This is a genomic window from Lunatibacter salilacus (assembly GCF_009797935.1).
Classification (GTDB): Bacteria; Bacteroidota; Bacteroidia; order Cytophagales; family Cyclobacteriaceae; genus Lunatibacter; species Lunatibacter salilacus.
In genome coordinates, this window is sequence record NZ_VOLC01000011.1 from 117,020 (window position 1) to 232,362 (window position 115,343).

Genomic DNA, 115,343 nt, shown 5'->3' on the forward strand with positions numbered 1-115,343 from the left:
TTGCTGCCAATTTCCAGTTCTGCGGGGATGATCCTAGGTTAAATGGTATGATAGCGGTCTCAAAATCGTCAATATAGGAAGTGCCTTCGCCATCCACTTGGTTGGAGGTGCCGGGGATTAAATGTGCAAATTCACCGTTGAATTGAAAGATGGAGGGTTCCTTCGTTTCTGTAAAGGGCAGGGCGTCGGCAAGTTTTGTCAAAAAAAGCGATTCTTCGCTATAATTTACATCAACACCCCATAGACTATTCCGGAGGGTTTCGTTTCCAGTGCCGATCCGTGATATATTGGGACGTTCATTGAGGTATAGAAAGGTACCACCAATATTAAAATTCTCGTTAAACAGGTAATCAAAACGGGTTCCCAGCAGACTTCGGGTCTGAAAGGATACCAAGTCAGCTTTTTCAAAACTGACGCTAATTCTCTTCCCTGACTGAAGTATTCCCTCGTTGATGATCACTACCCTGCCAATGTTGTAGTCTACCGTATAATCTACTCCTTCCGTCAACGGAATATTACCCGCTGTTATCAACACAGATCCTTCAGATATATTTAATCCCGGCAACTGGATCTCAGAGGCCGACCCTGCTGTGTAGGTTCCTTTAAGGAAATATTTGTTCAACCGAGTGACTAGTTCCGCATCAGCAAGAGTGGTACGGTATAAGGTGTCATAGACGAATTTATCGATGAGGTTTGATTCAGCCGGCAGAAATTTACTTTCTAGGGTTCTTCCAAAGGGTTCCAGAACGGGGAAAATCACAAGCCCTTGTTCGGGTCGGATGGTGAGCCCTTGAACAAAATCGAAATTCCCATCTGGTTGGGGGTCGTTTTGGGGATTGAGGTTGTCTAACTGAAGGAGGCGGATCAGGGGAATATCTTTGACGTTTTGTCCCTCAAGTAGACTGGGGTTGTCCAAACCTGTGCGGTCGTCCCGGTAGATGATCTGTAGCTGAAATCCCTCCTTTTTAATCTGGTTTGCGTTGAGATTGTAAATGTTTTTCATCATCAGGTCCCAGGTAGGAACCTTGGTATTTATCCGTGCGGGACGTAGCAATTTTAGGAATATAACATCACTTTCGGCCCTGTTTTGATAATCTTCTGAAAGTTCGCCGACCTTATAGGATTGACCATTATAAGTATATTCGTAGGAAACTGCGATGACTTCATCGTTTTGAAGTTTGCGAAATAGGGAAAAATATCCCAGTTCACGGTGGAAGGTATATTCATTTTCCTCGAGTCTTCGCGCTCCGTTTATTTGTTCGAAGTCGGTCCCACGCTCCAGTGCAAGATCATTGGTTATGGCCGTTGAGGCCTGCTCAAAGGAACGAAAACTGGGGTTGTTACGGAGCACGGCAAATAAACCGTTGGAGTTGTTTGCTGCGGGAGCCTGTGGATTCCCCGTGCCAATATTCGGATTATCCGGCCTGAATATTCGCTGCCCCTCACCGAGATCCATAAATGCCACAAAATTCCGGAGCGTTTGCGTATTGTTTGCCCGGTTCATAATGTATACCTCGACTCGGGTAATTTGAACTCCTGATAGGACCTGCGGTAGACCCCTTAGCCAGTTTTCGTAATTCTCCCGAAAAAAGTGACTTAGGAAAAAGTGTCGGTTTTCATCGTAATTGGAAGCACGTATTTCAAATGGCCTTCCTTGGTTGCCGCCCTCGATGATCAGTTCGTCTCTTCTGCCCCGTTGGGTGGATGCCACAGTGGTCATGAATAATTTCCCAAACTGCATCTGGGTTTTGACGCCAAAGAGATTTTGGGCTCCCTGAATAAGGCCGTTTTGAACGGGCATACTTACGTTGCCGATTTCTATGCTTTTGATTATATCTTCCTCAAACCCCGCATATTCTACTTTAAGTTGATTTTCGAAGTCAAATGAATTGTTTGAATCAAAATTCGCTCCTATTCGTACTTTCTGACCCAAGAGACCGTTTACGCTCATTTGGATTTGTTGGTCAAAATTGAATCCCCCGTTACGCTGTTGTCGGATTGGGATAGAAGGGTTGTCAATGCGCCGGAAGATTCCACCGAAATCCAGGTTGACGTTGCCTGTTGGTACGATATTTATTTCGTTGCCTCCAAAGATTCTGTCGAAAGTGGGGCTCATCGTCATGGGAGGAATTAAACCTCTACCTCCTACAGCACTTTCCCCGTCCATTCCTCTCGATCGGTTGCGCCAATATTGCTGCCGCAGCCGCATTTGTTCCATTTGTGAATAATCATCGAAGTCTAGTGTGTAACCTTGGCCTCCCTGTTGCGTAGAATCAAGTTGGTCGTATATTCTGTATCGGAATGCGGTATCCAATTCCACTTCTATTTTCTGCTCTGCGGGTGGAGGCAGTTGAAATGGGGATGAGGGAGTGAAAATAGGAGATTGATACGGAAAGAGGGGACGGGTATTCAAATTGTCCCAAAGTAGAAAGGAGGGAAGAGCCCTACGCTTTGTCAACGAATCCAGATGTGAAGGAAGTGTGTCGGTTGGAGTCGAAACCTGTTCCTGAAACCCGTAGGAGCTGGGTACGCATACTGCCATTAGCATCAATACCCACAATAATTTCATTGTGAATTGTTGATGAGCCGACTTTATCCTCGAAAAAATATTTGAGAATGGGGAGGTCAATGCTGTAGTGCTTTAGGATGACTTTAAAGATGCTTTAATTAAATCTTCTAATGAAATTTCGGCAACACTTTTTTTCAAAATTGCGGAGATATTTTTTTCTGCCACTGCCTTAGGAAAACCCAATGTAATTAAGGCTTGTAACGCTTCCTGTTTTAGTTTATTGTTTCGCTGAACAAAGCCTGTCCCCATACTCGCACTCTCACCATAACTGTCTTTTTTTATTTTATCTTTTAGTTCCAATACAATTCGCTGTGCTGTTTTAAGGCCTATACCCTTGACACGCTGAATGGTGCTATAGTCTCCCGAAACAATAGCATCTTCCAATTCGGAGGTGTCTAAGGAGGAAAGAACCATTACTGCTGTATTTGGACCTACACCGGAAATAGATATAAGGGCTAAAAATAGTTTTTTTTCCGCTTCATCCTTGAATCCGTACAGGGTGTGAGCATCTTCCTTGATGTGAAGAAACGTTTGCAGCATTACGAGCTCCTGATCTTTGATCCAAGAATAAGTAGCTAGAGATATCTTGACCATATAGCCAACACCCTGAATATCTATGATCACATAAGTAGGATCTTTATATGCAAGTTTTCCTTTAAGGTAGGCTATCATTCTCGTTGATGGTTTGGGCATCCACTACGGCGATGGCTACCATATTGACAATCTCTCGTATAGAACTACCCAGTTGGAGAATGTGTACAGACTTATTCATACCCAGAAGTATGGGCCCGATTGCTTCTGCATTCCCTATTTCAGAAAGTAGTTTATAGGCTATATTGCCGGATGTGAGGTCTGGGAAAATTAAGGTATTTGCTTTATTATTTATTAAGGAGCTAAATGGATAATTTTCTTTTTGCATTGTTTCGTTTAGGGCTACGTTTGCTTGCATTTCACCTTCTATCACCAAGTCCGGATATTTTGCTTTAGCCAAAGATGTAGCTAACGAAGTCTTATCGGGTATCTTTCCCTTTGCAGAGCCAAAATTTGAATAGGATAACACCGCAATTTTTGGATCTATATCAAAAAACCGGACCCCATTGGCTGTGAGTCCGATGATTTCCACCAACTCCTCGGCGGTTGGGTTGACGTTCACCGTGGTATCAGCAAAGAAAAACGGCCCTTTATCGGAATTCATGATATACATTCCCGCGACCCGATTCACCCCTTTTTTTACGCCAATAATCTGGAGCGAAGGAAGGATTGTCCTTGGATAATCCTTCGTTAAGCCTGATATTAACGCATCTGCATCTCCTACTTCCACCATCATGGCCCCGAAATAATTTCGGTCACGCATGAATTTTGCAGACTCGTAAGGAGTTAGCCCTTTTCTTTTACGCTTATTATAGAGTATAGCGGCATATCTATCGATCATCGCATCTTCCTCAAAAGGATCCAAGATGGTTACATCCGGCAGGTCTAGGAAGTTTTCAGCAATCAAACTCTCTATTTTTTCCCGATTGCCCAACAAGATTGGAATTCCAATTTTTTCATCTTTAATCAATTGGGCAGCCTTCAATATTTTGCGATTGTCCGCTTCGGCAAAGACTACACGTTTGGGATCTTTCTTAGCTCTTGCGATTACCCGAGACATTAGTCGCTGATCGATGCCGATTCTTTCCTGCAATTCCAGTTCGTAACTTTCCCAATCTGAAATAGAATTTTTGGCAACACCGGATTCCATCGCAGCTTTAGCCACTGCGGGAGCAATAGTCGTAATTAATCTCGGGTCAAGAGGTTTTGGAATGAGGTATGTTTTTCCAAAGGCAAGTTTGGATTCGCCATACGCTTTGTTCACAATATCCGGTACAGGCTCCCGAGCAAGGGTGGCAATGGCCCTAGCAGCAGCCAGTTTCATTTCTTCATTGATAGTGGTTGCGCGCACGTCTAACGCTCCTCGAAAAATATAAGGAAAGCCGATGACATTGTTTACTTGGTTCGGGAAATCCGATCGGCCCGTAGCCATGATAATATCCTCCCGGGACGACATAGCCAAGTCATATTCAATTTCCGGGTCTGGATTAGCCAAAGCAAAAACAATTGGATTAGGGGCCATCAGCCTCAAGTCCGCAGGGGTGATAATGTTTCCTGCAGATAGGCCGAGGAATACATCAGCACCAACCAATGCTTCCTGAATGCGGTGAATATTTTTATAAGTTGCAAATTCCCTATGAATATCACTAAGTCCCGAACGGTCTGAGCGGATAACCCCCTCAATGTCGCATATCGTAATATTTTCTCTTTTGACACCAAGCCCCTGGTAAAATCTCGTACAAGAAATTGCTGCCGCACCCGCCCCACTTACGACCAACTTAATGTCTTCAATTTTCTTTCCGATAATATCCAAGGCGTTGAGCAATGCCGCGCCAGATATGATTGCCGTGCCATGCTGATCGTCATGCATTACCGGAATGTTCATGGCTTCTTTCAAACTCTTCTCAATGATAAAGCATTCCGGTGCTTTGATATCTTCCAAGTTGATTCCTCCAAAAGTGGGCTCCAATGAACGAATAATCTGTATCAGTTTATCAGGATCTTTTTCGTCGATTTCCAGATCAAATACATCGATACCTGCAAATTTTTTAAACAACACACCTTTGCCTTCCATGACGGGTTTGGATGCATCTGGTCCAATATCACCAAGACCCAAGACCGCCGTTCCATTGGAAATTACGGCAACAAGGTTGCCTTTGGCTGTATATTTATAAGCATTCTCCTTATCGGCCTCAATCTCTTTGCAAGGCTGGGCCACTCCAGGGGAGTACGCTAAAGCCAAATCAAGCTGGCTGGATAGAGGTTTTGTTGGAATTACTTCAATTTTCCCAGGCTTACCCGCACTGTGATAATTTAAAGCATCTTCTTTTCGTATTTTGATAACCATAGAGGTTTGGGAGATTGAATTAAAAAGAAAGGCAATTTATTGTTTGATTTCGGGAATTTCAGTAGCTAGGAGAATAGTCTCTATTTCCCGTATGGAAGACCGATGGGCCTCGTTGGGATAATAGACAAACCCTTCCATATAATACAATTTTCCGTTTTCAGCATCGACCACTGCATACGACAAAAAGGATCCGCCCATGCTCAGGTTGTTGGTTTTCCAAGCACCCCGCATTTCCATAGCATAGTTGCCGTCTACGGTAGTGGTGGTAAAAACAGGGGGTTCTATAGTCTCTGTCACAATGTAAGATAATGGTTTATCGGGGTCTCCAAAAATCCGGGGTTTAGTAATATCATTGCGCAACGCAATGAGGTTTTCCGGAAAAACCTGACTTTCATCCGAATATTCGGTCTGGTAAAAAAACAGACTGATATCTGGCTTACTGGTTCTTGGAGTAGGCTGCCGAAACCACATAAAGTCATCATCGTCTTGCACAAACTGGTAGGAGGCAGGAAGATTTATTTCGATTCCCATCTTCTCTCTGCCCATGATAGTGGCGGCTGAATTTTTTCTGCTAAACAGGGCTACCCCAATCCGTTCTCTTTCTCTACTGATAAAGAGACTTTGTATTCCAGCTTTATTTCTTCGTAAATTACTGATCAATTCTTCTTTGTTGTTGCCAAAAAGGTACAACACTTCTTGGCCAACGGCAAATTCATCTTTGCTCCGAAGCATGTATAAACTGGGATCCTCCAATGCCATTTTTTTCGAAGCTTCCGTAAACTGGCTGTTTATTGCCCTGCTTCCTGCTCCTGTATCGTCAAAGGTGGTGACATAGATCATGTTGGTAGCCATCTTCAAAATTCGGGTCAAGCTTCTGGGGTCAACCTTTTTAATGTTGAATAAGGGCTCCTCTCGAATAATACCCTTAATATCCTCTTGGAAGACTTCTTTGACCATTTCACCAACGGGCCCTGCATACATGGCGGAGTCAATTACCAGAATTATCTCCCCCAAGGCACCCCTTGCTTTAGGCAAGTTAGTTTTAGAAGAACTGCTTCCCGCTTCTTCACATGAATTGAAAAGAAACAGCGGAACGCAAATTATAAACAATAACAGATTCTTATAATTCATGACGTACTTTTTAGTTTTATTTTTCTCAATTTAGAAAAAATCACAAGTAGAAAAAAATAAAATTAAAAATTTAGTTTAAAATTTAACCAATGATCAGTTTCTGTCCAGGTTTTATTTGGTTATTGTTGAGGTTGTTGAGTTTTTTTAGCTGGTCAATGGTGACGCCTTCCAATCTGTTTGAAATTAGCCAAAGGGAATCCCCCGGCTGTACGGTGTATGTTTTACTTCCATCAGATTGAGAAACAACGGAAGGTTTCGAACTGGAAGAAGCTATGTTTTTTCCAAAAGATGAATTTTCATGATGGATATGCAATACTTGACCTACTTTGATCATATTTCCACTAATTCCATTCCAGTTTCTGAGGTCTGCCACCGAAACATTGTATCGCTGGGCAATTTTCCCAAGGACGTCACCGGATTGCACCCTGTATGTGGCTGTATAGGTGGATGTAGGCAGGGCCACAACTGACTGGGTGGGATTTTCCGTTAAGAATTCATTTGCCTGGACCCGCAGGGAATCTTGAATCCATCCCAAATTGTCAACCAAAAAGGTATGTCGCATCTTGGGAATTTTCAACATGATCTCTTTTCGCAAATCAGGTAGTTTTCTGGAAAGCAAGGCAGGGTTGAGATGCTCGAGATCCTCTATGCACATCGTGGTTAGCTGGGCCAATTGTTCCAAATCTAAGTCACCTGACCATGCTAATTTTTCATAACCGAGGGAAAATGTTGGCTCCTCCAAGTGTAGGTTGTGGTATTCAGGATGGCGCATCACGTACATGATTGCCTGGAATTGAGGGATATAACTTCTAGTTTCCTTTGGAAGGTACTGGTAGATTTCCCAAAACGTCCTTTTCCCTCCGGATCTTCGGATGGCTTTGTTGACATTTCCAGGGCCACAGTTATATGCAGCCATGGCAAGTTCCCAATCGTTATATCGCTTATGTAGGGACTTAAGAAATTTCATGGCTGCTTCGGTAGCCATTTCAGGGTCCATACGGTCGTCCACATAGGGACTTACATTAAGTTTAAAATCCCTACCGGTATAGGGCATAAATTGCCAAAGTCCCATGGCACCGACTCTGGATTTTGCTTTCGGATTTAGTCCGGACTCAATCACCGCCAGAAACTTTACATCTTCCGGCATGTTGTATTCTTTTAATGACTCTTCGAAAAGCGGGAAAAATATCTCTTCCCGCTGCAGGACCATTTTTGTGTAGCTCCTGTTTCGGACGACAAAGTAATCGATAAAAGCAAATATGGTTTCGTTCAGTTCAAACGGCATGTCCGTTTCCATGTCCTCTATCCGTTGTTTTACCTGCTCGTAGGTGAAATCCGGGATATAATCAAAATCGTATTGCGGGGCGATGACAGCGTCCTCCCCCAATCCTTGACCTGAGTAGACACCCAGTTCCTGTGCTTGTGTAAGACTCCCCCAAAAAAGAAAACCTATCAGGAAGAAAAGTGGACTGCGGTTATGGGATTGGGAATTCATAGGTGTTTCTGTTTAAGATTTCATAGTTGTCAAGTAATTTGCAAAGGCAAACAAATCAGCCTCCTTAAATGAATTGGCCATTATTTGCAATCCGATCGGTAGGCCATTCCTGTCAGTACCATTGGGTATTGATATTGCTGGAACTCCTGACACTGACGCCTGAACGGTAAACAAGTCCTCAAGATACATCGCTACCGGATCATTCGAGTGCTCTCCAAACTTAAACGCCGTACTTGGCGTCGTCGGCATAATGATGAAGTCATATTTATCCAACAAATTTTCAGTAAACTCCTTTATGAGGCGTCGGACTTTTTGTGCTTTTGTAAAATAAGCATCGTAGTAGCTGGCACTTAGAACGAAGGTTCCCAGCATAATGCGTCTCTTAACTTCAGGCCCAAAACCTTCGGACCTGGTCATTTTATACATGCTTTCCAAATTATGCGCATTGGGTGACCGATACCCGTACTTGACCCCGTCAAATCTGGAAAGGTTGGAGCTCGCCTCGGCAGTAGTCAAAATATAATAGGTAGGGAGTACATAATCGAGTAAGGGAAAATTCACCTCAACTATTTCATGTCCTTCTTTTTTTAGGGTTTCAAGCGTACCCAAGATATTTTCTTTGATATCGTCTTGAAGGGAATCCGAATAAATGGTTTCCTTTAGATAGGCGATTTTGGCAGGTTTGTCAAAATGTAGAAGTTCGCTATAATGGGGGACGGGTTTTCTGGAGGCGGTGCTGTCAAAATCATCACTACCTGCCATAATTTCCAGTACTAATGCGTTATCCTTAACGGTATTTGAAAAAACCCCTATTGTGTCAAATGAAGACGCATAAGCAATCAATCCATACCGGGATACCCGCGAATAGGTAGGTTTGACACCAATCACCCCGGTGAACGCGGCGGGTTGTCTTACGGAGCCACCCGTGTCAGTACCCAAGGATGCTGTACAAAGATTTGCCTGTACGGCCACAGCTGAACCACCCGAAGATCCTCCGGGAACACGCTCTTCATCCACCCCGTTCAGGACTCGTCCATGCACAGAATTTTCATTGGAAGATCCCATCCCAAACTCATCACAATTGAGTCGTCCTATAATGATGGCATCTTCGTCAATTAATCGCTGAATTGCCGTGCCGGTAAATTGTGATTCAAACCCTTCAAGAATTTTACTGGATGCATTGGCTTCATGTCCTTGATAGCACAGTACATCTTTGATTCCCAGTACCATTCCAGCTAGCTTTCCAGCATTACCAGATGCCAGTTTCTTGTCGACAGCAGCAGCCTGATCCAAAGCAGATTGTGTATAAACTTCAACGAAGGCGTTTAGGTGCGCCTTCGTTTGAATGTTGTTGAGATAATAGGTTACAACCGCTTTACAATCTGTTTCCTTATTTTCCAGCGATTTTTTTATTTCGTCAAATGATCGGAATTTTTCCAACGTGTCGTAATTTAACTCTTAGTTTTTTTGTCTTTAAGCCCTTCCTCCAAATCTTCTTGGATTTCTTTGGTAGCATCTTTAAACTCCCTGATTCCCCGGCCAAGTCCTCTGGCAAGTTCTGGGATTCTCTTGGCGCCGAATAGAAGTATTACGACCAGAATGATGATCACTAATGAACCTCCTCCGATATTCTGTATAAAAGCCAATGTATTCATGTGTTTCTTATTTTAGTTACAAATTAATTACAAATATATACGAGTGATTTTCTAACACAAAGGATAAACATCTAGTTCTCTCCTTTTTTGTAAAGATAGCATAATTTAATCATTATTTCCTAGAAAGCCAAATACTTGGATCCATGACTTCCAAACCTTTCCAAGTCTGAAAATGCAGTTCGGAAATACCATCTTTATCTGCGTTTACGGTCCCAATTATGGTTTTTGCGGTTATTTCCTGACCTGATTTTACAGCAACGGTTTTTAACCTACTATACATGGTATAAAAGTCCCCATGGCGGATGATGATGGTTCCTCCCATTCCGGGAACGGTGGTTATTTTGGTGACAACCCCGTCGAAAACAGATCGGACAGTTTCACCATTGTTGGTTTGTATATCTATTCCATCGTTGGTTTCCATTATTCCCTTTAAAGTGGGGTGGGGAAAGGTGCCATAGCGCTTAGAGATAAACCCACTTTCAACAGGCCAGGGGATTTTGCCTTTATTTCCGGCAAACGAGGTAGAAATTGCAGCCCCCTCAGGAGTAAGAGGTATCCGGCTTGCCGAAGTAGTTGTGGTCCTGCTGTCTTTCTCCTTGGCATTCGCTTCGGCAAGTCTGATTTCTTCGGCAATGACTGATTTGATAAGGCGGTTCAAGTCTTCCTGTTGCTTTCGTGCCGCTGCAATTTCCTTTTTAAGTTCCTGTTCTTTTTGGGTGAGGTTATTTACTATCCCTTCTTGCTCGTTTTTGAGCCGATCAAGCTGCGTTTTTTCAGTCTGCTCCTGAGCTAGCACCATTTCTTTTTCCTTTTTTTTGTCTTGTAGGGCTATCTGCTGATAGGCCAGCTCTTCATTAACCTTGTTCATTTGGTCCACCTGCTTTTTCCTTGCCTCGCTATACTGACGAAGGTAGCGCAGTCTCATGTAGAACTGCTTGAAAGTCTTTGCGCTAAAAATAAACGTGATAACATTCACCCCCTGGTGAAGTTTATAGGATGTATAGATCATGTTGGAATATTCCTCTTTGAGGTTTTCCAGATCATTTTCCAAAGAAGTAATGGATTTTTCGGTGGCGTTGATTTCTCTGTTAATCAACAGTACTTCCCGGTTCAGGGTATTGATGTAGGTAATTCTTGTCTCCAGTTTTTGGGTTACCGCTTTCAATTCACCCAAGGTATTTCGTTTTTCGGCAGTTGTTTTTTTGAGTATCGTGTCGTACTCCCTTAGACGTTTCTGTATATCGGCTTTTTCTTTTTCAAGCTGTGCCCTCGAGCGCTTTAATTGGGACTGGGCTGATGACTGCATAGTCCATAGTCCTACCATAAGCACCACAAGTACGCCTTTTAAAAAGTATTGGGAATGTCTAATAGTTGTATGGGAAATTGAGCGAAGCATTGGAAAGGTCGACTTTAACTATTTCGGCATTCATGGACATTTTGGACCTGGGTTTATCCGGTAAGCTAAGAACCATATTTACGATGGCTTTATAAGGAAATGGTTGCGACTCTATATCTTTAAAATCCATGTAGTTAGCCGAAAGGCTACCCCCATCCTTTCGCCTGGTACCACTTTGCAGATCGGTAACCTTTCCGTGCTTTGCACTGATGGTGGATCTGTAAACCAAGTTATCCCTTTCCTGGGTAAGTTCAAAGACTTGCCCGACCCGGACCATTCTATCCCTAAACGTGTAATCGTGGGGAATATTGGCGAACAGGAGATTTTGGACCAAATCCAGCGTTAATGAGACCCCGTATTTTGTTTCGAACGTTTTGTAGTCCATGTCAATGGTGTTGCCATTAAGGCGGTCTCTTATCTTAATAAAATCGGTGGTCATTATCCCCCTGGCAGCTTCTATACCCAATCCGGGTGACAGGCTAAACCAAACTACGCTGTCTTTTTTTGCCCGGATATTTAGGGTGCCTTTTGTTATTTTTCCGTTTTGATCCTCTATCATGACCTTTCCACGTGCGGATAGGAAATCGTACTCCAGGTAACTGGGCTCGAACTCATCCATTACGGTATCTGAGGTGTATAGCAGGGGCTTTTTAGAGCACCCCAAAAGAGCGAGTGAAAACACTAATGCTCCTATCAATGAATACCTAGTCATAATATCTTTTGTTCTTTATTTTTTGGGTCAGAAATTTGGAAGTTTCTTGGAGCCCTTCGGCCTTTTTCCAATAGCTCAGTGCGTCATTTACCATTCCAAGCTTGTATAGGATGTCTCCGTAATGTTCGTACATGACCCCATTTGGTGATTTCTCAAACTCCAAAGCTTTCTCCATGTACTCTTTGGCCGCCTCAAATTCCTCCAGTTGAAACAAAACCCAAGCGTGGGTGTCCAAATAGGTGGCATTTTCGGGAAATCGTTTCACTAGTTTTTCAGACATTTTCCGAGCCCGATCCAGATCTTTTTTTTCCAAAGAGAGAAAATAGGCATAATTGTTCAATATATGCTCATTGTTTGGGTTTATTTCCAATACTTTATCATAAGTCTCAAAAGCTTTGGATTTTTCATCAAGGCTATGATAGGCATCGCCTAGCTGCCCCAACGCCATTAGTTCAAGTTGTTTGTTTTTGCCGGCATTTATCTCCAACGACTTTTCGAGTGATTCTTTGGATTCTTCGAATTTTTTCTGAGCCAGTTTACTTGTTCCATCAAAGAACCAAAATTCCGACTTTTTGGGGAATTCATCCACAGCCGTTTGCGTGAGAATTTCAATCTCTCCAAAATCTTTTTTAAGTTCAAACATCAATGAGATTGTAGCCTGAAGCACTTCTTCATTGGCGGGATCGAGTGAAAGGGATTGGCGATAGTGGCTTAAGGCAGTTTCTTTATCTGAATTTAACTGCGCTCGATCGCCAAGGGCGGCCTGTATCACGGCATCGTTGGCATTTAATTCTAAAATATATGTCTCCAATTCGTCTAATAAGGTTTCCCTAGCCTCCGTTTTCATCTCCCTCATTAACTCCGAAAAAGTACGCGCTTTAATGTCGGCACTCAAATCCGGATGTGAAAATGCCCTAACCAAGTACTGATTGGCCGTTGTAATGGCTCCGGCTTCTTTATGCAGTGTAAAGAGAGCCATAAACAATTCCGGTTGGTCCGGATAGGTTTTAAGTGACTCGTGTATCACTTTTATGGCCTGTGAATGACGGTTGTTGTTAAACAGGATTTCCACCAATGCCAATACGTACTGCGCATTCCCAGGCTGGGCGGCGATGAGCTTTTCTCCTTCTTTGACGGCGCCTTCCAAATCATTTTTGCTCAGGTAAATCCGCTGTTTTTGGGCAGTCAGTTGTTCTACCACTCCATAGTAGTCTTCTGCTTGATTTAATGCAACCAGGGCATTATCAAAGTTTTGACCTGCAAGGTATAGGGAGGCTAACTCCAGGATATACTGCTGGTTTTCTTCACCATTTGCCATAAGTGACTGCAAAACCTCTGCGGCTTCTTCAGGTTTATTTTGCTTGCTGTAGATTTCTACAATCATCAGCTTGTAATACTTGTTGAAGGGGTCCAAGGATACCGCCTCTCTGGCCAAGGGAAGTGCTTTATCAAGTTGGTTGGCTCTTGTAAGTATCTCAGCCATTTTGAAGTAAATGGCTGCCTCATCCGAATTGTAGGAGAGTGCCTTTTCAAAATAAAAATAGGCTCGGTCATATTCCTCCAACATCAAAAATTTCTGTCCTTCGACAAAAAGCCTACTCGCCAACGCTTCTTTTTCCTGCTTTTTACGCTGCTTTTTGCTTAATTTTTCCTGAGAAAAGCCAGAAGAAATTCCCGCCATTACAAAGATAAAGGTAATCAATGCCCATTTGAGGAATGCCGTACTTATTTTAGTCATCATAATTATTCGCAGCTTTGGTGCTGACACTCCTCTTTATCGTATTCTATTCCAAAAAAGTTTGGAAAATTGAAAGAAATAGGAAACAGCTTACACCACCTCTTTACAATATTACTCCCCATTTGGTTCATAGCGTTCCAAAAATCAGTCCCATTTTTATTGGTTTTTTATTTTCCAGTACTACCATAACCACCTCTACCTCTAGTTGTTTCGGTCAAAACCTCGTCTGGATCCCAGCCTATTTGCTCATGACGGGCAACTACCATCTGAGCAATCCTCTCCCCATCGTTTACCTGAAAAGGTTCATTTGAAAGATTTATCAGTAAGACCTTTATCTCTCCCCGATAATCCGCATCGATCGTACCCGGAGTGTTGAGTACTGTAACCCCATACTTTAGCGCCAGTCCACTTCTAGGCCTTATCTGTGCTTCAAATCCGGCGGGAAGTTCCATGTACAAACCTGTCCCAATCAGTTTCCTTTCCAACGGCTGGATTATCATCGGATCCTCCAATTCTGCTCTCAGGTCCATTCCGGCAGACAATTCGGTTTGGTACTCAGGTAGCGGATGCTTCGATTGGTTAATGACCTTAACTTTCATCTGTTTATAATTTTTTTTTCAATGGTCAGATGGAATCTCGCAATTATAATCATCCCACTGTGTGACGATCTCGTCATGCTCGATTTCATGTGTCTATAATTTTTTTTCAGCGGTCACATGGAATCTCGCATGGTTGATAGTCATCCCAGTGTGTGACGGCTACGTCATGCTCGATTTCATATGTTTATAATTTGTTTTTCATCTGCCATAACTTGCCCCGGTTTATCGGGGTGGAATCTCGCTTTGATAATCCTCCCTACGTATGAGGTTCTCCTCTTGCTCGATTTCATGGAGTTAATTTTTTTTTAGCTTGCCGAAACAGCGAAGATAATTCCTTTTTTTCCATTAGGAAAATGAACATGGTATAAACAATAACAAATGAATTATGAACGATAAAATTTATCCATGCGGAATCAAATTTAACCCAGAACCCCATATAACTGAGCATAAAGGTTAAGCCTAAATAAGTCAACCCACTTTTCACCTTATAGGGGATGGGAAAAAAGCGCTGCCCAAACAAAAAACAGACTACCATCATTATAAAGTAGCTCCCAAATGTACTCAGTGCTGCACCAACAAATCCATAAATCGGTACAAGGGTAAGAATAATAACAACAGTGACTATAGCGCCCAGGGAAGTTATATAGAAACTATACTTTGTCTGGTCGGTAATTTTAAACCAAATGCTCAGGTTATAGTAAATGCCTAGAAACAAATACCCCATTAAAAGCAGCGGAACCATTGATAATCCCAATTCATACCCCTCTCCTTGAAAGAATATACTACTAATCAGATCCAAATTTACCGAAACAACTACCATAAGTGTGGTACAGAAAATTATAAACCAGTGCATAACACGGGCGAAGAGTTGGGGACTGTTTTTATTTTCCGCTTGTTGAAAGAAAAAGGGTTCAGCCGCATATTTGAATGCTTGAATGATAAGACTCATAAATATGGCCAATTTGAAATTGGCCCCAAAGACACCACCTGCGGCTCTTTTGGAAAGTCCAGGGTAGAAATCTTCTGGAATGGCGTATTCGAACAAACCTCGGGAAAACACCTCATTGATAACGCCCGCAAGCCCCATAAATAGCAGGGGTACGGCATAATGCCACATGGGCCGTAGGACAGCCTTATCCAGCATCCATTGGATAGGTCCGCTTTTATACAACAACACGGGGAGGATCAAACCGTTGGCAAGGACATTTGCAAGCAGGATATAGTCTACTCCCCAATCCGGGCGGTAAAGTTTCTGAGCGAGCGGCTGCAATTCTGGAAGCCACTCCCCCCGGGCTACATGAAATAATAAAACGATGAAAAACAGGTTGAATCCAACATTGAGAAAAATATTCAGCAACTTGATCATGGCAAAGGCCAAAGCCTTACCTTCCAGTCGTAGCTTAGCGTAAGGAATGGCCAAAACTGCATCAATTGTCAGGATAAATGCCACCCATTGAAACAAATGACCTTGGCCTGGATACTGAAACCATATGGCTAAATAATCGGATCCAAGATAAAGAACTGAACCTAGTGTCAGAGAAACCAAACCTACTAGTGTCTGGGTATTGTGGTAAACTTTCTTGGGGTCAAGTCCCTTGCCGGTCGCAAACCTAAAATAGGAAGTCTCCATGCCAAAGGTAAAAACCACGTTCAGAAAAGCAATTAATGCATAAATCATGGTAAAGGAGCCGAGAGCTTCTTTGTCCAAATATCCGGTATAAAGAGGGATAAGTAAAAAGTTTATAGTCTTGCCCAAAATGCTGCTAATGCCATAGACGGCAGATTGGCTGGCTAACTTCTTTAGCTGACTCATCTAAAAATTAAAGAGGGGGAATTACTCCCCTTTGAAATTAGGTTTTCTCTTTTCGAGAAATGCTTTGGTGCCTTCCCTGTAATCTTCGGATTTTACACAACGGGCGAAACTATTGGCTTCGATCTGATACCCGTTTTCGTCGCTGACAAATACAGCATTGACGCAGTCTATGATCATTCCAATTGAAAGAGGCGCCTTAGCCATTATTTTGTGTAATATTTCTTCTGCCTTTGCGATAGCGGCGTCTTTTGTCTCTTCGACATAATTAAGAAGTCCCAATGTCTTGGCTTCCTCAGCACCCAACATTTCCCCTGTCATAAGTATCTCTGTGGCTTTTGTCCGGCCTATCAATAACGTTAGGCGTTGAGTGCCACCATATCCGGGAATGATTCCCAAATTAACCTCAGGCTGACCAAATTTAGCATTGCGTGTGGCAATTCGCATGTGGCATGCAATGGCCATTTCACAGCCTCCTCCCAATGCATAGCCATTGACAACTGCGATCACTGGTTTATGGCAAGATTCAATATTGTCAAATACCTCCTGTCCAAATTCAGCGAATTTGCGTGCGTTGACCTCATTGAGTTCAGATATTTCATTGATATCTGCGCCGGCAACAAACGCTTTTTCGCCGGCTCCCGTTAAAATAACCCCTCGGATGGACTTGTTATCGTTCACCTCATTGAAGATATTGTTGAGTTCTTCCAGAATCTTAAAATTTAAAGCATTAAGCTTGGATTCCCTATTTATGGTTAAATAAAGTATTCCATCTTTAGTCTCTGAAAGAATATTTTTCTGTTCCGCCATGCGTTATTATCAGTGTTGATTTCCAAATATACAAGTACGCCATTCAAAGACAAAAGAAACGGTTAAAAATCATACGGACTGTTTTTTTTTAGAATTCATTATAAAGGTAGTATTATGTTTTTTGAATTGAAAAAAAAGCAAATGATGAATGGGGAAGGTCTAAAAATCATAAAATGTCAGTGGAGACTTTATCTGAATCCATACTGGATAAATTCGCTGAAAAACATTACCAAAAAGTAGGATACTGGATTGGGTTAATATGATTTTTTAGGGCTATGTTCCCGCAAATATTTCTATTTTTGCATTGGGAATTTTGAAAACTCAACTTATTGAAAACTTATGACGTCGAAAAGAAAAATAACCGTGGCCTATGGAGATGGCATCGGACCGGAAATAATGAAAGCTACCTTGGCAATATTAAACGCCGCAGGAGCCCAAATAGAACCAGATGTCATCGAGATTGGCGAGCAGGTATATTTGAAAGGAATTAGTTCAGGAATAGAGCCGAGAGCTTGGGATTCTTTGAGAGAGACGAAGGTTTTCCTTAAATCACCCATTACCACCCCCCAAGGAGGCGGTTTCAAGAGTTTGAATGTGACCACCCGAAAAACATTGGGGCTCTATGCCAATGTCCGGCCGTGCAAAGCCTATTCCCCTTTTGTAAAAACCCATTTTCCCAAAACAGATTTGGTCATTATTAGGGAAAATGAAGAGGACCTCTATGCGGGGATTGAGCACCGTCAGACGGATGAGGTTTATCAATGTCTTAAGCTTATTTCCAGGCCGGGAAGTGAGAAAATCATTCGGTATGCATTCGAATACGCGAAAAAATACAACAGAAAAAAAGTGACCTGCATGACGAAAGACAATATTATGAAATTAGCCGATGGCCTGTTTCATAAGGTGTTCAATGAGGTCGCAAAGGAATATCCAGATATAGAAACGGAACATAAGATCATTGATATAGGCACCGCGCTTATTGCGGACAGACCTGAAATATTTGATGTCATCGTGACATTAAACCTTTATGGGGATATTATTTCAGACGTGGCTGCTCAGGTCACAGGTTCCGTCGGCCTTGGGGGATCATCAAATGTAGGGGAAGAAGTGGCTATGTTTGAAGCTATCCACGGGTCCGCTCCTGACATAGCCGGTATGGGCGTGGCTAATCCGTCAGGCTTACTAAATGGAGCCATTATGATGCTGGTTCATATCGGGCAACCGGAGGTGGCAGAGAAAATTGCCAACGCCTGGATGAAGACTTTGGAGGATGGAATCCATACTGGTGACATCTACCAAGAATCCCTATCCAAAAAGCGCGTAGGAACGCAGGAATTTGCAGCCGCCGTAATTGAAAGATTGGGGCAGGCTCCCGCAAGTATGCCTAAAGCCTCCTTTGCCAAAGGGGGCGAAGAAGGAGGCGGTAAGATGAGACTTACCGAGCGTGTACCGGCTAAGAAAGAATTGATCGGGCTGGATGTGTTTATAGATTGGAAAGAATCAGGAAGAGACTCGAACGTGATTGGAGACCGACTTCGGCAGGTCAATGCTGACGGTCTAAAAATGCAGCTGATTACCAATCGGGGAGTAAAAGTATATCCTGACGGGATGAAGGAAACCTTCTGCTCCGATCATTGGAGGGTTCGTTTTTTCAATGCCGATGAATCTGTTATCACCCATGATCAAACCATTGAGATCTTGAAACAAGTCAAGAACTTGGGTTTTGATTTTATCAAAACTGAAAATTTATACACCTTTGACGGCGAAAGGGGATTTTCGTTAGCACAAGGAGAATAAATATCCATAAACCAATTAGGCCATATACCCCAGTAATTACGGGTATGTGGTTTTTTTTATTTAAATTGACCCTGCCTTTTTATCCTATGTCCATCCCCAAACGAGTTCTCATCATTACCTATTATTGGCCACCCAGTGCCGGGTCGGGGGTGCAGCGTTGGTTAAAATTCGCCAAGTACCTTCCTGAATTTGGCTGGGATCCGGTAATATTCACACCTGAAAACCCTGATTTCGACCTCAAGGATCCTTTGATGGAAAAGGAAGTCTCACCTCACATGGAGGTACTGAAATTTCCCATTTGGGAGCCTTATCAGGTTCTCAGATTGTTGAAAACAGAAAAAATCAGCGACCCCGGTATCCTAATAGAAAAGAAGCGAAAAAATTGGTTTGATAAAGTTGCAATTTGGATACGGGCCAATGCCATTATACCTGATCCACGGGTGTATTGGGTCAAGCCTTCCGTCAAGTTTTTGGGGCAGTTGATGGAATCAAATAATTTTCAGGCCGTAATTACCACAGGTCCGCCCCATAGCATGCATTTGATTGGAAGAGAACTTAAACGTAGGCATGGAATCCCTTGGCTGGCTGACTTTCGGGATCCATGGTCCACTTGGGAATTTCTGGATACGCTGCCCATGACGGGTTGGGTCAAAAACAGGCACCTCGCATTGGAGGCATCGGTATTTAGAGAAGCGGATGCGTTGGTGACTATTTCACCTACTTTCCAGCAGGAAATGGAGCATCTGGCAGATAGAAAAATTCAGCTGATCACCAACGGCTTTGATCCGGTAGATTTGCCTTCAGATTTTTTAATGAATCCACCCGAGTCACAAACTCTTGAGATTGTTTACACTGGTGTGATCGACGCAATTCGAAACCCGATGCCCTTTTTGTTGGCGATGAAGGAGGTTTTTGGCCAGACTAAAAATAAAATTAAATTGACCTTTGTAGGTAGGGTCAGTCAACAGGTAAAAACTTCCCTTATGGAGGATTCCTGGCTTTCGTCCCATGTTGAATTGGCAGGGTACGTCCCACATGAAGCGGTGTTCCAGTATTATGCAAAGGCTCATATACTACTTCTCATACTCACCAATACAAAAAACGCCAAAGGAAATATTCCAGGGAAAGTGTTTGAATATATGGCTACGGGTAGGAAAATTGTAGCATTGGGTGACCCTGAAGGTGATACGGCCCAGATCCTTCGACAGGCACAGGCAGGGGAGGTATTTCGGCATGAGGATAGAAAAGGATTAATTTCATTTCTTGAAAACTGTCACACACAGGCTGTCAATTCTCAGCAAACGCCCATCCATACTTCCTACGAAAGAAAAACCCTTACGGGACAACTGGCTGATTTATTAAATAAAATTACGGTGGGGCAAACTGCTGACGGCTAAGATTTGGAAAATGACTCACCAGCCTTTTCTTTTATCCACCCTTCGACTTCGGGCGCGATGTGCCAACTCCAGGATCCAAGGCCATATAATAATACCATAACGCTACTTCGGATAAGAATATCCAACCATACGATGGTCTGGCCTGGAATTGCGTAGTGAGTGATTGCCCAGCTTCCAATTCCCACTAGCAGAATTTTACCGACTCCCCAGGTAAAAGGATCAAATCCCAGCCGGATTTTCACGTAAATGTACTTAATTAAATTATACAAAAACATCGAGAGCAGTGATGCTAGGGCTGCTCCTTCTATCCCATAAACTGGAATTAGCCACAGGTTCAAAACGATCACAGCTACACACATAATCAGGGTAGCGGTAATATTAAATAGATAGAAACGGGAGAACACGATTATTTCCCCATTGACCGAAAAGATCACATCGGACAACTTTCCCAATCCGATAAGAAAGACTACCCACTTGCCAGCCTCATAGATTTCGCGGTTTGGGACATAGTGATATAGCGAATCAATATTGACCCAAATCAGCAAGAAAATCAGCAGGCAAATTAGGAACTGGTGGATGGCGATTTTTTTATAAAGGACATTTATCTCCTTCAGTTGGTTGTTGGCGAATTTTTCTGAGATAACAGGCATAATTACCTGAGAAATAGCCCTTCTAGGCATTTCAATGACTACCGCTATGGAAAAGCCAATGGTATAAATCGCATTGGCATTAAGACCGATCATAGAGCTGACCATGAGGCTGTCAATTTTCATGATGAGCAATGCCCCCGCCGTTCCCAGCAAAGTTATCAGGCTATACTGTAAAAATTCTTTTTTGAAGGGAGTGCTAATCTGTTCCCAGTTTGCCGATAGATGGAATATACCGATCTTAGACATGTAGCCAATCATGGCCAGCAAGGCGAGGAAATAGATTCCTCCCAATCCCCACATCAGCGAATAAAAAGAGTAAAGTCCAAAGTAATAGCCCAAAATCAGGAAGGTGACCAAAAGCCTCAATAGCACATCCCGGAAAAAGGAGGGTATTGCCACCTTTAAATAGGATCGGCTAAAAGCATCTAATATGGTGTTCAAAACGGAAAAAAATGTAATAAGGAGGGCCACTAACAGGAAATTGTTTACTTCCGGGGAGTTTTCCGCAAAGATAGAAATGACCTGCTCCCTGAAAATAAAAAATCCTAGTGCCACGGTAAGAAAACCGACCACACCGATGACGAGTGTAAAAGTAAAAAAAGGAAATTTACTTCCTACAACACGCGGGAAAAAACGGGTAATTCCATTGCCAATCCCAAGCTGCGCAAACGGCACTAATAGGATGGCCATGTCCTGAATGGTTTTAAACAAACCAATCTGCTCCGGCTCCAAAACGAATGGTAGGAGCCAAAGCATATTAAAATAACCGATGACAACGCCGATATAGGCGAAAAGGGTCGTTAAGAGGCTTTGTTTGGCGATTTTGCTCAAAAGAAATTTTAGTTAATTCAGGAAAGGTAATACAATCTCTATTACGGTAGGATTTTTACTGTCACTAATACGAAAGAGGAAATAAATGCAGAGTTAGTTTCTACCATCGCCATTCAATTGATTCCAAGTTTTAAAGTGGAATTTAGAAGTTTCAGGCTATTCGGAATTGCGAGCTCAAGTTTCATGAGGTTGCCGTATCGGCCAAGATTTCCAACATTTTTTCTTTTCTTTTTAAATAGGTGTAGTGTTCCACAATCCTTTTTCGGGCTTGAATTCTTAAATCCATGCAATTTGACTGGGGCAGTTTATGTATGATTTGAACAAGTTCATGGATATCTTTTTGGCGTAAAACAAAACCAGTTTCTCCAATTATATTGCTGATTTCCCCAACTTGGGATCCGATGGGAACACAACCGCATAACATGGCTTCCGCCAAAGAATTGGGAAATCCCTCAGAGGTGGAGAGCTGAAGGTAAAATTGTGTTTTTTGGAAGATATGTTTAATTCCTTCTTTGGGTTGGGCAGGTACTACAGTAATGTTGGGCAGGGTGGTTTCAAAATTTGCGTCTCCAACTAGTTTAAAGGTATAATCAGTAAAGGTTTCAGCTAATTGGACGATAAGATCAATTCCCTTAACAAATGCACGGTTTTGCTTTGAAATACCGGTTGCTACTGTAACAAAGGTGAAAGGCTCTTTTTCCAATTGGGTATCAACCCAAAATTCCTGATCAAATCCATTGTGAACTACTTCAATAGGCGTTGTCAAATCAGGTATTAGATTTAGTAGACCTTGTTTGCGGGGAGCTAAGTTATCGTAGGTGTAGGTTGACTTTACCAATGCATAGGAAACAGGCAATATAAGCGAACAGTTTTTAAAGCTGAATACAGTAGCTTTCTTCAACCATTTCTTTCGGTAATTCCCATAATTAATATGAGGTAAATGCATGGCATCAGTTCCACCGCATTGAATGATAATTCTTTTTTTAAAAACCTTTCCAAAAATAACAGGCAATACGGTATGGTACCCTCCAAAAAAACAAAGGTATTGTGTGGTAACGGGCAGGTAAATTAGCAATTGAAAAAACTGAACAATAAAATACAAAGGCAGAGCCAAGGCTTTATCGGTAAATGTCAAGGATCTTATTTTAAGATGGGGGCTTAACATTTCCTTGTCCCTTATCGTAAAGGCAGTTTCTATGGAAGTAATGTACAGAATCATACGGGTGGATAACTGGTAAGCCCTGATTGATTGTAGTTCGCCTGCCTATGTAAGAGGAAAACGTGTCTTAATTTATCCCAACAGGTTGAATTTCATCTTAATTTTCACCCTCTCTCTTAAAATTTCCCATTTACCCAAGTGGGTAATCTTTTGAATTGGTCGTTGGTTGCGGAAGATAAAATATTGATAGTCATGTTCTCGGTAGAAAATGGAATAAGATTCCATTTTCTCTAAAAAATACCCGCATTCGCCGACGGTAGTTACTAATCTTCCCGTATCAAGGGGCTGATCTATTACCTGTAATTTTTCCGGTTCGTTAGCTATCATCCATTTAAGAAATCGTGGATCGGGGATATGTACAAAAATACTAGACTCATTATGGCTGTGTTTTTGGATTATCTCGAAAAGAGGCTTGTGATCTGCAGCCGGAATGTGTTCCAAGACATCGGGGAAAACAAAAAAATCATAGTGTTCGGATGGCTTATGAAAGTCAGTCATGTCCGAAACCTCAAATGACAAATTAGCTAAGTTTTTCCAAAGAAGCTTGGCTTTTGCAACGCTTTCCGGGCTAATGTCCACGGCGTGAACATGTCCCTTTTTAACAAATCTGGCTATAAGCTGACTGACCGTGCCAATTCCACAACCGACTTCTAAGACTTTGTGGTTTGGCTTGAGTCCGGCCTTCATCAATTTGTCAATTATTTGAAGGTGGCGGCTATTGATCCCAATCTTTTCCTGTTGGGCTGAAAACCCATCATAGAAATCAGCTACCGCAGTTTTGTCTGTCTCCTTCATTTGTTAGGTTTTAGAGTATAAAATAAGGAAATGGCCAATAAAACCAACAGCACATATTGGGCAATAATCATAAACGTCACCATGTTTAAATAGCTTTTTGGCCGAAATTCGAACGTAATAGACGATTCTCCCTGAGGCAAATTTAATCCCCGCAACACATAATTTACCCGTAAGATATCAGCTGCTGATCCATTTATGGTTGCAGACCATCCTTTAGGGTAGAATATTTCAGAGAAAACGGCCAGTCCCGGCGTGCTGAGATTAGCTCTATAGGTGATTTTGTTTGGCTCATAGGAAGACAACGACACAGAACCCTGTCCAGCCGCTACATTTGGAAATTCAACAGTATTTAGAGTAGCGGTTTTTTTTGTGTTTATCGAGCCAAGAGTCTCTATTTCCTCCAAATTTGTGGTGACGGTTAGCACTTCTTCCGGCAACCAAGCGGGTCCATTGGCGTTTGGATTTTGAAAAACGGCGTTTTCTGAATTTCCTGCCAGTAGGTACTTTGTATTCAACATATTAAGATTTTGGATACTTTCCCAGTCAAAATTCCCCTCTTGGGCTTTTTGAATAAATTGGCTGATTTCAGGACCTAAGTTTCTTTCAATCAAATCCTGGTACCTGCTCATTTTTGCTCCATGGTATCCTCCAACGCTGTTAAATCGATAACTGGTTCTGGCTTCATTAAATGGGTTTTGAATATTTAATACTCTAAAGTAATCATTGTCTGCCAAAATTTTTTGGTCTGCCGGATTTGCGCCGAAATACTGGTTGCTAGGATTGGCTACAAAGCTATCGTTATTTAGGTACCGTCTATTTACACCCCAAACATCGACAATTACCAGAAGAGCAATTCCAAGTAGCGTATAGTTCAAATGAAGCATATTCCTTAGGTAGGCAAACAAAAGACCCGCAGCCGCTGCAATAAGAATAAAACTTCGCAGTGCATCGGACTGAAGCATAGATTGTCGGTCTGTCCTCAGTGCATCCTGTAACCAATCCGGGTAACCTCCGTCGGCATTTCCACGATATCCCATCCATCCTGCGGCCACCATACCCACAAGTAGAAGGCCCATAGTGACTCCAAAAGAAATAAGGAATGACTTTTGTTTTTTGGCTGATTTTTTTTCAACAACAAACTTTTCCAGTCCGAGGCACCCCAATACAGGGACTGCAAACAGAGTAATTCCCAATGCCATTGAGACCGCCCTAAATTTGTTATAGCCGGGTAAGTAATCAAACAGAAAATAGTTGAGCCAAGCGAGGTTTTTCCCCCACGCAAGGATGAGGGAGAACAATACAATTCCCAGAAGGATATTCCTGTAGAACGGTTGCACATAGATGAGGCCAATGATGAATAGGAAAATCATTATTGCCCCTCCGTAAATGGGTCCCCCAGTACCCGGTTGGTCTCCCCAATATGTAGGGGCATTTTGAAGAAATTCATTAATTTGGGCACCTTCTACTCCCTGGGAGCGAAGAATTTGTTCGGAAGATGAGTTTTTTGGAAGACCTTGGCTACTTGCCCCACCATAAAAGTTTGGTATTAGTAGCGTAAAGGTTTCCAATTTACCCTGAGACCAATTAAAAGCATATTCCTTGTCGAGTCCTTGTCTCCCATTCTCAGCGGTTTCAAGGTTTCTTTCCCCTCTGATTGAATATTTCCCATATTCGATAACAGACCCTAACCGTGCTGAGTTGCCCAATACCCCAAGTAATGCTCCCAACAACAATAGTGCAGCTATCTTCCCAAATTCCGGAAGTTTTTTTTCTTTATAGAAAAGAACTAACTGACCAATTCCATAGAAGGCGATAATAATTAAGGTATAGTAGGTGATTTGGAGATGGTTGTATTTAAGTTGCAGCAGTACGGCAAGTGCCGCGATGGATACACCAAGCAGTATTTTTCTGGAAAAAGCAAGGTGAATACCTGCCAAAATAAGCGGAATTAGACATATGGACCATATTTTCGCATTATGGCCAGCCTCCATACTTAAGAGATTAAATGTGTTAAAGGCAAACGCATAGGAACCGGCAATGGAAATCGCAGGTCGGATGCCAAAAGTTATTAGAAGGAGATACATACTTGCCATGCCAAAAAACAGGGCATTAATGGGGTGAGGAAGACCGATCGTCAATACCTGGACCAGTGTATTGGTGAGGTCACCCTTTGGTTGGGAATGAATCAGATAAGCAGGCATTCCTCCAAACATCCTATTGGTCCAGAGAGCTTCCTCCCCGGTTTTTTCCTTATAGTCTAATATTTCCTTTGCCGACCCTTCCCACTGTAAAATATCCGACTGGAACAACATTTTGCCTTCGAAAACAACAGGTGAAAAATACAGAACTGTGACCAAATAAAAGGACAAAATGCCTAGAAGGTGTGGAAGGGTTTTCTTAAAATCAAAGGGCATAATTGGAAGTCTAGATAACTAATGTGTAAATGGTCATGCAAATTAAAAAATTTATCCTCATTTCTAATAATTTCGGAAAAGTAGCAATAAGCTTCCGGCGCTCATGCGTATTTCAAATCAGAAAGTTTTATACGGTTTTTGCGTAAGGGTCTTGCTCCCTAAATAATAACCCAAAGATATTTCGTGGGAATTGTTTATGAAATTATTTTGTCTGCTCAGGTTGAAATCATACGCATATCCGAATCGGAGACTATCGGTCAGAAAAAGGTCAATAAGGAACGCAATAGCATTTCGCTTACTGGGAGCTGGGCCGGAAGAGTTCTTGCCAATACTTGACCGATAAGAAGTTCCAACCCAAAATCGATCATAAAAAAGAAACATGGCATTCAAGTCAAAACTTGTGGGACTACTAAAATCTTCCCGAATTAAAAGGGATGGCTTAAAGGCGGTTTCGGCTGATAGAGGTAGAATACTCCCGATCTGTAGGAAGTAGTGGTTGTTATGAACAGCCAAGGCCACGTCTTGGTTTTCCAGATTCCGTTGTCCTACTAGATTGAATACGCTTAATCCAGAGAAGAACTTTTCAGAGTGGAAAAACAGTCCCGCATTTAGGTTCGGAGTAAACATGTTAATCCGCTCCATGGGTATTGTCATGTCAGTAACATCATCTGGCATCAGCAAATTTCCATCTAAGACATATTCCGAAGTACCAGCGCTAACTCCCATACTTAGGTAGGAATTGTTTGTTACTTTTATTTTATAGGAGTAGGTCAATAACGCCCCATGAACCTTAGTAGCACCAAGTCTGTCCGAAAACAGTGATGCACCAAACCCCATTAGTTCATCTGAGGATGCCATATCGGCGGTGATACTAAATGTCTCCGGAGCCCCGGGAAAAGCCATAAACTGACTTCTATAGGTGGCTTGGACAAATGGATCAATTTTATATCCTGCGTAGGCAGGATTGATATGAAGGCTGTTGAAGGTATACTGACTGTATTGTGGAATCTGCTGGGCATGTCCATAAGGTGCCCACATTATATAAAGCATTAACACCATCGATTTGGCAGCAATTACAAAAAACCTTATTTGATTACCTGCAACCATCCCTTATATTGTTTTTCTGCCAATCCTGTTGTTCTTCCTATGACTTGGTAATAATAAGTACCAGCATTTAATCCCTCGGCACTCCAATCATTTTGATAATCAACTGACTCATATACCGCATCCCCCCATCTGTTGAAAATAATCAAACTGATCTGATCAAATTTGTTAGTCGCACGGATTACAAATGTCTCGTTCTTGCCGTCATTATCCGGTTTGATGACATTGGGGATAAATAGGGGGATAATGTTGATTTCATCCCTACTGCTGTTATTTGATATTTCCGCATCTTCCTCATTACTTCGAACATAAGCCTCATTTGCTACAAAGCCTTCATCCTGAGCCATTACTTCCAATCTTATATTAAGTGACTCACCGACTGGAAATTCGGAAATCTCCCAAATCAACTGACCTCCGGTGGCAGTAAATACAGGGGAGATCGCAGGTGAACTAGACTGAAAATCCGCTGATATAAAACCAAGCGCATCTGGCAACATATCCGATACTACCACCTCGCTGGCATCATCCAACCCTGAATTTCTGACGATGATGTCATAGTGAAATATATCACCGTCAGCGACTCTTATTCCGTTTGATGTTTTCTCTATGCCTAGATCCACTGATTTTGCACGGACAATCACTGGTGGGCTTGATACAATTTGATCAAAGTCCCCGACGGCACCCCGTACTTGGTTTGTAAACGTGCCGTCATTTACAGCCATCACTTCTAAGGTAATCGTTAGGGAGGATTCCGATGCAAAACCATCAAAAAGCCAGCTTAATCCTCCATCCGTGGTAGGAGGAGTGGCGGCAAGCAATAGGAAACCCGACGGCAATAGATCCTCCACTACAAACCCGTCAAGTACAAATGGGCTTCCATTCCTTATTGAAATAGTAAACTGCAACAAGTCTCCCTCAATGGCCCTTTCAATGTCCACTGTTTTTTCCATGTCTATATCTAATGCTCCAACCCAAACCGCTGCAATTGCTGTAGCACAATTGTTAGGTACAGAAACTTGACAAATTTCGTACCGTATCGAATAGTTGCCGGGAGGGGTGCCCGGCAAGAGGACTAAATTCCCATTTTCATCCCATTCATGGGCAAGAGATATGTTGGTGCCATTTTGGTCTTCAATGGCAACGATATTGCCTGTAACTTCATTGGGGGTTACGGGGTTTCCTTTGAAAAGATCATTTCCCAGTACAGGCAAAGGGTTTGTTTCATATCCCTTCAGTGGCCCGAAACTTTCCCCAAAGGCTTCTAGCGGGGCTGCCACTACTGTCAATGTAATGGAATTACTTATATCCTGCCCGCACGCTGAGTCCTCAGTCAGTCGTCTGAAATGTGTCGTTTCCAATAACCCATCCGGTTGATAGTTTATTTCCGTTGCTCCGGGAATGTTTCCCCATGTTTGATTGTCCTCAGATGATTGCCACTGGAAAGTATAGCTTCCTTTTCCGCCGATCGGTTCTTCCCCGTTTAGTTGTTCAGGGGGATCCAGTTGGTATAGTGTTTGAGCATTACCGATTGCTGTATTTTCCAAGTCGGTAAATATAGTGACGGTGGATGCCATCCTTTCGGTTGAAGGACAACCATTTACAAGTTGTTCCGCAAAATACACGGTGTTGGTTGTCAGTACCGTCTCAGGATCGAAGGGAGTGCCTTCTACAGGGGAATTGTACCAGGTGATGTTTTCACCAGTCGCCAATAAATCGGATATTTTGGGATTGCTCGATTCGCAAAACTCTTGGGTTCCAGGCCCTGTTGGGCTACTTACGCGTTCGCTGAGGTTTAAGGTTACAGTGGAGGTGCCTTCCCCCGAACAAAGTCCAGAAATAGCATACTGAAAGGAATATTCTCCTGCCTCAAATCCTTCTGTGTTCCAAAAACTGCGGTCAAGCGTAATATTTCCTGATAAATCCTCCCATTCCCCATAATCGTTAAACGGTCCTTCCAAATAATCGAATAAATCAACGATATCTCCTTCACAAATTTCGGCTTCCATTCCGACGCCAGGTAGTGCTTCAAGATTATCGGCATCAATCAAAAAATCGATCGTCTCGTTTAAGCAACTGTTTGGGTCCTGGTGAGTCAGGTTTACCTTATAAATCCCGCTATGTGTTCCAATGGTAAAAGGATCAAAAGTTAAGAAAGACTCTGTACTCAAAATAGTGTTAGGATCATCATCCCGGAACCATTCATAATTGATAAAATCGTAATCTGGAAGGAAGAGTCTCCCATTTTCTCCTTCACAGAGATTTTCCGGAGTAATTACTGGTAGGTTAGTGCCGAAAAGCTGAATTGTGGAATTGGTAATGTTTCCGCATCGGTCTTGAATCTGGAATCTGTATCTACCTCCTTCCAAATTTGAAAACAAAGGATTTTGGCCATTGTCGACTGAAAAGGGAAGGCCATTTTTAGAGACGATTTTAAAATTAAGGGGCTCATAGCCATTTGCGTCCAGAAATACTTCATAATCGCCATCTTCGCAAATATAATAATTGGCTGACACCAATTCTGCTTGTCCAAGAAACCTGAAGCTATGTAATGTTTCCAAGCAAAACGCCACAGCATTCTCCGATTTAAGAATGTCTGCTCCGTTTCTCCACACTCGCGCAGATTTCACAACGCGAAGATCACCTATACTGCTCAGATTAAAATTGTTAGCTCGGTTTGAGAGAATTATTGCGTTGGCACTGGTTAGTTCTTCGCCTTCGGTAAATCTAACTCCTGTATCGGGATGACCCCAATCATCAGTTTCCGGATAATATTTTTGGAGCCCAAATCGTGTGTTTTGATTGGCGGCAAGGTTATCCCTGTGATCCAAATTCAGGTTAAATGTTCCGCAATTTTCTTCAATTTCCACAAGATTCGATGTGATAACGGTAGATTCGATGTTTACCCTCGTTACATGTTCCGTACCACAGCTTGTTTTTACAGCAAATTCATAATTTCCCTCTGGCAAATTATTGAGATAAAATCTTCTAGTATCATTAACGTTGATATTTTGTGAAAGATCCACCGGAGTTGTAACCCCATAGGCTGTCGGGGCCACATTGAGTATTACCTCAATCAACTGGTAGTCAAAATTCATCAGTTCTAAAGAACCAACCCCGATCCCGCAACTTTTCAATATACTGGGCAAGGCAGGACCGATTCCCTGCCTATGGTTGACACTAATACTTGCCTCATTGCCACATGCATCCTGGAGAGTCAAGCTATAGAATCCATCGGGAATTGGATCGTTTTCATCTCCAAAATAAATATTGTCTCCCGTAAATGGTCCAGGATAAAGTGGATTGGCAACTTCCGGATTGAAACCTTCGGGGAAGTCCTGAAAGGTTATGGTAAAGGGAGCTACAAGATTTTTTGGTTTGACTGATAGCTTTCGTTGACCGCATTGGCCTGCACCCCACAATATGTCAGTGGAAATTTCAACCCCCAAATCGATGGTATTATTCAAAGCGTTTGTGGAATAACCGCAATTGTCTGTAATGGAGAGATCATAGGTGTACATTTGATCGTGGAAAAATGGAATATCGACTGTGAATAAGTTGTCAACCAAATCGGTTTCTTCAAGAAGTAAAGTAATTACTTCAACAGTTTGGTTGTCCGGATCATAAACTGTAAAGTCGACCTGTAGGGGGAATTCCGATTCAGCATTCAGGTAGCGTAATCCATGGGATACCGATATTCTGTCGCAGGCGGGAAGAAAGGTATCGAAATTTCTTCTAGATAAGTCGATCTCCAATATGGGGCGGAAAACTTGAAAGTTTCTGGAAAGCCTATCGCCGCAAACGTCTGTCACGATTACGGTATAGGCACCTTCTATTAAGTTTTCAAAAAGTGGAGAGGGCTGAGCCTGACGGTTAATTGGACCGGTAAGTTCGTAAGATGCCGCATCACCGGTTTGTAGGATAACCTCAAGCTTGCCGTCATCGTCCGCACATAGATTTTGAGAAAGAAGACTATAACTTAGGCCTTCATAATCCGAGGTTAGGGTAATTTCGCCTTCTATTTCAATTTTTTCACCTTCAAAATCTCCAGAAAATATCACGAGGTAATTTCCAGACACCAAATTAGAAAATTGGCCGGTATTATTGCTTTGGAAAAGGGTCAGCCGATCCGGTAATAGATACAGTTCAAAAAGGGCAGAGCTCAATCCGTCGTCATTTGACAATTGGCCTAATATACCTCCATCAGCACCACAGTTGACAGGGGTCGAGGACAACACAAGTTGAGCGTGTTCCTGTGAATAACATCGCATGGGATGTATATAGATGATGCAGCAAAAAACCAGGAATAATAAAATTATTCCACGGTTTTCAGGCCTGATGTTCTGACTGTAAATATCGATGTTTCGCACTATGGCAAATGATATTGGTAAAGATTAGTCTGCGTTAGCTAATTATTAGAGTTTGTTTCAATCAAAGAGATATATAGGATAAGAAAGAAAAATCATCTCTTTCTTAATACCACCTAAAACGAACCTTGAAGGTAATTAATTGTTTTTTGAATGCTAATTTAAATAAAAGAAAGTAAAAAAAATTATATTTATTAAATGAACGCTCCGAGAGGAGACAAAAAAAATGAGATAATCCACCGGTTAGGACTTTCAGGTAAGTTTTTAGAAAATAAAAATTACTTGGAGCTGATATGATCAACACCTTTTCAATATTCTCAATAAGGCCAAATACAGTTGTATAATCCTGAGAGGGGATAATTTTTGAGGTAAACTGCTCTCTAAATTCTAATTTATCCCCTTTGAAGTTTATCCCATCTAAAAGATATTTTTTAAGCTTTTGTTTTTCTAAGTTAAAAACACTCGTTCCATCCCAACCTGTCAAAATCAAATTATTATTTACATCTGATCTTCCCCCGCTAACATAATCCTTGAAAATTCGTACAACTTAAAGTCATTATATTTCCCTAAAAATAGCAATTATGATAAAAATAGGAATAATCGGTTGTGGTTCGATTGCGGAATTTGGACATATACCAGCCATACAAAAAGTTGCGGGGTTGCAACTTTATGCCCTTTATGATCGTGATTTTTCGCGAGCTTATCAGATGCAGCGCCAATTTCAAATTCCCCATGCTTACCCTACAGAAGAGGAATTTTTCTCGTCGGGTATTGAAGCGGTCATAGTTTGCACGCCGGCACCCATTCATTACAAAAATGTAATGGATGCAGCCAAATACCGGAAGCATGTTTTATGCGAGAAGCCTCTTGGGATGAATGAGGAAGAAATGGTGGAAATGGAGAAAGTGATGAAGAATGCCGGGCGGATGTTATTCACCGGGTTCAACTACCGATTCAGCCAAAGTGCGAAGGATATACATCGGCTAATAAGGGAAAAAGCAATTGGTGAGGTAAGGCTATTAAGACTTATATATAACTGGCACCTCCATGGCAAGTGGCATTGGAATGAAAATGGAGAAAGAGTAGACAGCGAGCTAAGAGTAGGAAGAATGATTGAAGGTGGTCCCATGGTTGATTGTGGGGTTCATCAGATAGACCTTGCCCGGTGGTGGTTGGACTCGGAAGTGGTGTGGCAGCAAGGAATTGGCGTCTGGCTGGACGATTATGAAGCACCCGACCATATGTATCTGCATATGGCGCATAATTGCGGGGCACATACGATGGTAGAAATGAGCTTTTCATATAACACTACTTCCAAAGAGCATAGAACCAATTTTCAATATGAGATAATAGGTACAGACGGGGTGATAAGATACAATCGGGAAGAGCATTCCTTTGAGCTTAGGAATTCTCATGGTACTCAATACCTTCCCTGGCATCCTGAAAAGAGTTTTACCGGGATGTATGAGGAGCTGTTAAAGGCCCTTCAAAATGAAACACCTGGAGATATGCCAACGGCAGACGATGGCATCATAGCCACAAAGATTGCCAAAACCGCAACGGATCAGGCAATCCGAGAACGGGATAATCCAAGCACCGTTTGTCCCTCTACCAAGGTAAAGGCAGAGGTGGGAAGGCTATATGACAAAGAAGTACCAATGGATTTTGTTGATTAGTAAGAAGACCTGACAGGTTTTTAATACTTGCCAGGTCTATTGCTGCCTAACATTCTAAACATCTACCTGATCATAAAACCTTTCTGCGATATTCTCCCAAAAATTAGTTTTGTTCTTCCGAATAGAATAATTTATCTTTGAATATAATCATTATTTCTATGAACAAAACCGGGCCTGTCATTATCATTGAAGACGACAAAGATGATCAATATATATTGACAAAAATCTTTAAGGAGCTTGACTACCAAAATCAGGTAATTTTCTTTGAAGACAGTTTACAGGCCTTGGAATATTTGACAGACTCGGAAATTGAACCTTTCCTGGTTCTTTCCGACATTAATATGCCAAAGTTAAATGGGCTGGAATTACGGGAAAAGATCGTCAACAATGAAGATTTAAGACTAAAATCCATACCCTATTTATTTTTTACCACCTGTGCGGAGCAAAAGGATGTGATTGACGCCTATTCAAGGTCTATACAGGGTTTTTTTGTGAAAGGCGACAATTACGGCAAGCTAAAAAAAACCATTGAAAAAATCGTAGCCTATTGGCAGGAATGTGAGTCACCCAATTATATTAAGAATGCCCAACAATAAATGAATTAAGAATTACGGATTGCGAGCCAAGTCATATTGAGTTATGAGTTTTGGGTTACGCCGGAATTAGGAGCCTGCGTCCAAAACGGGGCGATTTGCACCATTTTTTCCTTCAGTGGAAACCCAGTATTCCGACACTCCGCTTGAGTGTTTTTGGCAGGGTGGTTTGCTAAATGTTTTTTCTCCACCGGAAATGCACACTCCTTCTGATAGACCGTTGTAGTTGCAGACTACGGTAAGTGGAATATTTTTAAAAGGACAACAAAGGCCATTTCCAGACCTTTATTGTTCTTATCCTTAGATGGTTTTAATTTAATGATAGCTGTTGGGGACCGAATTCTTCAAAGAAGACAGCGGCAGGATCCGCACCTATTTCTACTAAATCCTGATATTGCTTTTTGATGAATCCTGCCGGACCGCAGATATAGAATTGCGTTTCAGATTCTATTTCGAATGCGGGAATTTTCTTTAAATTTACCGACCCTTCAATCACGCCTACTTCAGTGTCATTTTTTGATATCTGATCATAAAACACATACTGTTCTATATTAGTATCATGAGTCGTTAATTCAAGCACTTTATCCCCAAAGGCATGCACCTCCTGATTTCTGCACCCATGGATCCAAGTTATAGGCCTTTTGGGATTATTTTCCAGCGCACTCTGAAACATACTAATCAATGGAGTAACCCCTACACCACCGCTGATAAAGAACAACGGGTTTTTTCCGTTTTCATCCAGCGTGAAATTGCCGGCAGGGGCGGTGAGTTCAATGATATCCCCTTCATTTACTAAATCATGTAAATGATTGCTGATCATTCCATTGGTATTGGGTTCTTTCCCAAACTCCCTTTTCACCGAAATCCGGTAAAATTCCTCACTGGGAACGCTGGAAACACTGTATTGGCGAGCCTGATTGAGGGCTAGTTCAGGTAAAAAAACCTTTATACTTATAAACTGGCCGGGAAGGTGGGGGATCACCTTTCCTTTATCCGCAGGGTACAAATAAAACGAGGTAATTTCCTGTGATTCCGCTTCTTTTTTCACTACTCTAAACGGACGCCATCCGGTCCATCCTCCTACTTCACTTGTTAATTTTCCGTACATTTTCTGTTCCACACCTATCATTAACTCAGCTAATTGATAGTATGCGGCTTCCCAGGCATTTAAAATATCCTCAGTAGCACTGCTGCCCAATACCTCTTTGATGGCCGCTATCAGGTGGTTGCCTACAATAGGGTAATGTTCCGGCCTTATTTCCAGGCTGACATGCTTGTGTCCGATTTGGTGTAGAGTAGGCATAAGGACTCCGGGATTGGCTATATGTTCGGCATAGGCTAGAATAGCCATGGCGAGGGCTTGCTGCTGTTTGCCATTCTTCTGGTTTCCCATATTGAACATATTTTTCAATTCAGGATGGTGTTCAAACATTCTTTTATAGAAGTGAGTAGTCAAAGTCACCCCATGTTCTCTCAATATGGGGACAGTTGCGGTAATTATTTCTTGTTGCTTTTGATTGATCATTTGATAGTTGATTGATTTAAAAACCACGTATTTTTCAAAATTTGAACTTTACCGTTGGTTATCCGGTCAGTGGTACAAAGGTACTTAAAAATTAAAAGTATTAAAAGATATTTTTATCTTTTAATACGGGTTGTTGATTTTCAGTTGTTTGCAGAGGAAGCTCAATATCGAATATACCATAGTCTCTACTTTAAAATTGGTCTGTTAAAGACTTAAATGGCCTCATATGGTTAAAAAATGTATAAGAAATGAATTAAAAATCACGAATTAAGACTTACGGATGCGAGCCAGGCCATCTTGAGTTATGGATTATGAATTTTGATTTTAGATTATGAAAATTCATGATGTTAGAGTTGGATTCTAACCCCGAACGGGGTTTAACAATAATAACCATGGGTGTAGCGGTAGCGGAACCCATCGATAGGAAGATATCTCGATTGTGTTTTGGCAGATGGAAGAGATGAGGTGCCATTACTTTTCCGCCAAATCCCGAACCTGTTAATCTTTGCCTTCTCGTTGGGAATAGCCCGCAGAACTTGTCCCGAGATTCGGGATGAAGCAGATTCCCGCGGATTTTTTGGGATAAGAATTATAATTTTTGGCATAAACTCATATGCCCTTCTATGTCTTATATGGTTTAAAATCTGTGAGTTACAGTATTCATCAGACTTCCATGGATTAAGAGTTGCACCTGCATTTTAGATGTATTGCTCAAGGGTGCCGTAACTTTTTTTAATTCGTTCAGTTTCACGCAAGATGCTGTGATTGACAAGCCCGACTGTGTTTTTGTAGGTTTAATCTTGTAAAATTTGTTTTGCATTGTCAGCGGCACAGATCAACCCTGCGGCAAGCATGATAATATCTTTTATGACCAATCTGCCTGCGCCAGACAAATAGGGAAACCCATGCTGGGGTGTCGGGAAATCTCCGCCCAGATTCGGGACATATACTTCTGGTGTGGTTATTAAAAATGTCAGGGTTACTACTGACATCCCAAATGTCAGTATGCCACCTATCATTCCGACTTTTGCATACCAAATCCCGAGTAGAGTCAGTGTTCCTATAACCACAATCACAGTACCCAAGCCGTAGGAGAATAAATACGTTCTGTTTTCCTTATGCCAATTAATATTCTTTTGGACGGTTTTGCCTTCGGGGTTTTTGAAGTCTATATATTCCGGTGCTTCGTTGGAATAAAAGAATGACATTAGCGGGCTGTTTGCTACAAAAGGAACAATACCCTCGGCTTCATATTGATATACCTTTAATCCGCCAATCCAAGCCATCACGATGAAAATGGATATTCTCACAAGATTGATAAATTGAGATTGGCTGTTTGCCAAATATTGAATTAACTTATTCATTTATATTTCTATTGGATGCTGATATTTAACGGGTTAAATAGCATAAGTTAATTTTTCGGTAGCGTAAAATAAAAGGTACTGCCTTTACCTAGTTCTGATTCCGCGCCTATTGTCCCACCATGGATTTCAAGGATGCGCCTGCATGCCGCGAGCCCGATTCCCGTTCCCGGAATACTGTCGTGTGAATGTAGTCTTTTCATAAACCCAAACACGTCGTCGGCATACTCCATCTCAAAGCCCATTCCATTATCCTTTACAAAAACCGTGATTTTGTCATCATTTTCTTCAAAATCCACCTCTATCAAGGGGGCCGCGTCAGATCGGTATTTTATAGCGTTGCCAAAAAGATTCTGAAAAAGCCGCACCAGTTGGATCTTTGCTCCAAGAATTTTCGGCATTTCGGGTATTAGAAAGCTGGCGTTGCTTTTAGTTACCTGATCTTCGATCATCTCTAAAGCAAAATCACAAATTTCATTCAATGAAACCTTCTCAAATTCAATTTTATTTCCATCAATTTTAGAGTAATCGAGCAGGTCTTTGATCATGAGTCTCATGCGTTGGGTATTGGTTTTGATATGCGAAAAATACAATTCCCCGGAACTGCCGGGGGAAAAATAGTTTTTTTCGTCTAACAAATTCATCAACCCGGTAATTGTATTTAGTGGAGCCTGTAGATCATGGGAGGCAATATAGGCGAATTGTTCAAGCTCTTGGTTAATCCGATTTAATCGCTTAACAGTTTGGTCCGCTGTTTCCCGTGCTTTCTTTAATTCCAACTCATATTGTTTACGCTGAGTGATGTCGAGGACAGAGAATCTATAAAATGACTGGAATCCCGACCGGTCGGGAATACGAATGGCATTGATCAAAGTCGGCAGCTTATTCAATCCCTTCGTTTTAAGCTCCACATTTATTTCGGAAACTTCTCCGTGCATTTGAAGCAAGGGCATAATGTGTGTTTCAAAGTAAATCTTGCCACCCATGCTCAAAAAATCCTGAAAGGTTTTTTGACGGACGACTTCATTCCAATCATAACCCAACCAACTTAGAAGGGTGGCGTTAATATTGACAATGAAACCGTCTTCGCGTATAGTCATATACCCAAAAGGAGCATTTTGGTAGAGATCTTCCGCATCTTCTAAGAATGGCTGGGTGTTCAATTATCAGTTGTTAAAAAGGTATGTATACTGGATATGACTTGGTCTGGAGATGTTAGGTGAGGACAGTGACCCGAACTGTTCAAAAGAACATACCTGCTGTTTGGTATTTCCTTATGGACAAATTCTCCAACCACAACCGGTGCTATTACATCCGGATGGCACTGGATAATCAAAGTGGGGATCGTAACCTTCTGTAAGTCTTCCCTATTATCACCTAAAAAAGTCACCTTCGCAAAATGCTTGGCGATTTCAGGGTTCATATTACAAAAACTGTTCCTAAGTTCTTCGGAATATTCGGGCATTTCCGGATTGCCGATAATTACGGGAGTTATATAACTAGACCAGCCTAGATAATTACTCTCCAGCGTTTCTATCAATTCGTCAATATCCTGACTTGTAAATCCCCCCACATATCCATTCTTGTTTACGTAGCAGGGAGAAGGTCCTATCAAAACTAATTTTTCAAAAAGATCAGGACGTTTAGTTGAGGCAAGTATGCCAATCATGCTGCTTACAGAGTGACCTACAAAAATTACCTTCTGAAGGTGCAGATCATTACAAATTTCGATGAGATCGTCAGCATATCCATGGAGAGAACTGTACTTTTCGAAATCATAGGCACTTTGATCTGATTTCCCCGAGCCTACGTGGTCATACAGAATAACTTGATATTCCTTCTCAAAAGCAGGAGTGATGTGTCGCCACATATTTTGATCACATCCAAAGCCATGGGCAAAAACAATCGCCTGCGTACCATTTCCAAAAATGTTTATATTATTTCGCCGTATTAAATTATTATGCATTTTCAGATTAGGTAGGTCCATTGTTGACTTATAGCCAAGCTTAACGCCTTTTCTCTTAAATTAATTCATTTAACTTAATTTGCAGGTGTCCATTATCCCGCAATTTGCGCAATTCGGGGTTTGGAATCCCGAACCCAGATAAATAGGGTTTGTGATCCTAACCCATCCCCCTAAGCATTTTCCCTTATTATTGCTTCCTCAAAAAATCCGAAGATAAATGCCGGTAGTCACCCGGGCAAGTGTATTCGGCACTATGCCCAATCTTATTTCGAGCTTATTGATTGTAATCGAGGGACTAGATATTTTGCTCATAAGCAACGCCTTCGCTATTACACATAAAGCAAAGCATAAAAAATAATAGCCTTGCAGACCAAAGGAACGGCAGGGCTATTATTTAGGAAAGATCCACGTTTAATTCTACAGGCAATTAATATAGATGCCGGACTTTAATTCCGTGAAAATCGCTAGCAGCCAGATCTTCCGGTGGGGCAGGCTGGATCAGCGCTACCTTTTTTCGGTTGGCAGTATTGATGACCGAAAATCCCGGGGTGTCACCTGTGGATACGTGCGCAGCCCCGCTACGCGGATTTGGACCTCTTAGGGTAATAAAGGCATATTTACCATCCGGGGAGAAATCAAGGATGTCGGGACTGCTGCCCACATCATCCAAGGTGTGAATAATTCTATCTGTCTGGGTATTGATCACTACTCCGTTGTCACTTCCGCGATTTACCTGCCATAACCAAGGCCCCCTGGGACTAACCCGGGCACCATGCGCATCAACACCTCGCGTCTCGGTGCTTGATTTTAACAGGGTATGGTCAGCAGTATTAAAAACATACCAAGCTCCGCTCTGGGCAGGAGGATCGATTGGATCTCCGGGGTCACCCCAGTTTGCATACATCTTTCTGCCATCATTACTAAGGGCCAGTCCACAGTTGGCTTTTACTTCGTCTCTGGAAAAAGCCTTTACGATTTTGGGCTCTCCGGATAAGATATCCACCACTACCAGACCTCCCGCACCGGGACCGAGCGTAATGTATGCAAAAGCACCGTCAACAGTATAAGCATGACATACAGGTGCTGAGACATCCACGCCCACTGCGCCACCGCCACCACCTGCAACTCCTTCAAATTTTGCGATCCATTCCGGGTCTGTCAAAAGATTGAGTTCTCGGCCGATAGCAAAGCTTTCTGTTGCTAGGTCTACCGTAATCTCAGTAAAGGTGACGGTGCCAATGTTGGCCACCCATATCGATTTGTCGTCGGGCGTAAAACTAGCCATATGTGCACCTGCTCCAGTTGCGATAACATCAATCACTTTTCTGTCTGATGTTCTGATGATAGCCACGTTGCCTGATGCGGGGGAAGCCACCGCAGCATACTCGTGGGTGGAATTGAATTCAATCATATGCGGCATGGTTACTTGGCCCGAAATTTCTTGTTTGGAAAACAATTCGGGAAAGTCAATCACTTCATTCTCTTCCAGAACGGAATTAAAAATATGAATCCTACTTAGGTTTATACCTTGATCAAGGGCCCAAATCTCGTAGTCTTTTGGTTTTTTTTTCTTAATGGATAGTGTTTTTACATCGTCCATATCGCTTGGCGATGCGTATTCGCATCCCTGGAAGACAATACAAATAAGGAGTAGATTCAGAAATGGATTTCTAAATAATTTCGGATTTCTGTGTTTTAGCATGATTGGGTAGGTTATGTTGAGTGAAATTAATTGTGAGTGCAAAATATGGTTTTTGGGATATAAATTTACCTAAATTCCAATTTTTTTGATCCATGATTTGGCCGTTTCTCAGAATATGAATGATTTCTGCTTATCTGGATCTGGATTGCAAATCCCCAATCCAGATAAGCAGTCAGAAAAATAAACTCACAATATGAAGAAACTTCAGTTTTGGAATACGATGAATTTAATAAAGGGGAGCGTACTACTCGGAATAGGGTCATTATCACGAATTCCGGGAATACCCAAGAAAATAATTATTCGGTTAAGTTTCTAAGCCAACTTGCGTAAGGAACTGTAAGCGGAACTTATGATTCCAAATAACTACGTTTTCCGGTTTATTGCTCAATTTCAAATTTTAGGTTTGATTGCACAGTTTAAATTCCTAAGAACTGGGCTATTTAATTTATTTCGAGTCTGAGATATTAAGTATTAGGGTATAAAACTATAAATTGTAGAAAAAAAACCCAAAACGGAAATGAAACAGGCTTTTATTCATTCATTTCTTGTATCTATTGTGCCTCTGCTATTAGGTCTTGGATTTCTGTCGTCTTGCGAAAATGACAAAAATAAAAAATTAAGGATTGGCTTTTCCCAGTGTGTTAGCAATGATGCTTGGCGAAGAACCATGCATGAAGAGATGTATCGGGAGCTTTCTTTTTATCCGGATCTGAGTTTGGAAATCAAGGATGCCGGAGGGAATAGCCAAATACAGATCCAACAAATTAGAGAGTTTCAGAAGCAGGGCGTGGATTTATTGATTGTTTCTCCCAATGAATCCGAACCGATCAGTGCCATAGTGGAGGAAATATTTCATTCCGGTACTCCTGTAATTATTGTCGACAGAAAAATCAATTCCAACCTTTACTCGGCTTATGTTGGAGGGGATAATTATGAGATTGGGATAACAGCCGGACAATACATCAACAATCTATTGCGAGGCAAAGGGAGTATTCTGGAAATATGGGGGCTAAGGGGAAGTTCTCCGGCAAGGGATCGTCACAGGGGGCTGTTGAAAGCACTTGAAGGCACCGAAATTGAGATAGTATCCCAAATTGAAGGGGAATGGGAAAAGGATACCGCAAGAAACGGACTGAAAGCACACCTTCTTCAGAATGAATACCCTGAGTTTGATTTGGTATTTGGACACAACGATGTGATGACCATCGCCGCAAATGAGGTTTGCAGGGAACTGGGAATTTTTGATAAGATTTTTGTTGGTGTCGATGCGCTTCCAGGACCCTTTGGGGGTATTCAAGCAATTGCCGACGGAGTTCTGCACGCCACGTTTTTCTATCCTACCGGTGGGGATAAGGCTATCGAAATAGCCCATAAAATTCTATCTGGGGAGGACGTAGAGAAAGAAAATATCCTTCAGACTGCGGCTGTGGACCTTTCCAATATTCGGATTATGAAGCAACAGACGGACAGGATAATCAGCCAGCAGCTAAATATTGTTCGCCAAAAAGAAATGATTGACAGTCAATTGGAAATCTATCAGAGCCAACGGGGACTGTTGATCGTTTTGGCCATTACGCTTTTTGTGGCCATTGTTTCACTTGCCTATATTTTCAAATCTCTGAAAGACAAACAGGAAATCAATCAGGAATTGAGGCAAAAAAACGAGGAGGTTATTCTTCAGCAACAAAAAGCAATGGAATATGCTAAAAAGGCGGAAGAGGCCACAAGGTATAAATTGGAGTTTTTTACCAATATATCCCATGAATTCCGGACACCGTTGACCTTAATCCAGGCTCCCGTAGAGGATTTGATTCAAAATAAGGAAGCTATGGCTTTCAAAAATGACCTGCTTCTTATTCGAAAAAATACCTATCGGCTTCTACGGTTGGTAAATCAACTGATGGACTTCCGGAAAATCGACAACAACAAAATGATGGTCAAAGCTTCCTCTCAGGCTCTTGTCCCTTTTTTGGAAGAGATCATGTCCGTGTTTCAAAAAACTGCCAGCGACAACCAGATTCATTTTAGGCTAATGGCGGAAAATCCGAATATACAATTGTGGTTTGATCCTGTAATGATGGACAAGGTCATTTTCAATCTACTCTCAAACTCGTTTAAGTTCACCCCAAAAAAAGGGTTTATTCATATTCATATTGATGAAGATCCGCTTAATCATGAAATTTTGATAAGGGTGGAAGACAATGGCCCGGGGATGATGCATGAGGATGTTAGCCATGTTTTTGACAGGTTCTATCAGGGAAATCCAGGCAATAGAAAACAGGGGACTGGCTTAGGGCTGGCACTGTCAAAGGAATTACTGGAACTCCAACATGCCTCGATTCAGGTGAAAAGCGAGCCGGGAGAAAAAACAGTATTTGAAATTCGGCTAAAAATGGGAAATAGACATTTTGAAGCAGGTCAGCTATTGACCAACTCTATGGATAACCAAGTCCTGGAACACGATATCTTTTTCCCTGATCAAGATACCCTTACTCCCAAAGATGGAAAAAAGGACGCCAGTCTTCAACATTGTATTTTGTTAATTGAAGATGATAGGGAGATTCGCAAATACCTAAAAAGTAAGCTTGAACCTTATTACAAAGTCATTGAAGCGGAGGATCCGGATATTGCTTTTTCCATTGCAACGGATGAATTACCGGACCTAATTACCTGCGATCTGATGTTTCAAAATGGAAACGGCCTTGACCTGATTAAAAAAATCAAAGCTGAGCCCTTAACCGAAGCTATACCAATCATTGTTATTTCTGCCAAAACGACTCCCGAGGACCAACTCTTGGGAATTAAAACTGGAATCGACGACTATATTACCAAACCCTTCAGCATATCGTTTGTCCTGGAACGGATCAAAACACTTCTTGCGAATCGAAGTCAATTAAAGAAGCATTTTTTACACGAACTGCCTATTGATACCAGTTCCTCCACTGCACATAGTATCGACAAGAAGTTTGTGACAGTATTTACCTTGTTGATCGAAGAAAATCTCCACAACCCTCATTTTGGGGTAAATGAAATCTGTAGGGAAATTGGCCTTTCCCGGGGACAACTCTACAGAAAGACCAAATCCGTTCTAGGTTACAGCGTGAATGACTATATCAATAAGGTCCGCCTCAAGAAGGCGAAATACCTGCTTTTGCAGGAAAACGAGTCCATTTCAGACATTTCCCATAAAGTTGGTTTCAGTACATCAGCATACTTTTCGACGGTTTTTAAAAACGCATTTGGTATTACGCCTTCGGAATACAGGGAAGGCAATTTGAAAGACAAAAATTGAAACGATTTTAATAGTCTGGAACAATTTTGAAAGAGTTCATTTTTTCATAAAGGTCTTAAAACGCCGCTTAATCAACCTCTAGGGCATTATTTTTTCCTCTTTTTCCCAAATTCCAAATTTGAAATTTAAAGAGACAATATTAAAATTTAATTCATTTTTAGGCTCGTAGTTTAGTTGCAACAATAGACCATGAGCCAGAAAACAATATATTATTCCATTGTTGCTTCATTGAGCGGTTTCTTATTCGGATTTGACACTGTAGTTATTTCCGGAGCGAATTTGCCAATCAAAGAGCTATGGGGGACCTCTGATTGGTTTCACGGATTGACAATTATGAGTGTGGCCTTATGGGGCACCTTAATAGGAGCCGTCTTGGGAAGCATCCCCTGCGATAAGATTGGCAGGAAAAGCACGCTCTTTTGGATTGGCGTGCTTTATTTTGTTTCAGCTATCGGTACGGCACTTGCCACGGATCCTTTAATATTTTCAGGCTACAGATTTTTAGGTGGATTGGCAATTGGGACGGCCACTATTGCGGCACCAACCTATATCACTGAAATTGCGCCCTACCAATACAGGGGCAAGCTGGTTGGGTTATTTCAAATCAATATTGTGGTAGGCATTCTTTCCGCCTATGTTTCCAATTACCTGTTAACAGGCTTTGGAGGAAACAATGATTGGCGGTTTATGCTTGGTGTGGAGGCCATTCCAGCCCTGCTTTTTTTGGTTCTCGTCAGTAATATTCCGGAAAGTCCGAGATGGTTGATCATTAAAAAGAATGAGGTGGAAAAAGGCCTGGCCATTTTAGCCCGAATGTTTGAAATTGGGAGCAATAGCCCGCAAAAAATTCTTCTGAACATCCGAAACGAACAACTTGACCGGGAATCGGAACATCCCACCCTCCGGCCTACAAAAAACGCCTTTATACTTGCTTTTTTTATGGCCTTCTTCAACCAAGCCTCCGGGATAAATTTTATCCTATATTATGCCCCGGAAATCATGGAAAGGGCCGGGTTGGCAACGGAGGAATCCTTACTTGGTACCGTATTCATTGGAGGCGCTAACCTAGTATTCACGATCTGGGGGATTTCTTTAATAGATAAAATGGGTCGAAAACACCTGATGCTTATAGGTTCTATCGGCTATTTATTGAGCCTTTCTATGATCAGTTATGGTTTTTTCGCTCTTTCCTCCCCTGTCTTTAATCTCATGGGATTCCTGCTTTTTATCGCATCACATGCCATTGGGCAAGGAAGTGTCATATGGGTATTTATAGCGGAGATTTTCCCCAACCGATTGCGGGCCAAGGGCCAGTCTTTTGGTGCGGGAGTCCATTGGGCGATGGCGGCAATGATTACGCTGATTGGCCCCAATTTGATTCAGGCTGTACCGGAATGGCAAATCTTCTCCATATTTCTGGTTTTCATGGGACTTCAATGCCTCTATGTGCTCTTATTGATGCCTGAAACAAAAGGTAAACCACTGGAAATAATTCAACTCAAATCTCAACTTAACTAAATCCTATGAATCAATCGAAAAGAGGCTTAATAAACAATTTAATAATGTATACAACAGATAAACCCATTTAGGTTATGAAAAAACAAATTCTACAGTTCATGCTGATCATGATGGTAGCCCTTCCTTCCTTTGCCCAGCAAAGGACAGTGACAGGGAACGTTATGGATCAATCGGGAGAAGGCATTCCCGGAGTTACCGTTTTGGTACGGGGTTCCAGCCAAGGTGCGGTTACGGATATTGAAGGAAAGTATTCCTTGGAGGCAGGAAGCGATGACATACTTGTCTTCTCTTTTGTTGGTTTTATGTCGCAAAATGAAACAGTTGGTACCAGAAGTATCATAGATGTCACCCTCATGGAAGACATATCCGAAATGGAAGCAGTAGTGGTGGTTGGATACGGCACGCAGCGAAAAGGTGATATGACGGGGGCAATAGTAGCGGTGGATCTGGCTCCTATTAAAGGACAAAGTATGAGTTCTGGTAACCCCATGCAGGCATTGCAGGGCAGGGTGCCTGGACTTCTCGTGGAAAAATCCGGGGACCCTTCAGGCTTGAATAGCCGGGTTCTGATTCGGGGTATTTCCACCCTCGGAAACAATGACCCATTGTATGTGATCGATGGCGTTCCCACCAAACGGCAGGAAGTATTTGCCAGTCTCAATCCGGAGGCAATTGAATCCGTTCAGGTGCTAAAAGATGCTTCGGCTTCCTCGATTTATGGATCAAGGGCGGCGAATGGGGTAATCGTGGTGACTACCAAAAACAGGTCAGCGGGAGCCGATAAGTTAACCGTAACCGTAAATTCAAATGTTTCCGTGTTGTCCGAAAGAAGGCAACGGTACAACATGCTCAATGCGGTTCAAAGAGGTGAAGCTCTCTGGAGAGCATCGGTCAATGACGGAGCGGATCCTACTGGCGGCTATGGGGAAATCTATGATTTTGACTGGAATGGCGATTTCAACAACCCTATTCTAAACGGAGTTTCGGTGAGGCCTTTCGTAGGAGGAAACCCGGATGTCCCAGCGGGAGACACGGACTGGCAGGATGCAACCTATAAGACAGGGTATGTTTTCAACAACGAAGTCACGGTGGCAACAAATTCCGAAAAATCTTCCCTTATGATTAATCTGGGTCATTTTACCAACACGGGCATATTAAAATATACGAATTACGAAAGGTACACCGGCCGGATCAATGCCAATACCTACCTGTTCAATGACAAGGTCAAATTGGGAATTAACTCTCAATTCTCCAATTCCAACGAAACCCTAGCCACGCCGGATGTAGGAAGTGCTCCAACTCCCGGACTAGCCATAACACTAGCCCCAACCATACCCGTCAGGGACAGAAACGGTGAATTTGCCGGACCCTTGGGAGCAGGTTATTCCGATAGAAACAATCCCGTATTAATGCAATATCTGAACCGTTGGGACAATACCCGAAGGGACAATTTCTATGGTAATGTGTTTGCCGAATGGGATATTCTGGAAAACCTAACCTTTAGAACCAGCCTGGGAATTGATTATAACAACTTTCACCGGAAGGATATCGAACCTAGGGTAAATAACGGTTTTATCACAAGAAGTAATAACCGCCTCATCCATGATACCAATGAGTTTTCAAGTCTTGTATTTTCCAATATTCTTAATTACAGATTGGAAAAAGGAGATCACAGATTCGAAGCACTTTTGGGTACAGAATCCATCAAAGATGATTTCTCCAGCCTGGTTTCGATCGCCAATGGTTTTGCGGTCGAGACGGAATCGTACTTTGTTCTAGATGCGGCTACCGGAGCAAGAACAAATACCGGCAGTGCTACGGGGAGCCGTTTGTTATCCCAGTTTGGGAAGCTCAACTATGCTTATCAGGATAAATACCTAACCTCATTTACCATCAGAAGGGATGGTTCCTCCAGATTTGGAAGAAACTTCAGATACGGTGTTTTTCCTGCCGCCACAGTGGGGTGGAGGATCAGTGAGGAACAGTTTATGCAAAATGTCGAAAGTATCTCTGATTTAAAATTCAGGGCGGGATATGGTGAAGTGGGAAATCAAGAGATAGGAGATCTGGCCAGATTTGGCCTATATGAATCGAGATATGGACCCAATCAATCCCAATTCATTGATGGATTCTTCGAAATCTACTACAATGTAGGAACAGCCTATGACATCAACGGCAACGGTACAGGGAATTTACCTTCCGGATTTGTGTCCATCCAAGCCGAAAACCCCAACCTCAAATGGGAGACCACGAAAGAATGGAATCTCGGCTTGGACTTTAGCCTTTTCAATTATGCGGTTTTCGGTTCCTTTGACTTCTTTTCCAGAAATACCAGCGATATCCTTACCCGGCCACCGATCGCCTCAGTAATCGGAGAAGGCCAGCAAAGAGTCTTGAACGGAGCATCCACTTCCACACAAGGGTGGGAATTATCCTTGGGATATACCAAGTCCATGGATAATGGGCTTACCCTTACCGTCAACACCAACTTTGGAGCCTTCCAGGATAAAATTACTTTTTTACCAGAAGAGGTTAGGGCGGCCTTCCCCGGTACGGCGGAAAATTCAATTATCGGCCAGTCCCAGTTTTCTATTTTTGGATTTAGATCAGATGGGTTGTTCCAGAGTCAGGAGGAGGTAAATTCCAGCCCCACACAGGTAGGCGCTAGACCGGGAGGAATTCGGTTCATGGATTTAAACAATGATGGGGTAATTGACTCCGATGACCGGGATTTTATTGGAAATACCTTACCTGCTTTGGAGTATGGATTGGGTATTAACCTCAATTATAAAAACTTGGATTTCGCCATATTTGGATCAGGGGTAGCCGGAAGAATAGGATTGGATCCATACATATTTTGGAACAACTTTGTTCAGGGTAGGGAAAATGCAGGGCTTGGCGTTTTAAACGCCTGGACGCCCGATAATACGGGTTCAGATATCCCTTCCCTTTCTTTGGCCTTCAACGATACCCAAACCTCCGATTATTTGTATAGAAATAACTCTTACTTCAAAATCAGAAATTTGCAAGTAGGGTACTCTCTTCCAAATTCAATTTTGGAAAATTGGAAAGGGGTAAGTGGCATAAGGGCGTATTTTCAGGGCGAGAACCTGATTTGGTTTACTCCTAAAAACTACATCGGCTCTGATCCAGAGCGTACTGATGTTAACAGAATTCCAGTACCTACAGTATTCTCGGTTGGGCTTAACGCTAATTTCTAAAAAATACAACTCATGAAAAATATCAATATATATCTGATGATGATTCTGATCTCCCTCACCATGGGATCATGCTCCGGAGATTTTCTGGAGTATGAACCAAGAGGGGTCTTGTCCAGTGAAAATGTGGCTACTCCCGGAAATGCCGAAGGATTGGTGATTGCTGCTTACGCTGGAATCGGAAATGATGAAATGGTAGGGCCTTTGACTTCTCAGTGGGTCTATGGGAGTGTACGGTCTGACGATGCGTACAAAGGAGGCGGGGGCCGGGGAGATGTCGGTGAAATAGACCGATATGAGCAATATAACCTGACCATACCCGATCAGGGTGACTTCATGGCTCCCCGTACATGGACCAACTACTACAAAGCCATTTCCCGAGCCAATTTTGCGCTGACTGTTATCAATGAAATCCCTTCAGAAGAATATGAAAACAAGACGTTGAGACAGGCAGAGCTAAGGTTTCTCAGAGCCCATTCCCATTTTATGCTTAAGTTGTTATTCAAAAAAATCCCCTATATTCAGGAAGGATTAAGCCAAGAAGAAATGGCCCAGGTATCCAATGATGTACCTAATGATGAACTTTGGAATAAAATTGCTGACGACTTCTTATTCGCCTATAACAACTTACCTCCATCGCAGGACGAAGTGGGAAGAGCAGACAGGAATGCTGCGGCAGCCTATCTGGCCAAACTAAGATTATACCAAGCCTACGAACAAAACGATCAGCATCAGGTGACCAGTATCAATGCTTCCCGATTGGAAGAGGTTATTCAATATGCGGATGAGGTAACAGGAGTGTTGGAGCCGGATTTTGGCAATAATTTCCTGGATGGGCACGACAACGGTCCAGAATCTATCTGGGCAATCCAGTTTTCCATAAATGACGGAACAGTGGTCAGTAGAGTTAGCTACGTAACGGGGCTAAACTCTCCCCATGGAACCGGGTTATATGGCTGTTGTGGGTTCCATTTAGCCAGTCAGAATATGGTTAATGCCTTCAGAACCGGTTCAGATGGGTTGCCTTTGTTGGATAGCTTTAATGAGGTGAATATTTTCAATACCGTCGGACCTGACGGCACATCCACACCGGCCGCTGGGCTAACTGTTGATCCACGAATTGACCATACGGTAGGCATACCGGGAAGACCATTTAAATATCGAAATACTGTCAACCAGCCAGGAGACATGGTTTACAACTTTAGCTGGGCTAGAGATCCGGGAGTATATGGCTATTTCGGAAACATGAAGGAACAGCAGGCCCCGGATTGCTCCTGCTATGTAAAGGAAGGCCCATTTATAGGGACTTCCAAAAACATTGATTTTATCCGCTATGCCGACGTACTCCTCTTCAAAGCTGAGGCTTTAATTCAACTCAACCGATGGAATGAAGCATTGCCATTGATCAATGAAGTCAGAGAAAGAGCGGCGGCAAGCACACAGAGGCCGTTGGCTGCAGGGGCCTCTGATATCTACCATGTGGCCCCTTATGAATCTTTCCCAAATAAGGAGTTTGCTTGGAAGGCATTAAAATTTGAAAGGAGAATGGAATTTGCCATGGAAGGCAGCCGCTTTTTCGACTTGGTAAGGTGGGGTGAAGCAGCGATAGTCCTTAATGATTATCTGGCCAGGGAAAGGGTAAGGCGGGATTTTCTGTCCAACGCCCAATTTACCGCCGGTAGGGACGAATATTATCCTATTCCCCAGAGGGAAATTGATTTTACCAGAGGTGTGTATAAACAAAATTCTGGCTATTGAGCCCATTGAATCAGCTGTCCAAGTTACGGACGGCTGATTTTTTCCAATAATTACGCAAAAATTTGAAATCAAAAATATATGGCATTACCTTCAAAAAATGCATTCAACCATAAGAATATGAAAATCTTTAATCAACTCCTTGCTGTGTTTTTCCTTTTTCTTGCCCTTGCCTGCGCAACAGATAAAAAGGAGGAGACAGCTAACGAATCGAAATTCAATGAACCTTACAGGCCGCAATTTCATTTTACGCCTGCCACGAATTGGATGAACGATCCCAACGGTATGGTATATTATGACGGGGAATACCATTTGTTTTACCAGCATCACCCGGATGGGAACGTGTGGGGTCCCATGCATTGGGGACACGCTATTTCCACCGATTTGGTTTATTGGGAGCATATGCCAGTGGCCTTGGCTCCCGACAGCCTTGGGACTATTTTTTCCGGATCAGCAGTGATGGACCTAGAGAATACAAGTGGTCTTGGTACTACTGAAGCCCCAGCCATGGTAGCCATTTATACCTACCATGATGCTGCAGGTGCAGAGGCGGGCCGGGATGATTTTCAGACCCAAGGTATTGCCTACAGTACGGACAAAGGCAGAAGCTGGACCAAATACGAAGGTAATCCGGTTTTAAAAAACCCTGGGATAAGGGATTTTAGAGACCCAAAAGTGGCATGGGTGGAAACTGCCCCCCAACAAGGAAAATGGATCATGACCCTGGCCGTGAAAGATAAAATAAGTTTTTACTCCTCTCCCAATCTGTTAGACTGGACTTTTGAATCTGATTTTAATACGGAATGGGCCGCTTATGGGGGTGTTTGGGAATGCCCTGACCTTTTTACGCTGACTACGGATGGGGGAGAGGAAAAATGGGTTTTATTAGTCAGTATCAATCCGGGCGGTCCCAATGGCGGATCGGCAACCCAATACTTTATAGGGGATTTTGATGGTAGCAATTTCAACGTAGAAAGCAGCGAAATCAAATGGCTGGATTATGGAACAGACAATTATGCGGGAGTTACCTGGTCGAACGTACCGGAATCGGATGGTAGAAGGCTGTTTATCGGGTGGATGAGCAATTGGAACTATGCGAACATAGTCCCTACCGAAAATTGGCGGTCAGCCATGACACTTCCCCGCTCGCTCCATTTGGTAAAAAAGGGAGATGGCTTCCTGATTGCGTCCAAGCCTGTTGAGGAACTGGAAAAAATCCGGTCCTCTTCACAAAGCTTTTCTGAGGAGGGTTTCTCCCTTACAGAGGAATTGGTCGAACTTGAGCTCCAGCCAAAAGAAGCGGATTTTTCCCTGGAATTCAGTAACGATTCCGGAGAAAAACTCCTAGTTAGCAAAGTTGGAAATCAATTGAGTTTGGATCGAAGTACATCTGGGGAAACCGATTTCTGGGATGGTTTCGGAACAGTTCACCATGCTCCAATAGCTGCTAACAAAGCCGAAAAAGTACACATCTTTCTCGACAGATCTTCGATTGAGGTATTTATCAATGATGGGGAAACGGTAATGACGGAAATCATATTTCCGACCAAGCCATACACAGAGTTGAAATTGACAGGTTTTGGTGAAAACAATTCCCTTTATTACCTGGAATCGATTTGGTAAGATTAAGGAAGAAAAATAAGATAATAAAATCATTATATTAAAATGGGGGGAATTCATTTGAGCATCCCCCCCCCCATTTTTATTAGTTGGATGATAATCAGTAAGGTATTTCAATAACCCGGCTATTGTTCACTCGAAGACTTTAAAACATGCAAAGTAAGAACTATGTCCTTTTCCTGTCCATCACCGCTGCACTTGGTGGTTTTTTGTTCGGGTTTGATACCGCTGTGATCTCAGGTGCGGAAAGAGAGATCCAAAAGCTCTGGGATCTGGACGATTTAAGCCATGGTCTAGCGGTAGCAATAGCCCTCTATGGGACTGTCATCGGTGCCCTGTTTGGCGGAATTCCTGCGGATAAATTCGGACGGAAAACTTCTTTGTTGTGGATTGGTATATTTTATTTGGTATCTGCTATAGGATCGGCTTTTGCCCCTGATGTCATTACGTTTATGGTTTTTAGGTTTATTGGGGGCTTGGGCGTTGGAGCTTCTTCGGTGGTAGCACCCATGTATATTAGCGAAATTGCCCCTGCTTCCCGCCGGGGTCAACTAGTAGCCCTTTATCAGTTCAACATTGTCTTCGGAATTCTGATGGCATACCTCTCCAATTACCTTATTGGAACCGCGATTCTTAATGAGTCTTGGAGATGGATGCTAGGGGTAGAGGCCATTCCTGCTTTGATTTATAGTATACTGATTTTTAGGGTTCCGAAGAGCCCGAGATGGCTCATTGCAAAGAAAATGGATTTGGAAGGTGCAAGGGCGATTTTGTCCAGAACCGATCCGGAAGGAGCGGAGGTAGCCATCAAGCTGGCTATGGAGGAAGCCAAAGCGATGAAGGGTGTTGTTGGCGTTTCTATGTTATTCCGTGGAAAATTCCGGAAAATCAGTTTTATGGCAATATTGATAGCCTTCTTTAATCAGATGTCTGGAATCAATGCCATAATCTATTTTGCGCCTAGAATATTTGAATCCGCCGGCATTTCCACAGAAGATGCACTGGTTTCCACTGTTGGGATTGGCTTGATGATAGTAGTAACTACGATGTTGGGTCTTTTTCTAATTGATAGAATTGGTAGGAGAATGTTGATGTACATTGGATCGGTTGGCTATATCATTTCCCTTTCTCTGATGGCATACAGTTATTTCGGCGGAGCCATAGATTCGAGTTGGTTACCCATATTTGTATTTGCATTTGTTGGGTCTCATTCTATTGGACAAGGAGCGGTAATCTGGGTTTTTATCTCTGAAATATTCCCCAACGAGTTACGAGCGTTCGGGCAGTCGTTGGGTTCATTTACCCACTGGATATTTGCAGCAATTGTGGCCAATATATTCCCTTTTGTTGCAAACAGTTTTGGTGCAGGATATATATTTATTTTTTTTGCTCTTATGATGGTTCTTCAATTGATTTGGGTAGCTACTCGCATGCCTGAAACAAAGGGACGGTCGCTGGAGGAAATCCAGTTGGATCTACAGTCAAATAAATAACCCTAAATGCGCAAACCTTCCAGATTTCGATTATTATCAGTTAGTTGTCTAAATAAGCAGAGTGAAATCTGGAGGGCTTTTTATTTATAGGAGGATCGCATAGTGACGGAAAGTACTTTTTCTTCATGGATCAAAATTTGTATCTGCGAATTACAGTATTTTTAGTTTGAAATCGGAAAAGTAATTAACTTGAAGGAAAATTATTTAAGACTAATGGCACATTAACTATGAAAATACCTGGTTTTATTTTCGTAATTTCTTTTTCCCTATTCTTGGCGGCCTGTGAAGAGCCAATGGAAGAACCGACCGCCCAGCCCTTGCTGAAAGGTTACCACATTACCGCAATGGCGTTTGATGGGCAGGGCAATGCCTGGTTTGGCACCTTGAATCAGGGCCTGATCAAGTTCGACGGTCAGAGCGTAATGGTATATCCTGAAATCACTGGTATGGTAAGGGCCATCAAAGTGGACAGCAAAAACCAGGTTTACATGGCTGCTGATGGTCTTGTGAAATTTGACGGGCAAGATTTTATCCGGTATGACGATAATCCGCTTATGGAAGGCAATGTCACGGCGCTGGACATCGATTCAAAAGACCGTGTTTGGTTTGCGGTGGGAGGATTTAACCATGGAGGGCTGGGCAGGCTGGATGGCGATTCCCTTTCATTTTACACCCCGGACAATTCTCCCTTACCCGCCCACTGGGTAAGTGCGGTGAAGGTAGGAAGCAACGACGAGGTCTGGCTCTCGTCCCAAAGCAGCGTCGGCAACCTGCACTTGGCAAAAATCCGGGAGGAGGACTGGACACTGTTCGATTCAGAAAGCCTTGGTTTTAGCCCGTATTCTATCTCCAACCTCGACGAAAACAGCCGGGGCGAGTTAATCGGAGGCATTGATTATTCCCTTTCCAGCACCATTGCTCTGAGCAGGCCGCCGCTATTTACCTTCGATGAAAGCGAGGGACGGCAGATTATGTCCGACCGACCCTTGTCGGTAATTCAAATCTTCGTAGACCGTTCCGACCGGGTATGGTGTGCCGGATCGGGAGGATATGCCCTGTATCAAAATAATACCTGGACCTACGACGAAGAAACTTTCAAAGAGATCAGCGTTTTTGCCATAGCCCAAGCCCCGGATGGCACCATCTGGCTGGGAACGGGAGATGGGGTTTATCTATTGATGTTGTGATTATTTGATGGTATGATGCTATTACCTGTTTTTCATTTACGGATGGCCATTGCAAATGGCCATATGATTTAGTTTTTTCAAAAGATTTTTCCGTAGATATCAGGGAGAAATTGCAAATTTCACCCAGCAGGAGAAGCAAGAGAATAGTGTTCCTATCAATAGGAGTAAAACGGATATTTGTATTGGCTTGAGTGGAATTATTTTAAATTAAAAATTATTCCCTATTTTAAATGACCAATATAAACAAACATAAAGTCAATGGCTCAATAACCCAGATCAACTTAATTATGAAAACTTTAATCAAAAAATCCTTATACCTTTTTGTATTTTTCTGCGTAGGTTTTCCCTTTCCCGTTGTCATAGCCCAAGTCGCCGCTGAAATTGATGATGAGGTCCTGTTGGAGCTTTACAATGGAGCCAGGGTGACGGATGTGGTGGATGGCATGGTTCCGTCGGTTATATGGATGTGGGTGTAATGGATCCAAAGATAGCCCCACTCTGGAAGGATGTGGAGACTATGGCGCACCGTTTCGCTGGAATAGCTGTAAAAGTCCGGTACGGTCCTACCAATAGACCCATGCACCCCGGTGCGGACCTGACTAAGCCGGAGAATTATGAGGTATACAGGAAATGGCGGGGGATGTGGTATTCTCAGCTTTCCGCTGATCCATTTGGAGAATATCCGGGTTTTCTCCGCCAATCAATAGCTTGACATCAGGTACATTAAAGATCCTGCAAAGACTTAAAGTGTTGCAGGATTTTAAACATTTTCCAACGAGTATAATTATTTAAGATATAGTCCCTTTCTTAATGGTGAAATAAAAGGTGCTTCCTTTGCCTTCTTCTGATTCCAACCAAACTTCGCCTCCCATTCTTTCGATGCTTTTCTTTACCATAGCCAAACCCATGCCTGTACCTTCGTATTGCTGAGGGGAATTAAGTCGTTTAAAAAAATTGAAAACTTGGTGCTTTTGATCTTCTGCGATACCTATACCATTATCCTTTATCATAATGGTATAGGTTTTATCCTTCTCTTCCACACGAATGGAAACAAGTGGCGTTTTCCCTTCGGTAACAAATTTAAAAGCATTGGAAAGAAGGTTTTGAAATACCTGCAGGTAACCTGCAAATGAGCCCTTAATTGTAGGTAATTTTTCGCTGGTAACTATGGCTTTCTTTTGCTCAATTTCAGTTTGAAGAATTTGCTTTACCTCCATAAACACCTCATTCAGGTCCACGGTTTCGGTAGTGGTGAAACTTCCGGAAGACTGATGATACTCCAGTAAATCCGTAAGCATTTTGTTTAGCCTTTGCGCACCGTCCAATGCCATCTCTATATAAGATAGGGCTTTAGGGTCCAAGCTTTCTGCATACTTTTCATGAAACACCGATAAAAAGGATTTCACCATTCTTACCGGTTCTTTTAAGTCATGGGAAACAGAATAAGTAAACAGGGTCATGTTTTGATTAACCGCATTCAGTTCTTTATTCAAAATTTCAATTTTCTGATTTTTACGCACCAATTCACGCTTGTTGTTAATCAATTCGTTGTTCAATGCGGAGAAGTCATTTAATAATGCTTCATTAATTTCCCGCTTCTCAACATCCTTTAGGATATTGACTACCTTTTTTTCAGTAAGCCTTATTTGGTTTGTCTGCTCATTATTAATCAGCATGATTTCTTCCAATGCTTTTTCGGTAGATGTCAGTTCGGTACTTCCGCAGAGTAAAACTGTTTCGTCCAATAAATAGCCGGAAAAAATGTACGAAGTATGTTTATCATTATAGCGTAGTGCAAGGACCGTATTCTCTTCCATGGCATCTTCCTGAATGGAGAGCCAGAAACTACCCAATTCCTTAATGGAAATTGGGGATACCAGACTATGTAAACTTACCGGAAGCTTAATATTTTCCAACAGGCAGGCGGTGTCCAAAAATATTTGAGTTACAATACCTTGGTTATTACACTTCAGGATGATTTTGTTGGCATTCTTTATTTTTTCCATGTTATGGATTTACCAGATTGTTAGCCGTCTGAATTGCCTGATCGGCATTTTCGGCAAAAGCATCGGCAGCTACTTTCTGCCATAGATTCGGATTAGTAAGAAATGGATACCCACCCACCATTATTTTTAAGTTTGCGAAATCCTTATCGTCGCGTATTTTTTTGATTAAAGTCGCAGCCTTGCTTACATGGAGAGGCAGGGTCACCGAAAGAGCCAGAACATCTGCCTTGTATTCTTTTAAATATTTCTGTAAATGAGTATCAGGTAAATTACTACCCAAATAATAGGTGTCCCATCCATCCATCTCAAAATAATCGGTGACCATGCGTATGCCCAATTCGTGCATTTCACCTGAAATAGAACAAGCAACCAATGTTTTCCCGTTTCGTTTGGTAGAAAAAATATGGTGGTATAGGCCCGACATGATCTGCTGGGTTGCGGCAGTACAATAATGCTCGTGGGCGACAGTAATTTTATTACACTGCCAAAGACGGCCTACTTCATATTGGGATACTTGAAAGATAAATTGATACACATCTTTGACTGAAGTGCCATTTTGAACCAATTCTGAAATCAGTAGTGCTGCTTCCTGCCTTTTCCCCAGTAACAAAAACTCCAAATAGGTATTTACTTCATTTTTTAAGGGATTGTCATCAGTGATATATGATAGGATTTCTTCAACTTTTTCATTTAGCTTTTCTTTGGCAGCAGAGATATATTCCTTAGAGACGGCGGAGAACTGGCCTCCCAGGATTTCATGAATGGCTGTTTGGACGAAATTAAGGTTATCTTGAAGGTCTGTCTCCGGAATATTCCTTGATTTTAACATGGCTGCCGCCCAAAGGATATAATTTGCATACATATCCGGGAGATTCATTGTCAATGCTTCAGCCAGAAATTGGAGGTGAAAAACGGCATCCTCATAACAACGGTTTTTGCCCTCTGCGCCGTATCGTTCTATCAGACCGGGATTGCGTTCAAAATGTAAGCTTGTAATACGATTTGCCAGTTCACCTGAATTTTCAGCAAATGATTGTACATTCAGTGTTGTCATAACTAACTGCTGATGTATTCGTATTTCGTTAGCTCCCAACTTCTAGGGATAAGTTTCAAACCTTTGGGGATATTTTTGTGCGATTCCTTTAAATGATTCCGATGCCAGAATTCAAAATCTTCGTCACTTTCCCAATAAGTAATCAGGTGAATTTCCGCAGGGTTATTTATAGGACTTAATACATCCAATCTCACAAATCCTTTGGCACTCTCGACAAATCCAGGCCGGGTTTTAAAAGCCTTTTTCACTTCCTCCTCCATACCATTTTCAACTTTAAATTTACTGACCCATGCTACCATTTTAGCAAAATAAGATTTTAATTCCGTGTATTTTTACTATATCAGGTTAAGCGGTATTATTTAAATCAACTAATGGTTCATAGATTGTCCTATCTAAAAATAAACCAGATCGAAATGGGTTGAATATCAAATATTTAAAGGCTTAAAGCCAAGAAATGGAAGTCACGCACTAATCAAGTAGCGGTTCTTCTATTAAATGGTATACACGGTAACTTATAAAAATAGTGTATTTAATGGATATTAGTAAGTTGACACCCATTATTGATCCGTTCAACAATGATTTATTCATAAAATATACGGCTATTCGGGATTTGAAAACCCGAATTCAGATAAGTGGGATTTGCAATCCCAAACCCTTACATTAAATTTACAATATACTTATTTACCAAATTCACGGTAAAGGAAGTACTAAATCCTAAATCATCATTCAACACTCTGCATTAATAATCCACCAATCTTAAATCAACAATCCCATCAGTCCTGATTATTGCCCAATAAATTTTGAAGTCAAACCCCAAAAAACATGAAATCATTATTCAAATGTTCGATCTACCTCGGTTTAAGCGCCGCTTTGTTTGTAGTCGTTACCCAGGAAGCGATATCCCAGAACAGGAGTTCCGGGAAGAGTTTTGCCACCCGCTCTGAGGTATTGGCACAAAATGGCATGGCCTGTACCAGTCATCCCTTATCCACCCAGGTAGCTCTGGATATTTTAAAACAGGGAGGAAACGCAATAGATGCCGCTATTGCAGCCAATGCGATGGAAGGTGTGGTAGAACCTCATGTAAATGGAATTGGCGGAGATCTGTTTGCGATTATCTGGGATGCAAAAACCCAAAAATTGTATGGGCTTAATGCCAGCGGCAGGTCTCCCCACTCGCTCACAATGCAACATTTTAAAGATCAAAATCTGGAATATATTCCTGCTTTAGGTCCGTTGGCTGTTTCTGTTCCCGGGTGTGTTGACGGTTGGTATGAAATGCATCAAACCTTCGGTAAAATGGAAATGGCCAATATTTTAGCGCCAGCCATTAAATACGCCAAGGAGGGATTTCCTGTGGCGGATGAATTAAGCCAGTCTATAGGTACAAAAAGATACGATGAATATCCTGAATTCAGAGAACACTTTTCCATTGATGGAAACATTCCTAAAAAGGGAGATATTTTAAAACGACCTGACCTGGCCAATACCTTACAGAAGATCGCAAATGGTGGCCGGGACGCATTTTACAAGGGAGAGATAGCCAAAACCATAGATCAGTATATGAAAGAAAACGGTGGCTTTTTATCTTTAAAGGACTTGGCGGACCATCGTTCGGAATGGATTGACCCGGTATCGACCACCTACCGAGGATATGAAGTATGGGAGCTTCCGCCCAATGGTCAGGGAATAGCAGTTCTCCAAATGCTGAATTTATTGGAAGCCTATGACTTTACCGATATTCCATTTGGTTCACCGGAGCACATTCATTTATTCACGGAAGCAAAAAAACTTGCCTATGAAGATAGGGCAAAATTTTATGCAGATCCGGAGTTTAACAAAATACCCGTAAGCACTTTAATATCCAAGGACTATGCGGATGAACGAAGGAAACTGATAAGCAGGCAACAAGCAGGGGCGAATTTTGAGGCTGGAAATCCCGGCCTTAAGGACGGAGATACCATTTATTTAACGGTAGCGGATAAAGAGGGAAACATAGTTTCTTTAATCCAAAGTAATTACATGGGTTTCGGTTCGGGTATGGTGCCAAAGGGGCTAGGATTTATGTTGCAGAATAGAGGGGCATTATTTAACCTGAATGAAGGGGAATTTAACACATACGAACCTAATAAGAGACCGTTTCATACCATAATTCCTGCCTTTGTCACCTTGGACGGGCTACCATTTTTTAGTTTTGGAGTAATGGGAGGCTCATTCCAACCCCTTGGACATGTACAAATCCTGATGAATATGATTGATTTTGGAATGAATATTCAGGAAGCTGGAGATGCTCCCCGATTTGACCATCAGGGATCTTCAGAACCTACAGGAGAAAATTCGCAAGGCGTAGGTATAATCACAATGGAAGTTGGGTTTCCAAATGAAACCGTCAAAGCACTTTATTCGATGGGGCACAGATTCGGATATGCCCCCACCCACGTCTATGGCGGATATCAGGGTATTCGATACGATCCTGTGAATAAAGTTTATTACGGAGCTTCAGAATCCAGGAAAGACGGCCATGCGGCTGGATATTGACAGGAATGGCATTTCAGCTATCAGCTATTCGGGATTTGCAAATCCCGAATAGCTGATAAAAAGGATTTGAACCCCTAAAACCTTATGAATTCTCAATAGCATTTTAAATGCTATATTTTTTTATTTCACAAACTGAAAAGCCAAGATGCTCCCTAATCCCCGCCTTTAATCCCAACTGAAAAATACCCACCCTGCAACCTATAGACAAATTTAAATTGAATTAATGAATTAATTCAATCATCAAAGCGGGATAGAACATGTCTCCGGGGTTTTTAGACTATGGGTTGGGTTGGCAAAAATATTTAAACTTGAAAAAATTTAATTCCCCAATCCTTTTATGACTACGTTACCTGTTCCACCTGCTTGGCAGGGATATTGGAATTCCCTCCTTGCTCCCCGGACATCATTAATAGTTTTATAAAAATCATCCAGATACTTTAAGGTAGACCGGATATACTTTTTGTCCAGAAGTTCACTATTTATATAAAGAGAATAGATATCTTCTTTTAGTTCATTAAAATGAAGGAAGACGCTATCGAAGCCTGCCATTTCATCCATACAAAAGCCCCGGTACCTCCTCTGTCTGATAGATCGCATGTCTAATTCAACTGCCGGCTTGGCGTAAGGTGCGCCGACTATACCTGCATGATCAAAATCATATGGAACGGTAACTGGCCTGGATGAGGAATCAGGAGCAATCAGTTTTATATTTTGTCGGTATTGCACAGACCAGTCCGTATTACCGATCATATATTGAAAGACAGCCATGTTCAAAAAATCATTCCGTACGGTTTGCTCTGGCCTGATCAGTTGCTTGTCAATCGAAATACTGTTGTTTCTTGCGGCCATTTGATCTTCTTCTTCCAGCAAAATCCCAAAAAAAGGGCCCTTGTCCCTTGGATTCAACTCAGGGTCATCCAATATCAGTTCCACCAATTGGGCGCGGAAACTTTTGGGAGAAATCAAGTTATAAAGTTTGTAAACGTAATACTCCTGAAGGACATATTTATCCCCCCTGCAGGGCATTACCAATTTCATTCTGTCCTGTTGGTTAAAGATGGTTCCTTCACGGTTTTTTTTGGAGAAATTCAACAATAATGGAGGATGGGTGCAATTTCCTTTGGCTCTGCGAAAATTACCCCGTGTCCGGCTTCGAATAGGAATGGAAATCAGGGAGGAATCCTCGCCTAGGTAGGATATGGTAATTGGCCGGAATTGCGGTTTACCCGTTCGGTCATTCAACAACTCCTTCAAATCACCTGAGAGTGTAATTGGAATTATTTCATCCCCAAACAACGATATCGGTTGGGCATTCAATAGGCCTGAAATTAGAAAAAGAACAAGCAGGCCTATGGTTTTTATTTTCTTTTGTATGCTGCCATCCATAGTTGCGGCTTTTTATTGGAGTTGAATCCAAAGGGGTTCCCCATTGAATTTTTCCCTTGGCATGAACCTGTCCTAATTTAAAAAAATAATCAAAATTAACATGCCTAATGTCAAAAAATAATATGAATATGTTATATTCATAAAAATGATAGGAACGGTTTGGGTGTTTTTAAAAATATGGGGATTGAAAATTTTGATACAGTATGGAAAGTGAAATAGAAGACCGTAAAAAAAAATCAGGAAGAGAAAGGGAGACACTTTTTCGCACAACTTATCGAAACCAAACCAATTTGAGGCAGATCATTGATAACAAGGCGAACATTATCATCAGTATCAATACCGTTATCATATCCTCCATCATCGCTATTTCCGGATATGGGATAATTGCAGATCAAATGGATTTTTATCGGTACAACATTATTATCCCAATGATGATAATCGTTCTTTCCTGCCTCACATCCGCTATTTTGGCCATCTTGGCTGCTCAACCCAAAATAATTGAGTCCCATTTAAAACCTAATCTCTCCGAAAAACAAAGTTTGCTGTTCTTTGGGGTGATTGCTGAATATTCTCAAAAGGATTACATTGCAAAGATGGAAGAGTTATTGCATTCCAGAAAAGATATTTACGAGCAAATGCTCATAGATTTGTATGGTCAGGGTGTTATTCTAAAACAGAAATATAATTTGTTAGGATACGCCTACCAGGTGAACATGTATGGGTTTGGAATTGGCGTACTTGCTTTTTTGATCTTCTTGCTTTTTCATTAAAACTCCCCTCTTTTTTGGAGATTATTGATTATATTTATCCAATTACTTTATATAGTGATTTTTATATTTTTTTATTTGGTATTGCAGGATGTGTTTAAAATTATCCATTCGGGTGGCACAATCTAATTATTCTGGTTTGTGCAAATATACGGATTTCATTGCGCTAAAAGGAGCAGTTTATCCGGTGGGTGTTGAAGCAAAAGGTATACAATGAAATAAGATATAGATGAAGCTGGGATTAGCTGCTTTTGTTTTTTTCTTGCTGTTATATAGTATCAACGTTGCCCAGGAAGCACCCGGTAAGGAGCTTTTTGGGAACCCAAATTCCTTAGAGATTCGATTGGGATACGCTTTTAGAGAACTGCGGAGAAGCAATAGCGACAAACGTTATTTCCCGACATATCTTCATTATAGAATTGAAAAAGAAGCTTGGGATTCCATCCAGGTTGATGTCCGTGCTAGGGGTGTTTACAGGAGAAAAAATTGTTTCTTCACTCCTTTGAGGGTGAGGATAAATGCAAAGGAAAGAAGTGGTACCTTGTTTGAAGACCATAAAACCCTCAAGCTGGTACTTCCGTGCCTGACCCATGGGAATGCCAATGATTTGATTCTCATGGAGTATCTATGTTACAAACTCTATGAATTAATCACCCCCTATTATTTTAGAACTAGATTAATAGCGCTGAGGTTAACTGATGAGCGGGGTAGACAGTCTAAATCATATGATCTGAAAGCCTTTTTTATCGAGGACGAAGACTTGATGGCTAAAAGATTGGGTGGAAAAATCATGAAAGCTGAGGAAATATATCCTTTCCTTCTGCAGGATACCTCTGCTGTCAGACATGATTTTTTCCAGTTCATGATTGCCAATACCGATTGGTCCGCCGTTTCCCAACATAATATCAGGATTCTACAGGTCCCTCCCATAACCAAAATCCACGTGCCATATGATTTTGATATGTCGGGCCTGGTCAACGCCCCTTATGCGCAAGTGAGTGAATTTCTCCCCATATCTGACGTCCGTGAGCGGTTATATCGGGGTTTTTGCCGTGGTGAAGAATTATTTCAATTTATAAGAGCTGAATTTATATCATTTGAAGATCAATTTTTGGGGATTTTAAGTGAAATAGAAACAGAAATCCACCCGGATGAGAAGGATCGCCTTCGGGAATTCTTTGATGCATTCTTTACCATCTTAAAGAGCGACCGAGAGTTTAATGAAAATATAGCATCAAAATGCAGAACCACACGATAAACAGAAATAATTCAAAACCATTTTTGACAGTGACTCTTACATCGTTAAAAACGGTTTGGGGTGATCAATTAAGAATAATAAATTGAAAAATCATGAAAAAGAAAGGCCTGATTCTCCGCATATGTACGCACGGATTTCTCTTAGTCTTCCTGCAATCAACCTATGGTCAAAGCCTCCTTGTCTCCCCTTATCTGCAGCCAGGTGATTCACCCAAACTCAGAAAGGAACAAAAGGTGGTAGTCTGGCAAACAGACAGTATCCCCGGTGATTTTAGAGTGGAATGGGCACTTGGAAATTCTGTAGAATCCGCGCCTAAGCCCAAGTCAGTCAAAATCTCCTCCGTTAAACTCCATCTGGACAATGAAACCTCCTATCTTTATCGGGCAACCCTTAAGGGGTTAAATTTTGATGAAATCTATACCTACCGGGTTTCTTTGGGTGAAACTGTCCTGGCTGAAAACACCTTCACATCCCGCACAAAGAAATCCCAGACAAAATTTACTGTGTTTGGGGACCCTGGAGTGGGATCAGTAGAACAGGCTGCGTTGGCTTACCAGATGTACCAGCACAATCCACAATTCGCCCTTGTCACCGGTGACATGGCTTATTCCTATGGCCGGGCACTGGAGTATAGGTTCCGCTTCTTTCCGTATTACCTAAGGCGGGTGGCTACGCCGGATAAAGGCGCCCCCCTGATGGGTTCCATCCCCTTCTATATGCTTCTCGGAAATCATGATATTTATAGTGCTGATTTTGAGAAATACCCCGACGGGTTGGCTTATTTTTATTACAGCGATTTGCCGCTGAATGCCCCCATACCTCAGCAGGTGGTAAAACCGGAGGGAGACCAGAGTTTGGTTCGTGCTTTTTTGAAAAACACGTCCCCAAGGTATCCAAGGGTTTCCAATTATTCCTTTGAATATGGTAATGTTTATATTGCTTGCCTGGACGCCAATTACTATGCCAATCCCTTGGACCCTTCGCTGATTCAATGGCTCGAAAAGGATATAAAAAGCAGCAAGGCTGATTGGAAAATTGTGGCTTTCCATCATCCGCCTTTCAGTTCCAGCCACCAGCATTATGAATATCAGGTAATGCGATTATTGTCACCTGTGATAGAAGGCTTGGGAGTGGACTTGGTGTTTAACGGTCATATACACAACTATCAGCGCACCTTTCCCCTAAAGTTTGAACCTGAAAAAGATGAAGCTGGAACAAGGTACATTATATCAGATGAAGGGAGTGTGAATGGAGAATTTAGGCTGGACAAACATTTTGACGGCACTACAAACACCCAGGCAGATGGTATAATATATATCATCAGCGGTGCCGGCGGTGCCGGTCTTTATGAACCCGAAATAAGTGAGAATTCTGATCTATGGAAGGAAGGCCCTCCCGGAAACTGGGTACCCTACACCGTGAAACTGGTTTCAGATAGGCATTCCTTTACGATGGTAGAAACTAACGGAAAAGTGTTAACCTTGAAGCAAATTGATGCGGAAGGAAAGGTATTCGATCAAATCAAAATGACCAAGTAATCGATTTTAAGTATATGAAAGCCTGGCTTCTAAATCGAATTTCAAATCTGGATACAGCTTCACGTCCGCTGGAACTTACGGAAATCCCTGTCCCTGTACCAAAAGATTTCGAAATACTTATTAAGGTTCTCTGTTGTGGGATATGCCATACGGAATTGGATGAAATCGAAGGCCGGACACCCCCAGAGCAGTACCCCATTATACTAGGCCATCAAGTAGTGGGAATAGTAGAGAAATGCGGCAAGCATACCACATATTTCAAAAGCGGGGATAGGGTAGGCGTAGCATGGATATCCGCTGCCTGTGGCCAATGTGAATACTGTGTGGCGGGACTGGAAAATTTATGCCCTGATTTCAAGGCTACAGGAAGGGATACTAACGGGGGTTACGCCGAATTCATGGTTGTAGACGAGCGTTTTGCCTATCCTATTCCTTCCACATTTTCCGACAATGAAGCCGCACCCTTATTATGTGCCGGAGCCATCGGCTACCGGTCACTGAGGCTAACGGTCATTACGGATGGGCAGACACTAGGCCTCACTGGTTTTGGGGCTTCCGGTCACCTTGTTCTGAAAATGGCCCTACATCTGTATCCAAATTCACCTGTATATGTTTTTGCAAGGAGCAAAGATGAGCAAAAGTTCGCTTTGGATCTAGGAGCTACTTGGGCAGGAAAGATCACAGATACTCCCCCTCAAAAAGCCAATGCCATTATCGATACCACTCCTGTTTGGACCACAGCGGTAGACTCCCTGTTGCATTTGAAGCCCGGGGGCAGACTGGTGATCAACGCCATTCGCAAAGAGTCAGGTGACCTGGATGCCCTTTTGAACATCTCCTATCAGGATCATTTGTGGATGGAAAAGGAGATAAAAACAGTAGCTAACATAACACGAACAGATGTAAGCGAGTTTCTTACACTGGCAGCTTCCATACCAATTATCCCGGCTGTAGAAACCTATCCATTCGACAAAGCTAATGAGGCCATAATGGATCTCAAACACAAACATGTGATGGGAGCCAAGGTTTTGGTATGCGGATAAACCTAAAATTTTTACCTGCTTTTGTTTTCGATGACATAACGCACCTTATCCGTTTAAAATCAGAATAGTATTTTGTGGTGAATACTACTTCTATAATCCAAGAACAAATGCAGCGAAATCTCCAGCCAAGTTGTTCACGAACCGGTGCTTTTTTTAAGGTAAGGCGACTGGTCAAATGCCTGATCGATGGTAGATCTTAGCCGCTGATTGATTTGGGACCGGCCGGCTTCCATTACACCATTGATCACCGCGCTCCACGGTACAGCTACATTATTATTCACTTGGCCGTTTCTATTATCGGTCATTTGAATAAAAAGTGTGCCCGAAGTATACCCACTCCTGTATACAGGATAATAATATCCCGGGTAATACCAAGACCAACCTGAGTACCAACCCGGATACCACCAATGCCAATAATACCAATCGTAATAATAGTAAATATGGGTACTGGTGGATACTGAAGGAAGGATAATGACATCTGGCCCGTCATTTTTTTCTACCTCTGTCCAACCAAGATTGAGCATATTTTCCCTGATGCTATTTAAGATGATTTCACCGTGTGGCGCTGAAACAAATTCAGGTTCATTTCTTTCCGGGTGGTTGAAATTCTGCTTTTCTACTTTTATCACTTCATCCGGCAAAGCGAAAGTACTGACAGCTTTAAAGTCGAACCCGGCATCGAAATTTGTATAAACTGCGTCAATTTTATCGATATATCCCGGATCATCTGAATAGCATCCATAGACTACGGCCAGAATCAATGCGATGTATTTAAATTGCTTTTCCATTGGTTCATTTTTTTATTATCCAGAAATCCTTCTGGCTAATTTTAAATTCCAAATTCGAAAAAATGAACAGCAATAAAAATGATTTAAATCATTGGGAATAAATATATTTATCAGGATTTTACCCTCGTCCCAAGGTAGAATTAAGTCAGAAATTGGTAAAAATTCCCCTATGCGAACTATGTTGATTTGATTATTGGAAAGAATTTCGTTTTAAGATGAAAAATTGTCTACCAATTTCGAGTTTGGAAACTGTCAGCTAATTTAGAATTATATTGCAAAAAACTAAACAGATAATATATCGATGTTACCAATTAAAACCTTATTTCTTTTCCTTTTATTCTCTCCTTGTTTATTGGCACAGACCCAGAAAGTTTGGCTCGATGCCGATACGGGCAATGAAATGGACGATCTATATGCCATCGCCCGAGTTTTGAAAGATGAAAAAATCGAATTAATCGGATTAAGTTCCGCCCATTTTAATAATCCGGACCTGTTGGTCTTTGATAAATGGAATGCCTATGATACAAGGGGTTTGGTGACGGTGGAAGACAGTCAACGCCTGAATGAAGAGATGCTTGAGATTATGGGCATGATGGAACTCCCACATCCCTTGGGTGCGGATAGACAGATTGGCCGGGCTTGGGGAGGGCAGGAGCCGAGGGATTCCCCGGCCGCCCAAGCTATAATTCAGGCTGTTCATGAGCTAGAAGAAGGTGAAAAATTGGATATACTGACTTTGGGTGCGTTGACTAACATTGCCTCCGCCATTATCTTGGAACCTTCTATTCTGCCTTCTATTAGGATCTATTCTTTAGGCGCCAGGTATTTTCTTGATAGGAAAGCATGGAGTAAGAATGAATTCAACATTAGAAATGATTTAAACGCCTTTGATTACCTGATGGATTTGGAGAAATTGGATTTTACAGTAATGCCAGTGGAGGAAGCACTTCCCTTACAATTTGATAGGGAAGAAACGTATGGAAACCTTAACGATGAGCTTCCCCTTGAAAAAATGCTTGCAGATCGGTGGAGGGAACAAAATCCGCAAAGCCAAACTAGGGTAATGTGGGACTTGGCTTTGGTACAGGCTTATTTACGCCCTGACCTTTCCGAAGTGTTGACCGTCAATGCCCCACCTGAAAATAAAAAGCTAAGCGTGAAGATTTTCGCCCGTATAGATGCAGAAGCCATGGAAAAGGAATTTTATGAGGTATTGAGGCGTGCCCCAAACCTTTGAGGTCTTCCAGACCTCGAAGGTTTTCCATCTGGGCACGTTAAATCCGTTGGTTTCAAAACTGGATTCTGTAAAAGACCTTTGGGGTTTTTGGAAACCCCAAAGGTCGGCGACGTTTAAACCTTTGAGGTCTTCGAGACCTCGAAGGTTTTTGCATTTGAGTATGAATTCCACCAAACCTTGATTAAATTTGAGTTATGACAGAAAAAGCCAAGCCAATATTTGAGAAAGGAATCTTCTGGGATGTGAATTTTGAAAACATCGACTATGATGCCAAATACAAATTTGTGATTGAGCGGGTATTTGAGCGGGGCGATGTGGACGATATTAGAAATTGCAGGCGTTATTATGGGGATGGGAAAGTTTCAGATGTATTATTGAACACTAAATTTTTACCAGAAACCAGAATGTATCTTGCAAGTGCAGTATTTGATAAACCTGTTACCGAATTTAGATGCTACAAACTCAGACAGTCGAATCCCACACTTTTTCCTTATTGAAAACCATTATGAAAATTCCTGGGCTCAGTGAATTTTCGTTGGTTGGAGGAACTGCATTATCACGGTTCCACAGGCCATCACCTATTTTGCGGAGGCAGTGGAGGATGAAAACCCACAGAGTTTGAAAGGTCAGACCTGGGAATCTATTAAGGAATCCATCCAAGAAAAGGTAAGGGAATACCTAACGTAAACCCCGCAGCCCATACTATCCGGGAGTCTTATACTCTGGGTATTAAATAAATGGGTTGGTAAAATTAGAATCCTTGCAGTGGTATTTTTTTTAACTTTTGTTGATCAAATAGGTTAATCCTACTAATTTGAATTTTTATTTTATTAATTTTCACAATAGGTTAACTTTGTTTTAATCCTAAAGTCTTCAAATCATGAAAAAACTTTATTCCATTATATTGCTAACATGCCTTACGTTTGCCGGATGTTCCTCTGATTCTACTAACGGGGAAATAGATGAAGCCCAAACCGAGGCTGTGCTGGACCATCACTGGGAGACATTTGTAACCAATGACCTGGATGGGGTCATGGAAGATTATACAGACGAATCCATCCTGATCACCCCAAATGGCACATACAGGGGATTGGACGAAATCCGAGGTAATTTTGTCAATGCATTTAATGCCTTTCCAACACAGGGTGCCGAACTGACCTTGAATACCAGCTTGGCCGTTAGCGACGTGGGTTATATCTTGTGGGAAGCGGAAACTCCGGAATTTACCCTGACCTATGCCACAGATACTTTTATTATACGTAATGGCAAAATCATACGTCAGACTTTCGCTGGTGTAAGGGTGGAAAAATAAATTATTTGAAGTTTACGAAAGGAAGGATAGATCTTTTACCAAATTTAATTAATTCAAAAATTTCCTGCATATTTAGGGAAACATTTGAAATGAAAATTGGGCGACCTCAAATTTTAAACCATGGGTAAATCTGACACCATCAAATGGAAATCCATTTTTTCGTTAAAGGCTATATCATTTACCATTTTGGGAGTTCTTTTTGCAGTTGTTGGGCTTCAGGGATTTATGGTGCCTAATAATTTCCTAGATGGTGGGGTCACGGGTATTTCAATCTTAGTCACGGGCTTTGCCAATATTCATATCAGTATATTGCTTATCTTTTTTAATATTCCTTTTCTTTTTGTGGGATATCGAAAAATCGGAAAAACATTCAGTTTACAGGCATTGATCGCTATATTGCTGTTGGCTGCAGGGATGTATTTTATTGAAATCCCCGCCTTCACCACGGATAAGGTCCTGATTGCTGTTTTTGGGGGCTTTTTTATAGGATTGGGTATTGGGTTTGTTATACGTGGAGGAGGGGTGATTGATGGATTAGAAGTCATTGGATACTATACACAAAAAAAATCAAGTTTGACCTCTGGGGAAATTATCTTGGCTTTAAACTGCCTAATTATTATTGGAGCGGCCTTTAAGTTTGGAATTGAGACGGGTATGTATTCTATATTGGTCTATTATACGGCCATGAAAACCTCCGACTATGTGGTGGACGGTTTTGAAGAATATACTGCCTTGACCATTATTTCTGCCGAGTGTCAAACGGTAAAGGAACTGATTGTTCAAGATTTTGGTAAAGCCATTACGGTTTATAAAGGTGAAAGGGGTTATTTGCCCGGAATGATTGACTCAGTAAATGATGTGGATATCATTATGACAGTAGTAACGAGGCTGGAAATTCATCGGCTCAAAGAAGCCATAGGTGAAATTGATCCCAAAGCCTTTTTATACGTTCAGAGCATTAAGGAAGTAAAAGGAGGATTAATCAAAAAGAAAAGTGGGCACGGATAATAGATTTGAATTACTTTTTGAAAACCTAATGGATAGATTTAAGAAGGATCTACCTAATTACCTTACATACCACAATGCAGCACATACCCGGTATGTTTTGGATAAAGCGAGGCTTATTGCTAAAGAAGAAAAAGTCGAAGGAGATCAATTGGAACTAGTTCAGATAGCTGCATTGTATCATGACAGTGGATTCTTGAATGGGATGGTTGACCATGAAAATGAAGGATGTGAAATCGCTAAAGCGGAACTTCCATTATACGGGTTCAGTGCATTACAAATCCAGGAAATCTGCCAAATGATAACCGCCACCAAAATCCCCCAAAGGCCTCAAAATCTGTTGGGAAGAATTGTAGCAGATGCGGACTTGGAATACCTGGGGACTGACTTGTTTGATCTAGGTTCTCAACGACTTTTTGATGAGTTGAGGAATTTTAATACTAGTTTAACCCATATGGAGTGGCTTAAAATTCAAATCGGGTTTTTGGAGTCTCATCAATATCATACTGACTACTGCCAAGAATTTCGGCAACCAAAGAAAATGGAACATCTTGCAAGGCTAAAAGAGGAATTCCTTACTGCTCGATAAAGACGTATAATGTATGAAGGTGACTTTTGTTTTGTTCGTATTATTTTAACTCAATTCCAGCGTTCAGCCAATTCGAAGTGTTCCCAAAATACAGTTTAATCGATATTTCATTCCTAATCAATAAATAAGTTTTGAAGGCAAGCGATGAGACAAAGGGAGAAAACTATTGAAGAATATATTGCTGCCTACAATACGTTTGCCGTACAGAAAATGATTGAAAATTTTTCTGATGAAATAGTATTTGAAAATATTCAGGCGGGGGAAGTAACGATGAGGCTGGAGGGGTTAAAAGCATTTGAGAAGCAAGCGGAAGAGGTAAAAGGTCTTTTTTCAGAAAGACAGCAAACAATTATAAAAATTATTCATAGAGAAGCCGAAACAGAAATCGAAATAAACTATTTTGGTGTAATAGCTAAAGATTTACCAAATGGAATGAAAAAGGGTCAAGAAATTAAATTGAAAGGCAAATCAATTTTTGAATTTAAAGGCTCCAAAATAGTGAAGTTGATCGATATTAGCTAAAGATGATTGCCATTTGGTTTCTATAAATCGATAATTCAAAAATTTAAACCGTACCTCTATGGAAAGTAGTGGGGCAGCCCTTTCGTCCAAAAAGGCTGCCCCACATAAAAGGATAAACTCGATTTTTAGAAATAGGGATCTCCCCTTTAAAAAACTAATCAGTGATTACCTGTACATCTTTAAACATAAAGGGATTATCACTCAGTCTTAAAGACTTTCCGCTTTCGGTAGTCACATTTTTCAAAATAACTTCCTTGGTGCGGATATAGGGAAATTGTTCCACATAGGAATCGTCTGTCATTTGTGGGTTGAAATTTGCAAATATGGACGGACCCTGATAATTCTCGGGATGGTTGGAATCGTCAATGTGGAGGGATTCAATAGTGATTCGTTCCGGCATATAGCTGGTATAGCCGAAATCATGTTGGCCTGAATTGGATCCCCCGATCAGACTGGCACTGACTGGTCTGCCACCCGCCGGTACGAATTTGCAGTTGCGGATGATGATTTCTCCCTGCCAGGTACTTCCATAGTCAGAACGTAAATTGATAAGACTTCTTCCGTTGATGGTGGAATTTTCAACGGTAAAGGTTCCACTGCCAATGGCGTTTATTCCCTGATGGCCCAGGGTAGAATTACGGATGGTAGCATTGGCGACACCCATGTGGGCATCAAATCGGGAAAAGACACAATTGTCTAAAACTAAATTCTTGCAGTAGTTGGAACCCATCAGGCCCCAGTACGTATTGTCGTTGATATCATTTGTTTGGCGGCCGTTAATGAAAGAAACATTAAGGGCCCGTCCGAGAGAGATGTCATAAGTTCCCATGGAAACTGGCGCATTCGCAGCACCTATCGTTTGGTAGGTTTTGTGCCCTGTAAGTAAAGCATTCTGAACGGTAACGTAGGCGCATTCATTGATATTGAGGAATCCGCCATATGGGGCGCCATGATCTCCTTCCTCTATAACCCGATGTTCAATTCCATCAACAAGCACATTCGACCTTCTGATCGCAATCCCCCGACTGTAATACGTATACTTTGATTCAGCCCGATTGGCGATGGTAGTGAATTTCCCTCCGGTGATATTAAGGGTAGTTTCGTCAAGTGGGAGGGCGGTAATAGTCGTGATATTGTCGAAGTTCCAAATAATCGGGGCATCCATATCCACATTGCCTTCCTTGTCTACAATAAAGATATCAGTCTGGGGAGATCCGTTATTCTGATTTAGCCCGTATCGGATATAACGTTTTACCTCGGCATTGGTCACTGTTACAAGGCAAGTTTGTGGGAGGGGAACATTGATTTTTTTCTGGTTCTTTTTAAGCGTGCTAACCCCCTCAAGGTTGAATGCCTTGAGTTTGGAACTTACCAGAAAAACAGGCGAATTTCGGTTTTCCACATCGGTATCGTCAATGATAAAGGCAGCACTGCCAAAGTCGGTGTCGGTTTGAATCACTGCAGGTCGGTCTTTTCCACTGATGTAGTAGGTAGCCCTGTCGTCTGCTTTTACAGAAAGCCCCTCTTGGTTGGCCACCGCATGGGTGGCAGCTATGGCATCGATATCATCGGTCTTGCCGTCGCCTTTGGCACCAAATGTACTATAGCGCACCACGCCATTGGATTTGAATTTTTTTATATCCGAATCGGAAACATGGACAAGCAGCATCCCATTGGCATTTGTGCTTACTTGGGTTTTATTTTTTCCGGAGGTTATTTCCACATTTTCAGACGGGCTGTTGCTCTGTCCCTGTGTGGTAGAGAGGGCAAAAGAAAACAGAAAGCAGAATAGAAGCGTGTATTTCATATGTTTATAATTCCTTTTTCAATGGGCATATAGCCTGTCCCGATTCTCGGGAGAATCTCGCTATGCTAATCATCTTCGTGTTTAACGCTGTAGTCATGCTCGATTTCTTTGGGTTTGTTTATTGTAAAATGTTTATGTAAAATTCAAAAATAGTATACAAAGCTGATTTTTATCGCCTCGGATTTCCCTAATTAAAACAATTTTGCGGAGTTGAGCAAAGAAAATTCGATGGGAGGTGTTATTGGGTAGGATTCGACTAAAGAATCTGTTTAAAATTTATGATGGATGCTCTTCAGCCAGCAAAATGGCGAAAAATCAAATATTTAAACTACTGTGATCCCAAAAGCCAATTTCATTTAAAACAGCAACACTCATCTATTCGATCTTTGTGGATTTTCAAAGATAACGGACGATATTTCATGTTGCTTTTTTTGAAGATATGTTTAAGTGGACTTTTTTCAAAAATTTCCTAAATGTAAGGGATACACTGGATTTTGTCTCCTTTTTTTTTGTTTTACAATCCTGAATTAAAGGTATCATCCTTCCAATTTTCAGGATTGGTTTTTATATATCTAGCGATACGTTGATAGGATAGATCATCCCTAATGATATGATCATGAAATCTGGATTGCCATTCAAATTTAAACCCCAGACGCCGTGAATGCCGTGTCACGGCCGATTTGTATGATCCCACAATGGATGACAGGGTATTTTTTCCCGGGTTTTGAAAACGTTTTTGCCCCGGTTGTATCCCCGGTTGTTGTAGGGACAGTGCATGCCCTGTCCCTACAACAACCGGGGCGTGCCCTGTTCCTGCGGATGGGGAATCATTTTTTAATACCAAAATTCCATGAATATGATTGGGCATTACCACGAATTCGTCTAATTCCACGTGATTTGCACGGTTTTTTATTTCATGCCACAATACATCCGCAATGGCCCCTATTGGGGTTAAATTCATTTTTCCGTCATTGACCTCTCCAAAATAATGCCGCCTGTCCTTTGTACAAATGGTAACAAAATACGCCGCAGCCCATCCGTAATCCCACCATTGGGCACGGGTCGATTCACTGCGATATTTATTTTTGTATAGGGTCATTTTTTTAATATCGATTTATCCATGGTGGAATTCAGTCATGCGCCAGCGATACGCTGCAAGCTTCTCGTTCTGCCAATCCAATATTAATCAAAATATCATCCCCCTGTCACAATTCTTTTCCTTCCGAATACGCCGCAATGGCAAAAATCAGATCCTCTCCAAATTTACGTGCCGCATCCTGCGTAATGACCTGCCCGTGGTTAAGAGCGTATGGGAATTCCAGTGTTGTAGCCATAATTAAGCCTTTGTCAGCATACGTAGACGCCCATTGTCCAAACGATGCACCCATTTCGTAGTTGCCCCCGGTATTCCAGGCCGTCCCGAAGGGCAAAAACCCTTTTTCTTTGGTGAACTTCATCTTTCCTCTAGAGCTCGTCTCCAACATATCCACTAGTTTCTCCTGTTCCTCTTCTATTCGGGGATGAGCGTTACCAACGAAATAAATCCATTCATTATTCTCCCCTTTAATCCAGGGATTATGCAGGTCAACCCCTATCCAGGGAATGCTTCCTACCCATTCCGGAATCTGCTGCCGGATGGCTCTAGTACTTGCATAAATACTTTGTCCGGAGTAATCCCTATTATGATCCCTAGGCTGTCGGTTTTTGCCCTGATCTCCCTGTTGTACACCATCTTTATCCAAAAATGGGATAAACATGATTTCCGCCCGGGTTAATAAATCGGTCATGGCCTTACTTTCTCCCAATAATGCTTTCAGCATGCCTTCGATCACATAATTACTCATCATTTCGCAGGCGTGGGCACGTGCGGTGACTAGGATTTTAATTGATGGAGTTTGTCCAAAATCACTGATAATCATCTTCTCTACCTCTCGACCATTCGTTGTCGTGCAAAGCGTTTCTAATTTCAGACGTGGATCCGATGAAAAAGGCATGATAAAACGGTCAAAATTATCCTGCGTATAAGCCATTCCCATGCTCAATCGTACCGTTTCATCATCCCTACCAAAAGTAAACTGAAAAATATCCTCTCCGTGTTTCCAAGATTGATCAATCCAATTCCAGTTATGGCCTCCATCCTTTGAATAGGCTGCTCCCATACCAGTCAAGACATTTGGTTCAGTACTTTTAAAATACCAGGTTTGCGCCTTGTTAGCCGTTACTCTGAAGTTCCAATAAAACCAATGACCTTCTGTATCCCTCAGATCCGGCTTAAAATAAACCGTATCATTGCTTACTTTTTCAATAATTACATTTCCTCCGGCAAAACTTGCGTCTATCCGCAATCCAGGTGTTTCAATTTTATTTTGTATGGATAAGAATGACGGATGCAAAGATTGGAAATTATTTCTTGTATAAGTCGCTGGAAAAAGTGTTCCAACTAATAGGAGGAACATGGGCATTGCAAAAAAGGAATTTATGGTCTGGCTCATGTATAAATCTTCATTATGAACCGATAATATAACTTATTATTTAATTAATTTCAATAGAATTCTTTTGCCTACGTATCGAATCCTTTTACCGAAAATGGTTTTCTTGTAACCTTCAAATAGTGCATCATAGTCGCGTTGACTGTTTAATTCCCTTTTTTCCTTCTATACTATTCCTACCTCTGGAATATTTATAACTGGATACCCACACCTTCAAAGCCCTTTCTAATGGTGATATACTCCAAGCCATACTTCATACTGAGTGTGGTTTTTCAGACACGGTTGTTTTGAAAAATTTAAACATCGATTTACAAAAAAAAATCCTCTTGTCGTGTCATTTATCACACAACAAGAGGAAGATTGTTTCAAAACAGGAACCGCCAGGTTAGATGGATTGGTCTGAGGTTTTCTACATGATTGTACCTGATTGATTTACAGGTGCAAATCTCGGGGAAGATAATCAGGTAAAAATTGACCTATGTTAAGAACGCTAGTTCTATTCCATCAACTTTTTTCTGATTCTGCTCAAGGATTCAGGTTTGATGTTGAGGTAGGAGGCAAGGTATTTTAAAGGTACCTGTTCTAAATACACGGGGTACTTCTGCATCAGTTTTTCATACCGTTCGCTGGCCGAACTAGTTAAAAGCGAGATTTCTCTTTGTTCCCTCCAGATGTAATATTGTTCCACTGCTGTCCTTCCAAATTTGTTGCTTTCGGGATAATGCTGGTAAAGTTGCTGCAAAAAATCATAATGAATGGATGCCAATACACAGTCTTCTAACGCTTGTATAAAAAAACGGGAAGGCTCCTGTTGGATAAAGCTGGAATACGAGCAGTTGAATTCGTGCTGAAAAGAGAAGTCAAATGATTTTTCCTCTCCTTTGACCATGACATAATGCCTCGTGCTACCTGCCAATACTATGGAGAGAAACTGCTCCGTTTCTCCTTCATTTAAGATAAAGTCTCCTTTATGGTAATTCCTTATCTTAAAACCACCCTTGAAAACCTCCCATTGTTCATCAGTCAAAGGGAGGTAATCAAATAAAAGCTCTCTTGCTGTGTTGAGGTGATATTTAATCGCTTCTTCTGAGATGGCTTGATCCATATGAAGTTGATCATCAATTAAAATTTCCTTGAATTATCAAGATAAGCAATTACTTAACACAGGTCAATTTTTACCGGCTTTTCAAACTATACCTTTGTACAAACAGAATAACAAAAAGATGAATATTCAATTTAAGTTCGGAAATCTAAAGTCGCTTGGGCTAGTAGCTTACCTTTTACTCTTCGGCGGTATTTTGAGAGCTTTTTCTGGTCTTTACGATTTCTTCAAAATCAAGCAGGAATTAGGTCATATCGAAAAGCTTGATTATTTGATGGAAAATGCCCTTTTGTCGGGCATTAATGGTTTGATCCTATTCCTAATTCTGAACTGGATAGCCGAAAATCTTAAAGGGAAAAATTTTGAATTGCGTTTAAAGTAAGTGCCATGAAAAGCCAAAAAGACACAAAAAATTTAAAAGACAATCAATCTGCATATTTATTTATTAAGATTGTTTCATATACATTCGTTACATGTGCTGTAATTTATTTCGGGTTACAGATTGTGATTTTTATCAATAATCCATCACAGAAATTTCTGTACTATGTGGAAAGGATTGGTCCGGGAATTTGGATGTTTTTGGCGGGAATTGGTCTGAGATATTTTGTGAAGAAGGGGCAATTTAGCTGAAAAAGTAAGTTTCCCAATCCCCCTCACTTTCCAAACTTACTCCAATCAATTGCCTGCAAACTGCCGCCGCAACCCTATCTGCCATTCATCCAAACTCATATTGTCCGCCTTTTTATGGTAGGGGATGGCGCTTTTCTTTTTTTCGGATTTACTGGATTTGGACTTTTTGGCTTTGGCGGTCTTGGAAAATAGTCATTAAATTTACGACCTAAACTTATCGAATTTTTGCGGTTCATTAAATAGTTAAAGATCCTTTTTCCTCAGGATTTGAAGTTTTAGAATAATCAACACACTCGGGTATGATCTGAAATGGCATCAAGATCAATACCTTGCGGTTATTTCCTGGCTTTGGTTTCATACTTAAACCCTCATTCATTAAAAACCATCTGTTTTTTTTTTTGGAGTTTTATTTCGGTGCAATAACCCAATTTGTACGCCTTTTTCAGAATCTTTTTAGTAATCGATTGGCGCAGATGGCTCCATTCCTTGCTACGAAGATGCAACCCTGCCGGGGCTTTTTTTGAAATAAAATTGACGTCATCCTAAAAAGCCGGGGAGATAGAAAAAACATTCTCTAAGTATAAGAAAGCTAATTTGGATACCTTTGTTTTCAACAGAGACGAAGCCAACAATTTTGATGAATAGGTGCTTTTCAGATTCTAATGTGATCCTGTATTTGTTGGACGCCAATGTGGCTGAATATTCAAAAGTCAGTGTGATTGGGTTTATCCCCTAGATTTTCCAATTTCAAGCCCTCCAATATTTTTTATGTTGCCAAATACGTTTTATATTTATAAAAAGTAAATACGAAATATAAATACAACATGACCACAATCACTACATCACTACCAGATGATCTGGTCAAGAGACTTTCAGATCAGGCCAAACAAATGGAATTGCCAAAAAACAAGCTGATAGAGGAAGCGCTCAATCTTTATTTGGAACATTTAAAGCGGGCAGCATATATTAAATCCTATCAAGCCGCTCAGGATGATAAGGACATTTTAAGCATAGCCGAAGAAGGGTTACAGGATTATTATAACCAGCTAGAGAATGAGGCAGGGTGAGATTTGGTTCGCTGATCTAAATCCAGTCAAAGGAAGTGAACAGTCAGGCTTCAGACCAGTGGCAATTTTGAGTGGTAATCTACTCAACAAACATTTACCAATTGTTATTTCCGCTCCACTCACTACTAAGATCAAAAATTATCTTGGAAACCCGATTGTTCAACCAAACCCTATCAACGGGTTGACCAATACCTCGGAAATTTTGGTTTTCCATATTCGGTCAATATCCAAAGAGCGATTGGTTCGTAAGATCGGCGAAATTTCTTCAAATGAGTTGAAATTAGCTATTCAGACGTTGGATGACTTGATGAAAATGTAAGCAGATTGACCGTATATTCCCTTCAAACCTTTTTAATTTATTATCATATACAAATTTAACCCCTAATGGGGTACGATTTTATTAAATTGTTCCGTGATTAGATGAGGAAAACCTACGAGAACATATGGGTTTTTACCTACTATTAATAATCCACAACTTGAGATGACTAGGTTCGTAATTCTTAATTCGTAATTTTTAATTCATAACCCATAACCCATAACTATTTAAATTCGGAAACTGGATAAAATGATGTACCTAAGTGGTCTGCTGAAAAACCTTCGGGGTAGCTCCAAACTCAGTCTTAAAAGCCCGAATAAAATAGGTCACATTGTTAAAACCCGACATATAGCATACCTCCTGGATTTGATAATTTGCCGTTCGGAGGTAGTTCTTGGCAAGCGTCAGTCGTTCTTTGAGAATAAATTCCATGGGAGATAGCCCCAACTCATTTTTAAAAGATCTGGAAAAATGGGCTTTACTCATGCAGGCCTTGGAACTTAGGGATTCCAGTGTAAGATTTTCCCGGATGTTATTTTTGATATAGTCCACCACATGTCCCAATCTATTGCTTGAGGAAAGCTGTTTGTAGGTGGTTTGTAATAACTTTCGAGCTTGGGTCTGGGTTAGTCTTATCAATAATTCCTTTAGTGCAAGCGATGCGATTACATCCTTTTCCTTTGACCGTTCCTTCACACCAATACGGATAAACCGATTTATTATTTCCGATAAGTCCTGTGTGTTGATCAAATGAAAATTCGACAGATCCAATCCCCATTCTTCCGTAAGCATTTTATCGGGAAATCTTTCATTAAGAAGATCGAATGTGTTCTCGATCATTTCTTTAGAAATGGAAAGCGCTATACACTGGGTTGGATTTTCTATTTCAGCCTCCGGAAAATCTATTTTCATCAATTCATTTGGTGGAACAATCACAGATTCTCCTGGCAAATAATCAAACCCGGGCTTATTGAACAGGTGCATCACCTTCCGTCCTTTCAGCATGGTAGTCAAAACCAAATCACCGAACATCAAATTGACATCTTTGGCTTCTCTGTAAGTTTCAAAAATGTTTAACTCGCAGTTATTCAATGTATAGGTAGTGCGGTTTTCAACAAGAGTTTTTAAATCGCTTTCCGATCTCCATGGCACACCGGCTATAAATTGGTCAGGCATATTGGTATTTTGGGTTTCTATTATGGAATTAACGAATTGAGGTGAGGGAAGTTTTATTCCTCAGTTGATAATTGGTAAAAGGTTACCGTTAAGATAATTAAAATAATTATTATTTGGGGAAAGAACACGTTAAAAGATAATACACCAAGCTACCTTTTTGTCGAAATCATATAGTGAAATAGAAGTTCAATTTTTTGATAGTCCTTAAATTCCGCAGTTCTTTCCTGTAACGAGGTGATTCTTATGGAGAAAAACCTTCCAGGTTTCACCCATTTAACATAAAACCTAGCTAATTTTCATAAAAACCTGAATGGTTTGCGGGTTTTAAATAGTCACTTGAAGTCGATAAACCGATTGGATAGGTTGATTTTTTGGAATTTATATGTTAGAACTTTGAAAAAAACAAAAACTGAAATAATATGTCAACATTAACATTATCCCAAACTAAGCCCGTAGAGCGGCCGAAAATCAAAGAGAAATACGATCATTTTATAGGTGGGAAGTGGGTGTCACCTACTTCCGGCGAGTATTTTGACAATATTTCACCTATAGACGGAAAAGCATTTTCAAAAGCAGCAAGAGGAAATAAAGCTGATATCGATTTGGCATTGGATGCGGCTCATGCGGCATTTCCCTCCTGGTCAAAAACCTCTGCTGCACTTAGGAGTAAGCTGTTGAATAAAATTGCGGACATCATTGAAGAAAATCTGGAGATGCTCGCCAGAATAGAAACCATAGACAATGGCAAGGCACTCAGAGAAACCAGAGCTGCTGATTTACCCTTGGTAATTGACCATTTCCGGTATTTTGCAGGCGTTATCCGAGCCGATGAAAGCTCAATTTCCGAGCATGATGAACATACGGTCAGCATTGCCCTTCACGAGCCCTTGGGAGTGGTGGGTCAGATTATCCCTTGGAATTTCCCCCTATTGATGGCTACTTGGAAAATGGCGCCCGCACTTGCTGCCGGCTGCTGTACCGTAGTAAAACCTGCCGAGCAAACTCCTACAAGTATCATGGTCTTGATGGAATTGATCGGAGATGTGCTACCTCCGGGAGTGCTGAATGTTGTCACCGGATTTGGACCGGAAGCGGGCAAACCTTTGGCTTCTTCTCCTCGTGTGGCAAAAGTTTCCTTTACAGGTGAAACAACCACGGGCCGACTTATCATGCAATATGCTTCCGAAAATTTGATTCCTGTTACCATGGAATTGGGTGGGAAATCACCAAACATATTTATGAAATCCGTGGCCGATGCGGATGACGAATTTTTTGACAAAGCTGTAGAAGGTGCTGTGATGTTCGCTTTAAACCAAGGTGAGATTTGTACCTGCCCTTCTAGAATCTTGGTACATGAGGATATATATGATGTGTTTATGGAAAAGGTTGTTGAAAGGACCAAGGCGATAAAAATGGGACATCCCCTAGCGGAAGATACCATGATGGGAGCTCAGGCATCAAACGACCAATATGAAAAAATACTCTCGTATTTGGATATCGGAAAGCAGGAAGGCGCTGAAGTTCTTTGCGGTGGGGATAAGGCAAGTTTAAACTCGGGGTTGGAAACCGGGTATTATATTCAGCCCACCATTTTCAAAGGAAACAATAAAATGAGGGTATTTCAGGAAGAAATATTCGGTCCGGTAGTAGCAGTGACTACCTTTAAAACTACTGAGGAAGCGATTGAAATTGCCAACGACACCATGTATGGGTTGGGTGCAGGATTATGGTCAAGGGATGCACACGAACTCTATCAAGTGCCCCGTGCCATCCAAGCTGGCCGGGTCTGGGTAAATTGCTACCACAATTATCCGGCTCATGCGCCTTTTGGTGGATACAAAAAGTCAGGTTTTGGCAGGGAAAATCATCTTATGATGCTGGATCATTATCGGCAAACCAAGAATATGCTTATTTCCTATGATAAAAATAAGCTTGGATTCTTTTAAATTTAAACCATTGATCTCCCCGATTATCGGGGAGATCTTATTTTTGTTGTACCATTTCTCATACTAGCTAGAAACACCTCAAACATGTCGAAACCCAAAGAATACGTTCCCCGAGTTATCCTTTCTGAAGCAGCTATTGAAACTATCGATATCTTGAGAAAACGATTTGGCTCTGAATTGATGTTCCATCAAAGTGGAGGTTGTTGCGACGGCTCTTCACCCATGTGCTTTGAAAAAGGCGAATTCAAAGTGGGAGCAAGTGATGTTTGGTTGGGAGAGGTGTACGGATGTGATTTTTTTATGAATCAGGATCAATTCGAATATTGGAAACATACACAGCTTACATTGGATGTTACCCCCGGAAGAGGAAGCAGCTTTTCTATAGAAATCCCAATGGGAATCCGGTTTATGATCAGGTCCCGTCTATTTACTACGAAGGAATTAGAAAAGCTACAACCAACAAAAACCGGCGAGGAAGTGTTGGCTGAAAATAAATAATCTGAGATACGAAAATTGAGTCTATTTGTGTATGGGAAATTCAAACACCTAGGCTGAAATCATAGTGAAGTTTTTTTCAGCTGGCCTGAACTTGATCATTGTCGATTGATTCACATTTCCAAATCCATTTCCAAGATTGGAAAAGGATTTCCCTGACTGTCCAACGGATTTCTATTGATGACTTTGAATCCCATTTTTTTATAAAACCCCACTGCCTGTGGATTTTGCTCGTTGACATCTACTTTTGTTACATGATGCGCTGAGATTACATATTCCGTCAAGGCTTTTCCGATCCCTCTGCCTCTATATTCCGGCAAAATAAATAACATTTCAATTTTGTTGTTTGCTATTCCAACAAATCCGATTATTAAGCCATTTAAGTCTAAAAAAACATAGATGTCAACATGGGAAAAAATATTTTCTTCTACAATTAATTGCTTGATTTCCTCAATCTTTTTGGCCGTCAGAAAGTCATGGGTCGCAATAACTGATGCTTCCCATAAGTCTAATAATTGCGGGAAATCTTCTGGGTTATTGGAAAGAGCTATCATGTAGAAATAAGAAAACTAAGTAAAAGTGTTATAATCAATTTATAGACGGTGTAGGTGGGAATACCTACTGATTGCAAATATAGGCAATCCTAACATAAAAAAGCCAGGGACGGTAACCTGCCCCTGGCTTTTCAATCATGTTGGGAAATAGCTCCCCTTCTAAAAAGTCAATTAAAAATTATTCCAAATCAGGTTTTGAAGCCATTGCAAAGCAACAGAACAGTAAACCTGTTTCGGAAGTTACTTTCTAGGCACCACGTCAATGATAACCGTACGGTTATAAGCCCGCTCTTCAGGAAGGTTATTTTTGAAAGGAGCCACAGTCTGGTCCTCACCCATTCCCCGGATATCGAATTTCACATCGTTTTTTCCAGCCTTTTGCAGGCTTTTTTCAAGGATGCTTTTGACATCATTGGCACGGGCCAGTGATAAATTCTTGTTGTATGCTTCTTCACCAATCACATCTGTATGACCATGAATGATTACTGTTGCTCCTTTTGTGATTTTTGGAGCAACTGTTTCCATAAGGTATTTTTCATAGGAAGCGATTGCCTTTGTGTTATCAAATTCATAAATGACACTAAACCTCATTCCTTCCATAGTGGTTGGAGCAGTCCATTGTACAACTTTGGAGTTGGTTTCTTTCCTTACTGTATTACCATCTTCAGTCTGACCTACCATAGCTATCACATATTCGCCTTCAGGTCTATCTCCCAAAATCAATTTGCCCGGAATGCTTACCTTTTCTGCTGAATAAGGACCAAAATGTTGCACTTTACCATTTTCATCCTTGATTTCCAGCTTCCAAGATTTGAATGCTTCCATAGCTCCGTCAACCTCAAAAGTAACATAACTCTCCTCTGGGACTACCATGGATGGCGCCTTTAAAGCTCCGTCCAATCCACTTTGGAATTCCTTCAACAATGCAGGAGAGCTACTTTCGATCGAAACCCTGCGGTCTCCGTCAAGAAGGAGGTCCAGTTCACGGGTCCCACCTTGTTTTTTAGAAGGGATTCTAGGCGTGGAAAGTCCCTCAGTGGTGATTCTTGATGAGGCAATTCCCCATGTTCCAACCAAATACTGTTTAACGGATTCCGCCATTTTAGTCCCTTCTTGCGCTCCTTTTTCAGATGATCCAACGAGGTTCACAGATGCGGATGGGTTTTTCACCATACGGTCCCCTAAAATATTCAGCATATTATAGTAAACCATCAATTGGCGCTGAGATCTTCCAGCTAACGATGTTGGAGCAAAAACCTCCAATTGGTCTGCTTTGAAATCTTTTATTCTTCCTTTTTCAAGGGCCACGTAGCGGCTCGGGATTTCAGTAGACCCTTCATTGAAGTACACATAATTGCGAAGTGGGAATGTTTCCACAATACGGGTTTCTGACGGAAGGTTTTTAGGCGAGGTGATTTTAAATCCAACGGTAGGTGCCACATAGGCAACCGGCGCTGGCGTAGCAGGAGGAATCTCACGTCCTTTACCGAACTTCAACGCTATACCTACCCTAAGGGTGGACAATGTCCATGTCTCCGTGGATCGTGGATTCTGTCCAAAATAGGGATGGAAGGAAACAAAGGGTGACAGCATGGTTTGCACTTTTTTGTTTTGCGAAGAAAGTGGAATATCATGGCCCGCACCAATCTGCATAGAGATCAAGCGTTGGTTGATATTGCTGAATTCGCCGTTTACCTCCGGAGTTGGGGTCTGATCGGGAAAATCCGGATTGATTCCCAACTGGTATGTGAACGAATTTTTTCTATTGAAAGCAAATCTCGGACCTGCATACAAATAGAAGTTGGATTTGAATGGAGCAAACCGGAGACTTGGCTCCACAGTCAAGTAACTTAGGTCAGTTGACAGATCTGCAGGGCAATTGCAGGGAGTCGTAATCTGGTTAAAAGAACTTCTTCGGGAGTCAATTCCCCCCTGAAGCATCATGCCAAATCGTGACCCGGGACGGTAATACTCCACCAAAGGTCCAAGATATAGACCAGCACCAAAACCTTTATTAAACGCTGCGGGGATGGTTAAACTTGAATTCAACTGTTGGGTTGTTCCATGATTGAAATTTAAATTTGCGCCAGCAGCTGCACCGAACCACCAAGACGGTCTGGTAAACTGAACTTCTTGTGCAGAAATCGGTGCCTGAAAGCCCATAAACATCAAAATACCGAAGATGATGCATTTATAGACCAGGTTAAATGGGGACCGCACTGTGTGCGATCCCTTTATGTTATTTGTTGTTATGTTCATTTTTGGTTGATTAAGGTTTTTCGATGATGTTTGTATTGGTCATTACTACGGCTCCATTGAGTACCAACATTCTACCTTCGATCTTGGCCTCTGAATTCATAGTGATAGAGGTGTAAGCCAACACATTCCCTTTAAATATGGTATTGTCTCCAATGGTAGCTGAACTGCCGACCTGCCAGAAGATGTTTTTAGCCTGTGCGCCTCCGGTAAGAATGATATTTCCACCTGCTCCGCCTACAGTAGTGAATCCGGCAGAAATTTGGAAAATCCAAACAGCATTGGGATCTCCCTGAGCATCAAGTGTCAAATCACCGGCTTGTATCAAAAGGGTCGAATTGGATTTGTAAATTCCAGGTGCAAGGGTTGTGCCTCCCTGGTCTCCCGCTACTGTGGCAGGTGCTGGGGTAGTTGCCCCTTCTGCAAATAAGTATGCGGCAGTCAGGTCTAATTTAGCTTGGTTCAGCATGGCCGCCACTCCTGGAGGTGAGATATCATCAGATGCGTATATATCACCATTTACCATAAGTGCCGGAGGAAATCCGGTAACCGAAGAACGGGCACCCGGAGTAATTCCTACATCCAAATTTCGGATTTCACTGAAGCCGGCATTGTTGCTGACTCCGGTTGCTGCAAAAATTCCGAACCTACCTGCTGTTTTAAGATCAACAAAATAAGGTGATATTGGATTTTCCACTCTGAAATTCCACACATGATCAGTTACCAACATTGTTCCTACCAAGCTGGTTGCTCCGGTTGTGATGGTAGCCGTGTAAAGTATGTTTGGTAAAAGCAATTCGGAAGGTGAAAATGAAGCTGTTATTCCATTATAGGAAACGTTTCCTGCAACATTATTTCCATTCTGTTGAAGCGTAAATGTTACCCCATTTATTGATGCGGGATCCATCGGCATGCTGAAATTGGCAGCTATCACCTTATTCCGTGCAACGTTCGTTGCGTTGTTTAGTGGATCTGTAGAGATAACCAAAGGCGAAAGGGGAGCCACCGTCGTGAACGACCAGATAAAATTGGATCCCAAACCTGTTCCTGCAACATTTTCCGCACCTGTAGTAATAGTTCCCGTGTAAACAAGACCTGCTGATAGTGGAATAGTCGGTGTGAATAACGCCGTAGTACCGCTATAGGATACCGTTCCTGCGACAGCGGTATTTCCCTGCTTTACCGTAAAGGTGGTACCTGTGATTGTCGCCGGATCCATAGCGGTGCTGAAAGTGGCCCCTACTACCTTATTCAAGGCTACATTCGTTGCATTGTTCACCGGATCGGTAGAAAGGACTGTTGGAACAACATTAGCCGCCGTGGTGAATGTCCAGACAAAATTGTCTGCCAGAGCTGTTCCCGCAGCATTCTTGGCCCCGGAAGTGATGGTACCCGTGTAGACAAGACCGCCTGAAAGAGGGTTTGTCGGTGTAAATGTCGCCGTAGTACCGCTATAGGATACCGTTCCTGCGACAGCGGTATTTCCCTGTCTTACCGTGAAGGTTGTGCTTGTAATTGTCGCCGGATCCATAGCAGTGCTGAAAGTGGCCCCTACTACCTTATTCAAGGCTACATTCGTTGCATTGTTCACCGGATCGGTAGAAAGGACTGTTGGAACAACATTAGCCGCCGTGGTGAATGTCCAGACAAAATTGTCCGCCAGAGCTGTTCCCGCAGCATTCTTTGCCCCGGTAGTGATGGTACCCGTGTAGACAAGACCGCCTGAAAGCGGGTTTGTCGGTGTAAATGTCGCCGTAGTACCGCTATAAGATACCGTTCCAGCTACGGCTGTAGTTCCTTGTTTTACAGTAAATGTAGTTCCAGTGATCGTTGCCGGGTCCATAGGCACACTGAAAGTGGCTCCTACCACCTTATTAAGGGCTACACCTGTCGCGTTATTCACTGGGTCAGTAGAAAGTACCGTTGGGGCAATATTGGAGACCGTGGTAAACGTCCAGACAAAATTGGATGCCAGAGCGGTTCCTGATACATTTTTAGCACCTGTAGTAATAGTTCCTGTGTAGACAAGATTGGATGCAAGTGGGCTTGTTGGCGTAAATGTAGCCGTAGTACCACTATAGGATACCGTTCCTGCTACAGTCGTATTCCCCTGCTTTACAGTAAAGGTGGTTGCCGTAATAGTTGCCGGGTCCATTGCTTCCGTGAAAGTTGCCCGGATTGCTTTATTGAATGCGACTCCAGTAGCATTGTTTGCAGGATCCGTAGTGGTTACTTCAGGAACTGCAAAATTACCGGTAGTAAACTTTGATATGAAATCACTTGCCATTGGAACGCCATTTGGACTCTTGGCAAGCTTAAGGATACTAACAGTGTATTCGGTGTTGGACAACAATTTGGCCGAAGGAGTGAAAATCGCAGTAGAATCAGAATAAGTGACAGATCCCGCTACGGGTAGTAAACCCATTTTCACGGTGAATGTAGCAGTTGAAATCGTCGCAGGGTCCATTTTTTCACTGAAAGTAGCTCGGATGGTCTTTTCAGCGGTAACGCTTGTAGCCAAGTCCAGCGGATCTATTGACACAACTTTCGGGGATGTTCCCGTATCGAAGGTCCAATTATGCGCTACAGCTAATGGGATTCCATCTTTATTTTTAGCTTCGATGGTGATGATACCTGTGTAGGTAGTTCCTGCCAAAAGGCCGTCTGTAGGAGAAAAGGTCGCTGTGGTTCCGGAATAGACTACTTCCCCTGACACCTTCGTAGTTCCTGCCATTAATTGGTAGGAAGCGGCAGTTATGGTCAATGAATCCATTGCCATACTAAATGTCGCACTTATATCTTTGTTAAGAGGAATGCCAGTTGCCAAGTTTACCGGGTCAGTAGAAATAACGGTTGGTGTTTCGCCCGTAGTAAAGGTCCATACATAGGCAGTTTGCAAAGCATTTCCCATCATATCTTTCACTACCGGCTCCACACGTCCTGTATAGGTTGTGTTAGGTGTAAGACTGGAAGACGGCATGAAACTCATTGTATTGGATTCTGCCTCGTAGGTCAATTCTCCCGAAAGTTCATCCTCTAATACGCTACCGTTAACTGTGCTACCTACTCTTAAACTGAAAACTCCCGGAGTAACACTTGCCGGATTCAAAGGCATATTGAACGTAACGTCTATTGTGTTGTTTAATTGAACCCCAATAGCTTCATTAACTGGATTCGTGGATTCAACTTCGGGGCAGATCCCCAATACCTCGTCAAATTCATCTTTGCAGCTGCCAATTATGGCGCCTATGGATAAGGCTGCCAGCGTGGTCAGCCAAAATCTCTTTTTGTAACTTTCTTTTTTCATAGTGTGTAATTCTCCCTTGGATAATGATTGGATTTTTCTTTTAATCGTTTAAGACTCATTTTTTAAAAGTTGGAAAAATGAGTATAAACGACCCTTTTTTTGTAATGTGTGTTTTAAAAATAGATGTAAAGATTTTGCTGTCATTGAATCACATAGGCTGTAATCTATGTTTTCAATTGACACAAAAGTCAGTCAAAATAAGTACTGTATTATTACATGATATAATTATTTATTTACATAAAGCTCATATTTTCAAAATTTAAAGTAAGTATTTTGAGTTAAAAGTATAATATAATTTGCTTTTTATATCAAAGTAAATGCTTCTTATAAATAATCAATTTTAAGGGAGCGTGTACATTCGGTTTAATCGAAATGCGCTATTTGGAATGGGCGCGCCATTGCCAGCAAACAAAATGTTATACGTATAATCAAATATGTATTAAAAAGAAATTTGTTTAATACTTTGCCACTTGGAACCTTCGATTGGCGGATAGGCAGTTAAAAAAGTGAGCTTGTTAATTAAAAGTTTTCGAGATTGTCTAATCTATTCGACTTCGATTGTTTAAAAAAAGACGGTGTTACGCCTGTGATTTTCTTGAATTGATTGGATAAATGGCCCACACTACTATAGTTCATTTTATATGCGATCTCAGAGAGGTTAAGTTCATCATAAAGTAAATACTCTTTTACCCTCTCCACCTTGTTAATGATGATGTATTGCTGTATGGTGATTCCTTTTATTTCTTTGAAGACATTTGAAAGATAGGTGTAGTCATAGCCTAATTTCTGGCTGAGAAAAATCGAGTAATTTTCTTTTGGGGTATCATCCGGAGAATGGACTATTTCCGTAATGGTATTTTTAATCCTTTCGGTAAGAATACTTTTTTTATCATCCAAAAGCTCTAATCCATACTCCAGAAGATTTATTCTCAGCAGTTGTCTCAAATCGGCGGAGATGGGTTTCCCCAACTCCACCACCCCGAGTTCCAAGGTTTTATATGTGAGACCCAGCTTGCAGAGCTCATTCTTTACCACTATCTTACAACGGAGGCTTACCATGAATTTAATATATAATTTCAATATCTCAAGTTCAAAATTTTATTATTAGGAAATTGGGTTCAAGCGTGGGTAACAACAATTGATACCCTAAAGATGAGTGTCAATCACTCGGCTCCTTCTTGAAAAACACCCGGAAAACAGTTCCTTCACCCACCGTACTCTCTACTTCAATTTTCCCTCCCAAGTCCTCGACCATTCTTTTTACGATAAATAGACCTGATCCTGTACCTTCAACTTTTGGATTTAGCCTAATTCGGGGGAAGAAAATCATTTCGTGATTTTCTTTTTCTATCCCAGGTCCATTATCGCGAACTGTTAGAAGAACGTAATCGCCAGTGTCTTCAGTTTTTAACCATATATTAGGTTTCCCATTTTGTTCGCTGAACTTTATCGCATTGCTGATAAGATTATAGACAATGCTTCTGATATTTTTTCTGGAAATGTTTAATTCAGTAATTTGGAAATCAGTATGGATTTTCGCCTTGGACCCGAAAATCCGATCACTTAACCCTATTCTTACATCTTCCACAATATTTTGAATATTAACCCTTTCCGAATCCTCAGTAAAATCTGTGTCTTTAAGGCTTTCTGTAAGGTCTTCAATGGTATCCATCAATTTCTCCACAGATATGCTCAAAGATTCCAGTAAGATGTCGCTTTCTGCTTTATCCTCTTCATGCAGATTTCTTAATAGACCTATCAAGCCATTAATGTTATTTATAGGGCCTTTTAAATCGTGGGACAGAGCAAATATGATCGTTTCATGATTCAGATTAAGTCGTTCATATTGTTTAAGTGCCTCTATACGGGATGATATATCGACGAAGGTAATGATCACGCCATTGGTCCGATTGTTTTTTCGAATTATATAGGGCAGTATATTCATCTGATACCATTTCAGGTCCGTTGTCTGAATTTCCTTTTCCATATCTTGGTTGGTTTCAATTACCTCCCGGATATTATCTATAATTGTGGGGAATCTAATCCTATTGGTGATCTCACTAATTGGCCTTCCGTTGTCTTTTTCAGTCAGCCGAAAATGTTTCATTGCCGGAGGGGTAAATTTCCTTAAAATCATGTCTGAATCCACAAATAGTTGGGGTATCACTGTATTTCGGAAATAGTTTTCTAATTCTTCATTCAGTTGGATGATTTTCTTTTTTGATTTTTCTTTTTGGTGAACTTCACTCATGGGGTGCTGTTTTAAAATAATGTTTTAAAATTTAGATTAAAAAACTATATTTATTCTTTTATTATTAACTGTTACAAATTTTGTTCCAAATTGAATACTATTCCACTCTTTAGTAAAAATACAGGCTTTAGGATCAGATTAGGCCACTTTTGCCTGAAATTTATTCTGATTTTAAATCGTGAGGATATTTTAACTATTAATTGAAATGTCTCCAAATATCTGAACAGCATTAAATTTGTGAAAAAAAATTATGTTTTGGGAATGATTGTGCTAGAATCTCCAAAATATTCCCCATTTAAGGCAAATAAGTATTTATAGGCTACGCAGTTGTAAAAAAGGGCATAATTCGACTGCTCACTTATAAAGAGTGTATATGTAGGGCTGTAAAGTATCGGTATTCAAAGAGATGATGAAATATTTGGCTCGATCCCTTTAGGGTGTGATGTGGCATCCTCAATTTATTCGCTTCGGTTGCAAATTGAGGGATGCCTATTGTTGGGCGTTCTTTATATAATTTGGCGATTCACATTCCTTCCAGTATGCCACGATTTTTTCTATGGTGTTTTTCAGTCTATCATAATTATTTCCTTTTATAAAGAATCCCTGAATAGACCTTGAATAAGCATTGATCACATCCTGTTGCTCCGCACTTGTCGAAAAGAATAGGTAGGGAATGGATTTCAACCTCAAATCCTCATTGTTGACGATCTTTTCCCGTAGCTCCAATCCATTTAATTTTGGCATATTGATATCTGAAAGCACCAAAAATGGTTCAGTGTCTGTATCAGTCAAATATTCCAACGCCTGAACGCTGTCTTCAAAGAAGATAACCTCATTCTCATACTTAAGTTCTTTTAAGACCTTCGCGAGAATATATTGATCATCTTTGTCGTCTTCAATTATAACGATTGGGCCCCGCTTGTTCATGAAATTTTATTTATAATCAAAGAAGAAATATTACTTTTCTAAAGGTACCGATTTTTTATGGGATATTTTCAATTAATCGGTTTATATACTTCGGGATCGCCGGGGGAATAAAGTGGTAGATAATCAAAATTGAAAAAAAACCAACCTTGCGGGTTCATCGCCATGGACTTTTGGGATATCCGAAAAGCCAACCTGAATTACCTGTCCCTAGGTTTTGGAATTGTACGGAGTTTTTAATCAGGGTAGCTCTCAAAATCAAAAAAGAGCCACATGGCGCATTTTGGTGTAATTCTCAATGTGCTGTGTGGTTAAATTATTAAGAGGTTAATAGTTTTATTGATAATTTCAATTTGAATAGAAACTGAGATCGAAAATTCATTCTCTTCCTTTCCATTCTTTTATACCACCTAAAAACAACTCTATTTTAGTATAGGATTTATTCTTTGTCGGCGAGTTTTGTTTTTCCAGTTAAAACATCTAGTTCGATGATGTGTCTGATTTTCTCATTTTCTTCAAATAAAGGACTATTGGCAGAATTTTGAAAGGTGTAAAACCCTTAACTGGTGCTTTAAGGTTTCTGAAATAGGCTTTGGAAAGCTCGGTGTTCACCGTATAGTCAAATCTTCCACTGAAGAAATAGATTGGTATCGCCAATTGCGGCACTTAAGACGCAAAATTCCCTGACACCGCTTAAAGGTTGAAGGGTTAGTTAATTAAAACAATCGGGCATGAAAAAATATTTTTTTCTAATATTTTAAAATGAAATTAGTTTATAATAACGACAAAAAAAATGGTTTAGTTGTATTTTTTATTGAAAAAATAAAAACACTAAGTTAGTCTAAGTAATATTAACTTCTTTTTGATGTATGTGAGATCCAATTTTTTTATAATAAAATTTTAAAATCAGGTAAATTAATTCTAACTTATGAGCTGAATTTAAAAATACCGTTTTTATTTTATGTAGCGTTTTAGGCTCAAAATTTTAATTAATGATATGGGAAAATCTGAAAATGTCATTAGAGGGATGAAAATGAGGGAGAGACTGAGTGGGTAGATCAATCAAGCATTTACATTGCTTTTAAGATATTAAAACAGGAGTCGTGGGTAATCCTTGAATATGGTGTTTTGAAATCATAGCTCAGGATTTTTAAATTATATTAAGGTCATATTTTATAAACTAATGAAGTAGCAGCTTATATGAATCATCTTGAAAAAAGTTCGGATTATTTTAATGAAAGTGGAAGTCCAGAATCATTTGATATAAAAAGTCTTTTACTGAAATTTCTCAAATATTGGCCCATTTTTTTGCTTTCGATGATAACTGCACTTGGATTGGCCCATTTTAAAAACAAATTCACACATCCCCAATATAAGGTTGAGGGTAAATTTTTTATTAAGGAAGATTTAAGTACGCTGTCCTTATTGGATTTGACAGGTAAAGGAGGCAATTTAAAAAACTCCACGGGGAACAGTTTATCCAATGAAATGGTAATATTGAAATCTAAGCCAATTGCAAAAATGGTCTTAGATAGAATGAATTTGGACATAGAATATTATAAAAAAGGGAATTTTATTTTTACCGAAGCATATAAAGATAGTCCAATACTAGCTGTAGTAGACTGGGAACATCCGCAGATAGTAAATGGCAAAATCAAAATAAGCTGGAACAGTGATGAGGACTTTCTTCTGGAATTTCAAGAAGATGAATATTCCTTAGTTTCTCCCAATTCTACGAAAAAGGAGCGAGTGTCCAATACCATGACGCAAATTCTAAAAATTAAATATGGGGAATGGATAGAACTACCGATTACCAGATTTAAAATTGAAAAGATCAGTGAAGAAAGTTTTGAGGAAATATTCATAAAATTTAAGGATCTAAATACCCTTCTGAATGAATATACAGGGGATAACTTCCAAATTTGGCCGCTTGATGTTACCGGATCCTCTATATTAGGATTGTCTTTAATTACCAATCACCCTGAAAAAGGGAGTGATTATATTAACACCTTGATGGAGGCCTATTTAGAAGATGAGTTAAAACAAAAGTCTTATCTTGCCAAATCAACTATTGATTTTATTGATGCTCAGATTTCTGGCGTTTCTGATTCCTTGTCATTCATTGAAACCAGCCTCCAAAATTTTAGAAGTTCAAATAAAACTTACGACATTGAAACAGAAGGGATAAGTGCTTTCAAGGGCATTTCCGATCTTGAAAAAGAACTTGGCCAAGAGAAATTTAAAAGGGATTATTATAAAAATCTGGAAAATTATTTACTGAACGAGGAATATAATGAGATCATCATGCCCTCCGGTATTGGGATAGAGGACCCAATTTTAAACAAACTGATTCAGGATCTCATTCGTTTTCAGACAGAAAAGTCTCGGCTACTTGCGACTCAAACTGAGGCATCACTATATGTATTAGATATTTCTAAAAAAATAAGGGAAATAACTATCTCGGTGAGGGAAGTACTTAAAAATTTAAATAACAATATAAATTTTTCCATTAAAGAACAGGAAACCAGGCTAAAAAAATTGGAAGCCGAATTTAGTAAACTACCCGTTACGGAACAGAATCTACTTCGTATTCAACGAAAGTTCACGTTGAATGAAAATATTTACAATTTCTTGCTTCAGCGAAGAGCAGAATCTGCCATTTCGCTTTCCAATAGTTCGACTGGAAATAAAATCATAGAATATGCTATACCTGAGTTCCTACCTTTAGGTATGAAATCCCTCACAAATTTAGTGTTGGCGCTAGCAGCTGGGTTTTTGTTACCATTGTGTGTAATCGTATTGATCAACATGCTTAACCTGAAAATTTCGGATTTAGAGGAAGCAGAAGAAGTTCTTCAAGTGCCGACACTGTCAAGAATCGGCCAAAATCGTTCCAATTCTGATATAGTGGTTTTAAATCAAATTAACTCCGCTACATCTGAAGCTTTTCGGTCATTAAGAACGAATATTTACCTGTTGATCCCTCGGGAACAAAAAATTACTATAGCTGTGACGTCTAGTATTTCAGGTGAAGGAAAATCCTTTTGTGCCCTGAATCTGGCTTCATCTTATTCTCTTAATGGCAAAAAGACGTTGTTAATTGATTGTGACCTTCATAAGCCTAAACCATATAAAGAATTTAAACTTACCCATAATAATGGCTTGTCTACGTATTTAAGTTCTCAAGAAAAATCTGCTGCAAATTTAATCCAATCTACACCCTACGAAAACCTTGATGTCCTTAAAGCAGGCCCCATCCCACCCAATCCAGGAGAATTGATATTAAAGAGCCAATTTAGGGATCTTCTTGATGAATTTAAACTGAAATATGATGTCATCATTCTTGATACCCCACCTGTAGGTTTAGTGAGTGAGACTTTAGAATTGATTAGGTATGTGGATATATGCCTGTATATGTTTAGGTACAAATTCAGCACTTTTTCTATGCTGAAAGACCTGAATAATTTAAAAAATAAAAAAGGTATACAAAACCTTTACGCGATTTTTAATGATGTTGAGAATAAAAACCTGAATTATGGTGGTTATGGATATGGCTATTATACGGAGGATCATAAGAATAGTTTCTTTCTTAAAAAAATCATCAGGTCAATAAGAGGTCGGGCAGCTATGTGACTTTATTTAGTATACCCTTGGTATACCGCTTAAATTTATGGGTTTCCCCTTATGGTGAAATTTTGAAATTCTTACCCTCTCCTAATCCAACTCATTTCTCACTATTCTACACTGAAGCTAAGCTCCGTTACTGGGACTGACCAGGCGAAGCTGTATTTAATGACAAAAAAGGAATGGTTGTTTTAGAAAAAATTAAATGGAATCAAAGGTAAAGAAACCTAGTGAAAACCTGAGGCAACATGCTTTTCTCAATTCTGTAACCAGTATTGTTGATTACGCAGTGGTACAGGTAGTAGGGTTTGTTGTAAGTCCATTTATTGTCAGGGGGCTTGGTGGAGAGCTATTTGGAATTTGGCAAATGCTCATTCAAATGACAGGCTTTGCAAATATGGCAGATACCAGAGCAACCCAAGTTTTGAAATGGTCTGTGGCCAAAAATAGGGATACCCACTCCGATAGCGAATTAAGGAAGGAAGTGACATCAGCATTTGTCGTGACTTTATTGATTTTGCCGATCGTTTTAATCATAGGGGGTATCATAGTCTGGTATGCTCCTATTGTTACCAAAGCTGGAGAAAAGTACTATGACCTCGTCCGGATAGTTTGTTCTCTACTCATGTTCTCCTTGGTGATCCACAAGGTTTTCGATATGTTTGAGTCTGTACTCCGTGGGATGAACCTGGGGTTTAAAAGAATGGGAGTCAGAGCAGGAATAGTGGCAGTGGGTGGTGGGCTGAAAATTGTAGCCATCACTAATGGTTACGGATTAATTGGACTTTCTTTTATTGAAATATTTCTGGCATGTATTACCGGGATCACCTTTTATTACATTGTTAAAATAAATGTTCCCTGGTTTGGGTTTGGGAAAACTAACATGGCCAGCTTAATTTCTTACGGGAAGTTGAGTGGTTGGTTCATGGCTTTTACCGGGTCTAAAATGTTCTTGTTGAGTAGTGATAAAATTATCCTGGGATATATTGCCGGTCCCATATTCGTAACTCAATATACCATTACTATGTTTGCTAGCTATGCTTTGCAAGGGATCATTAATGCGGTGATCAATGGCGTAATACCTGGGATTGGCGGTCTGTTCGGTAAGAAGGAATTTGACAAAATAAAAAAGGCTAGAAATCTCATTTCTAGTCTTAACTGGTTTTTCGTTTTCTCCATAGGGACATCAATTCTTCTTTTCAATAAATCCTTTATCGAGCTTTGGATGGGTATGGACCTTTTCGCAGGTACAACAGAGAACCTACTTATATTGCTAATAGGACTTCAATTTGTTTTTTTTCAAATGGACAGTTTAATTATTAATGTTTCCCTAAATCTGAAGAAGAAAGTAATCTATTCTGTTTTATCCTCGATAGCAACGTTTTTCCTCGCATTCTGGCTGGTGAATCAATTCGGAATCATCGGGCTATGCCTCAGCATTTTAGGAGGAAGATTAATAATAACCTTTGGATATCCTATGATTCTCAAAAGACAAATGTCCATCAAGTCGTTGGACATTATTTCAGTAAATGGACGACCGTTATTGATTTCGGGGTTGTTTTTTGGAGTAGCAACTTATGGAAGTCAATTCGTTACCGTTTCCAGTTGGCAGATGCTTCTGGCTTTAGGTACGTTCACCATTTTAATAGCTGCGGCCGTTTTCTGGTTTATTGGAATGAAAACTTTGCAACGCCGGGAAATTCTTGATGCAGTCCACAGAATTGAATTATTTAATAAATAGGTGATATTGAAATGATCCACCAGCTTATCAACATGTCCCCTTCAAAAAACAAAACTGAAGTGACCAAGGAATCGATCAGACTAAGAAAAGGGCTAACTTATTTTGGCATTCAGTATGCCCATTGGAAAAGCAATTGCAGACTTATAGATTCGCTTAATGGACAGACTGACCTGGACCTACTGATTCATCCAATTTGTAAAGAGGCCTTTGCAAATTGCATGAAAGAACTAGGCTGTAAAAGATTACGAAGTCCTTCCTGGGGTACATACCAAGATGTGGAGGACTGGATTTGTTTGGATGAAGAAACTGGTATATTTCTCCATCTACATATTCATTTTTCGTTGGTTACTGGTATCAAACATGTCAAACATTTAAGGCTTCCCTGGACTGAGATATTTTTTGACCACCTGACCATTGATTCACGGTCAGGCTGGCCAATTCCGATTCCCGAATTGGAAGTCATTATTTTAATTATAAGAATTTATGCCAAAATGCCTCCCCTGGAAAGGGTGAAGAGGGTGAAGAATATTCCAGATCACATGAATAAAGAGCTTCAATCGCTTCTCCAGGCTTCGGAGGTTACGAAAATAAAGGCTATTTGCGAGAAACTTAACCTGATAATACCTTACAATTTTGAAAAAATGGTGGATGATATTGTCCACGACCCAAATCATAACGCCATAGAAAAAATTGCACGACATTTTTACAATCAGCTCGGCGGTTTCTACCAGAAAGACTGGTACTTATCAGTCTCCCAGTCTCTAATTTACCGAGTCAAAATTAAATTAATGGGGAAATTGAATCCTTGGGTGGGCCCTTTTAGCTTCAAAAAAAGGGTGGTTAGTGGTGGTAGAATATTTGCCTTTGTAGGAAGTGACGGTTCCGGAAAAAGCACATTATCCAACGAAATCCTTAATTGGTTATCCTATAAGATTGATACCCAATATTTTTATTTTGGCAAGGAGCCATTTATAAAATGTGGAAGAAGACACATGTTTTTTTTAGATAATTTCATATATAAAGAAGGATTTGTAGGTAATATTCTAAGAAGGTCCCTTGGGAGTAGTTTTTTTGTCTTGAGAAGTAAGAAAAAAGCGAATATGTTAAAATTGGCTTCAAACCTTAAGAAAAAAGGTAGTGTAATCGTTTGTGATCGCCTTCCGCAATTACAAGTACCTGGAATAAATGATGGTACCATGCTTCATGATGGCAAAAATAGCCTTATGTCGCGATGGGAAAAAAATCAATTTGAAAAGATTCAAACCTACAACATTGATGTTGTCTTTAAATTGAATGTTTCCCCTCAAGTAGCCATCAGTAGAAAACCCGGACACGATCAGGACACTATTAGAAAAAAATGCCAGTTGATATCAATGGTTAATTTTCCTAATGCCAAAATGATTGACATTGATGCCGACAGACCTTTTCCCGAAGTACTTCTTGATGTACAGCAAATCATATGGAAGCATCTGTAGGACTCTATGATTGATAGCACCAAAATTGTAGAAGTAATAGGCCCGCCTGCCATAGGGAAATCAAAACTATACGCAGAAGTATGCAGGAAACATGGGCGGGGGAATACTTGGATTCCCATGGAAATTCTACTGGCTCCACAAAACACCAGTATTAATCATCCCATCGAATGGATGGAGGAAAGGTACCGAATGATATTTGGCAAATCCCGGCTAAAAAGTATCCCAATGGAATTTGGCTTAAGATTTATGGAGAATCATGAAAAATTTGCGTCCTTTTGTTGGGATCACCTCTCTGGTTCACCTTTCCACAATACTCCGGATAGAAAATTCCGATCTGCCTATTTGCTTTTTATGGATTTCTGTAGGTATCAAGCTATCATTGAGAAAAAACATCCTGTACCCTGTTTAATTGAAGAAGGCTTTTTCCAAAAGTCATTCCTGGTTTTTGAAGATCAGCAATTAATGGAAGATATTTTGAACCAATACATGTCCTATCTTCCCCTACCCCATGCGGTAATTGCTATCAATTCTGAGGATAAAGCCCTTATATTGGAAAGAATTAAAAAAAGGAAGAAAGTAATAGCCTCTCATCTCAATAAAGAGGATGAGGAATTATTATCAGACATCGATCAATGGAGATTTTTAATACATTCTATATTGAACAAGTTAAAGGGCCGAGGGGTGAAAATTCTACAGCTGGACGGGTCTGTGCCTTTGGAAGAAAAAGTGGAGGCAACCAATACTTTCTTGAGAACATTATAACAGGATGGACGCCTTAAAGCTCTTTTTTTTAACCGTAGAATTGGCCACAATGGCCTTTGCTGTATATATTTTATATTCAAAACGAGAACTGGCTGTCATCTATCTACCCCCAATATTTTTTGCTCAGATTATTGTGACTCCGATCCTTCCTGCTTTCCCTTCATACTTAATTGTTTCAGGTATGCTAGGCTTTTTCATATTTAACAATCCTAAATTTTTTCAATATAATTTTTTTTCTTTACTCCTAATCTTATTAATCATATTCCTCATTCCTAAATCCGAGGATATTGTGGCCATAAGGCCCTTTATTTTCGGTGTTATTTGGCTTTTTTTGCTGATCCCTCTGATTAGCTCCATCTATGGTAAATATCAGGGCCATATAATATTCAATGAATTAGTAGTTTCAAGCATGATATTACTCATTCTTTTTATTCTAAATGTGGTCTTTTCTTCTTATGCAGGATATGCACCATTTGCCATGTATGGCATTACCAGCGGGATTCTCTATGGCAACTTGTATGCAACGGATTTCAACGTATTGCCTATGGCACTCTTCGTGGTTTTATTAAAGGTGATGAATAAAAAAAATATTTCCTACTTTTTGGTATTTGCCATTGCCTTAGCATTTGTACTCCTATCATTAAGAAGATCGGTTATGGGGCTGAGCGTGATCGGTATTGCTTTTGTTTTATACATATTTTTAACTCCCAAAAACTTTAAGACCATAGCTGCTTTCACCATTTTTTCAATAATGGCCGGTGCCATTGTGGCATATAATACTGATTTTTTGAGTCTTTTCGAAGAAAGGTATCAATTGCGTGACCTTGATAGTAGGGAACTACATGAGGAAAAGAGGTTTTTGGAATATGAATTGATTTATAAAGATATGTTTGTCTATCAAGAATATGATCCATGGATAGGATACGAACTGTTTAACAGTGGTGGAAATTATGGCAAGGGGGTCTTAGGATCGAGAACATTGCATGCTGATATTACCAATATTGTCCATTCCATGGGCATTTTAGGTTTTGTGCTATACTTAATGATGATGGTGACACCTATTTATCAAGGGTTTAAAAGATGTAGAAAAAGGGTAGATTGGTCAATATTGTTTTTTTGCAGTATCATTTTTTTAATCTATACTATCACAGGAAGGTATACTAATATAGGGACTTTTATTTTTATGATGCTTTTAGTTAATCTACCGATGACCAAAGGAGCCACTCGAAAGACAAAAAGTTTTGTTACGCCAGCTATCATAAAACATTCAAGACCTATTTTGAAATAAAAATGAAGCAGAAAAATGGAAAATATATATTTCTATTTCATGATTATGAAGTGATTAATTTTTTAATTGAGCGGGAAAAACCTTCCGGTGGAGCTGCAGTGCAAGCGTACGGATGGATGAAAGGTCTAATGGAAATTGGCCAAAAGGTAATTTTGGTTACCCATTTCAATGAAAGTCAAAAGTTGAAAGCAGCATCTCACCAATTAGAAATTCACAATACGTTTGATGCAGATAAAGGAATAAGATGGGTTAGATGGATTTATTACAGAATCCCCTTTATATTCAGACAGCTAAAAAGTTTAAAACCAGATTATTTATACTTGCCAGTCCCCAGTTGGCACACATTTGTATTTGGAATAGCTTGTTCCTTATTAGGAGTGAAATTAATCCAGAGGATCTCAAATGATAATTTAGTGGATCATAGGATCTTTCAGAATACTTCTAAGTTAAAAGCTCATTTTTTGAATCAGGGGCTTAAAATGTCCTATTGTATATTATGCCAAAATAATTATCAATTTGAAAAAATCAAACAACGGTTTCCCAAAAAGAAAGTCCTTAAAATATTCAATCCCTTTTATATTGAATATCAGCCATCTAAAATAGTTGCTGCAAAAGACTATATCGCTTGGGTAGGATTATTTCAGTACCAGAAGAATCTGTCTCAATTATTTGAAATCGCTTCCTTATTAAGCAAAGAAAACTTTCGCATTGCTGGAGAGCTACTTGAAGGGACAGATCAAGAAACACTCTTGTCGATCGAAAAGCTTAAGGCGCTTCCAAACGTATCATTTGTCGGTTTTTTACCCAGAATTAAAGTGTTACCCTTTTTGGAAAATGCCAAATTTTTATTGAATACGTCCCATTACGAAGGGTTTAGCAATACGTTTATTGAATCGATGTACGCAGGCACGCCTATCATTTCCAGTACCAAGGTAAACCCTGACAACATCATCCTGAACAATAAACTCGGCCTTATTTACCATGACGCTTTAGATTTGGAAAAACAATTGGAAAAAACCACTGAAAGTTGCAGGGAAATCATGGCATCCAATTGTAAAACCTACGTCAACCAACATCACCACTATAAAAAGCTTTCAAGGGAATTACTGGATTTCCTTGAAAAGGAGCTTTAACCACTTTCCAATTTATTATGGCACCTTTTAAAATAAAATTATTAATTTTCATTGGAGGGCTGAGGGCAGGAGGAAAAGAAAGAAGATTATTGGAATTACTGGCTTACCTAAAACCCTTGGGAATCTTCGATATTAAGGTAGTAATGACCCTTAATGAGGTACATTATTCCTATTTTTATAACCTGGGTATTGACCATGTTTTTATTCGGAAAAATTTTGAAAAAAATGATTTCTCTATTTTTTATAAATTTTATAAAATCTGTCGGGAATTTAAGCCAGACATCATCCATACTTGGGGCTCCATGCAGACTTTCTATGCTATTCCCTCAACTGTGCTTTGTAAAGCAAGTTTGGTAAACAGTCAAATTACCTCTGCCCACCCTCATAGTTCAAGAAGTTTTGGGAGTAAAATACTAGATTGGATTAATTTTCGGTTTTCCCACATTATTATTGCCAATTCTAGGGCAGGATTGTCCGCTTTTAACCCCCCTCTTCAAAAATCCCTAGTCATATCAAACGGCATAAATTTAGATAGATTTGAAAATTTGCCTTCCAAGATTAATATCAAGGAGAAATACGGCATTCACACGCCATTCTTAGTTGTCATGACAGCTACCATTTCTCCCAATAAGGATTATTTTCTGTTTTTGAAAGTGGCCAATGCCATATTGAAGGTAAGAAATGACATTACTTTTCTCGGAATGGGAGGTTTTTTTGTCAACGATCCGATGTACCGTGAGATTCAGCAGATAGTGAATCAAAGCCCAAATTTAATTTTTGCTGGAAGAGTTGATGAAGTGGAAGCCGTGGTCAACGCTTGCGATATTGGAGTTCTTTTTTCTCCATTTGGAGAAGGTATTTCCAATGCTATCATGGAATATATGGCTTTGGCAAAACCAGTTATTGCCAGCGATGCAGGAGGTAATTCTGAACTAATTACCCATAACTATAATGGGTATTTGGTTGGAAATTCGGTAGAGGAAATCACGAAGCTGGTCTTAGCATTTATTGATGATCCTGAAAAGTCCCGTGTTTATGGAAATAGGGGTAGGGAAATTATTGAGGAAACATTTTCATTAAGTAAAATGGGTAGATCTTATAATATGGTTTTTCACCAACTGAAAAACATCAAACCAGAACTAATTTTCACAAAAAAAATCAAATAGCTAAATGAAAGTACTTTTTGTATGTAGGTCTTATAATGGATTGGCAAAGCCCTTTATTTTAGAACAGGCCAACTCCCTTCATGAGTATTTCGGGGTTGAAATCCAGTTTTTTTTTATTGAAAAAGGCGGAATACGAGGTTACTTACTTGCTGCATTCCGGCTGGTACAGTTTCTCAGGAAAAACACTATTAACCTTATCCATGTCCATTATGGTTTATCGGCTTTGCCAGTAATATTTACAAAACTTTTTTTTCTCAGAAAGGAAAAAATCATTATTACCTTTCATGGTAGTGACATTAACAAATTATCCGAGCGGTATTTTTCCCTTTTGGCTTCCAAATTTTCTGCCTTTAACATTTTGGTGTCCACTCAGATGGAAAAGTTTTTCAGCCAAAGATACGCTATCATTCCTTGCGGAATCGACATCGACATCGTCACCAATTACCGGGAAATGGTCAGGATGGAAAAGGGTTGGGGAGAAATGGATTTCATTGTTCTGTTTAGCAGCAGCTTTGACCGAAAAGTTAAGGATCCGGATTTTGCCTTGAAAATTATGAAAAAATTTGAGAATATAACAAAGAAAAATGTTCATTTTTTTGAATTAAAGGGATTTAATAGAGCTGAACTTACCAAATTAATGCAGGCAGCAGATGCTATGCTAATGTGCAGTTTTAGAGAGGGAAGTCCCCAAATAATAAAGGAATCCATTCTTAACTCACTGCCCATTATATCTAATGATGTAGGAGAAGTAAAATCCATTTGCAAAGGAATTGATAATTGTTATGTGGTGGAAAAGCGGGTCAAAAATTATGTTGAAGTATTACAAGAATTATCAAATAGCCCCGCTAGGATTAAAAATAGAAATCCGCTTCTCACTCGTTTTAGTAATAAGAACATTGCAGCCGAAATATTCCAGATTTATCGATCCGTATAAGTTAATCTATGTAATTCCTGATGAAGATTATAATTGATATAAATCATCCTGCTCACGTACATTATTTCAGGAACTTTTCTAAAATAATGGCAAGCAAGGGTCACGAGATCATTTTTGTTGCCCGAAATAAGGAAATGGCTCAAAAACTCTTAGAATTATATGGATTTTCTTACCTGAACAGGGGAAAGGGGAAAAGTGGGAAGGTTGGGAAAATTCTTTATATGTTATATGCCAATTATAGATTATTTCAAATTGCCAGAAAGGTTAAACCAGACTTATTTTTGAATTTTTTACATCCCTACCCTTCCCAGGTGGCCAGATTAATGGGGAAAACCTCCTTGGTTTTCAGTGATACGGAACATGCTAACCTCCATCACAAATTAACGGTACCATTTGCATCGAAAATATTTACTCCAGCATGTTACCGCATATCGCTTGGTGACAAGCATATACGTTTTAATAGTTATATGGAACTGGCTTATCTTCATCCTAAGTATTTCAAACCTAATCCGTCTATTTTAGAACGCCTAGGAATAGGGGAAGGTGAACAATTTGTGTTAATTCGCTTTGTTTCTTGGGAAGCCACCCATGATTTTGGCCATTTTGGTATGACCATGGAAAACAAACGGCGTGCGGTGAAGGCAATGGAACCATTTGCGAAAGTGTTTATTTCCTCGGAATCACCACTGCCCGAAGATTTGGAATCTTTTAGAATTCAAATTCCATTTGACCGAATGCATGATGCCTTGTTCTATAGCAGTCTACTGTTTGGAGAAAGTGCTACCATGGCTTCCGAAGCTGCCGTATTGGGTACTCCAGCCATTTTCATGGATGACGATGGCAGAGGTTATACGGATGAAGAAGAAAGGAAATTTGGGCTTGTTTTTAATTTTTCGGAAAGTCTGGCCGATCAGGATTTGGCTATTTCCAAAGCGGTGTCTATTCTGTCCCAACCAGATAATAAAAAGGAGTTTGCGAAGAAAAGGATTGAGTTGTTGGAGCAAAGTCTAGATACAACCGAATTTATGATTCAAGAGGTTCTGAAATATGATTCTAAGGCATATGCAAATTAAAGTCAGCTTTTAAGTAAATGGAATTGATCACACTCAATACTCAATCAAAGATAGAATTATTGATAGGCGAGGAAGTTACCGCTTTCATTGAGGATCCTGTTTTCTTAAGAAAGTGGAAGGAATTATACGATACCTGTACATGGGCCACGGTCTTCCAATCCAGTGAATTTGTCAAGAACTGGTACAGTATTTTCACTCATAAATACCTTCCTATTTTAGTTAAATTTGAGAAAGAGGATGAATTAGCCGGACTTTTGACCATGTCAATTAAAAGGAATGGGCAGGGTAAATTATTTATCGTTTTTGCGGGTCACGGAGAATCTGATTGCCAAACTTGGCTGTCTACCCTGGAAAACAGTGATTTTTTTATCGTGAATGCACTTAGGATGATTAAAGAAAAATTCCCGAAGAACGACATTCTGCTGCGTAATCTTCCCCCTTCGGTTCCATTGGGCTGGGTAAAGACCCAGCATGAAAAAGGATTTCAATGTATTTTACACGCTTTTAAAAGGCCAATTATAAACCTAGAAAACTTTTCCATTTCTAAAAGAAACAGAAAAAGGGTAAACCGATTGATGCAAATAGGTCAGCATGAATATGTCACAGACCTCAATACTTTCAAATCATATGTTGATCAACTGGTAGAACTTTATGATTTTAGACAGGGAGCGATGTTTAATAGAAGTCCCTATTCGAAAAACCCCGAATACAAAGCATTTCTGATTTCTTTGTTTGAAAACGGGCTAATTAAAGTCTCAATATTTCAGGTTCAGACCAGCATAATCGCAGCTTTAATTGTAACATCATCTGGCGATATGGTTCATCTAGGCGCTATAAATGTTCATTCTCCTCAATATTCAGCATATTCTCCTGGTTATATTCAGTTTTTATTGATGAGTACAAAAGTAGCAAGTGAAGGTGTTAAATATTTTGACCTTACCCCAGGTGATGATCCATATAAAGATAGATTGGCTACGGAATTTGATGTTGTAAACACTATGGTTGTAACCTCCAGACTAACCTTTAAAATCAAAAGAGAAATTAGAAAGTATTTTCACTATAGTCTTCTTAAACTAGGGATCAGACCGCTATCCTTTCAGTTGAAACTTGAAAAAATGCTGCACAAGGTTAAGGACAAGGGGGTGCTGACGGTGGGTATGAAGTCAATTAGAAACGCTATTGTTAAAAGGAATAAAAGTTTTCATTCCCTACCAGAAAATGGAATAATCGGGTCTAATGGGTTTATCCTCCAAAGAAATAATATAGGAGATTTACTCAAATTTGAAAGTAAAAATTTCACACAGACAAAGTGGGAATTTTTGGAATCGGCAATGCAGAACTTTGAAAATGGCAAAGAGCTAATCACCTATACCAGCAATGGCGAACTAAAAATCGCTGCATGGTTTCAGCATGCTTCTAAGATCGAAATTAGCCGGAATAAGGAGCCAGTTCCAGAGAATAGTGTGATTTTAGATGATTTAGTATTTCATAAAGACGCAAAAGATGGGTTAAAGCCTTTCATATTTCAAGCACAACAATTAATTCAAAAGGAATTTGGTACTAAGGAAATCCTTTTATTGTCTGAAATAGATTTTTATCATTAATTAAAATTTCAAATAATGGATTCAGTTAAAGTTTTAAGTGGTAATGAAGTGATAGAACTACTTGAGGTTCCATCGTTTTGCACTGATTGGGACCAATTATTTTATTCATGTGCTTGGGCTACCGCTTTTCAAAGCCGAGGATTTGTTTCCAATTGGTACAAGTATAATCAGGAAGAATTCTTTCCAATCATGGTGATCGGAACCTCACTAGAAAAAATGACGGGATTGTTGACTTTAGCCATTCCTGCAGCGGGTTCCACAAGCATGAATTTAAGAAATAACCGGACCAGGATAGTAGGTGCCGGGGGCTATGAAGCGGAATATCAAACTTGGATATCGAAAGATAATTCCACAGGTGATGAATTTATCGTTTCTGCGCTGGAAGCCTTGTTTGAAGTTTATCCTAAGTATGATTTAGTCTTCCGTTTTATACCATCCTTAACGCCATTAAACTGGCTGAACCAATCTGCAAAATGGAATGAGCGATCCATTTTACAACCCTATAGGCGGCCTTTAATGGAAATGAAAAACCCAGAGTTTTTGAAAATTTTTAAAAAAAGAGGGTTTAAGCTAAAGTTAAACCGGTTAAAGCGATTAGGGAAAATTGAATTCAAGAAGATTACTTCGTTAGAAACCTTTAAAGAAATTATTGACGAATTAATCATCCAATTTGATTTCAGACAAGGAGCCATGTTTGATAAAATCTCTTATTTAAATAAGCCCCATAAAAGAGATTTTATGCTTGCTTTATTTAAAGAGGATTTACTACACACTACTGTTTTATATTTAGAAAATAAGATTCTCGCATCCATTATTGCGATAAAAACAGATAGGTGGGTGCATTTGGGGGGAATAAATACGCATACACCATTTTATGCTGCACATTCTCCCGGCTTTGTTCATTTTATCCTTTTAGGTGAACAACTGGTAAAGGACGACATGAATGTTTTTGACCTTACTCCGGGAGGGGATGCCTATAAGGAACGGATGGCCACCAGTTCTGATCAGGTGTTTGAATTATTAGTGACCCAAAGTCATACCTATTTATTTAAAAGGAAAATTAAAAAGAAAATTCAGGATTATTTGGTAAGTGTAGGCCGCAGGCCCATGAGCATTGAACTTAGTATAAGAAAGCAATCCACAATTTTTAAGAACAGATTGAAGGGTCTCAGGAAAAACGGCATTTTAAATTTTTTGAGCGATTTGAAAAGGAAACCTTCAATTATCCGAATTCCTGACTTTAAGTTATTTGCTTATGATCATCCTGAAACAGAGATCATGGAAAATTCCTTAGAGGATTTATTGAAATATCCTTCTAACGAAGGAAAAATTAGCCGCTGGGAATTTTTAGAAAGTGCAATGTCTAAATTCGAAATAGGCTATATCTGTTATTCTTGGGCTAATAAGAATGTGCTATTGGGCCTTATTTGGATAATAGATGGGGAGAAATTAGGTGAATTAAATGTTGATGGCTTGGAAAAAGCGGATTGGTTGCTAAATGACCTTTACTTTCATGATGAGATAAATTTGGATCAATTTCTGAAAGCTGTATTTTATAGAATCAGCCAGCAAGAAGGAATTGTTGATCTAAAGTATATGGATAATCATGAAAATATCCAACGCCTCCAAAATTTGTGTTTGACGAACAAAGCTTTAATAAATAATTAAAATTTTGCTGACATTTTTATCATGGAAAAACCACTGAACGCTACGGTTGAAGATAGTATCCTTATTCCCGATGATTTAAAGGTGGGAGAAGTAAACATTTTAAGTGGCAAAAAGGCCAAGGAAATGATATCTTCAATTTGGTTCCAAAAAAACTGGGATCAGTTGTATGCAGATTGCCCTTGGTCTACAGCATTTCAAAAGCGACAATTTGTATCAACGTGGTATGCGACATTTGAAAATGAGATAACCCCAATCATCGCGTTAAGTACAAATTACACCGGAGAGATGAGTGGATTACTAACCTTGGCCACTAGGGGAAATATAGAGTTTCCAGACAAGATGATAAAAATTTTTGGAGCTGGAGAATTTGAGTCTGAATATCAGGATTGGATCACCACATCTGGAAATCGGGATAGTTTTATCATTGATACATTTAATGCGCTGCTTCAGGTTTTTCCAAAATGTAATATCGTTCTCAGATTTGTTTCTAAGCAATCTTTTTCTGAAAAGTTATCTGAGGATCCCTACTTAAAACCCAAATTGGTTATTCAAAGGTTTCGAAGGCCATTGATGGATACCAATTCTCCAGAAATTGATCAAATATTAAAACTTCAAAGGCAGTTTAAAAACAAATACAGGAAACTAAATCAACTTGGTAAAGTCAAGTTTGAAAAAATTATTGACTTTAATGAATTTAAGACTTCTTTTGAAACGTTAATGGCACAATTTGATTTCAGGCAAGGGGCCATGTTTAATAAAAATCAATTCCTTGAAAATCCCAATAAAAGGAATTTTTTTTATGGCTTATTTAAACAAGGACTTTTGCATGTGACATTACTGAAAATAGACGATGAAATCATTGCCTCAATGATTGGGGCGTCTGATAAAAAATGGGTACACCTTCAAGGAGTAAATACCCACTCTCCTGCGTACGGGAAATTTTCCCCTGGTATTCTTCATTTTTATTTATTGGGGGATTTAATCCGAAAGGAAAGAGGAGTTTTTGATTTAACACCTGGGCTCGATGAATATAAGGAGAGATGGGCCACCGATCATGATTGGGTTTATACCATTACATTAACCCAAAATCGGCAATTTTATATTAAAAGATTTTTAAAGAAAAATATCCACAGTACTTTGATTAAACTGGGATTTAAGCCTATGAAAGTAGAATTGCTTTTAGAGAAAAAAGTATATCTTCTTAAGAAGAAATGGAATTTGCGGCGTTTGAACACACTTTGGAAAAAGGAAAATTTAATTCCCAGGCGACTGTCTCTTCCTTTAGATAAAAAATTTGACCAATTGTCTATAACGGAAAATAATTTGTCTGACTTGTTAAAATATGAAGAAACAAAAGGAAATTTGTCAAGGTGGGAATTTATGGAAAGCGTAATGAATGAAATGGGAAATGGAAAAGTCATTTTTAGCCATACTAAAGATGAAAAAATGGTTGCCATGATTAGTTTTGAGAAAAAGGAGACCAAAAATGGACCTGTCAAGGATGATATTAATTGTAAAAACACTTCCCACACTTTAGAAAACCTCTATTTCCACCCGGACACCACTGAAGAGCAACTTGTTTCCTTTTTCAGATCCGTTTGTAACACTATATATTCAAAATACAATATTAGTGAAGTATTGTTTTTGCATGACGAGAAAAAAAGTCAACTATTCAAAGAAATACTTTAAATGGTTGAGAAGTGTTTCGATCGGAAGAAATAATTCATTCAAATGTATCAAGATTTCCTCTAAAATAGGAAGACTGGATCAAACCATAAAAAACTAAAATTTATTTTGTAAATATGGAGTTTTTCAATGATGAAGTGAAAATCCTGAAAGGGACTGAAGTTTTTGACAAAATGGCTTCAGAAAATTTTTTGAATAACTGGAAAAAACTTTGGTTCCAATGCCCCTGGGCGACTGTTTACCAGAGTTATGACTTTGTGTTCCCTTGGTATGAGATTTTCAAAGCAGAAAACACGCCCATTTTAATTACATGGGAATCCCAAGATAACACACTATTAGGTTTTTTCCCGCTTTGCATCGCAAACAAAAGCCAATTGGCAGGTGCAGGTTTACATCATGCTGAATACCAATTATGGATTACTTCTGAGGAAAGTGCTGACTATTTTATTAAACAATCGCTACTCTTAATCTCCAAGGAATTTCCAGGTTATACCCTTACCTTAAATTACATACCTGAAAACTTGTCTTTGGAATGGTGCAAAGATGATACATTTTGGAAAAGGAGAATTTTTTTGAAAAGCAGTACCCATCCCATTATGAAAATTAACCCAGAACATTTAGAAGCCGAACTCAAAAAGAAAAATAAGAAAGAAAAGATCAACCGATTAAAAAGGTTAGGAGATTTAAAGATCAAGAGAATTACTGATTTTCAGGAATTTGAAAATATTTTTGATGAGTTGGCTGTACAAAATGATTTTCGGAAGCGTGCGGTTTATAATTCTACCACATTTCAGGATTCGCCATTACCAAAACCTTTTTTACTTTCTTTATTTAGAAAAGGAATCTTGCATGTAACTATTCTTACCGTGGGCAAAGAAATCATTGCTTCAAATGTAGGTACCATCGGAAACAAATGTGTCCACCTTCAAGGAATGAATACACATTCACCAAAGCATTCCAAATTTTCGCCTGGGATCTTACATTTTCTTATGTTAGGCCTTCTTTTGAGTGATGAACACTTTGAGGTTTTTGATCTCACTCCCGGGTCTGATCCCTATAAGAGTACGCTGGCAAATGATTTTTCTACTGCTACACGTTTAGAATTTGGAAGCCCCTCCTTTATTTTAATACGAAAGCTAGCAAATTCTATAAGAAATAATTTAAAGCCATTTTTTCAAAAAATTGGCGTAAATGAATACCAACTTCGTGAAACTAAAAGAATACTGGAAGTATATAAGGAAAAATTTAAATTGGCATCGCGATATAGACTTTTAAGTAATTTTAAAAGAAGTTTGGCGAGTAAGAGAGCGAACGATGAATGGCTTGGAAAAAGAGTCATTTCGAAGCAATCATCTGATAACAAAAACTTTCTAAATATCCAAAGGGACTCAATTGGGGATCTTTTGCATTTTGAAGCCATAGGTACACTTTGCACCCCGAGGGAGTTTATGGAAGATGCATTGAAAAGGCTTGAAAAAGGCCAAGTTCCCTATACCATTTGTGAAGATAATAGGCTTTTATTTTGCGTGTGGAGAGAATCTAGGTTTCCCTCCGAAATATGTTCAAATGCGGACTCCTGCTCAAGTACTCCTCCTGATTTTATAAAAATGTATGTTCATCCGACACGGGAAAAGGATGCTGATCAATTTAGAAATTTTGTGATTAGAAAAATTGGAGAGGAATTAAACGAAAGGGTTGACAAGCGTAATTCCTCTACTAGGATAGGAGCCACTGTGGATAATTAGGCATTAATTCAAAGAGGGATATTCGATCATTAAGCTGTTTAATTCCTTCTGTTTCTTGTTGTTTTTTCCAACAATTTGCTGATGTATTTTACCTTTCCGCATAGGTTCAGATGGGTATTTTTATTACTCAGTAGTTATATCTTTTACATAAACTGGGTACCTGTTTATGCCCTATTGCTTTTCTCATCCACCGCCATTACGTATCCCTAAGGCATTTTAATGGCAGCAACTACTAAAACAGGATAAAGAAACGTTTCCTTATTTTAAGATTTTTTTTAATTTTGGAGTTTTATTATTCTTTAAATATTTTAATTTATTAATAATTTTTCAGATTTAAAAACCGGCTTCGATCTATTAAGGATACTAGCTTTGAACCATTAAAGTCAGAAAAATATCAAGATGCTAGAAAACTCGATCTCAATCAAATCAAAATCTTTCAAACAATTTTTAATTAACACAAAAACCAAGGACATAAGGTAAATGTCTGCGTTTCTCCAACTTCCAGGATATATTCAGAAGGTATACCTAAATCTTTGGAAATAGCCCAACAAATTTGCAATTAGGAAAATATTCCATTTTAATATTACAGTCAGAATAAATGGTTTACCAAATCATTCGGAATTATTCGCAGACCCAACCATCTCAATGAGGAAGGTGCTATGCATTTTTACCAGATGTTTGCTAAAGAAGCTTTTAAGATAGATATGTAGACATTCTACATATCTAAGTCGTATTTTCTTAGGTGAGTTTTTCCCTTGAAGTTAGGTCAACTTTAATTTATCGTCAAAAAGTATGTGAGGTATAAGTTCAAATAGCGGCGTGTTTGGTATTTGTTTACTTACCTGTCAAGTCGGATTTTTCTAAAAATTTAAATTTATAGTTTTGTTTTCCTATATTTTTTTATAAATTTAAATATATTTAAATTTAATCATTTAGGTGTTTATGTTTACTTTCATCCATTTTTTATAAAATGATATGATCGCAACGTTCAGTGTTAATAGAATGCCTAAACAAATGTTTAAGATAAAATTTTGGAAAATAAACTGGAATGTCATTATGTAAGAGACGCCTTTATATAGTTAATATATTAATAAATTGAACTTATATTGGATAGTGTAACTATATCCATTTATAGTGGTAAATTATCACCTATGATGGATGTTACTACTATATAAAAGAACAGACGATCCCTCCCCATTCTCATTAATTTTTGAAGAGGGAATCGGTGTTATAGTATTGATGTTGCCAAATTAAAGGTTAAATACGAATGAAAAATCTGATTAAAAATATCTTAAGTTTGCTAACTAAATTATTGCGGAAAGCAAAAAAGAATCCACGTATTGCTGCGGTGATATATAGTGTAAAAAATGAGCGACTATTTGGAAACGTAGATCAACATGAAAGAATGTTGGCCGATAGCGTACGAGTGGACACTTATCACGCAGCAATCCATAAATATGTTTCAGAAGGGGATACAGTAGTGGACTTGGGTTCAGGGACCGGAGTTTTGTCTTTTTTTGCCAGCCAAAAGTTACCTAAACAAGTTTATGCCATTGATCACGGCGATATTATAGATTTGGCGTCTTTTTTGGCTAAGAAGAACGGGTTTTCCAACATAAAATTTGTCAGAACTCACAGCAGCCAATTTGCTCCTAAAGAAAAGGTGGACGTTATTATTCACGAACAGATAGGGGATTTTCTTTTGGATGAGGACATGGTGAGGAATATAAGTGATCTACGTGACCGGATATTGGCCCCGGGGGGAAAAATCCTTCCAAACGGATTTGAATTCTTTATTGAGCCGATCTCTTTGAATCCGCAACGGCTCACACCTTTTTTATGGGATCAAAACCTACATGGGATTAAGTTTGATGCTGCAAAGGAATGGCTTCAGGGTAGTTTGAATAAAATAGGGAAAAACAAATTATTCCAAAGGCTTTTACCGGGGGATGCTTCTTTTTTTCTATGTGATCCCGCTAGCTTTTATTCATTCAATTTATTGACCATACAGCCGGATTCGCTTCCTAAAAAATTTTCCATCCTTAAAGAAATTGTCAACCCAGGTTCAATGGATGGATTTTGCATTTATTTTCATATCTATTTTGATGACACATTATTCATTAAAACAGACCCATTTGAAAAGCCCACCCATTGGTTATGCCAATTATTCCGCATTGAACCTATGGTTTGCCAAAAGGGTGATATGGTTAAAATTGAGCTGGAAATTGAAGATTGCACAAAAGTAAATTCTTGGAAAATAGGCCATTCTGTTTTACATGCCGACTTAAAAGATAAAGTGGAAGTATAGCTGAGAGCAAGGAATATATCGAGCCTTTAATCGGTTTTGAAATGTATTTATCCAATTTATATATATTTAAAATAACTTAACCTCTTTAAAAATGAATAAATTATTAGCAGTCGTCTTCTCCGGCATGTACCGGCTTTGGCAAGGAGTAAAGAAAAACCCGAAAGTTGCAGCAATGATGTATGGTACCCACAACCGCAATCTTTTCAGCAGCGTAGACCAACATGAGCGTATGCTTGCCTGTAAGGTACGGGTGGACACCTATCATGCAGCCATTCATAAGTATGTTTCAGAAGGTGATATTGTAATGGATGTGGGTTCAGGAACAGGGATTTTATCATTTTTTGCCAGCCAAAAAAAGCCAAAACATATTTATGCCGTTGACCACGGAGATATTATCGAACTGGCAAAGTACTTGTCCGAAAAAAATGGGATAAAGAATATTTCTTTTGTCCATTCCCATAGTTCTGATTTTAATCCGCCACAAAAAGTCGATATAATCATACAGGAACAAATTGGGGATTTTCTTGTAGATGAGGATATGATCAGAAATATTTGTGATCTAAGGGACAGAATTTTAGCTCCCGGAGGGAAGATTCTTCCCAACGAATTTGATATGTTTTTAGAACCCATTACTTTAAAGGAAAACCACAGAACTCCTTTCCTTTGGGAACGGGATCTTCATGGAGTACGTTTTGACAGTTCAAAGGAATGGCTCCTAGGAGATTTAAACAAAATAGGAAAAACGAAATTGTACCATAGACTGTTACCCGGAGAAGCCTCCCATTTTCTTTGTGATCCCAAACCTCTTTTTTCTTTTGATTTAATGACGGTTCAACCTGATACGTTTCCCAACAAATATTCTGATAGCAAACAAGTATCCAATGAAGGTATTTTGGATGGATTCTGTTTGTATTTTAATATTCGGTTTGATGAAGAATTAAATATTTCTACAAATCCTTTTGACAAACCTACTGTCTGGCTATACCAACTTTTCAGGACAGAACCGATTTATTGCCAAAAAGGGGATATTATAAATATTGAATTGGATATGAAAGACCAAACAAAAGTTAGTTCATGGAACTTGACACACGTTATTAAAAAAGTTAAGCCTATGGTGAAAGAAATCAATTAAAGTGAATCAGATGATTACCTATAGTATACGTTATGAATAGTTCCATATGATTGAAAAAAAATCAGCCAATATAATATACTTTGGCCTTGAACCAAATACATTGTTGGTACTGGTTAATGACAAGGCTGTGAGTTTAAAGGCCGTGGCTAAAATTGGTGATTTTCTTAAAAATGGTACCTTTAATCCAGTAAATATTTTATTCAAGCATATTTATTTATGGCACCTTAACGATAATGGTGGGATTAAGAAGATGTTTCTATTTGGTGCTTATAAAATTTTAAATCCGTTGTCTTCGGGTATTTATAAAAAAT

The 115,343-nt window shown here is 40.3% G+C and carries 86 protein-coding genes (2 of these 86 running past the window's edge); 45 read left to right on the forward strand and 41 right to left on the reverse strand.

Features of this window, described 5'->3' with window-relative positions:
• From sov to FQ608_RS15775, 13 genes are all read right to left on the reverse strand, one after another.
• Positions 1-2,569 carry the 5' end (the start) of a T9SS outer membrane translocon Sov/SprA gene (sov, locus tag FQ608_RS15715; RefSeq protein ID WP_158859191.1) on the reverse strand. It extends 4,544 nt beyond the left edge of the window, so the window shows 2,569 of its 7,113 coding nt (coding positions 1-2,569); its start codon is at positions 2,567-2,569; its stop codon lies off the left edge, out of view.
• 72 nt (positions 2,570-2,641) lie between these two features.
• Positions 2,642-3,241, reverse strand: coding sequence for a Holliday junction branch migration protein RuvA (gene ruvA / locus FQ608_RS15720; protein ID WP_158859192.1), 600 nt, complete (start codon positions 3,239-3,241; stop codon positions 2,642-2,644).
• Positions 3,225-5,507: an NADP-dependent malic enzyme gene (locus FQ608_RS15725; RefSeq protein WP_158859193.1), complete on the reverse strand. Its 2,283-nt coding sequence runs from the start codon at positions 5,505-5,507 to the stop codon at positions 3,225-3,227. The genes ruvA and FQ608_RS15725 overlap by 17 nt, the downstream gene beginning before the upstream one ends.
• A 36-nt stretch (positions 5,508-5,543) precedes the next feature.
• Positions 5,544-6,638, reverse strand: coding sequence for a DUF4837 family protein (locus tag FQ608_RS15730; protein ID WP_158859194.1), 1,095 nt, complete (start codon positions 6,636-6,638; stop codon positions 5,544-5,546).
• A gap of 82 nt (positions 6,639-6,720) precedes the next feature.
• Positions 6,721-8,133, reverse strand: a complete 1,413-nt coding sequence (locus tag FQ608_RS15735; RefSeq protein WP_158859195.1) for a lytic transglycosylase domain-containing protein — start codon at positions 8,131-8,133, stop codon at positions 6,721-6,723.
• Between the two features lie 12 nt (positions 8,134-8,145).
• Complete coding sequence (gatA, locus tag FQ608_RS15740; protein WP_158859196.1) at positions 8,146-9,573, reverse strand: Asp-tRNA(Asn)/Glu-tRNA(Gln) amidotransferase subunit GatA; 1,428 nt, start codon at positions 9,571-9,573, stop codon at positions 8,146-8,148.
• Between the two features lie 11 nt (positions 9,574-9,584).
• Positions 9,585-9,788, reverse strand: coding sequence for a twin-arginine translocase TatA/TatE family subunit (tatA, locus tag FQ608_RS15745; RefSeq protein ID WP_158859197.1), 204 nt, complete (start codon positions 9,786-9,788; stop codon positions 9,585-9,587).
• A 112-nt stretch (positions 9,789-9,900) separates the two neighbouring features.
• A complete protein-coding gene (locus FQ608_RS15750; protein ID WP_158859198.1) occupies positions 9,901-11,184 on the reverse strand; it encodes a murein hydrolase activator EnvC family protein in 1,284 nt (427 codons plus the stop codon).
• A complete protein-coding gene (locus FQ608_RS15755; protein ID WP_158859199.1) occupies positions 11,153-11,896 on the reverse strand; it encodes a DUF4292 domain-containing protein in 744 nt (247 codons plus the stop codon). The genes FQ608_RS15750 and FQ608_RS15755 overlap by 32 nt, the downstream gene beginning before the upstream one ends.
• Positions 11,889-13,637, reverse strand: coding sequence for a tetratricopeptide repeat protein (locus FQ608_RS15760; RefSeq protein WP_317168930.1), 1,749 nt, complete (start codon positions 13,635-13,637; stop codon positions 11,889-11,891). The genes FQ608_RS15755 and FQ608_RS15760 overlap by 8 nt, the downstream gene beginning before the upstream one ends.
• Positions 13,638-13,801: 164 nt before the next feature.
• Positions 13,802-14,233 (reverse strand): dUTP diphosphatase, encoded by a 432-nt coding sequence (gene dut / locus FQ608_RS15765; protein ID WP_158859200.1) that lies wholly within the window; start codon positions 14,231-14,233, stop codon positions 13,802-13,804.
• 286 nt (positions 14,234-14,519) lie between these two features.
• The gene (locus FQ608_RS15770; protein ID WP_158859201.1) at positions 14,520-16,046 is read right to left on the reverse strand and encodes a lipopolysaccharide biosynthesis protein; all 1,527 of its coding nucleotides are present in this window, start codon (positions 16,044-16,046) and stop codon (positions 14,520-14,522) included.
• Between the two features lie 21 nt (positions 16,047-16,067).
• Positions 16,068-16,853: an enoyl-CoA hydratase/isomerase family protein gene (locus FQ608_RS15775; protein ID WP_158859202.1), complete on the reverse strand. Its 786-nt coding sequence runs from the start codon at positions 16,851-16,853 to the stop codon at positions 16,068-16,070.
• A 339-nt stretch (positions 16,854-17,192) separates the two neighbouring features.
• Between FQ608_RS15775 and FQ608_RS15780 the strand changes: the two genes are divergently transcribed.
• Both FQ608_RS15780 and FQ608_RS15785 read left to right on the forward strand, forming a co-directional pair.
• Positions 17,193-18,650, forward strand: coding sequence for an NADP-dependent isocitrate dehydrogenase (locus tag FQ608_RS15780; RefSeq protein ID WP_158859203.1), 1,458 nt, complete (start codon positions 17,193-17,195; stop codon positions 18,648-18,650).
• Positions 18,651-18,736: 86 nt separating this feature from the next.
• On the forward strand, positions 18,737-20,047 hold the full coding sequence (locus FQ608_RS15785) for a glycosyltransferase family 4 protein (RefSeq protein ID WP_158859204.1): 1,311 nt from the start codon (positions 18,737-18,739) through the stop codon (positions 20,045-20,047).
• On the opposite strand, the gene FQ608_RS15790 is transcribed toward FQ608_RS15785, so the two are convergent.
• From FQ608_RS15790 to FQ608_RS15820, 7 genes are all read right to left on the reverse strand, one after another.
• Complete coding sequence (locus FQ608_RS15790) at positions 20,044-21,528, reverse strand: oligosaccharide flippase family protein (RefSeq protein ID WP_158859205.1); 1,485 nt, start codon at positions 21,526-21,528, stop codon at positions 20,044-20,046. The two genes, FQ608_RS15785 and FQ608_RS15790, sit on opposite strands and share 4 nt — an antisense overlap.
• 181 nt (positions 21,529-21,709) lie before the next feature.
• Positions 21,710-22,747 (reverse strand): glycosyltransferase family 4 protein, encoded by a 1,038-nt coding sequence (locus FQ608_RS15795; RefSeq protein WP_158859206.1) that lies wholly within the window; start codon positions 22,745-22,747, stop codon positions 21,710-21,712.
• A gap of 72 nt (positions 22,748-22,819) precedes the next feature.
• Positions 22,820-23,542: a class I SAM-dependent methyltransferase gene (locus FQ608_RS15800; protein WP_158859207.1), complete on the reverse strand. Its 723-nt coding sequence runs from the start codon at positions 23,540-23,542 to the stop codon at positions 22,820-22,822.
• On the reverse strand, positions 23,539-25,956 hold the full coding sequence (locus FQ608_RS15805; protein ID WP_158859208.1) for a YfhO family protein: 2,418 nt from the start codon (positions 25,954-25,956) through the stop codon (positions 23,539-23,541). Before FQ608_RS15805 ends, FQ608_RS15800 begins: the two co-directional genes overlap by 4 nt.
• A 117-nt stretch (positions 25,957-26,073) precedes the next feature.
• Positions 26,074-27,063 carry a PorP/SprF family type IX secretion system membrane protein gene (locus tag FQ608_RS15810; protein WP_158859209.1) on the reverse strand — a complete coding sequence of 330 codons (990 nt, stop codon included), beginning with the start codon at positions 27,061-27,063 and terminating at the stop codon, positions 26,074-26,076.
• Complete coding sequence (locus tag FQ608_RS15815; protein WP_158859210.1) at positions 27,042-31,328, reverse strand: T9SS type B sorting domain-containing protein; 4,287 nt, start codon at positions 31,326-31,328, stop codon at positions 27,042-27,044. The genes FQ608_RS15810 and FQ608_RS15815 overlap by 22 nt, the downstream gene beginning before the upstream one ends.
• A 202-nt stretch (positions 31,329-31,530) precedes the next feature.
• On the reverse strand, positions 31,531-31,908 hold the full coding sequence (locus FQ608_RS15820) for a hypothetical protein (RefSeq protein WP_158859211.1): 378 nt from the start codon (positions 31,906-31,908) through the stop codon (positions 31,531-31,533).
• Between the two features lie 97 nt (positions 31,909-32,005).
• Here FQ608_RS15820 and FQ608_RS15825 point away from each other — a divergent pair, with 97 nt between their 5' ends.
• Both FQ608_RS15825 and FQ608_RS15830 read left to right on the forward strand, forming a co-directional pair.
• Entirely contained in the window at positions 32,006-33,100 is a 1,095-nt protein-coding gene (locus FQ608_RS15825) for a Gfo/Idh/MocA family protein (RefSeq protein ID WP_158859212.1), read from the forward strand.
• A 158-nt stretch (positions 33,101-33,258) separates the two neighbouring features.
• Complete coding sequence (locus FQ608_RS15830; protein WP_158859213.1) at positions 33,259-33,696, forward strand: response regulator; 438 nt, start codon at positions 33,259-33,261, stop codon at positions 33,694-33,696.
• 307 nt (positions 33,697-34,003) lie between these two features.
• Here FQ608_RS15830 and hmpA read toward each other — a convergent pair whose 3' ends face one another.
• The 5 genes from hmpA to FQ608_RS15855 all read right to left on the reverse strand — a co-directional run bounded on the left by hmpA (position 34,004) and on the right by FQ608_RS15855 (position 40,247).
• On the reverse strand, positions 34,004-35,218 hold the full coding sequence (gene hmpA, locus FQ608_RS15835) for an NO-inducible flavohemoprotein (protein WP_234364229.1): 1,215 nt from the start codon (positions 35,216-35,218) through the stop codon (positions 34,004-34,006).
• A gap of 794 nt (positions 35,219-36,012) precedes the next feature.
• Complete coding sequence (locus FQ608_RS15840; RefSeq protein ID WP_158859214.1) at positions 36,013-36,582, reverse strand: DUF417 family protein; 570 nt, start codon at positions 36,580-36,582, stop codon at positions 36,013-36,015.
• Positions 36,583-36,629: 47 nt separating this feature from the next.
• Positions 36,630-37,742 (reverse strand): sensor histidine kinase, encoded by a 1,113-nt coding sequence (locus FQ608_RS15845; protein ID WP_158859215.1) that lies wholly within the window; start codon positions 37,740-37,742, stop codon positions 36,630-36,632.
• On the reverse strand, positions 37,739-38,545 hold the full coding sequence (locus tag FQ608_RS15850) for an alpha/beta fold hydrolase (protein ID WP_158859216.1): 807 nt from the start codon (positions 38,543-38,545) through the stop codon (positions 37,739-37,741). Before FQ608_RS15850 ends, FQ608_RS15845 begins: the two co-directional genes overlap by 4 nt.
• 427 nt (positions 38,546-38,972) lie before the next feature.
• The gene (locus FQ608_RS15855; RefSeq protein WP_158859217.1) at positions 38,973-40,247 is read right to left on the reverse strand and encodes a YncE family protein; all 1,275 of its coding nucleotides are present in this window, start codon (positions 40,245-40,247) and stop codon (positions 38,973-38,975) included.
• A 517-nt stretch (positions 40,248-40,764) separates the two neighbouring features.
• Here FQ608_RS15855 and FQ608_RS15860 point away from each other — a divergent pair.
• From FQ608_RS15860 to FQ608_RS15900, 9 genes are all read left to right on the forward strand, one after another.
• Positions 40,765-43,539, forward strand: coding sequence for a hybrid sensor histidine kinase/response regulator transcription factor (locus FQ608_RS15860; protein ID WP_158859218.1), 2,775 nt, complete (start codon positions 40,765-40,767; stop codon positions 43,537-43,539).
• 189 nt (positions 43,540-43,728) lie between these two features.
• Complete coding sequence (locus FQ608_RS15865; RefSeq protein WP_158859219.1) at positions 43,729-45,057, forward strand: sugar porter family MFS transporter; 1,329 nt, start codon at positions 43,729-43,731, stop codon at positions 45,055-45,057.
• A gap of 74 nt (positions 45,058-45,131) precedes the next feature.
• On the forward strand, positions 45,132-48,278 hold the full coding sequence (locus tag FQ608_RS15870; protein ID WP_158859220.1) for a SusC/RagA family TonB-linked outer membrane protein: 3,147 nt from the start codon (positions 45,132-45,134) through the stop codon (positions 48,276-48,278).
• 12 nt (positions 48,279-48,290) lie between these two features.
• Positions 48,291-50,033, forward strand: a complete 1,743-nt coding sequence (locus tag FQ608_RS15875) for a RagB/SusD family nutrient uptake outer membrane protein (protein WP_158859221.1) — start codon at positions 48,291-48,293, stop codon at positions 50,031-50,033.
• 117 nt (positions 50,034-50,150) lie between these two features.
• Positions 50,151-51,653 (forward strand): glycoside hydrolase family 32 protein, encoded by a 1,503-nt coding sequence (locus FQ608_RS15880; protein ID WP_158859222.1) that lies wholly within the window; start codon positions 50,151-50,153, stop codon positions 51,651-51,653.
• 149 nt (positions 51,654-51,802) lie between these two features.
• Complete coding sequence (locus FQ608_RS15885) at positions 51,803-53,143, forward strand: sugar porter family MFS transporter (protein ID WP_158859223.1); 1,341 nt, start codon at positions 51,803-51,805, stop codon at positions 53,141-53,143.
• Between the two features lie 227 nt (positions 53,144-53,370).
• Positions 53,371-54,330 (forward strand): two-component regulator propeller domain-containing protein, encoded by a 960-nt coding sequence (locus tag FQ608_RS15890; protein ID WP_158859224.1) that lies wholly within the window; start codon positions 53,371-53,373, stop codon positions 54,328-54,330.
• Positions 54,331-54,617: 287 nt separating this feature from the next.
• Positions 54,618-54,806 carry a hypothetical protein gene (locus FQ608_RS15895; RefSeq protein ID WP_158859225.1) on the forward strand — a complete coding sequence of 63 codons (189 nt, stop codon included), beginning with the start codon at positions 54,618-54,620 and terminating at the stop codon, positions 54,804-54,806.
• Positions 54,806-55,042 (forward strand): hypothetical protein, encoded by a 237-nt coding sequence (locus tag FQ608_RS15900; RefSeq protein WP_158859226.1) that lies wholly within the window; start codon positions 54,806-54,808, stop codon positions 55,040-55,042. The genes FQ608_RS15895 and FQ608_RS15900 overlap by 1 nt, the downstream gene beginning before the upstream one ends.
• A gap of 76 nt (positions 55,043-55,118) precedes the next feature.
• Here the strand turns inward: FQ608_RS15900 and FQ608_RS15905 are convergent, their stop codons facing one another.
• From FQ608_RS15905 to FQ608_RS15915, 3 genes are read right to left on the reverse strand one after another with little or no spacing between them, the layout of a single operon-like run.
• Entirely contained in the window at positions 55,119-56,336 is a 1,218-nt protein-coding gene (locus FQ608_RS15905) for a sensor histidine kinase (protein WP_158859227.1), read from the reverse strand.
• Between the two features lies 1 nt (position 56,337).
• A complete protein-coding gene (locus FQ608_RS15910; RefSeq protein WP_158859228.1) occupies positions 56,338-57,390 on the reverse strand; it encodes a cobalamin B12-binding domain-containing protein in 1,053 nt (350 codons plus the stop codon).
• A 2-nt stretch (positions 57,391-57,392) separates the two neighbouring features.
• Positions 57,393-57,689, reverse strand: coding sequence for an antibiotic biosynthesis monooxygenase family protein (locus tag FQ608_RS15915; RefSeq protein WP_158859229.1), 297 nt, complete (start codon positions 57,687-57,689; stop codon positions 57,393-57,395).
• 523 nt (positions 57,690-58,212) lie between these two features.
• Between FQ608_RS15915 and ggt the strand changes: the two genes are divergently transcribed.
• On the forward strand, positions 58,213-59,928 hold the full coding sequence (gene ggt / locus FQ608_RS15920) for a gamma-glutamyltransferase (RefSeq protein ID WP_158859230.1): 1,716 nt from the start codon (positions 58,213-58,215) through the stop codon (positions 59,926-59,928).
• 318 nt (positions 59,929-60,246) lie between these two features.
• Here ggt and FQ608_RS15925 read toward each other — a convergent pair whose 3' ends face one another.
• Positions 60,247-61,314 (reverse strand): hypothetical protein, encoded by a 1,068-nt coding sequence (locus tag FQ608_RS15925; protein ID WP_158859231.1) that lies wholly within the window; start codon positions 61,312-61,314, stop codon positions 60,247-60,249.
• Between the two features lie 203 nt (positions 61,315-61,517).
• Here FQ608_RS15925 and FQ608_RS15930 point away from each other — a divergent pair, with 203 nt between their 5' ends.
• From FQ608_RS15930 to FQ608_RS15945, 4 genes are all read left to right on the forward strand, one after another.
• Positions 61,518-62,084, forward strand: coding sequence for a Pycsar system effector family protein (locus FQ608_RS15930; protein ID WP_158859232.1), 567 nt, complete (start codon positions 61,518-61,520; stop codon positions 62,082-62,084).
• Positions 62,085-62,310: 226 nt separating this feature from the next.
• Positions 62,311-63,339, forward strand: coding sequence for a hypothetical protein (locus tag FQ608_RS15935; RefSeq protein ID WP_158859233.1), 1,029 nt, complete (start codon positions 62,311-62,313; stop codon positions 63,337-63,339).
• A gap of 92 nt (positions 63,340-63,431) precedes the next feature.
• Positions 63,432-64,877 (forward strand): purple acid phosphatase family protein, encoded by a 1,446-nt coding sequence (locus tag FQ608_RS15940; RefSeq protein WP_158859234.1) that lies wholly within the window; start codon positions 63,432-63,434, stop codon positions 64,875-64,877.
• 14 nt (positions 64,878-64,891) lie between these two features.
• The gene (locus FQ608_RS15945; protein WP_158859235.1) at positions 64,892-65,920 is read left to right on the forward strand and encodes a zinc-dependent alcohol dehydrogenase family protein; all 1,029 of its coding nucleotides are present in this window, start codon (positions 64,892-64,894) and stop codon (positions 65,918-65,920) included.
• Between the two features lie 134 nt (positions 65,921-66,054).
• Here the strand turns inward: FQ608_RS15945 and FQ608_RS15950 are convergent, their stop codons facing one another.
• On the reverse strand, positions 66,055-66,708 hold the full coding sequence (locus FQ608_RS15950) for a DUF4136 domain-containing protein (protein ID WP_158859236.1): 654 nt from the start codon (positions 66,706-66,708) through the stop codon (positions 66,055-66,057).
• A 301-nt stretch (positions 66,709-67,009) separates the two neighbouring features.
• Between FQ608_RS15950 and FQ608_RS15955 the strand changes: the two genes are divergently transcribed.
• The 6 genes from FQ608_RS15955 (at position 67,010) to FQ608_RS15980 (ending at position 71,373) form a co-directional block, all read left to right on the forward strand.
• Positions 67,010-67,945 carry a nucleoside hydrolase gene (locus FQ608_RS15955; RefSeq protein ID WP_158859237.1) on the forward strand — a complete coding sequence of 312 codons (936 nt, stop codon included), beginning with the start codon at positions 67,010-67,012 and terminating at the stop codon, positions 67,943-67,945.
• 194 nt (positions 67,946-68,139) lie between these two features.
• A complete protein-coding gene (locus FQ608_RS15960) occupies positions 68,140-68,442 on the forward strand; it encodes a DUF6922 domain-containing protein (RefSeq protein WP_158859238.1) in 303 nt (100 codons plus the stop codon).
• Positions 68,443-68,825: 383 nt separating this feature from the next.
• Positions 68,826-69,257 carry a nuclear transport factor 2 family protein gene (locus tag FQ608_RS15965; protein WP_158859239.1) on the forward strand — a complete coding sequence of 144 codons (432 nt, stop codon included), beginning with the start codon at positions 68,826-68,828 and terminating at the stop codon, positions 69,255-69,257.
• A 120-nt stretch (positions 69,258-69,377) separates the two neighbouring features.
• Positions 69,378-70,265, forward strand: a complete 888-nt coding sequence (locus tag FQ608_RS15970; protein WP_158859240.1) for a YitT family protein — start codon at positions 69,378-69,380, stop codon at positions 70,263-70,265.
• A 28-nt stretch (positions 70,266-70,293) separates the two neighbouring features.
• Complete coding sequence (locus tag FQ608_RS15975; protein WP_158859241.1) at positions 70,294-70,851, forward strand: HD domain-containing protein; 558 nt, start codon at positions 70,294-70,296, stop codon at positions 70,849-70,851.
• Between the two features lie 144 nt (positions 70,852-70,995).
• Positions 70,996-71,373, forward strand: a complete 378-nt coding sequence (locus FQ608_RS15980) for a nuclear transport factor 2 family protein (RefSeq protein ID WP_158859242.1) — start codon at positions 70,996-70,998, stop codon at positions 71,371-71,373.
• 154 nt (positions 71,374-71,527) lie between these two features.
• Here the strand turns inward: FQ608_RS15980 and FQ608_RS15985 are convergent, their stop codons facing one another.
• From FQ608_RS15985 to FQ608_RS16005, 4 genes are all read right to left on the reverse strand, one after another.
• Positions 71,528-73,180, reverse strand: a complete 1,653-nt coding sequence (locus FQ608_RS15985; RefSeq protein WP_158859243.1) for a hypothetical protein — start codon at positions 73,178-73,180, stop codon at positions 71,528-71,530.
• Between the two features lie 514 nt (positions 73,181-73,694).
• A complete protein-coding gene (locus tag FQ608_RS15995; protein ID WP_158859244.1) occupies positions 73,695-74,279 on the reverse strand; it encodes a transposase in 585 nt (194 codons plus the stop codon).
• 106 nt (positions 74,280-74,385) lie between these two features.
• Complete coding sequence (locus FQ608_RS16000) at positions 74,386-75,672, reverse strand: M14 family zinc carboxypeptidase (RefSeq protein WP_234364230.1); 1,287 nt, start codon at positions 75,670-75,672, stop codon at positions 74,386-74,388.
• A gap of 493 nt (positions 75,673-76,165) precedes the next feature.
• Positions 76,166-76,774, reverse strand: coding sequence for a Crp/Fnr family transcriptional regulator (locus tag FQ608_RS16005; protein WP_158859245.1), 609 nt, complete (start codon positions 76,772-76,774; stop codon positions 76,166-76,168).
• Between the two features lie 28 nt (positions 76,775-76,802).
• On the opposite strand from FQ608_RS16005, the gene FQ608_RS16010 reads away from it, so the two are divergent.
• The 3 genes from FQ608_RS16010 to FQ608_RS16020 all read left to right on the forward strand — a co-directional run bounded on the left by FQ608_RS16010 (position 76,803) and on the right by FQ608_RS16020 (position 78,787).
• Complete coding sequence (locus FQ608_RS16010; RefSeq protein ID WP_158859246.1) at positions 76,803-77,153, forward strand: hypothetical protein; 351 nt, start codon at positions 76,803-76,805, stop codon at positions 77,151-77,153.
• Between the two features lie 1,072 nt (positions 77,154-78,225).
• Positions 78,226-78,468 (forward strand): ribbon-helix-helix protein, CopG family, encoded by a 243-nt coding sequence (locus FQ608_RS16015; protein WP_158859247.1) that lies wholly within the window; start codon positions 78,226-78,228, stop codon positions 78,466-78,468.
• Positions 78,455-78,787, forward strand: a complete 333-nt coding sequence (locus FQ608_RS16020; RefSeq protein WP_158859248.1) for a type II toxin-antitoxin system PemK/MazF family toxin — start codon at positions 78,455-78,457, stop codon at positions 78,785-78,787. Before FQ608_RS16015 ends, FQ608_RS16020 begins: the two co-directional genes overlap by 14 nt.
• A gap of 255 nt (positions 78,788-79,042) precedes the next feature.
• Here FQ608_RS16020 and FQ608_RS16025 read toward each other — a convergent pair whose 3' ends face one another.
• On the reverse strand, positions 79,043-79,960 hold the full coding sequence (locus FQ608_RS16025; RefSeq protein WP_158859249.1) for an AraC family transcriptional regulator: 918 nt from the start codon (positions 79,958-79,960) through the stop codon (positions 79,043-79,045).
• Between the two features lie 419 nt (positions 79,961-80,379).
• Between FQ608_RS16025 and FQ608_RS16030 the strand changes: the two genes are divergently transcribed.
• Entirely contained in the window at positions 80,380-81,906 is a 1,527-nt protein-coding gene (locus tag FQ608_RS16030) for an aldehyde dehydrogenase family protein (RefSeq protein WP_158859250.1), read from the forward strand.
• Positions 81,907-81,990: 84 nt separating this feature from the next.
• On the forward strand, positions 81,991-82,404 hold the full coding sequence (locus tag FQ608_RS16035) for a DUF779 domain-containing protein (protein WP_158859251.1): 414 nt from the start codon (positions 81,991-81,993) through the stop codon (positions 82,402-82,404).
• Positions 82,405-82,514: 110 nt separating this feature from the next.
• Here FQ608_RS16035 and FQ608_RS16040 read toward each other — a convergent pair whose 3' ends face one another.
• From FQ608_RS16040 to FQ608_RS16065, 6 genes are all read right to left on the reverse strand, one after another.
• A complete protein-coding gene (locus tag FQ608_RS16040) occupies positions 82,515-82,955 on the reverse strand; it encodes a GNAT family N-acetyltransferase (protein ID WP_158859252.1) in 441 nt (146 codons plus the stop codon).
• A gap of 240 nt (positions 82,956-83,195) precedes the next feature.
• Positions 83,196-85,214, reverse strand: coding sequence for an OmpA family protein (locus FQ608_RS16045; protein ID WP_158859253.1), 2,019 nt, complete (start codon positions 85,212-85,214; stop codon positions 83,196-83,198).
• Positions 85,215-85,224: 10 nt separating this feature from the next.
• The gene (locus FQ608_RS16050) at positions 85,225-88,518 is read right to left on the reverse strand and encodes an Ig-like domain-containing protein (protein ID WP_158859254.1); all 3,294 of its coding nucleotides are present in this window, start codon (positions 88,516-88,518) and stop codon (positions 85,225-85,227) included.
• A 519-nt stretch (positions 88,519-89,037) separates the two neighbouring features.
• Complete coding sequence (locus FQ608_RS16055) at positions 89,038-89,577, reverse strand: helix-turn-helix domain-containing protein (RefSeq protein ID WP_158859255.1); 540 nt, start codon at positions 89,575-89,577, stop codon at positions 89,038-89,040.
• Between the two features lie 100 nt (positions 89,578-89,677).
• Positions 89,678-90,769, reverse strand: coding sequence for a sensor histidine kinase (locus tag FQ608_RS16060; RefSeq protein ID WP_158859256.1), 1,092 nt, complete (start codon positions 90,767-90,769; stop codon positions 89,678-89,680).
• 489 nt (positions 90,770-91,258) lie between these two features.
• Positions 91,259-91,696: a response regulator gene (locus FQ608_RS16065; RefSeq protein WP_158859257.1), complete on the reverse strand. Its 438-nt coding sequence runs from the start codon at positions 91,694-91,696 to the stop codon at positions 91,259-91,261.
• A 1,197-nt stretch (positions 91,697-92,893) separates the two neighbouring features.
• On the opposite strand from FQ608_RS16065, the gene FQ608_RS16070 reads away from it, so the two are divergent.
• The 16 genes from FQ608_RS16070 to FQ608_RS16145 all read left to right on the forward strand — a co-directional run.
• Complete coding sequence (locus FQ608_RS16070) at positions 92,894-95,326, forward strand: GumC family protein (RefSeq protein ID WP_158859258.1); 2,433 nt, start codon at positions 92,894-92,896, stop codon at positions 95,324-95,326.
• 196 nt (positions 95,327-95,522) lie between these two features.
• The gene (locus tag FQ608_RS16075; protein WP_158859259.1) at positions 95,523-97,058 is read left to right on the forward strand and encodes an MATE family efflux transporter; all 1,536 of its coding nucleotides are present in this window, start codon (positions 95,523-95,525) and stop codon (positions 97,056-97,058) included.
• 11 nt (positions 97,059-97,069) lie between these two features.
• A complete protein-coding gene (locus FQ608_RS16080; RefSeq protein WP_158859260.1) occupies positions 97,070-98,533 on the forward strand; it encodes a hypothetical protein in 1,464 nt (487 codons plus the stop codon).
• Positions 98,534-98,539: 6 nt separating this feature from the next.
• Positions 98,540-99,295, forward strand: coding sequence for a hypothetical protein (locus FQ608_RS16085; RefSeq protein WP_158859261.1), 756 nt, complete (start codon positions 98,540-98,542; stop codon positions 99,293-99,295).
• A gap of 4 nt (positions 99,296-99,299) precedes the next feature.
• Positions 99,300-100,583 carry an O-antigen ligase family protein gene (locus FQ608_RS16090; protein WP_158859262.1) on the forward strand — a complete coding sequence of 428 codons (1,284 nt, stop codon included), beginning with the start codon at positions 99,300-99,302 and terminating at the stop codon, positions 100,581-100,583.
• 2 nt (positions 100,584-100,585) lie between these two features.
• Positions 100,586-101,716: a glycosyltransferase gene (locus FQ608_RS16095; RefSeq protein WP_158859263.1), complete on the forward strand. Its 1,131-nt coding sequence runs from the start codon at positions 100,586-100,588 to the stop codon at positions 101,714-101,716.
• Positions 101,717-101,733: 17 nt separating this feature from the next.
• On the forward strand, positions 101,734-102,882 hold the full coding sequence (locus FQ608_RS16100; RefSeq protein WP_158859264.1) for a glycosyltransferase family 4 protein: 1,149 nt from the start codon (positions 101,734-101,736) through the stop codon (positions 102,880-102,882).
• A 4-nt stretch (positions 102,883-102,886) separates the two neighbouring features.
• Positions 102,887-103,816 carry a glycosyltransferase family 4 protein gene (locus FQ608_RS16105; protein ID WP_158859265.1) on the forward strand — a complete coding sequence of 310 codons (930 nt, stop codon included), beginning with the start codon at positions 102,887-102,889 and terminating at the stop codon, positions 103,814-103,816.
• Between the two features lie 20 nt (positions 103,817-103,836).
• A complete protein-coding gene (locus tag FQ608_RS16110) occupies positions 103,837-104,889 on the forward strand; it encodes a DUF354 domain-containing protein (RefSeq protein WP_158859266.1) in 1,053 nt (350 codons plus the stop codon).
• 17 nt (positions 104,890-104,906) lie between these two features.
• Complete coding sequence (locus FQ608_RS16115; protein WP_158859267.1) at positions 104,907-106,493, forward strand: GNAT family N-acetyltransferase; 1,587 nt, start codon at positions 104,907-104,909, stop codon at positions 106,491-106,493.
• Positions 106,494-106,508: 15 nt separating this feature from the next.
• Positions 106,509-108,161, forward strand: a complete 1,653-nt coding sequence (locus tag FQ608_RS16120) for a GNAT family N-acetyltransferase (RefSeq protein WP_158859268.1) — start codon at positions 106,509-106,511, stop codon at positions 108,159-108,161.
• A 570-nt stretch (positions 108,162-108,731) separates the two neighbouring features.
• Positions 108,732-109,850 (forward strand): GNAT family N-acetyltransferase, encoded by a 1,119-nt coding sequence (locus FQ608_RS16125; protein WP_158859269.1) that lies wholly within the window; start codon positions 108,732-108,734, stop codon positions 109,848-109,850.
• Between the two features lie 113 nt (positions 109,851-109,963).
• Positions 109,964-111,592 (forward strand): GNAT family N-acetyltransferase, encoded by a 1,629-nt coding sequence (locus FQ608_RS16130; protein ID WP_158859270.1) that lies wholly within the window; start codon positions 109,964-109,966, stop codon positions 111,590-111,592.
• A 1,267-nt stretch (positions 111,593-112,859) separates the two neighbouring features.
• Positions 112,860-113,900, forward strand: a complete 1,041-nt coding sequence (locus tag FQ608_RS16135; RefSeq protein WP_158859271.1) for a methyltransferase domain-containing protein — start codon at positions 112,860-112,862, stop codon at positions 113,898-113,900.
• A 91-nt stretch (positions 113,901-113,991) separates the two neighbouring features.
• Positions 113,992-115,032: a 50S ribosomal protein L11 methyltransferase gene (locus tag FQ608_RS16140; protein WP_158859272.1), complete on the forward strand. Its 1,041-nt coding sequence runs from the start codon at positions 113,992-113,994 to the stop codon at positions 115,030-115,032.
• Between the two features lie 46 nt (positions 115,033-115,078).
• Positions 115,079-115,343 carry the 5' portion of a formyltransferase family protein gene (locus FQ608_RS16145; RefSeq protein WP_158859273.1) on the forward strand. 779 nt of this gene lie beyond the right edge of the window, so 265 of the gene's 1,044 nt are visible here — the first part of the coding sequence; its start codon is at positions 115,079-115,081; its stop codon lies off the right edge, out of view.

What these genes read in the sequence shown, in the direction of transcription:
- FQ608_RS16125 (WP_158859269.1), top strand. Translation starts at nt 108,732, where the DNA reads ATGGATACCAATTCTCCAGAAATTGATCAAATATTAAAACTTCAAAGG.
- FQ608_RS15880 (WP_158859222.1), top strand. Translation starts at nt 50,151, where the DNA reads ATGAAAATCTTTAATCAACTCCTTGCTGTGTTTTTCCTTTTTCTTGCC.
- FQ608_RS15850 (WP_158859216.1), bottom strand. Translation starts at nt 38,545, where the DNA reads ATGCATAATAATTTAATACGGCGAAATAATATAAACATTTTTGGAAAT.
- ruvA (WP_158859192.1), bottom strand. Translation starts at nt 3,241, where the DNA reads ATGATAGCCTACCTTAAAGGAAAACTTGCATATAAAGATCCTACTTAT.
- FQ608_RS15895 (WP_158859225.1), top strand. Translation starts at nt 54,618, where the DNA reads ATGAAAACTTTAATCAAAAAATCCTTATACCTTTTTGTATTTTTCTGC.
- FQ608_RS16025 (WP_158859249.1), bottom strand. Translation starts at nt 79,960, where the DNA reads ATGCCTGACCAATTTATAGCCGGTGTGCCATGGAGATCGGAAAGCGAT.
- FQ608_RS16100 (WP_158859264.1), top strand. Translation starts at nt 101,734, where the DNA reads ATGGCACCTTTTAAAATAAAATTATTAATTTTCATTGGAGGGCTGAGG.
- FQ608_RS15760 (WP_317168930.1), bottom strand. Translation starts at nt 13,637, where the DNA reads ATGATGACTAAAATAAGTACGGCATTCCTCAAATGGGCATTGATTACC.
- FQ608_RS15785 (WP_158859204.1), top strand. Translation starts at nt 18,737, where the DNA reads ATGTCCATCCCCAAACGAGTTCTCATCATTACCTATTATTGGCCACCC.
- FQ608_RS15770 (WP_158859201.1), bottom strand. Translation starts at nt 16,046, where the DNA reads ATGAGTCAGCTAAAGAAGTTAGCCAGCCAATCTGCCGTCTATGGCATT.
- FQ608_RS16050 (WP_158859254.1), bottom strand. Translation starts at nt 88,518, where the DNA reads ATGAAAAAAGAAAGTTACAAAAAGAGATTTTGGCTGACCACGCTGGCA.
- FQ608_RS15985 (WP_158859243.1), bottom strand. Translation starts at nt 73,180, where the DNA reads ATGAAATACACGCTTCTATTCTGCTTTCTGTTTTCTTTTGCCCTCTCT.
- FQ608_RS16120 (WP_158859268.1), top strand. Translation starts at nt 106,509, where the DNA reads ATGGATTCAGTTAAAGTTTTAAGTGGTAATGAAGTGATAGAACTACTT.
- FQ608_RS15950 (WP_158859236.1), bottom strand. Translation starts at nt 66,708, where the DNA reads ATGGAAAAGCAATTTAAATACATCGCATTGATTCTGGCCGTAGTCTAT.
- FQ608_RS16115 (WP_158859267.1), top strand. Translation starts at nt 104,907, where the DNA reads ATGGAATTGATCACACTCAATACTCAATCAAAGATAGAATTATTGATA.
- FQ608_RS16020 (WP_158859248.1), top strand. Translation starts at nt 78,455, where the DNA reads ATGAGGCAGGGTGAGATTTGGTTCGCTGATCTAAATCCAGTCAAAGGA.
- FQ608_RS16060 (WP_158859256.1), bottom strand. Translation starts at nt 90,769, where the DNA reads ATGAGTGAAGTTCACCAAAAAGAAAAATCAAAAAAGAAAATCATCCAA.
- FQ608_RS16085 (WP_158859261.1), top strand. Translation starts at nt 98,540, where the DNA reads ATGATTGATAGCACCAAAATTGTAGAAGTAATAGGCCCGCCTGCCATA.
- FQ608_RS15830 (WP_158859213.1), top strand. Translation starts at nt 33,259, where the DNA reads ATGAACAAAACCGGGCCTGTCATTATCATTGAAGACGACAAAGATGAT.
- FQ608_RS15970 (WP_158859240.1), top strand. Translation starts at nt 69,378, where the DNA reads ATGGGTAAATCTGACACCATCAAATGGAAATCCATTTTTTCGTTAAAG.
- FQ608_RS15945 (WP_158859235.1), top strand. Translation starts at nt 64,892, where the DNA reads ATGAAAGCCTGGCTTCTAAATCGAATTTCAAATCTGGATACAGCTTCA.
- FQ608_RS15780 (WP_158859203.1), top strand. Translation starts at nt 17,193, where the DNA reads ATGACGTCGAAAAGAAAAATAACCGTGGCCTATGGAGATGGCATCGGA.
- FQ608_RS16070 (WP_158859258.1), top strand. Translation starts at nt 92,894, where the DNA reads ATGAATCATCTTGAAAAAAGTTCGGATTATTTTAATGAAAGTGGAAGT.
- FQ608_RS15875 (WP_158859221.1), top strand. Translation starts at nt 48,291, where the DNA reads ATGAAAAATATCAATATATATCTGATGATGATTCTGATCTCCCTCACC.
- FQ608_RS16055 (WP_158859255.1), bottom strand. Translation starts at nt 89,577, where the DNA reads ATGGTAAGCCTCCGTTGTAAGATAGTGGTAAAGAATGAGCTCTGCAAG.
- FQ608_RS16000 (WP_234364230.1), bottom strand. Translation starts at nt 75,672, where the DNA reads ATGAGCCAGACCATAAATTCCTTTTTTGCAATGCCCATGTTCCTCCTA.
- FQ608_RS15825 (WP_158859212.1), top strand. Translation starts at nt 32,006, where the DNA reads ATGATAAAAATAGGAATAATCGGTTGTGGTTCGATTGCGGAATTTGGA.
- FQ608_RS15805 (WP_158859208.1), bottom strand. Translation starts at nt 25,956, where the DNA reads ATGCCCTTTGATTTTAAGAAAACCCTTCCACACCTTCTAGGCATTTTG.
- FQ608_RS15815 (WP_158859210.1), bottom strand. Translation starts at nt 31,328, where the DNA reads ATGCGATGTTATTCACAGGAACACGCTCAACTTGTGTTGTCCTCGACC.
- FQ608_RS16130 (WP_158859270.1), top strand. Translation starts at nt 109,964, where the DNA reads ATGGAGTTTTTCAATGATGAAGTGAAAATCCTGAAAGGGACTGAAGTT.
- FQ608_RS16005 (WP_158859245.1), bottom strand. Translation starts at nt 76,774, where the DNA reads ATGGATCAAGCCATCTCAGAAGAAGCGATTAAATATCACCTCAACACA.
- FQ608_RS16090 (WP_158859262.1), top strand. Translation starts at nt 99,300, where the DNA reads ATGGACGCCTTAAAGCTCTTTTTTTTAACCGTAGAATTGGCCACAATG.
- FQ608_RS15735 (WP_158859195.1), bottom strand. Translation starts at nt 8,133, where the DNA reads ATGAATTCCCAATCCCATAACCGCAGTCCACTTTTCTTCCTGATAGGT.
- FQ608_RS16040 (WP_158859252.1), bottom strand. Translation starts at nt 82,955, where the DNA reads ATGATAGCTCTTTCCAATAACCCAGAAGATTTCCCGCAATTATTAGAC.
- FQ608_RS15750 (WP_158859198.1), bottom strand. Translation starts at nt 11,184, where the DNA reads ATGCTTCGCTCAATTTCCCATACAACTATTAGACATTCCCAATACTTT.
- FQ608_RS15955 (WP_158859237.1), top strand. Translation starts at nt 67,010, where the DNA reads ATGTTACCAATTAAAACCTTATTTCTTTTCCTTTTATTCTCTCCTTGT.
- FQ608_RS16075 (WP_158859259.1), top strand. Translation starts at nt 95,523, where the DNA reads ATGGAATCAAAGGTAAAGAAACCTAGTGAAAACCTGAGGCAACATGCT.
- FQ608_RS15795 (WP_158859206.1), bottom strand. Translation starts at nt 22,747, where the DNA reads ATGATTCTGTACATTACTTCCATAGAAACTGCCTTTACGATAAGGGAC.
- FQ608_RS15865 (WP_158859219.1), top strand. Translation starts at nt 43,729, where the DNA reads ATGAGCCAGAAAACAATATATTATTCCATTGTTGCTTCATTGAGCGGT.
- FQ608_RS16105 (WP_158859265.1), top strand. Translation starts at nt 102,887, where the DNA reads ATGAAAGTACTTTTTGTATGTAGGTCTTATAATGGATTGGCAAAGCCC.
- FQ608_RS16030 (WP_158859250.1), top strand. Translation starts at nt 80,380, where the DNA reads ATGTCAACATTAACATTATCCCAAACTAAGCCCGTAGAGCGGCCGAAA.
- FQ608_RS16065 (WP_158859257.1), bottom strand. Translation starts at nt 91,696, where the DNA reads ATGAACAAGCGGGGCCCAATCGTTATAATTGAAGACGACAAAGATGAT.
- FQ608_RS15860 (WP_158859218.1), top strand. Translation starts at nt 40,765, where the DNA reads ATGAAACAGGCTTTTATTCATTCATTTCTTGTATCTATTGTGCCTCTG.
- FQ608_RS15960 (WP_158859238.1), top strand. Translation starts at nt 68,140, where the DNA reads ATGACAGAAAAAGCCAAGCCAATATTTGAGAAAGGAATCTTCTGGGAT.
- FQ608_RS16015 (WP_158859247.1), top strand. Translation starts at nt 78,226, where the DNA reads ATGACCACAATCACTACATCACTACCAGATGATCTGGTCAAGAGACTT.
- hmpA (WP_234364229.1), bottom strand. Translation starts at nt 35,218, where the DNA reads ATGATCAATCAAAAGCAACAAGAAATAATTACCGCAACTGTCCCCATA.
- FQ608_RS15975 (WP_158859241.1), top strand. Translation starts at nt 70,294, where the DNA reads ATGGATAGATTTAAGAAGGATCTACCTAATTACCTTACATACCACAAT.
- FQ608_RS16110 (WP_158859266.1), top strand. Translation starts at nt 103,837, where the DNA reads ATGAAGATTATAATTGATATAAATCATCCTGCTCACGTACATTATTTC.
- FQ608_RS15810 (WP_158859209.1), bottom strand. Translation starts at nt 27,063, where the DNA reads ATGGTTGCAGGTAATCAAATAAGGTTTTTTGTAATTGCTGCCAAATCG.
- FQ608_RS15995 (WP_158859244.1), bottom strand. Translation starts at nt 74,279, where the DNA reads ATGACCCTATACAAAAATAAATATCGCAGTGAATCGACCCGTGCCCAA.
- FQ608_RS15855 (WP_158859217.1), bottom strand. Translation starts at nt 40,247, where the DNA reads ATGCTAAAACACAGAAATCCGAAATTATTTAGAAATCCATTTCTGAAT.
- FQ608_RS16095 (WP_158859263.1), top strand. Translation starts at nt 100,586, where the DNA reads ATGAAGCAGAAAAATGGAAAATATATATTTCTATTTCATGATTATGAA.
- FQ608_RS16135 (WP_158859271.1), top strand. Translation starts at nt 112,860, where the DNA reads ATGAAAAATCTGATTAAAAATATCTTAAGTTTGCTAACTAAATTATTG.
- FQ608_RS15930 (WP_158859232.1), top strand. Translation starts at nt 61,518, where the DNA reads ATGGAAAGTGAAATAGAAGACCGTAAAAAAAAATCAGGAAGAGAAAGG.
- FQ608_RS15935 (WP_158859233.1), top strand. Translation starts at nt 62,311, where the DNA reads ATGAAGCTGGGATTAGCTGCTTTTGTTTTTTTCTTGCTGTTATATAGT.
- FQ608_RS16080 (WP_158859260.1), top strand. Translation starts at nt 97,070, where the DNA reads ATGATCCACCAGCTTATCAACATGTCCCCTTCAAAAAACAAAACTGAA.
- FQ608_RS15800 (WP_158859207.1), bottom strand. Translation starts at nt 23,542, where the DNA reads ATGAAGGAGACAGACAAAACTGCGGTAGCTGATTTCTATGATGGGTTT.
- FQ608_RS15755 (WP_158859199.1), bottom strand. Translation starts at nt 11,896, where the DNA reads ATGACTAGGTATTCATTGATAGGAGCATTAGTGTTTTCACTCGCTCTT.
- FQ608_RS16140 (WP_158859272.1), top strand. Translation starts at nt 113,992, where the DNA reads ATGAATAAATTATTAGCAGTCGTCTTCTCCGGCATGTACCGGCTTTGG.
- FQ608_RS15885 (WP_158859223.1), top strand. Translation starts at nt 51,803, where the DNA reads ATGCAAAGTAAGAACTATGTCCTTTTCCTGTCCATCACCGCTGCACTT.
- dut (WP_158859200.1), bottom strand. Translation starts at nt 14,233, where the DNA reads ATGAAAGTTAAGGTCATTAACCAATCGAAGCATCCGCTACCTGAGTAC.
- FQ608_RS15980 (WP_158859242.1), top strand. Translation starts at nt 70,996, where the DNA reads ATGAGACAAAGGGAGAAAACTATTGAAGAATATATTGCTGCCTACAAT.
- FQ608_RS15925 (WP_158859231.1), bottom strand. Translation starts at nt 61,314, where the DNA reads ATGGATGGCAGCATACAAAAGAAAATAAAAACCATAGGCCTGCTTGTT.
- FQ608_RS15900 (WP_158859226.1), top strand. Translation starts at nt 54,806, where the DNA reads ATGGATCCAAAGATAGCCCCACTCTGGAAGGATGTGGAGACTATGGCG.
- FQ608_RS16045 (WP_158859253.1), bottom strand. Translation starts at nt 85,214, where the DNA reads ATGAACATAACAACAAATAACATAAAGGGATCGCACACAGTGCGGTCC.
- tatA (WP_158859197.1), bottom strand. Translation starts at nt 9,788, where the DNA reads ATGAATACATTGGCTTTTATACAGAATATCGGAGGAGGTTCATTAGTG.
- FQ608_RS15730 (WP_158859194.1), bottom strand. Translation starts at nt 6,638, where the DNA reads ATGAATTATAAGAATCTGTTATTGTTTATAATTTGCGTTCCGCTGTTT.
- FQ608_RS15910 (WP_158859228.1), bottom strand. Translation starts at nt 57,390, where the DNA reads ATGACAACACTGAATGTACAATCATTTGCTGAAAATTCAGGTGAACTG.
- FQ608_RS15890 (WP_158859224.1), top strand. Translation starts at nt 53,371, where the DNA reads ATGAAAATACCTGGTTTTATTTTCGTAATTTCTTTTTCCCTATTCTTG.
- FQ608_RS15775 (WP_158859202.1), bottom strand. Translation starts at nt 16,853, where the DNA reads ATGGCGGAACAGAAAAATATTCTTTCAGAGACTAAAGATGGAATACTT.
- ggt (WP_158859230.1), top strand. Translation starts at nt 58,213, where the DNA reads ATGAAATCATTATTCAAATGTTCGATCTACCTCGGTTTAAGCGCCGCT.
- FQ608_RS15965 (WP_158859239.1), top strand. Translation starts at nt 68,826, where the DNA reads ATGAAAAAACTTTATTCCATTATATTGCTAACATGCCTTACGTTTGCC.
- FQ608_RS15870 (WP_158859220.1), top strand. Translation starts at nt 45,132, where the DNA reads ATGAAAAAACAAATTCTACAGTTCATGCTGATCATGATGGTAGCCCTT.
- FQ608_RS15915 (WP_158859229.1), bottom strand. Translation starts at nt 57,689, where the DNA reads ATGGTAGCATGGGTCAGTAAATTTAAAGTTGAAAATGGTATGGAGGAG.
- FQ608_RS16035 (WP_158859251.1), top strand. Translation starts at nt 81,991, where the DNA reads ATGTCGAAACCCAAAGAATACGTTCCCCGAGTTATCCTTTCTGAAGCA.
- FQ608_RS15840 (WP_158859214.1), bottom strand. Translation starts at nt 36,582, where the DNA reads ATGAATAAGTTAATTCAATATTTGGCAAACAGCCAATCTCAATTTATC.
- FQ608_RS15725 (WP_158859193.1), bottom strand. Translation starts at nt 5,507, where the DNA reads ATGGTTATCAAAATACGAAAAGAAGATGCTTTAAATTATCACAGTGCG.
- FQ608_RS15905 (WP_158859227.1), bottom strand. Translation starts at nt 56,336, where the DNA reads ATGGAAAAAATAAAGAATGCCAACAAAATCATCCTGAAGTGTAATAAC.
- FQ608_RS15940 (WP_158859234.1), top strand. Translation starts at nt 63,432, where the DNA reads ATGAAAAAGAAAGGCCTGATTCTCCGCATATGTACGCACGGATTTCTC.